A 115,343-nucleotide genomic window follows, 5' to 3' on the forward strand; every position below is an offset into this window, starting at 1 on the left:
ATTATGAGATTGACGCGGTGCTCTACCTGCATCCGGGGCCGGAAGCGGAGCCTGTGCGCATTGCGGCTGAGAAGAAACTGACCGCCTTTGTCACCGCACAGCGCCGCCTTGGTCGCGACATTCGCCTGTCTGCACTCTATGCCGCGCTGCATGTTGAGGGTGTACAGCGGGTGGTGATTAATACCCCCCTGGCTGATGTGGTGCTGAATAAAACCCAGGCGGCTTGGTGCACCGACAGCAGCATCACTGTCGGGGGGACTGATGACTGACCGTTTATTGCCTGTTGGTTCTTCTGTGCTGGAAGTGACCGCCGCGCGCGCCTGCGCCGAGCTGGAAAACACCCCGGTTCCGATTCGCCAGCTCTGGAACGCTGACACTTGCCCATTATCCCTGCTGCCTTATCTGGCGTGGGCGTGGTCAGTTGACCGCTGGGATGAGAAATGGCCGGAAGCCACCAAGCGCGCGGTGGTGAAGTCCTCGCAGTACGTGCACAAACACAAAGGTACCATTGGCGCAATCCGACGGGTGGTTGAACCGCTGGGCTATCTCATCAAGGTGATTGAGTGGTGGAAGACCAACGAGACACCCGGCACCTTTCGCCTCGATGTGGGCGTATTGGAAACCGGTATTACCGAAGAGATGTATCAAGAGCTGGAGCGGCTGATAGACGACGCCAAGCCATGCAGCCGTCATTTAGTCGGCCTGTCTATCAATCTTGATAGCAGCGGCCCGCTGACTATCGCCGCCGGTAGTTACAGCGGTGATGAGCTGACCGTGTACCCCTATCGAATGGACTCAATATGACCCCTAAATACTTTGCCTTACTGACCCATATCGGCGCAGCCAAACTGGCGAACGCCACTGCGCTCGGCACCCGCTTAGAGATAACCCACATGGTTGTCGGGGATGGCGGCGGAACCCTGCCAACCCCTAGCCCGGCACAATCCAAGCTGGTGAATGAGCAGCGCCGCGCCGCCCTTAATGCCCTGACTATTGACCCGAGCAATCCCCGTCAGATTATTGCAGAGCAGATTATCTCTGAGACTGAGGGCGGGTGGTGGATACGGGAAATTGGCTTGCTGGATAAAGCCGGAGAGTTAATTGCTATCGCTAATTGCCCGGAAAGCTATAAGCCACAAATGCAGGAAGGCAGTGGCCGCATCCAGACTATTCGAGTCATTTTGGCCGTCAGCAACACTGCCGCTGTCACACTGAAAACCGACCCTGCGGTGGTGCTGGCAACGCGCAAGTATGCCGATCAGGTGAGCCACACCACCGTCACCTCAATCAGCAACCATATCCGCACCCTCAATCCGCACCCGCAATATCTCCTCGCCAGCCACAATTTATTTGATCTTAGCGATACCAAAGCGGCGCGGGCTAACTTGCAATTAGGCTCTGCGGCAACCAGAAATGTGGGTAATGCTCAAGATGAACTCATGGAAGTCGGGGCCTTTGGCTGGGGCGGCCCCTGCATTATTGCCTCAGCGGGGATCAATGCGCTGACAAAAACCGGCATGTACTGTGTCAATCAATACGCTGCCGATAAACCCGAGGACTTTGGTGATGCGACCATTCAGCATATTCAGAATGACTCATTAACCGCCCACCAATTCATTTTCTCCACCAATAATACCAGCACAGCGGCAAGAGTCAGTTATCGCCTGCGCTCTTATGGTCAATGGCGGGAATGGATAGATATTGTCACCAGTCGCAGCCAGGCATTGACCCCCATCGGCATCCCTCTACCCTACCCCGGCACCACGCCACCGGCAGGATATTTAAAATGTAACGGCGCATCATTCTATGCCCACCACTACCCCGCGCTGGCAACCTTATATCCAGACCATAAATTACCCGATTTGCGCGGTGAGTTTATTCGTGGATTTGATGACGGGCGCGGCATTGATACAAATCGCACCCTGTTAAGCGCACAAACCGACGCGCTGCAAAATATCACCGGCGGCATCAATGGGGTATCAGAGAGCATGGGCAGCGCACCCGAAAGCAACTTCAGCGGCGCGTTCGGCAAAAGCCCCGCCATTGGCAACGACAACACCCCGCACCACACCGACATCACCCATTGCGGCAGCTTTGATTTTGACGCCTCCCGCGTGGTGCGCACCGCCACCGAAACCCGACCACGCAACATCTCATTTTGCTATATTTTGAGGGCTATCTAATGAAATATGACTTTACCGTTCAACCGGCCATCTTGGATGACCATCAACTCGCCAGTCAGGCGGGATGGATAACGCTTTACCACTATGATGCAGAGAGTCTGGAATATGCCAGTGCGGGCATGGAGTACTTGCCGCTCGGCGTCGGCTTACCGGCTCACTCGGTGGCTGATGCGCCCATCATTCAACCTAAAACCGGCATGGCATTGGTCAGGGATTTAACTGCTAACCAGTGGGTGACAGTGGCAGACCATCGCCATCAAACGGCGTATGACATTGAAACCAAACATGAATCTATCATTTTTGCACTGGGGCCAATCCCCAAAAATAAAACACTGATTCAGCCAATGCATGAGTTTGACACATGGACAGGAACCGCCTGGGAAGTCGATCAACAGGCATTAAAAGCCAGCCATATTGCCGCCGCAAGCCAACAGAAAACCGCACTGATAAATCAGGTATCAGAGCACATCAACATCCTACTCGACGCCATCGCAATGGATAATCAACAGACTGATATTCAGCAATTGGCGGCACTCAAACATTACCGCGTCGCGTTAATGCGCATCAACACCAGCGCTGCACCAGAGATTGACTGGCCGGAGTTGCCGCAATAAGGGTTGATTTTAATGGGGGAATTTTTGTCCTAATTGGGGATTGAGTCTGTGCTCAATAGAGACTCATGGGGCTAATATTGTATTCAGTGAAAACGCTATGAAACTCCTTTAATTACACCTGTAACTCGTTATTTTAACGTGGAAAAATGTTTGTCCTAAAGTGGCGTTGCCTAATTGCTCGACAGAATCTCATCGGGTTATAGTCACACCGCAGCGGTAAAATCCTTTACCGGATTTGGCAGTCCGGCATAGACCAAAGCGCATGATATAGATACGGTTATATGGTAATAAGCAAGAAATGGTGAGCTGGGTGGGGGCATCGTAAGGTGCATCAGTTTTTTGGTGACTGGTCTGTCAACCCCATCCAGTTCACCCCCTACAGAGATGAAAATCTCAAGATGGTGAGTATCAATACCGTCAACTGAGAAAGACTAATAGCAACTCGGCGTAGTACAAGGAAGCACTGATGACAATTGCAGAATCACTTGAACTAGAAGGCTATCTGAAAGGATACACTGAAAGCTATCAGGAAAGTCAGCGGGAGACGATACTGAAAATCGCCCGGTCTTTACTGGCCGAAGGTGTTGATCGCACTCTGGTAAAGGAAGTCACTGGCCTACGTGATGAAGACCTGACGCAATAACGCGTTAACCCCATTCTAACGGGCGATGTTGTGTTAGACGTTGCCTTATTTCTGCCAGTTTTTCGCACCCTATTTATTCCGCTCTGTGATTGTTTTTTCTCTCTTATTCATATCGATAACTCATTATTTTAAATAGAAAAAATGTTTGTCCTAAAGTGGTGCGGAGTGATTGCTCACACTGATACCCATGACTATTATCGCCCGATGAAAACGACCCCTACACCCCATGATGCACTTTTTAAAAATTTCGTCACCAAACCCGAAACGGCTTATGATCTGCTGGATATTCACTTGCCACCCGCCCTGCGGAAAATCTGTGACCTGAAAACACTGCGGCTGGAGTCTGGCAGTTTCATTGAGAACAACCTGCGCGCTTGCTACTCGGACGTGCTCTACTCGCTCAAAACGACTGCGGGGGACGGTTATGTTTACGCTCTCATTGAACATCAAAGTTCCCCTGATAAACATATGGCTTTTCGCTTGATGCGTTATGCTATTGCCGCCATGCAGAGCCATCTTGATGCCGGACACGACCAACTGCCGCTGGTCATTCCCATGTTGTTCTATCATGGGATGGTCACTCCGTACCCGTACCCCATGAGCTGGTTACAAGCATTCAGCGCACCCACGCTTGCGGGGGAACTGTATGGCGGCAACTTTCCGTTGATTGATGTGACCGTTATACCCGATGACGAGATCATGACACATAAGCGTGTCGCCTTGCTGGAGTTGTTGCAGAAACACATTCGTCAACGTGACCTGTCCGAATTATCAGATGAACTGGTCAGGTTGTTATCGAACGGTTACACTAGCAAAGATCAGCTAATCTCTGTGATACATTACATACTACAAAATGGTGATACGGCTGAGCCGGAAAGGTTTATCCGCGATCTGGCCCACCACCTGCCACAGCACGAGGAGGAACTTATGACGATTGCACAGAAATTGGAATATAAAGCCCATAAAGCAGGCCGAGTGGAAGGTATTCAAGAAGGTTTAACTGAAGGAATACAGATCGGCGAAGCTAACGGGCTAAAGAAAGGTAAGTTGGAAGTTGCCCGTACCATGTTAGCCAATGGTCTTGACCGTGCCACAGTAATGAAAATGACAGGTCTGAGCGAAGAAGAACTGGCTCAAATTTGCCATTAAGTTGCTAGCTAAATCCATATTTTTAACAGGCGATGTTGCCTTAAACGTCGACTGTTTGCGCTGTTGATTACTCCTTTCCCTTTTTCTTCCTTACTACTTGTTACCTCTTCTATCGTTTAAAGCATTACCGCGATAACCCCCTATTTTTACAGAAAAAATGTTTGTCCTAAAGTGATGCTGGCTGATTGCACGGCAGAACGTCGCTGGGCTATAGTCACGCCGCAGCGGCAAAATCCGCTGTCGGGATTAGCGTCCCGGAATTTACCAAAGCGCACGACCGTAGACACGGCTATTATGTGCGGGCACAGTGACACCTGTAAGATGTAAGAAACGGTGAGCTGGGTGGGGGCATCGCAAGATGCGCCGGGTTCTTTGGTAGCCGGTTACGCTAACCCCGCCCAGTTCACCACCCTCTGAGGTTAGCGTCTCTTGGTGGTGATTAGTCCACCTACCAAAGAGGTTGTCATCATGGATTCGACGACTCAATACCTATCATTATTTACCTGCAATATTATTGTTACTCCCACACCTCTTTCTTCATCTGCCCCTCTGCTGCTGGAGGTGCGCTATGTACGATGACACTCCCCGCGAAGTAGAAGAACTTATCGACCATTGTCGTGCGTTGATTTACGCCATCGTGACAATTGATCGTGCCGATGCTAAAGAGGTTCTTTCTCTTATTTTGTGGCAGCAAATTGATGCGTTACGCTGCACCTATTTGCAAGATAGCGATAAGCCACTCGAAACGGCTTAATTTGTTTTAATCCCCCATTAATCATCGGATAGGTCACCATAGGAATGGATTGACGGTGAACCTATCCGCAATAGCCTTGAAGCTGTAGGAGTTGAGCTGTCAATGCATTGATATGTAAGGGTTATTCCGAGAAACAACCGGTCGAAAATACCCTAATCACTTACAGTTAGCGTTGTACCAGTTCTGGCACAACGCTATCCCGCTGCTTAAACACTTAATCCCTGCCACCCTACTCTCTCCCAAGCAACGGAGAGTGACCTCATGGGCGATTACCATCACGGCGTCCGCATTGTTGAAATCAACGACGGCACCCGCGTTATTTCCACGGTTTCTACCGCCGTTGTCGGTATGGTCTGCACTGGTGATGATGCCGATGCAGCTACATTCCCGCTGAATACGCCGGTATTGATTACTGATCTGGTCGCCGCAGCCGCTAAGGCGGGCACAAAAGGCACTCTGGCGGCATCACTGCTGGCAATCGCTGAACAGGCGCGACCGGTCACCATTGTGGTGCGTATCGCTAGCGGCAGCAACGAGGCTGGAACCTCGACCAACATTATCGGTGGGGTTGACCAAAACGGCCGCTATACCGGTATGAAAGCGCTGTTAGATGCACAGTCTGTTACCGGTGTGCGCCCGCGTATTCTTGGTGTGCCAGGACTGGACAGTCTGCATGTTTCGACCGCTCTGGCAGGTATCTGTCAGCAGTTGCGTGCTTTTGGTTATATCAGCGCCTATGGCTGCAAAACCAGCAAGGAAGCGTTGAAATACCGCGAAAATTTCAGTCAGCGCGAGCTGATGCTGATCTGGCCGGATTTTCTGAGCTGGAACACCTCCACCAACCGCAGCAGCGTAGCTTATGCCACCGCTCGCGCCCTCGGCTTGCGTGCCAAAATCGACCAACAACAGGGTTGGCATAAAACCCTGTCTAACGTCGGGGTGAATGGCGTGACCGGTATCTCGGCCAGCGTCTATTGGGATCTACAGACCGTCGGTACGGACGCCGACCTGCTAAACAAAGCCTGCGTGACAACGCTAATCCGTAAAGACGGCTTCAAGTTTTGGGGTTCGCGCACCTGCTCCGATGATCCGCTGTTTGCCTTTGAGAACTACACCCGTACCGCACAAATTCTGGCGGACACTATGGCCGAGGCTCAGCTCTGGGCGATTGACCGCCCTATCCACCCCACGTTAGTCCGAGACATGATCGGTAGCATCAATGCCAAATTTCGCGAGATGAAATCTGCCGGGCTGATTATCGATGGCAGTTGCTGGTATGACGACAACGCCAACGATAAAGATACCCTGAAAGCCGGCAAACTGTTTATTGATTACGACTACACACCGGTACCGCCACTGGAAGACCTCACCCTACGCCAACGCATCACCGATAAGTATCTGGTGAACTTTACTACCGCCATCAACCGCTAAGGAACCCTGACCTATGGCTCTGCCACGCAAACTGAAATTGATGAATCTGTTTAACGATGGCCGCGATTACATGGGGATAGTCTCTTCCGTCACTCTGCCAAAACTCACGCGCAAGCTGGAGAACTATCGTGGCGGCGGGATGAATGGCGTCGCACCGATTGATTTGGGTCTGGACGATGACGCATTGGTGATGGAGTGGTCAATGGGCGGCCTCGATGAATTGGTATTGCAGCAATGGGGCGCGGCCAAAGTTGACGCGGTTCCACTGCGTTTTGCCGGAGCCTATCAGCGTGATGGTTCCGCTGAAGTGATGGCGGTAGAAGTTGAAATACGAGGCCGTCATAAAGAAATTGATAGCGGTGAGGCCAAACAAGGAGAAGACACCGAAAGTAAAATATTCACCCAGTGCACCTATTACAAACTGACCATTGACGGCAAGGCAGTGATCGAAATTGACGTGGTTAACCTGATTGAACGGGTTAACGGTGTCGACCTGCTGAAAGCCCAACGCAAGGCCATTGGCCGCTAATTTAATAGGAACAGACATGAAAAATGCTACCGCTAACAAGAATACCGTCATGCTGGATACCCCGCTCAACCGCGGCGATACCCTGATCACTGAAATCGAAATTATCCGCCCCAACGCCGGAACTCTACGCGGGGTACGGCTAGCCGATGTGGCTAATTCCGATGTCGATGCGCTGATGATAGTGTTGCCCCGCATCACTTATCCCTCACTCACCTCCGCTGAATGCGCCCGCTTAGAGCTACCGGATTTAGTGGCGCTAGCCGGTAAGGTGATCAGTTTTCTGTCGCCGAAACAGGAAGCGTAAAGCTCGAACCTACTCTGGAAGTTGACGACCTGATGGCGGACATTGCCGCTATTTTTCACTGGCCACCCTCGGAGTGTTGGGCCATGAGCCTCAGCGAACTGGTGCGCTGGCGTCATAAAGCCTTGCTACGCAGTGGAGCCGTAAACCATGAGTAAAAACTTGCAGCTAAAAGTATTACTCAAGGTGGTAGACCAAGCCAGCCGACCGTTTAAAGCCATTCAATCCGCCAGTCAGTCCCTCACTGGCGATATCCGCAACACCCAAAGCAGCATCAAAGCGCTTGATGCGCAGGCAGCGAAAATTGAGGGTTTCCGTAAGGCCAACGCCCAACTGGCGGTCACCGGACAGGCATTAAAAAAGCCAAAGCCGATGCCGCGGCATTAGCCATTGCATTGAAAAACACCGAGAAACCCACCGCGCAACAAGTCCGGCTGATGGAGGGTGCCAGACGCGCAGCCACTAACCTGCAAACTCAATACCACGGTTTGCGCCTGTCAGTGCAGCGCCAACGCGATGCCCTTGCGACGAGCGGCATCGCCAGCAAAAATCTGAGCACTGAGCAGCGCCGGTTACGCAACAGTGCCGCCGAAGCTACAGCCGTCCTGACCCGCCAACGGCAAGTGTTGCAACGCCTGAGCCAGAAACAGGAGCAGCTCAACCGTGTCACTCAGCGCTACCAGCAAGGCAAAGCGGCGACTGAAACGGTACGCAATACCAGTGCCGCCAGTTTTGGTATGGCAAGCACCGGTCTGTATGGCACGGCAAAACTGATTGCGCCAGGGATCCAGTTCGACAGCCAGATGTCTGGCACTCAGGCAATTTTAGGGCTGGAGAAACACGACGCCAAACTGGCCGCCATTCGTCAACAGGCGCGTGATATCGGCGGTTCAACCGCCTTTTCCCCCACCGACGTAGCACGAACCCAAGACACACTGGCGCGTTCCGGCTATGACGCTGACGCCATTCTGGCCGCCACCGAGCCAACAGTAAATCTATCACTGGCCTCTGGCGTCGATATTGCCCAGGCGGCAGGCATTGTCACCAATATGCAATCGGCGTTTAACCTGCCACTTAACCAGATCAGACGTGTATCTGATGTGATGGCGAAAGGCTTTACCAACTCTAATACCAATCTAACCGAGCTGGGCGAGGCGATGAAATATGTCGCCCCGATAGCCGAGGCCGCAGGAGCCAGTATCGAAGACACTACCGCATTGCTCGGTGTGCCGGCCGATAACGGTATCAAGGGCAGTATGGCCGGTACCGGTACCAGTGCGGTGTTTAGCCGATTACAAGCACCGGTCGGACAAGCACCCGCCGCGCTAGCAGAACTTGAAGTAAACACCCGCGACGGCAAAGGTAACATGCTGCCGGTAGAGAAAATCCTCAAAAATATTGACCGTTCGTTTAAAAAGAACCAGTTAGGCACCGCGCAGCAAGCCGAATACCTAAAAGTGATTTTCGGCGAGGAAGCGATGAAAGGCGCAGTGAAACTGGTAGCAGCGGCCGGTGATGGCAAACTGGCTGAGAAGAAAAGCAAATTAATGCAGGCCGATGGCACCGCGCAAGCTATCGCTACGGTCAGAATGGACAACCTCGACGGCGACCTGAAAAAATTCAGCTCATCATGGGCCGATTGGCGTATTGAGATATTTGAGGAGCAAAACGCTGCCCTGCGCCAACTGATCATGACTGCAACCGACTGGCTGGTGAATGTCGCTGCATGGGCTAAGAAAAATTCAGAGCTGGTCGCCACCCTGACCAAAGTGACTGGTGCGGCGTTGTCACTGGTTGCCGGGTTTGGTGCGTTGGGGCTGATTGCATGGCCGGTGATGGCGGGGTTTAACCTGCTGTTGGCCGGGGCTGGCCTGTTGAGCACCGGTTTTTCACTGATGGCTGGAACCATTGCCGCCGCGCTCACGGCGCTGACATGGCCGATAGTGGCAGTAGTTGCGGCCATTGTGGCCGGCGGCCTGCTTATCCGTAAATACTGGGAGCCTATCAGCGCCTTTATTGCTGGCGTGGCCGAGGGTTTTACCACTGCCATGGGGCCAATCAGTGCCGCGTTTGAGCCGCTCAAACCGGTGTTTAACTGGTTTAGTGACAAGGTAAAACTGCTTTCGAACGGGTTCGCTGACCTGATTAAACCCGTTAAAGCTACACAGCAAACCTTAGATGTGGCGACCAACGCAGGCAAGTTATTTGGCAAGGGGCTGGCGGCGGCGCTCAGTCTGCCGATGGATGCGCTGAACACCCTGCGCAGTGGCATTGACTGGGTACTGGAAAAACTCGGCATTATTGATACCCAATCAAATGGACTGGCCGATAACGCCCTGAAAGATAACCCTTATGCGGGCGGATACTCACCCAGTGGCGGCATGCTGTATGGCGGTTATCAGCCGGTCACCGCCCATACCGGCACCACTATCGTTGATAGCAGTGTCACCACCAACGATATCAAGGTGACTATCCCACCGGGCATGAGCCGACAAGATGCCGAGCGAATGATGCTTGATGCCCTTGCCAGGAACGAACGGAATAAACGCGCCCGCCAACGCGGCCAGATGGAGAATTAAGCATGATGCTATCACTGGGTTTATTTGTCTTTATGCGCCAGACCACGCCTTATCAGAATATGAACCGCAACATTGATTATCGCTGGCCGACCAACAACCGGATAGGCTTGCGTCCCGCAGCACAATTTCTCGGCGTAGACAGTGAAAAAATCACTCTGTCTGGCGTGTTACTGCCGGAACTTACCGGCGGAAAACTTTCGCTATTGGCGCTGGAATTAATGGCCGCACAAGGCAAAGCATGGCCGCTGATTGAGGGCAATGGCACCATTTATGGCATGTTTGTGATTGAGAGCCTGAGCCAGACCGGTACACTGTTTTTTGCCGATGGCAGCGCGCGGCGCATTGAATTCACACTCAAATTGTTGCGGGTCGATGAGTCATTAACCGCGATGTTTGGCGACTTACAACAGCAAGCAGATCAGTTAATGGGCAAAGTGAAGAGGTGTTTATCATGATGACCGACCTGCCGTTAACGGCTGGAACAGATCTGGCCCCGGACTTTATGCTGACCCTGAACCAGCAAGATATCACCCAGAATATCCGTGACCATTTGTTATCCCTGAGCCTGACTGATAACCGAGGCTTTGAAGCTGACCAACTTGATATCGAACTGGATGACGCTGACGGCCAGCTTGCCATGCCGGGACGAGGCGCAGTGTTGTCAGTATTCTTGGGCTGGAAAGGCTCGGCGCTGATAGGTAAAGGTGATTTTATCGTGGATGAGGTCGAGCACCATGGCGCGCCGGATACGCTGACCATTCGTGTGCGCAGTGCTGATTTTCGCGGTTCGCTCAATGCCCGGCAGGAAGTCTCATATCATGACACGACATTGGGTAAAGTGGTGGCACAGGTGGCGGAACGCAATAACTTGCAAGCCATGCTGGCCGAGGGGCTGGCAGATATCACCATTCCTCACATCGACCAAACTCAGGAAACTGATGCCAAGTTTATCACCCGTATTGCCTCCCTCAATGGCGCGGTAGCTGCCATAAAAGCGGGTCGACTGCTGTTTATCAAACCGGGTAGTGCTGTTACCGCCAGCGGTAAACCGATTCTCCTGATGACACTCACGCGACAAGATGGCGACCAACACAGCTTTAGTATTGCTGATCGGGGTGCATATACCGGCGTCAGCGCCAGTTGGCTGCACACCAAAAACCCGAAACCAAACAAGGTGAAATTGCAGCGTAAGCCTCAGTTTAAACACCTGCGCGCGTTGCAACATCCTAAAATAAAAGCGCCCCAGAAGACTAAATCAGTGGAAGAAAAACACGGGGATTATCTGGCGGGGTCTGGGGATAACGTCTTTGTTATCACCACCGTTTATGCCACACAAAAAGCCGCCATGCGTGCCGCACAAGCTAAATGGGAAAAGCTGCAACGTGGTGTGGCGGAGTTTTCCATCACTCTCGCTATGGGTCGCGCTGATTTATTCCCTGAAACCCCTATCATGGTCAGCGGTTTTAAATCGGTCATTGACCAACAAAAGTGGATTATCAGCAAGGTAGCGCACCACCTGAACAACAGCGGCTACACCACCCAGCTCGCGCTGGAGGTGCTGTTGTCGGACGCAGCCCATCAAGTGACAGTGTAACAAATAGTTGAATTTGCAAATCCAACATTTGCATTGTCGAATTTATTGGTAGAATGCAGCAAACTGAACATATCGGGATAAAGGAATTATCTATGATGCATTGTCCACTTTGCCGCAACGCCGCCCACACCCGATCCAGCCGCTACCTAAGTGAGAGAACCAAAGAGCGGTACCATCAGTGCCAGAATATCAACTGTAGCTGTACCTTTGCCACCCACGAAACCGTCGATCGCATCATTGTCGAACCCGGTAAAAAAATCCCTGCGCCACCCCATCCCGATAGAAGTAATCAGGGTTCATTGTGGGTGTGAAATATACCCCTGCCAGCGCTACCCTACTCTACGAAATTAATATTTAATCAATTGATAATAATAATAATGTTTACACCTTTATAACTCATACGTTGAAGACGATTTATATACCCCGTACAACAACGCCATAATCTTATATGGATATCAGATTAATGAGCGTGCGCAAACTCCCGACAGGGAAATGGTTATGCGAGTGTTACCCACGAGGACGCGAGGGTAAACGGGTGAGAAAACAGTTCACTACCAAAGGTGAAGCACTATCGTATGAAAGCTACACCATGGAACAGGCCAGACATAAACCGTGGTTGGGTGAGAAAGAAGATCGCCGCAAACTGCTGGAGCTGATTGATCTTTGGTACCAACTGCATGGCTGCTCTTTAAGTGATAAAAAGGGTCGGCTGGCTAAACTGGAGATTATCTGTAAGGGCTTGGGCAATCCCATTGCAGCCGATATCACGCCGAAAGATTGGGCGCACTATCGTGATCAGCGGCTAAGAGGTGAGATAGATAATGGCTACAGCACCAGCCTGCAAACGCGGATGGTTTCTACTGGCACGGTAAACAGTGAACAGGCTTATTTGCGCGCGGTGTTTAATGAGTTAACGCGGCTCGGCGAATGGAGCCTCCCTAACCCACTGACCAATATACGCGAGTTCGATCAACCCGAGCGGGAAATGGCGTGGCTGAATGACGATCAGATTGATAGCCTATTAGCCGCCTGTGATTTGCACGGCAATCCTGAATTAACTCTCATCGTGCGTTTGTGTTTATCCACCGGTGCCCGCTGGAATGAAATTGCCAAAATAAAAGCCTCGCAGATTTCCCCCAATAAAATCACCTTTATTAATACCAAAGGTAAAAAGAACCGCACTGTTCCCCTATCAGAAGATATGTATCAAGCGCTGGCAGCTCGCAAAGGCAAACCGTTCGAACCTTGTTATAAACAGTTCTATCGGGTTATTCGGTTAGCACAGATTGAGCTGCCAGTTGGACAAATGACCCACGTTCTCCGCCATACTTTTGCCAGTCACTTTATGATGGCCGGAGGCAATATCATCGTGCTGCAACGCATCCTCGGCCACTCAGATATTCGGGTCACCATGCGTTACTCTCACTTCGCGCCAGACCACCTGGAAGACGCCATTCACTTCAACCCATTAGCCCGATTTGAGAGTGGCTGCAAAGTGGCGATAGCGGATGAAATAGCAAGCAATGAAGAGTAACGGGATAGGAGGTAAGTGACTGATATTTATGTATATGGTTGATTTTAAAAGATGAATAAAAAAAGACCGAATACGATTCCTATATTCGGTCTAGGGAAATGGCTCTTGGGAGAGAGCCGTGCGCTAAAAGTTGGCATTAACGTAGGCTTGTTCAGCCATACTCTTTAAGAGTAGTCGAGGTCATGTGTTTCGCCAACTTAGTAACAGAAGTAATTAATAACGGTTGCAAACTAATTTAAATGATACAAATTAGCCCACCAGTTAAGAAAGGTAATTATCTGTTAAATAGAAAATAAAGGCCGTAGCGACGCTCAGGTTGTCGTGCTTACTTTTCGCATAAAGTCATCGCACGCTGCTGGAAAGGTAGCAAACTCATCTTTTGGCCAGGATTCTCGCTATCATCTAATAATAAAATATCTAGCGGTTTCGCGAGGACATGACCTGCTTTCATTTGTTCTGATGCAACATCATTAAGTGGATATTGCGCTAATGTACTGGGATTTATCACAAACAAAGCACCGCCTGAACGGCATTCCAACATCACCTCTTCTCGGGTAAATGCCCATTGTTTGCCAAATTCAAACTTACTGACAGTCACTATTTTCCCAGCGGCAAAAGCATTCACGGATAGCATCAGTAACGATAACGTCAGCACCAAACCTTTCATTTCAATCATCCTCAATTAACTGATTGTTTTGATTTTCTCGCATAAAGAGGAGGCGATGCAAGCTTAACGGCAATAACTATCATGTATAGTTTTTCACTATACCGGTGCCATTGTGGCAAAAATACTCACTAAAAGTAATACCGCAGCGCCAAGGACGATTTCAGCACAGCTGTTTACCACTAACCAATAGTGGGCTTTTACTGGCAATTTACGCAGCATGGGAACAATCAGATAGCGGTTAATGATCGCTACAACAACCATAAACAGTACCAATATTGCCTTACTGAGTAATAGCATCTGATAGACGGATGTCAGCGCTAAAGAGGTCTCACGCAATATAATAATGCTGTTAATCATACCAGTGACCAATACCAACGCGACTGCCAAATGTCCCCAACTTGAAAACCGAATCAACGTCGTGATGGCTTCACGTTTCACATCATCCCGACGTGTATATGCAAGGCAAACAAGCAACACGGGCAAGCATCCCAACCAATAGCCCGCACTGAGCAGATGTATGATTTGGTTAGTCTGATGAACCCATCCCAGTACGCCATCGTGCATTGCAGCGTGCCCGGTAAATGCCAAACTAGCCAGTAGCAAGGTTGAGCAAGCCACCATCAACTGATAGTAAAAACGGGTTGTGCCGAGTAATACTACCCACATACTCAATATGGATAAGCCGAGATGCCATTGCCATATCTCGCCAAAACGAGTCCCCAACACCGCCCACCATACACTCAGTCTGTAGGTATCAGACCAGCCATCGCCCATCATGCCAGCTTGAATGGCTAAAAGCCCGATCGCTGAGGCTAGCCCCAGAAAGGTGCTGAATATAAGGAGTGGCGATAAGCGGTTTTTGAGTATCGAAGAAAAACGGTCTGGGGCGAGTACGGCGGTGAAAATACTGATACCAAACATCAGCATCACCGCCAAAAAATGCAGAAAGCGACACAGAACGAATAGAGTCGCCAGTGACATATTATTTCACTGTGAAGCTGTATGTGCCTTTGGTTTTATGACCATCAACAGACACAACATGCCATGAAACATTATATTTACCTGCTTTCAATGCACTATCGATCGGCAAAATTAATTGCGTATTGTTGGCTGGATCCAATTTCAGTTCGCCAGTTTTCACCACATCGTTATCTGGGCCTGTCACTTTCACGCCACTGAAATTCAACTCAATGCCTTCAGAGAAGCCCAGTGTCACGGCTTCTGGCGCTGAACCGATAGTGGCATCAGCAGCAGGAGATTCAATTTTCAGATGTGCGTGGGCCAGAGCTTGCTGACTAGATAACCCAACAAATAACACAATCAGTGCCGAAAGCATGCGGCAAGAAGAACGTACTTTGTGAATAAACATAATATCCCTTAATCGATGGGGAGAATAATCAATCTGCTACCAACCATATCCTATATTGGCAGCGCGAACCCCTATCACTTCCAGTCAATTGCACTACCTGTGAGGTAGGGCACAAAATAAAACGCCAAATTATGAGCGGTGGTTGAAATATAACCAATAATTGAGCGGCAATTAATCTCACCCTACCCGTCACCTTTTATCATAAATGATAACGATTTGAATATAGCAAGACAAGAAACCATAGCTAAACAATATGTTATTAGCACAAAACAATAAAATTAAGAGGAAACAGCAGCGGTGAGTATGGTGTATATACAATAAAAAACCGCAGTTTCCGGTTCCACTTCCACTTCCACTAAGCAGTGGATAGAAACTGCGGCAAGTTCAAATCAAGCCCAAATATTAAGCCTGAACGTGGTTCTGTGCTGCCATTGTTTTTAAATCTTTATCGACGAAGAACAATGAATTGCCGCTATTACCCACCAATGCCAGTTTATCCAGGATAGATTTGAACAGCTTTTCTTCTTCATGCTGTTCAGCCACATACCATTGCAGGAAATTGAATGTGGAGTAATCGTGTGTGGTCATTGCAACATGGGCGAGTTCATTAATTTGAGTCGTAATGAGTTGCTCGTGTTCGTAGGTCAGTTTGAATACATCAGCCAGTGATGCAAAATCAACCGGCGGTGCACTGATAGTGCCTAATATCGGCATGGAGCCTGTCCCACTCAGGTATTCAAACAAACGCTGCATATGCTGCATCTCTTCTTGAGAATGCTCCTTTAAAAATGCAGCAGCCCCTTCAAAGCCTTTATCACTACACCAGGCACTCATCTGCAAATAAAGATTGGCCGAGTAAAACTCCAGATTCAGCTGCTCATTAAGCTTCTGTGCCATTTCTGTTTTCAACATAATAATTCCCTAATTTTTATAATGCAGGTAAGCAACGGTTAACCTGGGGTATTATGCCAAGATAAAAACAAAATAAGAACACCCTATTCACATTAATATCTATAAATAACCTAACATAATGATTTATATCTTTTTTATAGAATATATAATCATGGAGTTAATTCTTATAAGAATCATTCACATTACCGTGTAAATACTAAAAGGAATGATTCCTATTTGCGCTGAAATTAAATTAATAATATTACGAATGTTGCAGGTTAATATTATTTAACGACAAAGGGTTTTAAACTAGCGCTATTAAACCACATTACCCACTTGCCAATATCTATCCGCTGCATTACCTTTTGCGCCATAACTGCCCACGCAGCACGAAGGAGAAAACAATGGGATATAATCTGGCTGAGCTTTCGGATGAAGAAACAGCAAAAATGAATGTTGATCTGGCCGCCTCTGGTGTCGCATTTAAAGAGCGCTACAATATGCCAGTCATACCTGAAATGGTTGCACGAGAACAACCTGATGAGCTACGAGAGTACTTTTTGCAACGGCTGGCACACTACCGTAGTGAATCCAATAAATTCTCTCGCTTGCCGTATGAACCCAAAATGAAATCATGAGCAAAAAGGCTCCCGCACAGGGTCTGCGGGAGTTTGTCGGCGACAATGGCTAGAGTTTTCGGGCAAACTTGTCGGTTGCAAGAATCAGTTGATGCAAGATACCCGGTTCGTCAAAGGAATGCCCTGCGCCTTCGACAATATGCAATTCAGCTTCCGGCCATGCTTTGGCTAAATCCCATGCATTCTGTGGCCGACAAGCCATATCATATCGCCCATGAATAATTACCGCTGGGATATGGCGAATGCGTTCGATATTATCCAGCAGTTGGTTGTCATTATCCAAAAAACCGAAGTGAGTAAAATAGTGATTTTCAATGCGAGCAAAAGCAAGAGCGAAGTCATCTTCACCAAAGGAAGCTGCGTTTTTAGCGGGCAAGAGAGTCACCGTTTCCCCCTCCCACAGACTCCAAATTTTAGCCGCCTCTAATTGTACAGCCTTATCGGATGAGGTTAGCCGCTTGCGATAAGCTGCGATGACATTACCCTGCTCTTCTGGCGATAAGATAGATAACACTCGCTGCCATTTATCAGGGAAAAAACGGGAAGCGCCATCCTGATAATACCAATCCAACTCTTTTTTTCGCAGCGTAAATATCCCGCGTAACACCATCTCACTGACCCGTTCCGGGTGGGTTTCGCCGTAGGCCAGTGCAAGAGTTGAACCCCACGACCCGCCAAATATCAGCCATTTATCAACCCCAGCCATCTGACGTAGTCGTTCAATATCCTCGACTAAATGCCAGGTTGTGTTGTTATCCAGGCTGGCATGGGGTTTGGATCGCCCACAGCCACGTTGGTCAAACAGTAATACTTTGTATTCCGCTGGGTTGAAAAGTTGGCGATGATAAGGTGCTATCCCACCACCTGGGCCACCATGAATAAATACAGCGGGTTTACCCTTAGGGTTACCACAGAGTTCCCAGTAAATCTGGTGGCCATCTCCCGTGTCTAGTAAACCACTATCGTAAGGTTCATACGCTGGATAAAGTCCACGTAATTGTTCCATTATTTTTCCATGTTTGTTAAGACACTAAAGTTATCAAAGCCTATACGGCCCTAAGGGTCAACGATAAAACATGACATTTACGCCAATCAGTCCATTAATTCCATCAACAGGTGATAAATGCACCATAAGTTAATTGATTTTGGGGCGCTGCGTCACAGTCATTAAGCAGTAATAAGGGCTGTGAGTATTTAATAATTTGCTAATTAAACAATAGGATAATTAGATATACACTTTCTTCCCTTGCAACTCACCCTGATTAGGTGGTTAATAGGAGGGCGTACCAACCTAACCAAAGGTAAAGAGAGGCAAGCCATGAGTAAGGGAATGGACAGCAAAAAGAACGCGAAGAAAAAGCCACTAAAAACGCCAGCTGAGAAAAAAGCTGAGAAACGCGCTAAAAAGTCATCTTCTACTAGCGCAGAATAACGGACTTTTCGTCTCGTCAGTCAACCCGCCACGCCAGGCGGGCTAATGAGATGGTCACCCCCACCCTGTGAGCGGTAAGCTGACAGGGTTTTCTTTTTGGAGGGATCATCATGCAAAACGTTACGCTCATCGGCATCGACCTTGGTAAGAATTCATTCCATATTCATTGCCAGGAAAAACACGGCAACACATTATTACGCAAGAGGTTTTCCCGCATTCAACTCACCCAGTTTCTCGCCACCTGCCCGCCTTGCATTGTCGCGATGGAGTCCTGTGCCGGGGCGCATTTTATGGCCCGTCATATCAGCCAGTTAGGGCATCAGGTCAAACTCATTTCTCCGCAGTTTGTCCAACCCTTTGTTAAAAGTAATAAAAATGACTTCATCGACGCTGAGGCCATATGCGAAGCCGCTTCCCGTCCCTCCATGCGCTTTGTGACACCCAGAACCGAAGACCAGCAGGCCATGTCGGCTCTGCATCGTGTCCGCGATGCACTGGTGAGGGAGCGGGTCAAAGCCACCAACCAAATGCATGCTTTTTTACTTGAGTTTGGCATAAGCATGCCACGCGGTATTGCGGTGATAAAACGACTGGCGACTGTGCCTGAGGAGCACGAGCTACCGCCTTATTTGGTGCGACTGCTCACCCGACTTCATCAGCATTATGGCTATCTCTGTGAACAGATCGAAGAAATCGAAAGAGAGTTAAAAAACCATCTGGCCGATGATGAAACAGCACAACGCCTGCTCACCATTCCCGGTATCGGGACAATCACTGCCAGTTTGCTCGCCACCAAACTGGGAGATGGGAAAAACTACCTCAGCAGCCGGGATTTTGCTACGTCAACGGGATTAGTACCCCGCCAATACAGTACCGGCGGGAAAAGTACCCTGATGGGCATCAGCAAGCGGGGGGATAAAAATCTGAGACGGCTACTGGTGCAGTGCGCGCGGGTCTATATGCAACGGCTGGAGTATCAGTCAGGACGACTGGCGGAGTGGGTTAATGGGCAACTGACACGACATCACTCGAATGTGGTGGCCTGCGCATTAGCGAACAAACTGGCGCGAATAGCCTGGGTAGTCACCACACAAGGAACCGTCTTCAGTAAATAAAAGAGCCAACAGTAAATCTACTGTCAGCTCAATGAGTTACCAAGTGACTTTCTGGTTTTGCGACGACTGATTATTGATGACATGAACGGCACAGCGGCCTGATGATGAACCTGACACAAAAAATGGCTCTTTGAAGCCGACGGGTTTTTTAAGGTTCATCAGGTGCGGAACTCATCATGGCGCGGACATTTTTGTCCACCAGACGCCGAATAGATTTAAGCAAGCCCATCATAAATCAAAATCGGTGTTGCAAAAACGGGGGTGACCATAGATTTTTGTTGCTAAGATTTAAGGCATTGCAAGGGGAAAAAGAATGTATTTTCGGGTCATCGATACAGAGACTTGTGGCTTAGAGGGCGGTATTGTCGAAATTGCGTCCATCGATGTGATGGATGGGGCATTGAGCAACCCAATGAGTGACTTGGTTAGCCCAGACCGGCCAATCAGTCTCGATGCCATGGTTATTCACCATATCACGGAAGAAATGGTGGAAGGTAAGCCACGGATTGCTGTTGCGGTTAGAAAGTATCAAGGTAGCCCTTATTATGTCGCCCATAACGCCCCCTTTGACCGTGGTGTATTACCGGAGATGGGCGGTCAATGGATTTGCACGCTAAAACTGGCCCGTATGCTCTATCCTGATATTAAGCACAGTAATCAATATCTGCGTTACGCCTTACGCCTGAATGTTTCAGTGCCGGATAATCTTTATCCGCATCGAGCTTTGTATGATTGCTATGTCACCGCAGCACTGTTGCAACGTATTATGCGAGACTCTGGGTGGAGCGCGGAGCAAATGGCGGAAATCACGCAGCAACCGCAGTTGCTATCAACATTTAAGTTTGGCAAATATCGGGGGAAAAGTATTGAACAGATAGCCCGACAAGATCCGGACTATCTGCGTTGGATGCTGGCCTCAATTACCGACCTTACACCGGATATGCGCCATACCCTAACATATTATCTGGCCGAGTAAGCTTGTGTTAATCAAGCCAGAGAGAGAATGAAGGCATATTCCAAAGCAATATCTTCATAAGCTTTGAAACGACCAGATTTACCTCCATGACCCGAATCCATATCGGTATAGAGCAATAACTGGTGGTCATCGGTTTTCATTTCCCGCAATTTCGCGACCCACTTTGCCGGTTCCCAATATTGGACCTGTGAGTCGTGCAACCCGGTAGTCACCAGCATGTGCGGGTAATCCTGGGCTTTAACCTGATCGTATGGGCTGTATTGCTTGATGTAATCGTAATAAATCTTATCGTTTGGATTGCCCCACTCATCATACTCGCCGGTCGTCAGGGGAATAGATTCATCCAGCATGGTGGTGACGACATCAACAAATGGTACTTGCGCCACAACACCTTTGTATAATTCAGGCGCCTGATTAATCACCGCCCCCACTAGCAAGCCACCCGCACTGCCGCCCATAGCGAAAACACGGCTCGCATCGCCATACCCCTTGGCAACTAATGTTTTGGTTACATCAATAAAATCATTGAATGTGTTCAATTTATTGAGCAACTTGCCATCTTCATACCATTGCTGCCCTAACTCACCGCCACCGCGAATATGGGCCAAAGCGAAAACAAAACCACGGTCTAGCAGACTTAAACGACTGCCACTGAATGCAGGATCCATGCTGCTACCATAAGAGCCATAGCCATAGACCAACAGCGGATTACTCCCGCGGGCAAAGTGGTCGCGGTGATAAACCAATGAAACAGGCACTTTGGCACCATCCGATGCAGTGACCCAAATCCGCTCACTGCGGTACTTTTCTGGTGTGAAGTTTTTGACTTCCTGCTGCTTGAGCAACTGACGTGCACCGGTATCCATATTCAGCTCATACATGGAGCTTGGCGTGGTCATAGAAGAATAACCATAGCGCAACAGTTCAGTTTCCGGCTCTGGGTTATACGCCAGCCAGGTCACATAGGTAGGGTCATCAAAAGTAATTGATTTTTCTTCGCGAGTGGTCCAGTGAATTTGCCGCAAATGCGTCAACCCTTCACTGCGCTCTTCTACCACCAGCCAGTCGCGGAATAGGCTGAACCCCTCCAACATAACCTCTGTTCTTGGCGTAATTAATGATATCCACTGAGATTCATCAGCGAAATCAGCTGGTGCCTTCCCGGCTTCGGCAATTTTATACAGACCGAAGTTTTTGCCGTCTTTATTCGAACGAATGTAAAAATGCTGCTTATAGTGATCTAATCCGTATTCATGGTCTTTGCGGCGTGGTGCGAACATTTGCGGCAGCGGCTGCTGCTGATCGGCATCCAACAGTAAAATTTCAGAGGTTGTGGTGCTACTGAGATGGATGACAATAAAGCGCTCAGACGTGGTTTTTTCCAAACCGACATAGAATGTATCGTCAGTTTCCTGATAAATCAGCTGGTCTGATGCCGGATCTGTTCCCACCACATGGCGATAGACCTGATAAGGCAGTAGCGTTTTTTCATGTTTACGCACGTAATACAGTGTTTTCGAATCATTCGCCCACTCAAAGCTGCCCGAAGTATTGCTGATCACTTCCTCTTGCCAAGTGTCGCTTTGTAAATGCTTTACTCGGATATCATATTGGCGACGCGATAAAAAATCCTCAGCGACCGCCAGTAGTTGATTATCTGGACTGACATCCAGCCCCCCCAAAGTATAAAACTCACTGTCCGCAGCGCGCTGATTGCCATCCAATAATGTTTCCCAACTGCTATCAGCCCAAACCGGCTGGCGCACGTAAATGGCATATTCATTACCGGGCTCAAAACGCGTTTGATAGCGGTAGCCATTACGGGTATAGGGGACGGACTCTTCTTGTGGCGGAATACGGGAAACCATTTCCTGATACAACGTCTCACGCAGCGGTTGCTGCGGCTTTAATACTGTCTCGGTGAACTCATTTTCAGCTTGCAAATAGTGCAGAACATCAGCGTCAGTGCGCTCATCATCACGCAGCCAATAATAATCATCTGTACGGATATCACCGTGCATCGTCATCGGATAAGGGCGTTTATCTGCCTTTGGAGGTGTGGTCATTAGTTGAAGTATCCATCTGTGTTCGTTACCGCGAGAGTGACACGATTACTTGGCGATGCCAAGCAGCGACATAGCCTTATTATTGAGTTGAGGAGAGCTCATTCAATGGTAAACAAAATGATAGACAGGTGCAGGATCTGTTATTACCAGCACCTGTTGGGCGTGATTATTAATTCCAGAGTCGCGGGGTCACGTTGGCAGGGTATAGGTGATAGTGCCTGCCTTGCAGTCGAGTACTACTTGGTAGGTTTTATCCCCTTTCTTGCCCCGAGCGGTCAGTGGAACCTGCCAAATGTCATCTTTGCCAGTAATGTCTACCGTGCTAATCCAAACCACCGGGCTATCAGTTCCTAACCCTTTTTTATCCGCTTCCCAGCGCGTTATTCGGTTTTGTAGGAAATCCCGCTTAACTTGCGTGGCAACTTGTGATGGTGTTAACCCGGTACAAGCAGGGACTTTTGCTACCCGCGGTTCCTGAGCCTGTACATGACTGATGACACCAAGCAATCCGCTGGCCACTATCAAGGCGAGTCCTGTCTTTCTCATCATTCCTCCAGATATTATTATTTCTATCCTATGGCCGGAGCAATAACTGAAAGGGGGGTTACCGAGTGAATAGCGCTACAGAATCAAAGCATTAACACTATTTAATTAACACCGAGTAAATTCAATCACGTAAAACTGCTCCAGCCCCGGATAGATATCCTTAATCACTTTTTTCAGTTCATCCAACGACATATTTTCTTGCTCCGCATGGCGTTCTGTCAGGGCATCCAAAGTGATTGGCGTGACAGACTTGACCAAAATGTTGCAGAAAAACACGCCGTCTTCATTACGGCACACGCGCAGGATCTCCCCTGGGCGAAAATCGGATTCACTGCTATCCCGGATGGTGATTGTTTTACGGGAAGCCAGAATATCCGCCTCAAACCGGCGAAAGAAGGTAATTTCACGATTCATTTTAGCTCCTTTTTCACTTTCTGCCGTAATCAGGCAGATTAAGCCGCTTGATTTTCATCAGATTTGGATTTTTTCTCTGGAGCGATTTTTTCTACTTTCGCTTTTGGTTGCCCATCAGCGGAGGCCGCAGGATAGGCACCACGCAGAATTTGCCCGAATGCGTCTTTGTTCTCTGCAAGGAAGAAACTCAAAGCCTCGCGTTGTTCTTCTTCCAGTGTTAAAGGTGACTGTGACAACCACTCAGACAAATTGTCAGCCAAATCCAACATTTTATCGTAGGCATCGGCTTCTTTTTTGGTTGTGAAAGTCATTTTTTCCTCACCCTGTCTTACCACGACGAATTTTATTTCAACGGCCATTGATACGCGTCCTCTTCACTTACAGATTACTGTACATAAACACAGTGCAATATGATTTATTGGAGCGATGCAACCACCATCGCTCCCCACTGTGATTATTTTAATAAACGAGCTTTACAGTTTTTACCTTTGATTTTGCCTTGCTGTAACTGCTGTAGCGCGCGTTTGGCACTGGCCTTGCGGATAGCAACATAAGCATGGACGGGGAACATATCGATTTTACCCACGTCCGCAGCGGTCAGACCGGCTTCACCGGTTAACGCACCCAAAATGTCGCCAGGGCGAATTTTAGCTTTACGGCCACCATCAATGCATAACGTGACCATTTCAGGTTCCAGCAGGGTGTTGGCACTGCGGCTCACCTGCTCGGCTGGTGTCCATTTCAATTTCATTTGCAGATAATCTTCAATGGCATGAGCACGAGTCATTTCTTGTGGCGTGCACAGACTCACGGCAAGGCCACTCATCCCTGCCCGACCAGTGCGGCCGATGCGGTGCACATGCACTTCCGGATCAAACGCCAGTTCGAAATTGACCACCAGTTCCAAGTCTTTGATATCCAGACCTCGAGCGGCAACGTCCGTTGCAACCAGTACCCGACAACTGCGATTGGCAAAACGCACCAACACCTGGTCACGGTCACGTTGTTCTAAGTCGCCGTGTAATGCCAACACACTGATGCCACGGGACTCCAGGGCTTCGTAGACGCTCTGGCAATCTTTTTTGGTATTACAAAACACCACGCAAGAGGCGGGCTGGTAGTGACTAAGTACCGAGATCAACAATGGCAAACGTTTTTCACGAGTAGTTTCGAAAAACACCTGCTCGATAGCCGGCGCTTCATCGCCATCATCAACTTCAACATTCACCGGTTGGCGCTGAACCCGCGCACTGATTTGTTCAATACCGGCTGGGTAAGTGGCAGAAAATAGCAACGTCTGGCGTTGTGGCGGGGTATAGGCAATCACATCATCAATGGCATCGGTAAAACCCATATCCAACATGCGATCGGCTTCGTCCAGCACCAGAATTTTGAGGTCATCCAGTACCAGCGTTTTCTTGCGCAAATGCTCCTGAATACGCCCCGGCGTGCCGACGACGATATGCGGGGCATGCACCAGAGAATCCAACTGATGGCCCATCGGCTGGCCGCCACACAGGGTTAGGATTTTAATGTTCTGTGTAAAGCGTGCTAATCGGCGCAACTCTTTGCTGACCTGATCAGCTAATTCGCGGGTTGGACACAGCACCAAGGCCTGAGTCACAAACTCACCTACGGCAATTTTGTCCAGCAAACCAATGCCGAATGCCGCAGTTTTACCGCTGCCGGTTTTAGCTTTTGCCCGCACATCCTGCCCATTGAGGATTGCCGGTAATGCTGCGGCCTGTACCGGTGTCATCTCGGTATAGCCAAGTTCATTAAGATTGGACAACTGCTCAGCAGGCAGTGTCAGAGAAGAAAAGGAAGTTGTGCTCACGGCAGTAACTCTTATAACTGGATGGAATGGCAGCGATGGCCTGAAGGCGAGCGCAAGATTTTGCCGCGATAATACCAGAGATAGGGCCATTGCCGGAACTATACTGCATCGATACCGGTAAAATGACGTAATTCTCTGCTTCACAGTCGACACGCAATCGTTTTCGTTGCCGTTTTACCCTATACTTGTGCCCGTAAAATTCACCTTGCATAAAATTACTGTGTAACTTTCCCACTGATGTAGGTACCTAACTATGCTGACTATTGGAACCGCTCTGCGTCCGAACGCCACCCGTGTCATGTTGCTTGGCTCCGGTGAGCTGGGCAAAGAAGTGGCTATTGAATGCCAGAGACTGGGGCTGGAAGTGATTGCGGTTGATCGCTATGCAGATGCGCCCGCGATGCATGTTGCCCATCGTAGCCATGTGATTAACATGCTGGATGGCGCTGCGCTCAAGCGGTTGGTCGCGCAGGAAAAACCGCACTATATCGTGCCGGAAATTGAAGCTATCGCCACCGATATGCTGGTTGAGTTAGAAAACATGGGCCAGAAAGTGGTGCCCTGTGCCGAAGCGACTCGCTTGACTATGAACCGTGAAGGGATTCGCCGGCTGGCCGCAGAAACACTGCAATTGCCGACCTCCAGCTACCGTTTTGCTGATACCGAGAGTGCATTTCGTCAGGCGGTCAGCGAGATTGGTTACCCGTGCATTGTCAAACCGGTAATGAGCTCTTCAGGTAAGGGTCAGAGTTTGATTCGCAGTGAACCGCAACTTCAGGCCGCATGGGATTACGCACAACAAGGTGGCCGTGCGGGCAGCGGTAAAGTGATTGTCGAAGGGTTAGTACATTTTGATTTTGAAATCACTTTGCTGACCATCAGTGCTGTTGATGGCATCCACTTCTGTGCCCCTATTGGTCACCGCCAGGAAGATGGCGACTACCGTGAATCCTGGCAGCCGCAGGCGATGAGTGATGTTGCAGTGGCTCGGGCAAAAGAGATTGCCTCACAGGTTGTCAAAGCGCTAGGTGGCTATGGGTTATTTGGCGTGGAATTGTTTGTCTGTGGGGATGAGGTTATTTTCAGCGAAGTTTCGCCGCGCCCACATGATACCGGCATGGTGACCTTGATTTCGCAAAATATGTCTGAGTTTGCCTTGCATGTGCGGGCATTTCTGGGCTTGCCTATCGGCACTATTCGTCAGTATGGCGCGGCTGCATCGGCAGTTATTTTGCCTGAATTGACCAGCCACAATATTGCTTATCATGGGTTAGAAACGGCATTGGTGGGTGATACCCAGATTCGTTTATTTGGTAAGCCTGATATTGCCGGTAAACGGCGGTTGGGAGTGGCGCTGGCGGTAGCGGATGACACGGATACGGCGATTGAGGTAGCAAAGCGTGCCGCGAGTGCGGTCGTCGTGACAGGCAAATAATCAGTTACATATGGATAACCCGAGGTTAATGACAAAGTGCCCGCAGCGGTGAAAACAGGTGGATCATAAAGACGCTGTATTTTCTTTGTTAAAACAAGCATCCCTGATGGCTCGACCCGCGCCATCCGTGGCGCGGACGCTTTACTCTTCTACCTGTCCTCACCTTGCAAGATCGAGTCGTTGGAGTTTGTCAGCAGTCTGAACCCGCCATTTTTTGGCGGGTTCAGACTGCTGGAACAGCTAAGCGCTAGAAGCTTACCCCTCGTACGGGTCTTCTATTTCGTCCGCATCCTGTTCATTATCGCGACGATAATCAGACTCATCATGTTCATCAAAGTCAGTATCTTCAAAGATAGCCATGGCTTGTGGATCATTCTGGTGCCGCTCACGGATTTCTGCGGCCACCAAGGCAATCGCCTCACCACTGCTCATCCCTTCCGACATGAATTGATGAATACGTTCGACAGCTTCTTGCTGTTCCTCATGAGAAAGTGAAGGCATACCCGCTAACATTGATTCATCTCCTACATATAATTGATTTAGTATACCTGTTTATTGCTGCCTGAGGTGAATTGAGTGCTGCCGACCAGCAGCCACAAACATAGGGTAATTTATGCTAATCTTCCCCACCGCGGATGGCGAAAATACCATTTTGCCCCCTAATATGGCTACCCGAAAGAAAAGAATAGTGACTCATGAGTGTGAAATCCCTGACCTTCAAAACCTTGCCTTATCAGCCTGATGCCCTGATTCAACAATTTGCCCCACTGGCTCATCAAGCCTGGGCCATGTTGTTACATTCCGGATTTGCTGAACATCCCCATAACCGCTTTGATATTCTGGTCGCCGATCCGCGAGTTACCCTCACCACGCGGGGCGAGCAAACAGAGATAATCAGTGCGCAAGGCCAGGAATTCTCCAGTGAAGACCCTTTTTCTTTATTACAGCAACAGTTGGACCAATTTCTCCGCCCGCTATCACCCCACCCTGACCTGCCGTTTTTAGGCGGAGCATTAGGGCTATTTGGCTATGATTTAGGGCGGCGTGTTGAGGTATTACCGGCACTGGCCGAGCAAGATATTACCTTGCCGGATATGGCTGTTGGCCTGTATGACTGGGCATTAATTGCCGATCATCATTTGCAAAAACTGACGTTGGTGTGTCACGGCGATGCAGAACAGCGCCTGCGTTGGTTACAGCAACAAAGATGTGCAGCTGCCACTCAGCCATTTAAATTAACCAGCCAGTGGCAGGCCAACCTGTCGCGAGAGCAATATGGCGAAAAATTCCGTCAAATTCAGGAATATCTGCACAGCGGCGACTGCTATCAAATTAATTTAACCCAGAGATTCAGCGCAGAATATCAAGGTGATGAATGGCAAGCTTTTCTGTCATTGAGCCGCAGTAATAGAGCGCCCTTTTCGGCTTTTATTCGTTTGCCACAAAACACCATTCTGAGTGTGTCACCAGAGCGCTTTTTATGGCTGGAAAATCACCGCATTCAAACTCGCCCTATCAAAGGCACCTTGCCGCGACTGGATGATCCTGAACAGGATAAGTTGCAAGCTGAACGGTTAGCCAACTCAGAGAAAGATCGCGCTGAAAACCTGATGATAGTTGATTTGCTACGCAATGATATTGGCCGGGTCGCGCAAGCGGGAACCGTGCGCGTGCCTGAATTGTTTGTCGTCGAGCCTTTCCCAGCGGTATATCACCTGGTTAGTACCATTACCGCGACGCTGCCCACCGAATCCCCACCAACCGCATTATTACGGGCCTGCTTCCCCGGCGGGTCGATAACCGGTGCGCCGAAGATTAGAGCCATGGAAATCATTGAGCAACTGGAACCCCAGCGCCGCAATGCCTATTGTGGCAGTATTGGCTATATTAGTTGCTGTGGCACAATGGACACCAACATCACCATCCGTACCCTGCTGACTGAGAACGGTAAGATATATTGCTCAGCTGGCGGTGGCATTGTGGCCGACAGCCAGGAACAGGCTGAATATCAGGAAACATTTGATAAAATTGCCCGAATACTGCCTTTACTGGAAGATGATGAATAAGTGAGCGATTCTGTGAGTGACCAATTTGTGAGTCAATCAGGGCAAACTTTGTCTGAATTTATCAGCCGATTCCAGCTACAACAGCCGCAACCTGGCAGTTTTTCTGCCAATAGCCACCATGCTGCGGTATTAATTCCTATTGTTTGTCGGCCTGAACCTACATTGCTGCTAACCCGGCGCTCAGACCATTTACGAAAACATGCCGGTCAGGTCGCTTTCCCCGGTGGCAAAGCTGATCCACAAGACAGCTCGCTGATTGAAACGGCTTTGCGGGAGGCCGAGGAAGAAGTGGCTATTCCGGCATCCGCCGTACATGTATTAGGGCAACTGGCCCCACTCGACAGCTCCAGTGGTTTTCAGGTCACCCCGATTGTCGGCCTGGTTCCTGACAATATTACCTTTCATGGTAATGAAGAAGAGGTCGCCGGGCTGTTTGAAATCCCGTTGTACGAAGCACTCAGACTGTCACGCTACTATTGGCTGGATATTCATCGTGGGGGAGTCAATCACCGGGTCTATCTCTCATGGTATGAAAGCCAGTTTATCTGGGGTTTGACGGCAGCCATCATTCGCCGTCTGGCGCAGCAGGTCAATATTTGACGCTAAAGGCACAGGGTAAACATGGGGAATGAGTGACCAGCTTCACAGCCTTAAGGCTAAAAAAGCTGAATTACAGCATAAAGCGATCTCTATCACCCCACTACATCGATTTTTACTCTACTTTCCCCGCACAAGCATTTTAAAAAAACTGTAAATTGCTCTGTCAGCGTTATGAAATACCTGTAAAATATCTTTCATCACTATAAACCACTAAAAATGTAAGGTTAAAACCCGATAGTGATAATCATAAATTGATAGCGATATGTCATTGTTGCGGTATCAAATTAATACCGCCAACACCAGTATGGCCCGAATTAACAGGCTCGGCGATAGCGATATTCAATACGAAGTAACCTGCGGCTATCCACAGAGTTCTTATACTTAATATAAATATTCTTTGCGCATTCATACGCACCAAGAATAACAAAAAGCTTTGTTAAGGAGTTTTAGCGTGATTAGTGTTTTTGATATGTTCAAGATTGGCATCGGCCCATCCAGTTCTCACACTGTTGGACCAATGAAAGCCGGCAAAGAGTTTGCTGATTTGCTGGTAACTCAAGGGTTAATGCCATCAGTCACGCGGGTAGCCGTGGATGTTTACGGCTCACTGTCACTGACCGGGAAAGGTCACCACACCGATATCGCTATTATCATGGGGTTGGCTGGCAATATGCCAGATACCGTGGATATCGACAGCATCCCCGCTTTTATTCGTGATGTAGAATTACGCCAAAAACTGATGTTGGCCAATGGGTTGCATGAAGTGGACTTCCCCCGCGAAGGTGGGATGGTCTTCCGTAGTGACAACCTGCCACTGCATGAGAATGGTATGCAGATCCACGCCTTTGCCGGTGATGAGAAAGTACTTAGCAAAACCTATTATTCCATCGGTGGCGGTTTTATCGTGGATGAAGAGCATTTCGGCAAAGCTGCGGTGAATGCCGTTAGCGTCCCTTATCCGTTCCATTCAGCGGAAGAAATCTTGGCTAACTGCGAACAAACCGGCATGTCTATCTCCGGTATGGTGATGCAAAATGAGCTGGCGATGCACAGCAAAGAAGAGATTGAATCCTACTTCACCGCGATTTGGCAGACGATGCGTGCCTGTATTGATCGCGGTCTGAACACTGAAGGGGTCTTGCCCGGCCCACTGCGGGTACCACGTCGTGCCTCAGCATTGCGCCGTCTATTGGTTTCCTCGGATAAACTGTCCAGCGATCCCATGAATGTCATTGACTGGGTAAATATGTTCGCTCTGGCGGTTAACGAAGAGAACGCCGCAGGTGGTCGCGTGGTGACGGCACCGACGAACGGTGCTTGTGGCATCGTGCCAGCGGTTCTGGCTTATTACGACCACTTTATCGAGCCGGTTACCCCTGAAATCTTTATCCGCTACTTCCTGTCATCTGGGGCTGTCGGGATTCTGTATAAGATGAATGCTTCTATTTCTGGCGCTGAAGTGGGCTGTCAGGGTGAAGTGGGTGTGGCATGCTCAATGGCCGCCGCGGGTTTGGCTGAATTACTGGGTGCCAGCCCGGTTCAAGTGTGTATCGCTGCTGAAATTGGTATGGAGCACAATCTGGGCCTAACCTGTGACCCGGTTGCAGGTCAGGTGCAAGTGCCATGCATTGAGCGTAATGCGATTGCCTCAGTAAAAGCGATTAACTCTGCCCGCATGGCAATGCGCCGCACCAGTGAGCCGCGTGTTTCCCTCGATAAAGTGATCGAAACCATGTTTGAAACCGGCAAAGATATGAATGCTAAATACCGCGAGACATCTCGTGGTGGCCTGGCCATTAAAGTGCAATGTAATTAATTTATTGCATTGAGAGTCACGTTCAGCAAGGGGAGCCAGCGCTCCCCTTGCTGCTAAGTAAAAGATTAATGATGACTTTATGTCTCATGTCTAGCAACCCGCACAGGCAGGATTGCAACATACATCGCAGCAATCCCAATCACTACTGACTTCGGCTGGTGGCAGCGGAGGATCACAAGCTTGCTTGTATACCTCAGCGGTTATTGGTGTCGATAATGCATCACTGAACTGCCCTGAAACTGTTTCTTGGCCGAATGCTCCAAATGAAGACAGCATTAACACAAGAACAAAAACTACCTTTTTCATAGAACCTCCATCACTCATTTGTAGAATGGGTACAAAAATATCAACGCAGTGGTGTCAATAACAGAAAAAGAATTTTTGAGTTTAAAAAATAAATAAAATCCAATAGTTAAATTGTTTTTTCGGCCTACCACGCATTCTATTTAAGTACCGAGACAACTGTTTTGAGCATTAAATTTCCCAAGCTAATTTAATCATAGTTTATATTTATCGAACCAGCCTGGTTATTTCAATAATTATTTTCACCTTTTTTTAAGTTAACCCAATAATTATTAACAATTGATTTATAACGATTTTTTAATTTACATTCACCACCATCAAATGCATTGAGTATCTCGGTTATCATTAATTTAATTATTATTTATAATATCTTTATTGTGAATAATAACTTAGTAATTATAATAATTAAAAAACATATATCTCACAATAAATATTGTTTTTATATATTTATAGTTTGATAATTTAAAAGGTTATTATCATGAAATGATAAGTTGAATGAATTAAAAAGTGCGGAATATCCATCAAAAAATACGGGCCACCTTAAGATGACCCGCATTAGCTGAAACTCTTTTCGTTACCAGAATGTTACTCTTCCAATTCGTTATTCAGCTTGGTGATACGCACTAATTCAATACGGTAATCTGAGACTTCGATAATCTCAAAGCGCAGGTTATGCAGTTCAACCACATCCCCCGCAGTTGGCATATGCCCAGAGTGAGACAGCAGCATACCCGCTAATGAAGCATAGTCTGCCGTCGGGCTGACCAACTCCTGACAATCAAGCGCCTGCTCCAGAGAGTGCAAATCTGCCCCCCCTTTCACCAACCAACCATCACCATCGGCAATAATATCTGGCGTTTCATCTTCATCAGGGAACTCACCAGCGATAGCTTCCAGCACGTCCAGCGGTGTCACCAACCCTTGCACCACACCAAATTCGTCATTAACTACCACCAAGCGGCCTTTCGCTTTACGCAAAACACCCAATAGATTAATCACGTCCATGGTATCAGGCACGACTATTGGTGGTGTCGCCGCAGCAAACTCACAGATAGAATCTCCGCGTTCAATCGCCACTAACAGATCTTTGGCTCGAACCACACCGATTATCTGATCCAATGAGTCACGACAAACCGGGAATAAGCTGTGTGGCGTATCCAACAGTTGCTCACGGATCTCTGCTTGTGAGCGATGGCAATCTACCCAAGAGATTTCCGTGCGTGGTGTCATCACGCTGCGCAATGAACGGGATGCCAATGTCAGGACACCACTTATCATATAGCGCTCTTCTTCCGCAAAAGCCTCTGCCGGCATGGCCAACTGCGGGTCACCGTTTTGTGGCTCCTGCTGCTGACGCCCCCCCATAAGGCGGATGATAGCTTCCGCCGTGCGCTGGCGTCGCGGCAAGCGAGACTCATGCTTAATAAAGTTACGGCGGGCAATTTGGTTAAACAGCTCTATCAGGATAGAGAATCCGATAGCGGCATACAGATAGCCTTTCGGAATATGGAAACCAAAACCTTCAGCAATTAAGCTCAAGCCAATCATCAACAAGAAGCTCAAACACAGCACCACCACAGTTGGGTGTGCGTTAACAAACCGCGTTAATGTTTTTGATGCCAGCAGCATCACGCCCATAGCAATCACGACCGCGGTCATCATGATGGCCAAATCATTGACCATCCCCACGGCAGTAATCACCGCATCGAGGGAGAACACGGCATCCAATACCACTATCTGTGCAACAACGGCCCAGAAGCTGGCATAACCTTTGCTCGCACTATCATCGTGCTGGTTTCCCTCAAGCCGTTCATGTAACTCGGTGGTGGCTTTAAACAGTAGGAATAGCCCCCCCACCAGCAAAATTAGATCTCGCCCGGAGAAGCTAAAGCTGCCAACACTAAACAGCGGTGTGGTCAGCGTGACCATCCAGGAAATCACCGACAGCAGCCCCAAACGCATAATCAATGCCAGAGACAACCCGATAATACGAGCTTTATCTCTTTGTTTTGGCGGCAATTTATCGGCCAGAATGGCGATAAACACCAGGTTATCGATACCCAGAACAATTTCCAGTACCACCAACGTCAATAACCCTGCCCAAATTGAGGGGTCCATTAGAAATTCCATGTCAGACTCCGATAATAAGAACACGATTCAGATGATGTGCGATCTGCAACAGACACAGCAAAACGCCGCAGTACGGTTGTCAGTATAGATACGCAGAAAGATCGGGTGAAATTATACGCAGCAACTGTGCGTGATTGGATAACCAGATGTAAACCCACTGGTGAGGTATTAACACTAGAAAAACAGTAACTTCGGTGACAGTCCATAGGGAGAGCTGAGGCCCTTAACTCCTGACAATTAATAGAGTCGTTAACTTTATCAGGAATTTTTTTATCAGCATAGTCAGATTTATTACCCTGCCGGCGATAAAGCGCAATCTCGTCAAATTAAGCGCCTCAGTAGACAGCATGCTTATTTTCATGACTAAAATTTGTTTCTTGCCCAAAGTGAGTTATCAGTCAACTTTCATACAAATAGCACAAATATTAAACAATGGAATCATATTGTAATGAATGTATTAGCGCTTAACTCATCAACATTACTCATATAAGTGTCGAATAATTATCCAAGTAAGCAAAATCATTCATAACATGTCCCAATAAATGAGCAGCGTCACATAATTTATTTTTTCACTGACTAAAATAAATCACATCCAGCACATTGCGATATGTACCTGAATCGATTCATTGGCATTGCGAATAAATCATCAGCAGTACGCTGATATTGTGACTATCATAATAGATTCAATATGTACCGAAGTGTGATGGGGAATTACTGGTTTTATGTTACGTGCGAGAACTCAATTCTGAGTTAACTGAGGGGGTAGCGAGTGAGTATAGCTATTATCATTGGCACACATGGGGTTGCAGCAGAACAACTGCTAAAAACCACTGAAATGCTTATAGGCGAACAAGAAAATGTCGCCTATATCGATTTCGTCCCAGGTGAGAATGCCGACACGTTAGTTGAGAAGTACACAGCTAAACTGGAAGGGTTGGAGACCAGTGCGGGAGTGATCTTCCTGGTTGATACCTGGGGTGGTAGCCCGTTTAACGCTGCCAGCCGAATTGTTACTGACAAAGAGAATTACGAAGTCATCGCTGGCGTTAACATTCCAATGCTAGTGGAAACCTTTATGGCCCGTGATGATAATCCATCATTTGCCGAATTGGTTGGTATTGCATTGGAAACCGGTCGTGCGGGTGTTAAGGCTCTTAAAACATCTCAAGTCGAGCCCGAAACAAAACCTGCTGCTGTACGCAAAGCGGCTGCAGCTCCTGCCGTCGCTTTAGGTCCGGATGATCATATGAAGATCGGGCTGGCGCGTATTGATGACCGCCTGATTCATGGTCAGGTCGCGACTCGCTGGACCAAAGAAACTAACGTAAACCGCATTATTGTGGTCAGTGACGAAGTCGCTGCTGACAAAATGCGTAGCACCTTGCTCAAACAGGTTGCTCCTCCGGGTGTCACCGCACACGTAGTTGATGTTGAGAAAGCTATCCGTGTTTACAACAACCCGCAATATGCCAAAGACCGGGTCATGTTGTTATTTACCAACCCAACCGACGTGGTGCGTTTGGTAGAGGGAGGCGTGGATATTAAGTCAGTCAATATTGGTGGTATGGCATTCCGTCAGGGTAAAACCCAGGTGAATAACGCCGTCTCTGTTGATGAAAAAGATGTTGAAGCTTTTAAAAAATTAAATGCTCGCGGTATTGAACTGGAAGTCCGAAAAGTCTCTTCGGATAGCCGACTCAAAATGATGGACTTAATTAGCAAACTGGATAAATAGCTTTATAAAAACGACGGATACCCTAAATAATTCAAGTTGCAGGAAGGCGGCAATCGAATGAGTCCCGATGAGTTGACAACCAGTCAATGATTCGGCGAGCGAGTACAGCCAACGCACATGCAGCTTGGAGTCTGACGGGTAGAGAAAGGTTATGCCCTGTTCTGTTTTTGGAACTTGGTTATTTTTACTCAGCTTTTTTGGTCATAGGAGAAGTACAATGGAGATCACAACTCTTCAGATTGTGCTGATTTTCATCGTTGCCTGTATCGCCGGGATGGGTTCCATTCTGGATGAGTTCCAATTTCACCGTCCCCTCGTCGCCTGTACTTTGGTAGGTCTGGTTTTAGGTGATATGAAAACCGGTATTATTATCGGTGGTACCTTAGAAATGATCGCGCTCGGCTGGATGAACATCGGGGCTGCTGTAGCACCTGATGCCGCACTGGCGTCAATTATTTCGACCATTCTGGTTATTGCTGGTGGCCAAGACATCGGCGCCGGTATTGCTCTGGCAATTCCTTTGGCAGCGGCCGGCCAGGTGTTAACCATTATCGTACGTACAATTACCGTGGCCTTCCAGCACGCCGCAGATGGTGCAGCCGAACGTGGCAGCCTACGCGCGATAACCTGGATCCACATTTCTGCCCTGTTCTTGCAGGCGATGCGTATCGCTATCCCTGCCCTGATCGTTGCCCTGTCTGTTGGGACATCTGAAGTTCAGATGCTGCTCAGTTCGATTCCTGATGTGGTTACCAGTGGCTTGAATATCGCCGGTGGTATGATCGTCGTAGTCGGTTACGCCATGGTTATCAACATGATGCGTGCTGGCTACCTGATGCCATTCTTCTATTTAGGTTTCGTCACTGCCGCATTCACCAACTTCAACCTGGTGGCCTTGGGTGTTATTGGCGTGGTTATGGCCCTGCTGTATATCCAGCTCAGTCCGAAATACAACAAGTCCCAAGTTGTACAGTCTGGCCCGTCAAATAACGATCTTGATAACGAATTAGACTAGGAAAAGGTGAGAGAAATGGTTGATACAACAACTATGCTTGATAAAACCAGTGTTGATAAAACAACTACTGGTGAAAAGAAACTCACGCCCGCCGATATTCGCGGTGTGTTTATCCGCTCAAACCTCTTCCAAGGGTCGTGGAACTTCGAACGTATGCAGGCGCTGGGTTTCTGCTTCTCTATGGTACCGGCCATTCGTCGCTTGTATCCGGAGAACTCGGAAGAGCGTAAGCAGGCCATCAAACGCCATTTGGAATTCTTCAACACCCAACCCTTCGTTGCTGCCCCGATTTTAGGTGTTACGCTGGCGATGGAAGAGCAGAAAGCCAACGGTGCTGAGATTGACGATGCCGCAATCAACGGGATTAAAGTCGGTCTGATGGGGCCACTGGCCGGTGTCGGTGACCCAATCTTCTGGGGTACTGTGCGCCCGGTATTGGCAGCTCTCGGTGCCGGTATCGCGATGAGCGGTAGTTTGCTCGGCCCATTGCTGTTCTTTGTTCTGTTTAACCTGGTTCGTTTGCTGACCCGTTATTATGGTGTGGCTTACGGTTATTCAAAAGGCGTCAATATCGTCAGCGATATGGACGGCGGCCTGCTGCAAAAACTGACGGAAGGGGCGTCTATCCTCGGCCTGTTTGTTATGGGGGCCTTGGTTAACAAATGGACGCACGTCAATATACCGGTTGTGGTGTCCAAAATAACCAATCCGGCGGGTGAAACTACCGTCACCACGGTGCAAACCATCTTGGATCAGTTGATGCCTGGTTTGGTACCATTGCTGTTAACCTTCGGCTGTATGTGGCTGTTACGCCGTAAAGTTAACGCGCTGTGGATTATTATGGGCTTCTTCGCCATCGGTATCTTCGGCTACTGGATTGGCTTCCTGGCACCGTAATTTTCTGGTTAGATTTGGCTGAAACCGGGGGGTTACTCCCGGTTTTTTATTTAGGAGTTATGCATGTCGGTTACTGATATTGTCTTAATTGTTTTTATTGCTCTGTTACTGGCTTATGCCATCTATGATGAATTCATCATGAACATGATGAAAGGTAAAACCCGACTGCAAATTCAACTTAAACGTAAAAGCAAAATCGACTGTGCCATTTTTGTCGGGCTGATTGCCATTCTTGTTTACAATAATGTCATGGCAAATGGCGAACCCTTAACCACTTATTTATTAGTGGGTTTAGCGTTAATTGCGTTTTATCTCTCTTATATTCGCTGGCCGAAATTGTTGTTTAAAAATACAGGTTTCTTCTACGCTAATGCTTTTATTGAATATCGCCGAATAAAAAGTATGAATTTATCTGAGGATGGGATACTGGTGATTGATTTAGAGCAGCGCAGATTACTTATTCAGGTTCGGCAATTAGATGACTTAGAAAAGATTTATAATTTTTTCGTTGAAAATCAGTCATAAAGCCAAATTCAGGGAAATAAATCTATTGATAGTTCAGTTAATTGATTAATTTCCCGACACCTTCTTTCACCTCTCCCCTGCTTATTTCCACACCATTACTGATGCTTATATCGGCTATTTTTCATTAAAATTCCGATAATGACAATCATTATCAATAGCAATGACTTACCATATTATTTTTGGGGTTGTCGTTCCTGGAATTTATATGTTAAGGTTGCGCCGTTCATGGGGAGTAGCCGGTTTCTATTCGTTATATTGAATTCGTTATATTGAATTGATATATCGATATATAGAGACGCTCGTATCAACATACTCGTTTCATTTATTGGAACGTGGTGCGGGCAGCCAGGTAAGGTTGGCGAGACCATAGACACGTAGCTCCGTCGTTAGGTTGGGGGTGGGTTACGTGTATATGGAGCCGCCCGGCCGAGACTATTTCGATGAATCTATCTGCAACATTAGTGCTTGCTTTTGCTATGTCTATGGATGCCTTTGCTGCATCTATTGGTAAAGGTGCCAGCTTACATAAACCCCGTTTTAGAGAAGCTATCCGCACCGGTCTTATCTTTGGTGTGATCGAAGCTATTACCCCACTAATTGGTTGGTGCATTGGCCTATTCGCCAGTCAATATATTCTGGAATGGGACCACTGGATTGCCTTCAGCCTGCTGTTCATTCTGGGTTGCCGCATGATTTTTGAAGGCGCAAAACAGCAAGTCGAAGAAACCGAAAAAATGCGCAGTCACAGCTTCTGGGTTCTGGTGATGACAGCTATCGCCACCAGCCTTGATGCCATGGCGATTGGTGTTGGTTTGGCATTCCTGCAAGTGAATATTGTTCACACCGCCATGGCGATTGGGTTAGCCACCATGATTATGGCGACACTCGGGATGCTGATTGGCCGCTATATTGGCCCACTGCTGGGTAAACGCGCTGAAATCATCGGCGGGATAGTGTTGATAGGTATTGGTTTTAACATCCTTTACGAGCACATTTATCGCCTCGCCTAACCTGATAACCCTCTCAGAGTGCTTTTATTCTCGCCGTAAAATAAAGCGGGTAAGAAGAGTAAAAAGAAACCCCGCATTCAAGATGAATAGCGGGGTTTTTTATTCTATCAACTATCGGCAAATATCAATTCGTATTAGAAATCCATTGAGACTGATAATTTCAGCGCTCGTGGGTCGCCCTGATAGATGTAAGTGCCAGAATCTTCAACCGATTCCCAGTAACGTTCGTTGGTCACGTTCTCAATATTCGCACGCCATGTCAGGCTGGTATCTTTCATTGGCATGGTATAACGCACCCCCAGATCCAGACGCGTCCAAGGTTTCAGTTTCAAGGTATTGGCTTCGTTAGCATATTGGGAACCAGAGCGCACTACGGTTCCGGTTGCGGTCAGGCCTTCAACCACAGGAATATCATATTCGCCGCCAAACACTAACTGGTAGTTGGCAACACCGACGGCATCATTACCATTATTGGCGCTGTCAGCCGCTTTGGTCAGTTTAGGGTCTAACCAAGTTGCGCTCGCTAACAGACGGGTACCAAATACCGGCTCGCCGAATACATTCAGTTCAATACCGCGGTTGCGCTGTTCGCCATAGAAACCATAGACATTAGTCGCTGGGTCAACCATACCCGTTGGTCGGGTGATTTCAAACAGAGCCAACGTACCGCCGTAGCGCTGGTTATCAAACTTCACGCCGATTTCATTCTGTTTGGAATGAATGATGCCCGGAATTTGGCCTGCGTTAACCACTGGCTTGCCATTATATTGATAAGGCGCAGACTTACCCGGCCCCAGTGCTTCAATGTGGTTAGCATACAGGGAGACTTTCTCCCACGGCTTCACCATGATGCCGTAAATAGGTGTCACTTTCATCGCATCCAGTGAACCAGCACTGTTTGGCACCCCACTGTCGAAGTTGCGAATAGTGACTTCCTGCCGACGTACACCCAGCATCAATGACACTTTGTCATCCATCATCGAAAGCGTATCAGATAATGAAAGCCCAGAAGCACGCACCTGACTGGTCAGTTGGGGATCCTGACTATCACTCCCCATTACGGTCTGAGGGAAACCAATCACACCCGGATTATAGATATTGGTATCTTCTTGACCAGACATATTCCAGGCTGATTTAGTAGTCCGATAGTTAGCGGCATAACCCAGATTGACTTTATGGGTGATTGGGCCAGTATCAAAGTGGCCGCGAATACCGCCCAGACCGGCAACAGAGTCAGCAACATACGGCACATACAAGCGAGAAATGGTAGCATCACCATTATTATTCGTCAGCATCGGCGCGCCATACTGACCGGTTTCTTCGTTACGGCTGGCACCCACAGAACCGTAAACTGTCCAGTTCTGGCTAACATCATACTCACTACGCAGCATACCGAAGGTGGTTTCCATATCGGTATACACCCATGACTGCCCATAGTTCAGGGTTGAAGATGGCGGTTCAGGAATAACCGTTGCACCGCCAATCGCCACATCAGTGCGCATATGATGAATAGTTTGCTTCTGGTAGCCCACATCTAATGAGGTACGGGCGCGATCACCGCGGTAATCTAAACCGGTAGAAACTGCGGTCGTGCGCTCTTTCTGATCATGAATAGCTGACTCACCTTCACGGTGCAATACATTGACCCGCACGCCAAACTGATCGTCATCACCGTAGCGGCGACCCACATCCAGCGCCCCACCCACTTGTGATGCTGAACCATAATCCACCGTAACACGAGTCAACGGAGTATCACCGGCACGTTTAGGTTCGAGGTTAATCATCCCGCCCACACCGCTACCACTGGGTGAAATACCATTAATGAAGGCATTGGCACCTTTAAAAACCTCGACTCGCTCAACCATGCTGGTTGAGACTATCTGACGGGGTAAAACGCCGAACAGGCCACCAAATGAGATATCGTCGCCATCAAGGTTGTAACCCCGAATACGATAGTTCTGCGACGGGTTGCCGTAACCCCGTACGTTTTGCACGGAAGCATCATTTTTTACGACATCAGCAATCGAGTTAGCTTGCTGGTCTTCAATCATTTTGGAAGTATAACCAATGACGTTAAATGGCACGTTGCGCGCGTCTTGCTGCCCGAGGAAGCCGATACGACCGCCATTCGCTACCTGACCATCTAAATAGGTTGGAATTAAATCATTACCACCAGCACGGAAAGTCTCCTGCGCCCCGACCACGGTGATGGTGTCATTTGTTTTGCTGTCTTCAGCTTTAGCTGTAGCCGCTGTCGCGCTGGTTTTTTTGGCGTTTTCAGCTGTGCTATCTGTGGCCGCAGCCGCCCATGAGGAAGCGGATAGCGTCCCTAATGCGGCACCGATCATGACGCACAACAGGCGCGGAGCCAGCCGTTTCTGAGGTGCGCGAGAAGAAATAGTTTGATTCATCGTGTTGATGCCCCTGAGTTTCACAAAATGATTACAAATGAGAATACTTATTATAAGGATTCAGAATTATCCGGATAACATCTACCGATGCAAGCATTTCTGCACATCCAGAGGATTATTTTTTGTGTCGTGAATAAATTAGATGGGTTATGTAATAGACATGATCGCTGGCAGTAACGTTATTGCCTGAGGAGATGCAAAAGAAACTAAAGTAAAATTATTCTGAAAGTGTATTTATACCGCGCGGGATTAATTCCGTGCTTCCCACTTAAGTCATTTATTTATACATTTCACCGGCCAATTTGCCCCTATTATTAATAAGGTGAACTATTATTACTTACCCCTACTGATTCATCCCCCACCGCCAGAAGCCCTGCAAACAGTAGTGTTGCCGCAATAAATAATCCTATAATTAGGCTTTTGAATTCTTTCGCTCTATTACTGATAATAAAAATCTTATTACATTATTTTCGACGTTAGCGATAAACTAGTACATCACATTTATCGCGATAACAGATTTAAACCATCTGGGTTTAGTTCTGCGTAGCGACAGTTTACTGAATAAAAATTCAAGGAACACAGGAATGGCTTTGCATCCGGCATCATTTGACGATCACATTTTTCGGCTATTAATCGAAGCCGTAGATGACTACGCCATATATATCATTGATGCCCAAGGACATATCCTTACCTGGAACAATGGTGCCGAGCGCAATACTGGCTACAACGCCGATGAAATCATTGGCCAATCTTTCGAGCTGTTTTACACCCCTGAGGATTTAGCAACCCAATTGCCCGCCAAAGGCCTGTTGCATGCCAACCAACTTGGTCATTATGAGAATCAGGGCTGGCGAGTTCGCAAAAATGGTAAGCGCTTCTGGGGCCATATCACCCTTAGTGCATTGCATGACTCAGACCATAATTTGCAGGGTTTTGTGCAAGTTACCCGTGATCTGACCGACAAATGGCAGCGGGAAAATGCTTTGCGTAAAAGTGAAGAGCAGTTTCGCCATCTAATAAGTGAAGTCGAAGATTACGCTATCTACATGATAGATACTCATGGGCGTATTCTGACCTGGAATAAAGGCGGTGAGCGCAATGAAGGCTATACCAGTGACGAAATCATTGGCGAGCATTTTGCCTTGCTGTTTACACCAGAAGACATTTCCGCAGGTCTGCCAGAGAAATCACTGGCAAAAGCCATTGCCGAGGGTAATTTCCAGACCGAAGGCTGGCATGTGCGCAAAAATGGCATTCGTTACTGGGCCAGTGTGGCCATTAATCCCATGCATGATGACAGCGGGAAGCTATTAGGGTTTACCAAGATAGTCCGTGACCTGACTGAACGACGCCAGCGCGAAGAAGCCTTACGCATCAGCGAAGAACGTTTTCGCTTGATGGTCGATACCGTCGAAGATTATGCCATTTTAATGCTGGATCCCTGGGGCCGCGTCAATACCTGGAACCACGGCGCAGAACGTAATATGGGCTATGCCAGCAATGAAATAATCGGCCAACATTTTGGCTGCTTCTTTTTGCCTGAAGATATTGCCGCCGGGCTACCCGAGAAATTACTGAAAACCTCCGCTTCGGCCAGCCGGGTGGAACGTGAGGGCTGGCTGGTGCGTAAAGATATGACCCGCTATTGGGCTGTCGCCATTATTACCGTTATCCATGATAACAGCGGCAAACTGCTGGGTTATGCCAAAATAATCCGCGATATGAGCGAGCGAAAACAACGAGAAGATGCGCTGCGTGCCAGTGAAATAGCACGCTATGAAGAGCGGGAGCAACTGCATCGGGTGCTGTCATCCATTCAGGAGGGAATTATCTCTCTTGATACTGAAGGCCGCGTTGTATTAATGAATCCTAAAGCTGAAGAAATGACAGGCCGCAGTCAAAATGAATCTTGTGGCTTGCCCATTGAAGACGTTTTTATCTTGTGGTCCCCGCTACAGGATAAAAATCAATTAGTTGCCATCAATCAGTGTCTGGCCGAAGGGCGTCATACCTTATTGCCCGAAGGCAGTCAGCTGTTATCCAGCCAGGGAGAGCGCCAAGAGATTCGTTGCTCCGCCTCACCTATCCGTGATCGTGACAATCTGCTTACCGGTGCTGTGGTGGTTTTCCAGGATGTCACGCGCGCGCGCCATGAGCAGCGAGAGTTACAGTATCAGGCCAATCATGACATGTTGACCGGCTTGATAAATCGACGGAGATTGGAAGAACGCCTCAATCAGGCCATCAGCCAGTTGGGTCAGGATGAGCAGCATATCCTCTGTTATGTTGATTTAGATTACTTTAAGGATGTGAATGACAGCGCCGGCCACGAGGCTGGGGATATGGTGCTTCGAATGGTAGCGCAAACCATGCAACAAGCTGTGCGCGAAAATGACATTGTGGCGCGTTTAGGCGGTGATGAGTTCGCTATCGTGCTATTTAATTGTCAGAATAAACCCGCAACAGAAGTGTTGGAAAGAGTCGTCGCCGACATTGCCTCAATCCAATTCCATTGGCACGGTCAATCCTATTCCTTTACCGCAAGCCTAGGGGCGGTATCATTGAATCGGCAAACAGAAACGGCAGCACAAGCTATGCGTCAGGCCGATATTGCCTGTTACACGGCAAAACATGCTGGCCGCAACCGCTTATCACTTTCGCTATAACTCGACCTCTCTTTTAGCAGGTGACTATACTGTCACCTGCGCCCTCAATGACACAATTTTTGCAAGGTTATCTTGATAGCATGTCCAGCAATTAGACCCCGGTCAAAATATCGATTTCAGCAGTGTGATATATAAATATCATCATCTGATTAATTGGAAAAATAACTATGCCGTACTTTACGGTCAGTATTGTTTTGCATAACGCCGTAGAAGGCGATTACGATTCTCTTAATAAGAAAATGATTGATGCTGGGTTTACTTGCCTTATCGGCAGGGAGAAAGTCTATAAATTACCTGAGGGCGAGTTCAATTACGGTAGTGGCACATTGAATAAACAGGAAGTTGCTGATTTAGCATTAAAAGTTGCAGAACAAATACGATTTATCCCTTCTATTTTAGTCACTGAATCTGGCGGCAGAACCTGGCGCAATTTAGATCTAAAATAACTCATCCATTATAAACATTATATTTTAAAAATTTGACTTAAGTTAATTGCTAATCCTCCACCAGGGATTATAACACTACCTCATTAAGATAATAATATTTATCCCTAAGGGGAATTATGCGCTCGTCATTTATTTAGACATTATGAAATAACGAGCAATCACTTATATTAGCTTTTCGTCACTGCTTAATGCTGTACTCGCAAGATCTTCTCTCCGGCGATGAACGGCGATAACAAAATCGGTTTCACAGACAAAGGACGGCCGGGCAGCGAGTTCTTGTCCAGTTTCAATGGAAGCGCGCCAGGCAAAAGGCGTCATCTGCAATAAATTGAAGCTTTGTTTACCGGTTAACTTCAGTTCGTAGGCCAAATTTTTACTGCTAATCAGATCAAACCCATCCAAATGCTCTGGCGTATCGTCGTGAAGTTGTACTTGAGCATAAATCAGGGCTTTTAACTGATAGAGATGGCGCGGGCCAGGCGCAACAGTAACAACGATGCCACCTGGTTTCACAGTGCGAGCTAATTCCGTTGCCTTACATGGGGCATAAATACGTAACACTGCATCAAGAGCATGATTAGCAAAAGGTAACCGATGGCTCGACGCGACACAAAAACTCACTTGAGGATAGCGTTTTGCGCCGTATCTGACGGCAACCTTAGCGACATCTAACCCGAAAATAGCCATCTGACGTTGCCGATTTAATCGATCCGCCACTGCGGCGGTGTAATAACCTTCGCCACAACCGATATCCAACAACATAGCGGCATCCTGTGGCAGCGCCTTATCCAGAATATCGCAAACCTGCTGTTGCAAGGGTTGATAATAACCCGCATCCAGAAAAGCCCGCCGAGCCTGCATCATCTCTGGGCTATCCCCTGGCTGTTTCGACCCTTTATGCTGCACCGGCATTAAATTGACGTAACCCTCTTTGGCGCAATCAAACTGGTGATTATTGCTGCAACGCCACTGTTGCGGGCTTTGCTGCAAGGCCTGATGACAAAGGGGGCACTGATAAGACATGGTTGAATCCCAGATAACTGATTAATAACCGCCAAGAATACCGGCAGACGCGGCGTTAGTCTAAAGAAGCGCAGATACTGTTGCAAGCCACCGTTTCCCTTTGTGAATCAACCGAGATTAACTATGGCGAATCACATTGACGGGAATCGCATCTGGCTCCACATTCATGGTGCGTAAAATTTGCCCCATAATATCGCTAAATACCGGTGCTGATACTGCGCCACCATAGTATTTGCCCGCCTGAGGGTTGTTAATTACCACCACCAAAGCAAAACGGGGCTGACTGGCGGGAGCAACACCGGCGGTATATGCCACATATTTATCAATATACTGACCATTTGGCCCAATCTTCTTGGCTGTCCCGGTTTTCACTGCCACCCGATATCCCCGCACTGCGGCTTTCACCCCACCGCCTCCAGGCAATGCCACACTTTCCATCATATGCTCAACCTGACGTACCAACTCTTCGGGGAATATACGCTGGCCCAATACCGGCGGATCAACCTTAGTAATCGACAAGGGTCGATAAATGCCGAAGCTGCCGATAGTGGCATAGACCCTAGCCAGTTGCAGCGGTGTCACCATCAAGCCATAGCCGAACGAGAATGTCGCGCGGTCTAAATCACTCCAACGCTGCCGATGTGGCATTAAGCCACTGCTTTCACCAGTAAGCCCTAACTGAGTCGGCTTACCCAAACCAAAAGCTGAGTAGGTTTGGATCAAAGCAGAAGCAGGCATCGCCAGTGCCAGTCGCGATACGCCAACATCACTGGATTTTTGCAGCACACCGGTCAGTGACAAAGCCGGATAAAGCGCCACATCTTTGATAAGGTGCCCACTCAATATATAGGGATGAGTGTCCAACACTGCATCAGGTTTCACTATATGGCGCTCTAATGCAGTCATGACAACCATCGGTTTCACCGTTGAGCCAGGCTCAAAAATATCGCTGATCGCCCGATTGCGAAAATTCTCTTCAGGAGTGCCGACCCGATTATTGGGGTTAAAGGTGGGATAGTTGGCCATCGCCAATACTTCGCCGGTGTTCACATCAATAACCACGGCAGAGCCGGAATCTGCTTTATTGAAGATGACGGCATTGGTCAATGCATGGGAGGCTTCCGTTTGGAGCCGTTCATCAATGCTGAGTTGGACATTTTGTCCCGGATGACTGTCGGTCGAGGAGATATCTTCAACCACCCGACCGAAGCGATCTTTGCGCACCACTCGGCTGCCGGCGGTGCCGCTGAGGAGTGTATTAAAACTTTTTTCTACTCCCTCAATACCCTGATCATCAATATTGGTGAAACCCACCAGATTTGCGGCAATATCGCCCGACGGATAGAAGCGCCGTGATTCCTCTTTTATAGCAATACCTGGCAACTTCAGTCGTTGAATATATTCAGCAACATCAGGTTCCACTTGCCGGGCCAGATAGATAAAACGGGCATGTGGATTTTGGTGGATACGGCTATTAAGTTGGTCGAGGGGGATGTTAAGTTCCTGAGCCAATGCCTGCCAGCGCTCTGAAACACCGACACCACCTTTCTCCAATACCGTTGCTGGATCCGCCCAGATAGCCTCAACCGGCACACTCACCGCCAGAGGATGCCCGTTTCTGTCGGTGATCATACCGCGCGTATTCGGTGTAGCCACCACACGTACTGAACGCATATCTTCTTCTTTTACCAACGGATCAGGTTCAATAATTTGCAACCAGGCAACTCTGGCTATCAGACCAATAAATGAAAGTAAAATGCAGCCACATAGCAAGCTAAAACGCCAACGGATAAAGCTGGAAGAATCATTTTTTGGTTTAGAAATCACAAAGTTCAATCCTGAATGGTCGCTTGAATAACAGCAGCCATTAAACCCTATCCACTGTATCAATGGGTGCCAAAACAGTGATACAAGATGCGTTATTTTGCAACAATTCACTAACGGCGATTTAAAAGAAAAGGTGACTGGTCAATAAGTTAAAAAACGGCTTACACTGGATAGCGTCTTTTTTCTTCCTTAGGTAAGTCCTATGACCGATTTTTCACCTCATCTCAGCCGAATCACCACTATTTGCTATGGTTTTGGTAATAAATCTGCCCTATTACCTGACTGCCTCCAGCCTTACCAGGCATCACAAGCCAATAAAAAACAGGTTCATGGCACCACGATTGTCGATGTAATAACGCTGGGGCAAGAGTGTGGTGAAGCCGATGGCCTGTACACCACTCAATCTGGCATTTTATTAACTGTTTTGACGGCGGATTGTCTGCCGGTGATTTTCAGTCAACGGGATGGAAAAGGTATTGCCGTGGTTCACGCCGGTTGGCGCGGTTTATTAGATGGCATTATTCTAAGGATGGTTGAACGCATTGCCGGCGATGATAATCCGGCAAATTGGGTGGCCGCCATTGGGCCTGCCGCCCGTTCCTGCTGTTATGAAGTTAATGAAGAACTGGTGGAACGGTTTATTAACGAATTACCGCTGGCAAAAAATATTATTTCGCCGCGTTTTCGCCACCTTAACTTAGCAGCCATAGCTGAGCACCAGTTACGGGGTGCCGGCATTCATCAAATTGATAGGGTCGGGAGTTGTACAATATGCACCACCACGCCAGATGATAGGGATAATGCCCAGCCTCGTTTTAAATACACCAGTTTTCGCCGAACCAGCCAACAGCAAGCGATTGACCCAAGCCATCCCGGTATTAAAGGCCGTAATCAATATTCGGGATTAATTATCTTGCCTTAACTGACAGATTGAATCGATGCTGTTCCTGAAACAAAAAAACCCGCACAAAGGCGGGTTTTTAACAGCAAAAGAGCTGATTAGATTGCAGTAACGTTTACTGCAGACGGACCTTTCTGACCGTCTTGGATTTCGAACTCTACGTTCTGGCCTTCAGCCAGGGTTTTGAAGCCATTACCCTGGATTGCAGAGAAGTGTACGAACACATCTTTGCTGCCGTCAGCTGGAGTGATGAAACCGAAACCTTTAGACTCGTTGCACCACTTAACTTGACCTTTGATCTTTGCCATCTTGAGTATTTCCTTTGGATTGTTTAACTCGCCCGTAGGCGTTTACATAGACAAACTAGAGTCGTTACTGCTTGAGGCACTAAGATAAGGATCGGCAGAGAAGCGGTATTCAACGCTAACGTCTTTACTCAGAACTTCTTTACTGAAAATGCCACACATATACAGAACTGTACCTCGTTTTACCCATATGCGTTATCACATACTCTGTATTCGATGGCAAGCCATTTTTAATCAAGGGTGAACCTGTCGCACATATTTGAAACGGTTGCTCATAAAGAATGCGTAAATATGCTAAAATTTGTTGAAGGTCATCGTATTTTCTGCTCTATTTTTTTATACTGTCCTATCCCGCTTTCTTACTGGTTTTTAACATTTAAGCTAACTCTTTTTATAATACTTCTTACGTAAACCCTTCTTGGTTTCCATCTCGAATGGATCGCTGAAAGCAGTATTGGTATAAAATTTATTGGTATTAAATATATAATAATTGAATATATCTCATGCTTAGTTTCTCTCGCAGTCCCCTTCCATCAAGAGGTTGTAGCTTATCGATTCGTGAGACTAACCCCTTAGTTAACCTCAGATTATGTGCGGGAAAATAGTCATTCTAAAAATTCAAAAAAATGATATTTCTCGATTTAAGAGGATGTGAAAATGCGCACGGCAAAACAAGCAGGAAAAAATCGATTTTCTCTTCAAGAAAAACGGTTCAAAATATCGAACGCAATGATTAAAGAATGACCAAATAAATAACAACTTAATGTGTCATATAGATGCAATACGTTATCCGCAGGAACGGAAACGCACCATCTAAGTGCAATACCGCTTTATTGATTGTGTATAAATATACTCAAAAACACCTCATTTTAGTCAGTTCAGGGTAATAGAAGTGTCACTCATTTCGCCCACCAATTGTGCTACAGGAAATAGAATAAGATATTTCTTGATGCTCTGTAATTAAATTTCTACTACTCTGGCGCGCAGTTTAAAACTCTATATTACTTTCTCGTTATAGATTCGTTTAAGCTTGAGGCTATATTCTTTTTCTCATTTAAATATGCAGTATTAGTTATTAATTTTGATAGGTTTGAAGATTATCTGGTGCAAGGAAATCTTATTTCACCTTATCAGCATCAGAGAGCTATACCATGAGTTATAAACATCTTATTTCCGCGTGTATTTTCAGTAGCCTATGCTTGGGTCAAGTTAACGCGGTTCTGGCAGAAGATAAATTACCACCAAGCAATACCTCTACAGGTCAACACAGCGAGCTGTCAGTCGATAATGACAACCTATGGCAACGCCTGTTGCGTAATATTTCTCTCGCGTGGGATTCCCCCAACCAAGAACTGTATATTCCGCTGAACACGTGGCACAACCGCTGGACCTATGATGATGACAAGATAGAGTCATACAATGAGCGTCCTTGGGGCATCGGCTACGGCAAGTATCGCTATGATGAGAACAACAACTGGCACGCAGTATATGCGATGGCGTTTATGGACTCACACAATGAAGTTGAGCCGATTATAGGTTATGGCTATCAAAAGATGTGGATCCCAGCGGAAATGGACGGCTGGCGTTTTGGGGTAGGTTTTACGGCCAGTATTACCGCACGTCATGAATACCATTACATCCCAATTCCATTACCATTGCCGCTTATCTCTATTGAATATAATAAATTTTCACTACAAACCACCTACATTCCCGGCACTTATAATAATGGTAATGTATTGTTTACCTGGATGCGTTGGCAATTCTAATTGGATATATCATTCAATACATTTAACCATAATATTAAAGTGGCTATACATCCTTATTAAGAATCAATCTCAATTAGAGTTAATAACTTCAGAAAAAGACGATAGCCCTCTCCTATTATAAAGTGGGAATTATCTATCTTATTTATTGCTGATAATGTAAACGATGGATTGCTTTTTAAGTAAAAAATAGCCGGGCTTCATTGTTGCTGCCCGGCTATTTTAGCGCCATATAACAATCTAATCAGACGGCGCTGGAATCCTTCAATTTAGATTGGCTATTCTTACTTTTCCGGCGAGTTAGCATAAAGCCGCACCACAATAGTGCAATCCATGCTGGCATCATCAGTACTGAGATCTGAATCCCATCGGTAAGGTACATGATGACCAGAATCAGCATCAGGAATACCAGACACAGATAATTACCGTAGGGATACCAAAGTGCTTTGAAGCGTGGTTCTACACCTTCTCGCACTTTGGCGGCGCGGAACTTCAAGTGCGCCAAACAGATCATGACCCAATTGATAACTAGTGTTGATACTACTAGTGCCATCAGTAATTCAAACGCCTTACCTGGCATGACATAGTTAATAACCACACCGGCAGAAGTCGCCAAGGCTGAAAGCGCGATTGATAAAATTGGCACTCCGCGCTTATTCACTTTGGTCAACACCTTGGGCGCGTTGCCCTGAGATGCCAGGCCGAACAACATACGGCTATTGCAGTACACACCGCTGTTGTAAACCGACAGTGCCGCAGTCAACACCACCACGTTCAAAATTGTGGCGACCAGATTGCTATCCAAGGCATGGAAAATCATGACAAAAGGACTGCCGCCTTCCACTACCTTGCCCCACGGATAAAGTGATAAAAGCACGGCTAATGAGCCGATATAAAAAATAAGGATACGATAGACAACCTGATTGGTTGCTTTAGGAATACTGTGATGTGGGTCTTCAGCTTCTGCGGCAGTAATGCCCACCATTTCTAGCCCACCGAAAGAGAACATAATCACCGCCATCGCCATCACTAATCCGCTAAAGCCATGAGGCATAAAGCCGCCCTGTGCCCAGAGGTTAGTGACAGAAGCATTTGGCCCGCCTGAGCCAGATGCCAACAGATACGCGCCAAATACAATCATACCGATAATGGCGACAACCTTGATGATCGCGAACCAAAACTCAGTTTCACCATACATACGCACATTAACAAGATTGATGGCATTAATCAGAACAAAGAATATAGCGGCTGATACCCAGGTTGGAATTTCTGGCCACCAATATTGAATATAAATGCCTACTGCGGTCAATTCGGCCATTCCGACCAAGATAAACATTGCCCAGTAGTTCCAACCAGACAAAAATCCGGCGAAATCGCCCCAATATTTGTAGGCGAAGTGACTGAATGAACCGGCAACAGGTTCCTCAACAACCATTTCACCTAGCTGACGCATAATGAGAAATGCAATAAAACCGCCGATGGCATAACCCAATATCACTGAAGGGCCAGCCATTTTAATGGTTTGCGCTATCCCCAGAAATAGCCCGGTGCCAATGGCTCCACCTAGAGCAATTAGCTGAATATGGCGATTTTTTAAACCGCGTTTTAATGTTGAATCCTGCAACTGCTGTTCCATCCTATCCTCTGCCGCACTGTTACACACTAGCGTGGTAAAAAGCGCCTTTCGTAAATGAATCTGCGGCGGTTTTTTAACACTTAAACCTGCTTGCGGCAAGGATTAAGGTCATTAGTGAGTAGCAGGATGAAAATCAATCGGCTAGAACTATATATGCCAAATGTTCTATTAACTGAGGCTCTGGATATCCCTCAGGGATGTAACGCAGATATACCACATAACTTGCTCAAATTTCGGGCACCAATCATTAATGTAGCCACATAGGATTGACGCCGGGTGACAACTTCGACTGCAACTCGATTATTCTTGTAGCGGATAAGATAAGTTGATGGCCAGCCTTGGCGGCGTTCGCCATAGGACTTTTGATGGTGGTCAATTGCAGCATGAGCAATAACCAAGTGTGACAAATTTGAATCACCTTTAATGATACGTTTCATCATCAGCTCCACGAAAGCAATCAAAAAACGCCTTACCGTTTGTCATTCCCGCGATCCGAACTTCACGGGGCATTCACTATTACTGAGAATGACTAGGGGTGGATTATCACACTTCCTGACTGAGCAAATAACAGATCATCGCCGCGCGCAGCGGGCTTTGGCTATAGGCTTGCCATTCACCTTGCGGATTGGTAATTCTGGCATTCCACTGATTATTATCATTAATTTCTGGGGAATAGAGACCAATTTTGTTGGCGTAGATGATAGGCCATGCGTCGGAAGGGTTCTTACAGTAATCTTTGCCTTTAATGCCGCCATACGGATACCACTTGTCGGGATCCTCACCGCTCAGTAACGCAATGCTTCTGTTCACTTCGCTGTCACTTTCTTCATACCATTTAATCATCCGAATCACCATTCGCCTTTAAAGTTCAGGCTACATTACGGCGAAATTAAGACAAATTTATGACAATCAACACGTTTGTTTTAGCTTGATAAAAAAGTGACCTGACGCCAGGAGATAAAGCAGAACATCGGGGAAAGCGAAAGGAAAGAGGTATGAATATCACTCTGACACTGTCAACTCACAGCGCCAGAGTCGGTGAGTTTATCTCTCCGGAATAACGCCTTTAAAATCAAGAGGAGAAACGATATCACTGTCACTTTGAAAGTCACTGGTACCCGTTGCGTTAGCCAGTAATGCTTTGAGTAATTCTGTTTGCTGTTTCTGTTGTTCGACGATGTCTTGTAACAAGCGAATTTGTTCGTTTGCTCGCACGCTGGCACGGCTCAAAAAGAACCAAACTATCAAGAAAAAAATGACGGTAAACAGCGAAAAAGCGATTGGGACAATACCCATTGTACCCATATTTGTATCTAACATTGACTACCCTATTACATGCGTGACGAAGGTACTATCTTATCACTCTCCTCGTCACAAAGGTTAATCCGAGCAATCGATTAACACTTAATAACGATAACTATTAGAAATAGTTTCAGACTGCTGACAAAGTTGATAAAAGGGGAAATGTGCCGAATGGGTCGTAACGGCGTGAGCCGTCGGAGCGCCCATCGGTGCAGTCGCCCCGTTAGTCTCAGTGCAGCAAAATAGGTTTGTCATTAACCTCTAACTATTAGAAATAGTTTTTACTGGTTATTATATAACGAGAAGGTAGGTTATCCTTACCATGGAATAATCGAAGTAATGGTGCAAATACCGGTAGAGAAAGTTCCCCCTTGGTCACAATAACTATCAAGGGCTAACAGATAAAACAAGCAACAAACGGCAATGATCCCTACCGTTGCAACAAGTTTTTTAATGTTCAAATCAGGCACCTTATTCAACATTTTCTTTTAATTATACTTTACTAAACATCAACCATTTATAGCCAAGATGTAATTACTCATGTTTGTCATCACGTTAGCATCCCATTTTAGTGGCTATTTTACAATTTCGCGCTATAAATCAATAGAGTTTAGGATTTTTACTATTACCCCTCTCATTATTACAAGTTAAAGTGTTAAACTTATCTATTATATAATAAGTAAAACTAATTACAGGGAGTGACCATATGAGTTTATTCAGACTTCTCTTGGTGGTGGCAATCATATACTTGGGCTTGCTCTTTTCGGGCTATGGTGTACTGATTGGCAGCGAAAAAAACGCCGCAGGCATCGGTTTGCAATGTAAATATCTGACGGCCAGAGGTATCTCAACCGCTCAATTTATAAACGGAGAGAATGGCATCATCGGTGTTAGTAACTGCCCTTTAGTGAAAAAAATTGGCAATAATGTTTTTGAATAACCTGTAGCAGGTTCGTACTCATCCGCAGTTTGTCCAGTTCACCGGTTTTGGTCTGTGCTCAATGTACAGACCAAAACGCAACTGACAGTGCGTTACTTCTGCGTAAACTTCATATCAATCAATGCAATGGCTTTCTCAATTGCACGCTTGGTTACCGGATCAGCTCCCGCAGGATGTGAAGCGAAATCAATAGCTTTGAGTTGATGAGACATTTTATCCCGCACTTCGGTCGGCGCAATAATATCAATCACATCAAGAATTTGTTTGATAACCAATTGACAAGCAACCAGATCGGAGACCAGTTCTTGGTCATTAGTGAACATTTCAGACATGAATAATTCCTTCACAATAATATTGCACAAGGATATCACGCCCTTGGGCATATATCTTTAGCCGACAGTGTCATACTCACGATTTTATTGGTAAGCATTATCTTCGATTAATGAACAACCTACCGAGATAACTCGGTGCATTAAGTCATTAACTGAGGCATTTGTTGCGGCTAAAAAAGATCGGTACGTGACGAGGACTGGGTCAATGGTGCTAAAGACTAAAAATAGGTGTAAAAAAACCAGGTTTGATAGTTATCAATCACCTGGTTCGGAAGAGAAGTCATTACATATCTATTGATCACAATATTTCTAGTCTCACAGTTTATCACCTCCTACGCTTTTATCTTTGTGCAGAACCATTACTGGCATCTTTAGAAAGACGGTCACACCCACAACCGCTATCAGAGTCATAATCACTGTTATCAACATGCGATCACCTCATCTTTTAATTTCTATTTTTCCAAACTCAACCTTTTATCCTCGGGGTATCCCCCTTTCAGATGACACTACCCTTTTACTATGGCACCAGAAAGTTCTTTTGCAAACACATCTTGAAAAGCCTTCATGATATATTGGCTACAATCAAAGCCAATTTGGTGTTTTGTGTTGTTAGATTCAACTTGTGTATACTGCACTTCTCCTAACCAGAAAAAACAGACTAAATAATGTCACAAGAAAATCATCTCGCGTTAGTCTGCGCCCTCAGTAAATGGGTCGAAACCCATCTGGGGAGAGTCATCTACCTTGAAGAGTTAGCCGCGTACTCAGGCTATTCTCTCTGGCATATGCAGAAAATATTTAAAGAAGTGACAGGGGTGTCATTAGGTAAATACATTCGAGAAAGGCGCTTAGCGGGTGCTGTCTATCAACTGCGTAGCAGTGACAGCACTATCTTTGATATTGCTTTGGATTTTGGCTTTGGTTCACAGTCACACTTTACTTACATGTTCAGAAAACGTTACGGCATAACCCCGTACGACTTCCGGCAAAATACAGATATTGACCTCAATATCGCTTTGCCCTTGCATACCACTCACCAGAAACTGGCGTAATCCACACAATACTATTATTCGCCTGAATGCTTACCAACGCTAACCGGCGAATATATTCTCAGTTTTTTTTGTAGCAATTCTGCACGTCAACAATTTGTATTTCGTTACGCTGGCGATCCGCCATGTAGGTCATTACAAACATCGTACTCACCACAATAAGTGCCGCCAGCAGTAAACCAATCAGTGCAATGACTTTATTTTCATCAAACAAGCTCTTGTCCATATATTCTCCCTAATGTCTATGGCGCATCAAATTAACCATAGGATCACAATCAACGTTATTGCGATCAGCAAACATGATGTTGTCAGTAAAACCACGAGCGCAAATTGTGCGTCGCCAATTCCCGTTGAATAGTCGCTATTCTGGGTAATATTTTCTTGTTTTTTCAAAACAATACCTACTGGCAAAACACACCAGCCGTAACCCTGCATAAGAAAAATCGCGTTTTATTAGCGCATGTTTATCAAAAATCATACTAGCGCTAGCCTGACTACAGGCTTTTACAACGCGATCCTGTCGTAGTCTGTGTTATATATCAAGCCCACCCATTGTAAAGATGGGGAAATACGCCAAACACATTAAGATAGATAATGTATTGCATTTCATCGTCCAGGATTGAAATTCCCTGTCCATGCGCATTGAATATCGTCAATCTTATCACACAGTGATAATACCTGTCGCAAGGCTGTATAGCGCCGCAACCGCAGCAATGAGTGCAACGGCAAAAGCACATTTTTCAATAGCCGAGAAGACTAATTTCTTCTGCTCGCGTTTAGCGATAATAAACAACAAGGTTCCTGGACCGTATATCACTGCCGATAATAATATGTATTTCAAACCTCCGGCATACACCATCAATACGGCATAGAATGTGGCTATCAATGCAATAATAAAATCTTTCTTATGGTCTTTCGCTCCCACAGAGTATGTCTCTCGGGTCCAGGCCAATTTCAAGCCATAGGCAGCAACCAATAGATAGGGAATCAGAACCAGTGAGCTGGTTAACTCAAGTGCGAGTTGGAAAGCATATTCAGTGAAAAGCGTAACAATTAAGAATAATTGGATAAAAATATTAGACATCCAAACCGCTGCGGAGGGTACCCCGTGTTTATTCTCGGTTGCCAAGACACTCGGCATAATATGACTTTTTGCTGCACAATAAAGCGCTTCGGCCGCCAGTAGAGTCCACGACAAATAGGCACCCATCACTGAGATGATCAATCCAATACTGATAAATATTGCCCCCCACCGGCCTACGATATGCTCTAACACCCCTGCCATTGAGGGTTGACGTAAAGCAGCTAGATCAGGGCGTAGCAGTACACCATAGGAAAGCAGGGTAACCAACACCAGCAGACATAAAACACCAATAAAACCTAAAACAGTCGCTATACCGACGTGTTTTCTTTCTTTGGCATAGCGGGAATATACACTCGCCCCCTCTATACCGACAAAAACAAATACAGTCACCAGCATAGTGCTACGAACTTGAGAAAACAGAGATTCAGAACCTGAGCCTATTTCCAAGGCTGCATGACCGGTATAACCATAATCGTCCAGATGGGTGAGGTCACCCACCGCCCCCAGAGGCTGAGTGCCCCAGAAATTTAATGCGAAAGTATCGGTATGGAAGGCAAATGCTAAAACAATAATAAAAATAAATATTGGAATAACTTTAGCAAAAGTTGCAATGGTATTAATCGCCGCCGCCTCTTTGATGCCACGTAACACCATAAAATGGAAACTCCACAAAATGAATGAGGCAATTAATACAGCGGATAAAGTATTGCCATCGCCAAATAGTGGAAAGAATGCCCCGAGTGTTGATTTGATCAGTACAAAATAAGAGACACTGCCGATACATGCACCAGCCCAGAAACCGATAGCCGACGCAAAACCGGCATAGTCACCAAATCCGGTTTTCGCATAAATATAAACACCAGAATCGAGTTCAGGTTTACGCTGCGCCAATGTCTGGAAAACAAAAGCCAGAGTTAGCATGCCGCCCCCGGCAATAACCCAGGCGATGAGTGCGCCAAAACCCCCAGTGGCACGGCCAAATGTCGCGGGTAAAGAGAAAATACCGGCACCTATCATTGAACCGACGACCAGCGAAGTTAATGACCACAGTGATAACTTTTTATTTGAAGAGGCCGCCATATTTATGTCCCTTTACAAGAGTTAATCCTATGTAAGCCACATTAACCTAATAAAAGCTTAAGACCAGCTGCTATTCAGCAAAAATGTGAGCTTTCGTCAAAAGCTGAATATTCATCGTTTGAGTATAGCAAGCATAAATAATGCACGTAGCCATCGTGAAAATGGTGTCGTACATTGGTGTATTGCTGAACTGAGTTGAGCGTTGTTTTATTCGTTCGGCGCCTGAGTGCCATAAAAATTATCTATTTATGTCTATTTCGACGTAATTTAGCTCATCAGACTTTTCGTTAGATAATAACGATGGTACTCATCTACGACATTTTCTAACGTCATCTGCAATTGATAACCAAGCTTTTCATAGAAAGGCCGCGCTTGAAAACTGAATGTATCGACTTGGGCGAATTTACATCCGCGCTGTATTGCTTCCTGCTCAACTGCCTGCATCAGTTTACTACCCGCCCCACAATGACGTAATGTATCTGATACCCATAACAATTCTATACTCAGATAATGACCTAACGTATAGGCAGTAATACCCCCTAACTTCTCACCGTGCTCACCCGTTATAAACGCCGCTAATGGTTTACGCCCATTATCACCGACGAAATTGCGGTTAAAAGCCTTCAACCCTGCCATTATTTCAGCTACATCTTCAGTTGTTGGGGTATCCGTCATCGTCAACTTCATTGTCATTGTTCCTCGCTATGAAATCACTGGCACAACTCGATTTTATCTTTGCTTCTGGATATTCTCACAGATAAGAATTTTATTATCTGTTAATAACTGGCAAAATAAACGCTATTAAGAACTATTTCGATTTATGATGCCGCAAACCGATTCTCTTATTTTGTGTCGTCATTTCCCTCTGTAATTGTAAGGATTTCTGATGCTCCGCCGTTTCTTTTCTTATTACACCCCATACAAAGGGCTTTTCTATCTGGATTTTGGCTGTGCAATTTTGGCCGGGTTGCTGGAGCTGAGCTTCCCGATGGCGGTAAAACTGTTCATTGATAAGCTGCTGCCTAACCAAGACTGGGTGTTGATCGTCTGGGCAGCAACGGGCCTGCTAATGATTTATCTCCTGAATACAGCGCTCATGGCAATAGTTAACTATTGGGGACATGCTCTCGGTGTCGGTATTGAAACCGATATGCGTCGCCAGGCATTTAGCCATCTGCAAAAGTTATCATTTAGCTATTACGACAATATGAAGACCGGCCATATCATCACTCATGTAACGAAAGATTTAGAGGAAGTCGGGGAAATTGCCCATCACGGCCCGGAAGATCTTTTTATTGCAGTGATGACATTTATTGGTGCCTTTATTCTGATGGCGTCCGTTCATCTGCCACTGGCGATGCTCACTATTGTTATTGTGCCGTTTATGACCTATTTGGTCAGCCGGTATGGTGCACAAATGACAGATACCTGGCGCCGGCTCTTTGGTCAGGTAGGGAATTTTAATGCCCGGATTGAAGAAAGTATTGGCGGTATTCGGGTCGTAAAAGCATTCGCAAACGAATCCCATGAGAAGAAATTATTCGCCAAAGATAATGAAGATTACCGTACGACGAAGCTGAAGGCTTACCGCATCATGACCACCAGCATGACCATGAGCTATCTCAGCACCCGTCTGGTGCAGTTGATTGTGATGGTAGTCGGTACCTGGTATGTCGTTCATGATCAGTTGAGCTATGGTGGCTTCGTCGGTTTTCTATTGTTAGTCGAAGTGTTTTTCCGCCCAGTAGCAAAAATAACCTCGGTGCTGGAAAGTTACCCGAAAGGAATAGCTGGATTTAAACGATTCACTCAATTGATTGATACTTTACCCGATATTGTTGATCAACCCAATGCCCGTCCGGTCGGCCATCTCAGAGGGGATATTTGCTACCAGGATGTCAGTTTCGGTTATTCACCGCAGAGCAAAATCTTTACTCACTTGAATCTGCAAATCCGTGCGGGCGAAACCGTCGCATTCGTTGGGCCATCGGGGGCCGGTAAGACCACGTTATGTTCATTACTCCCCCGCTTCTATGAACTTGATGGCGGTGCAATCACCATTGATGGGATCAATATCCGGGATATGACTCAGCAGTCATTACGTAATAATATTGGTATTGTTCAACAAGATGTTTTCTTATTCGGCGGTTCTATTCGTGAGAATATCGCCTATGGCAAATTGGATGCCAGTGATGACGAAATAATGGCGGCAGCACGACAAGCCCGCTTGGATGAGCTGATTGAGACTATGCCAGATGGCCTTGATACTGTGGTCGGTGAGCGCGGAGTAAAATTATCGGGCGGGCAAAAACAGCGCCTTTCTATTGCCCGTATCTTCCTGAAAAATCCGCCGATTTTGATTCTGGACGAAGCGACCTCTGCGCTGGATACTGCGACCGAACAAGCTATTCAGTTAGCATTGACTGAACTATCGCAAGGCCGAACTACCTTGGTGATTGCTCACCGTTTAGCCACGATTCAAAATGCCGACCGCATCATTGTGGTCGATAAAGAAGGTATTGTTGAACAAGGTGACCACCACGAGCTCCTCGCCCGTAACGGGGCTTATGCCAAACTGCATAATGCTCAGTTCAGTGCAGCTTGATACACAGTAAAAACCCACCCGCAGATGGGCTCGAATGGTAAACTGGAGGAAAATTCAGCCAAAGCCATTCCATCGCGGGCTTAAATAGGGTACAAGGACGCCATGAAAATTCCAAAACGAATCCAACCGCTGGTTGATGACGGCTTGGTTGACGAAGTCATCCGTCGTTTAAAAAGTGGCAAAGAAGCAGATGTCTATGTTGTCCGTTGTGGGCAAGATATTCGCTGCGCTAAAGTTTACAAAGAAGCCGAGAATCGCAATTTTAAACAAGCGGTTCAGTATCAAGAAGGTCGCAAGGTACGTAATAGCCGCGATGCGCGTGCCATGGCGAAGGGATCTAAGTTTGGCCGTAAGCAGCAAGAAGAAACCTGGCAAACCGCCGAGGTGGATGCATTGTACCTGTTAGCCAATGCTGGTGTTCGCGTGCCACAACCCTATGCCTGCCTTGATGGGGTGTTGCTCATGGAACTGGTCACCGATGAAGATGGCCTCGCTGCACCTCGACTCAGTGATGTCCCGTTTAGCAAAGAGCAAGCCCTGATTGACCATGCAATAATGATCCGTTATGTCGTACGGATGCTGTGCGCAGGCTTGGTTCATGGTGACTTATCGGAGTTTAATGTCTTAATCGATAAAGACGGCCCGGTGATTATCGATTTACCACAAGCCGTTAATGCTGCTGCAAATAACCATGCTAAGGCCATGTTGGAGCGAGATGTGGCGAATATGACACATTATTATGGTCAATATGCCCCGGAATTGCTTGGCACTAAATATGCCAAAGAGATGTGGGCGCTTTATGAAGATGGCAAATTGCACCCTGAAACTCCATTAACTGGCGAATTTGCAGAAAGTACTCAAGCTGCCGATGTTGAGGGTGTGCTGGAGGAGATCCAGGCGGTCATCGCTGAAGAACAAGAACGTCTGCGTGAAGCTCAGGACCCTTATTAGTCAGTCATAACATTACAGCCAGAAATGAGGGGGTGAGTAGAGTATGGTGCAACGTCGTTGACTTGCCCTGCCCCTCTTCAGATACAATGAATTTGCAAACTGACCAGATTAAGCCAGGTAGTCATTAAATCTCCATTTTTGTTATATACCGAATATTTGTGAGGTAGTAAGTCCCTCTTCCTACCTCACATTTCTCTACATCTATATCACTAATTAATTCAGTGCCACCACCTCAACCCGGTTTTTCCCTGCCGTTTTGGCCCGATAGAGTGCCTTATCTGCCGCCGCTGATAAATCCTGCGCGACCAGGTGTTCGCCCGGTTCGGCAACTGACGCCACACCAACACTGATAGTCACTCGCCCGTGGGGTGACATGCCGTGGGGAATATCCAGCTCTTCGATGGAATGACGCATGCGCTCGGCAACCACCGTCGCATCTGACAACGTGCCAGGTGCGAGCAAGACAATAAATTCCTCACCACCATAACGAGCCAGAATATCTGAACCGCCACGAATAGATTTTGATAGCGTTTCAACAATGGACTTCAGGCAAACATCCCCCATAGCATGCCCATAAAGGTCGTTAAAGCTTTTAAAATTGTCAAAATCAATCATCAAAACAGATAGTGTCCCACCTTCCGTTTGTGTTTTTTGCCAGATGTGTTGATAGATATCATCAAAGTGACGGCGATTGGCTACCCCCGTTAGCACATCTGTTTGTGCCAATGCTTTTAGGATAGATTCAGACTGTTTAAGTTCTGTAATATCAAAAAATGAGCCATACCAAATAACCGAACCGTCATATATGGACGCTCCCAATAAACCAAGTGTTTTTTCTTGAAAATAGCGCTCAGGTATTGCAGCCATATATCCGGTTTCTTTATGGGCGCGATTGCGCCCGAACCATGATGAAATCCGCCAAGTGAGTTCCTATCATCCTTACGGGCCAAATGCCCCGGCGGCTCACGGAGTTTCTCACTTGCGGTCTTACCTGTTTTGCCATCTCAATAATTACACTTGCAATTACCTGAAACGTATTCACTTTTGTTCTTGAGCCTTATCCGTGTTTGAGATTATCTCAAACCACGGATAAGGTTCGATATTCCGTATGATGAACCAGCATCGACCACAAAATACGTGCCGTTTTATTGGCCTGTGCCACAACGGCTACGTTATAGGCCTTTTTACTCAACAGCCTGTAAAGCCACGGCATATTGTCTTTGTGTCTCTCAATAACAGCTGCAACTGCCCGCGCACCATGGACCAGAAGATAACGGAAATAGCGGTCACCTCTTTTGCTGATTCGGCCCAATCTCTGCTTACCGCCACTGGAGAATTCTCTCGGCACCAATCCCAACCAGGCGGCAAACTGTTTCGCTGAATGAAATTGTTGCCCATTCCCCACTGACGCCACAAGGTAGGTCGCCGTCATCAATCCCACACCAGGGACTTTCAAGACCCGCTGGCAGGCGGGTTGTGTTTTTGCCCAACTGCTAAGTTCTTGTTCGATCAACGTGATTTGATCTTCCACACCCTGAAGGTGTTCAAGTTGACGTGCGACACTACAACGGACAAAAGGTGATAACTCGTTATCATATTCTTCCAGTATTTCAGGGACTTTCTTATACAGCTGACTTAATGTGCGAGGCATGATAATGCCAAATTCAGCCAAAATGGCCCGCATACTATTAGCACAAGCAGTGCGTTCGCGGATAAGGATATTTCGCTCGGTATGCAGCACCAGAATAGCTTGTTGCTCTGCCGTTTTAATCTGAACAAAACGCATATTAGGCCGTGCAACAGCTTCACAAATGGCTTCTGCATCAGCGGCATCTGTCTTATTCGTTTTGACATAAGGTTTCACATACTGAGGGGGAATGAGTTTAACCTCATGCCCATACTGCCGTAAAACACGCGCAAAATGATGACTGGAAGCACAGGCCTCCATGCCAATCAAGCAAGGTTCAAGTTGCATGAGAAAAGGAAGGAATTTATCGCGGGTGAGTTTCTTCTTAAGAACAGTTTGACCGTTGCAGCCGACACCATGAAGCTGGAAAACATTTTTTGCCAAGTCGATACCAAGAGTAGATACTTTCATGTGGACGCTCCTTCTTCTGAGTTTTAACACTCACATTTAGGCACTCTGATGCCGTAAAAGTTGGAGCGTCCATTTCATTATCCTTGCGGGTTGGGAAAGACTCACCATGTAGCCAATGCGTTCCTTTCCCCGGCAGCTCCACCCTAAAATCACAGCGCCAAACGGATAAATTTTGCTGAGAGGTGATAACCGCCTGTTTTAGCATCTCCCTATCGTCAGTATGAATACGGCTAAATAGCGGGTTTTTCTCTTGTGGCACGCGCAAGACATCGGTTGGCGCAAGGTCAAATATTTTCCGAATCCCTTCGCTGCAATAACTAAAATAAGATTCTCCATCAGAATTTAAATAGTATGCATAGATCATCGCTGGCAAGTTTTTAGTTAACTTGTCCATCATCTGCTTACTTTTTTCCAGCTCTATCAGTAAGGACTTTCTTTCTGACACATCCGCAATCACACTGATATACCCCATAACATTGCCATTATCAGAGGTTATTTCATGGACACTCAATGTGCCCCAAAAGCGTTTACCATCCTTACGTTGATAGCACCACTCATTGGCTTCGCGCCGATTAAGTAATAAATAGTCCAGATCAACTTGGGACTCACCTTTTTCAGGGATATACAATATGTTGGAAATAGGTTTTCCCAAGACTTCATCCTTAGAATAACCAAACATTCTCTCTGCACCCACATTATATATCGTGATGCAGTTATCTAAATCTGTAGTAATAATGGCGATCTGTTTTTCGGCATTCAGCAGCACGTCCAACTGAAGAGTAGATAATTCATGCTTCCCATTCTCTCTCTTCACTGGCCCACCTTTTGAGTGTTTACCAAATACTTTCCTGGAAAGAAAATCCAGGCAGCTATGATAAAAAGAAAATAAAGACATAAATATAAATCACCTATTATTTAACACGTAAAACAAAAAATAAAAATATCATTAACTCAGCTAACACTACCAGAAATAACACTTTGAATTATAACACGGAATAATAAACCAGTGTAGGCCAGCCCTGGTAACACCACTTGTTCGATAAGGAATGACATTTAACTTGATAAAATCATTACAAATCCAGTAAAGAAAACTGAGACATCAATCCGCTATAGTCACCACGATTGATGTTGAACAACTGGAGTAAGAATGAAGACGTTACTTATCATATGTATGTCCACCGTATTACTATTCAATATGACGGCCAGCTATGCGGCACCACCTGCGCATAAAGAGATGCAGAAATCATCAAGTGAGAACTGCAAGCGCCCTCCTGAACCGCCTAAAGACAAGAACGGCCACCCATTGCCACCCCCTAAAGATCATAATAATAGCCATGTATCTAAAGGCCAACCACCTCATGATGACAAACATTTATGCCCGCCACCACAAGGTAATAAAAAACCATAATACTGTAAGCCTCTTTTATCAAAATAGATAGATTCTTACCACAGCAGATAAGTTAAAAGCAAAATGGCTTAATTTATCTGCTTTTCATTATTTAACTTATTTTAAAACAATGCATCATACGTTAATTAATAATAATTACCTCACGGAATTAATTTACTCACACCCCTGGCAAGATATAATTTTATAGCCCATGCTAAATAATGAGAAAAAACTCTCCCTCATACATTAATAATGTCCTGTGAAATATAACAAGTAGCTAAGGAAACAACCATGGTCTATAAATCATTATCTAGTATTGCTATTGCAACTCTCTTAGTCACAACAATGGCTCCGGTATTCGCCTCTTCCACAACGCCAAAGGATATGACTTGCAAAGAGTTTCTTGATCTTAATCCTAAAAGTATGACTCCAGTAGCGTTCTGGATACTGAATGAGGATACTCAGTATAAAAAAGGCGACAATGTCGATTTTCAGGAAGTCGATACTGTATATACCCCTAAAGTCATTGATATCTGTAAAAAATCACCCGATAAAAAAATAACTGACATGAAAGCGGATATTATGGCAGCGGCTAAGAAATAAATGTCATATCATTCAAAGCCCCACCTTACTGAGGAGGGGCTTTCTGTGACTTTTAGTTATTATTATTTTGGAGTTATCATGCGAAAAAAGAAAATAATATTGGCAACATTACTGATACTACCACTCAGCCAAGCTCTGGCCGTTGATTGTAAAAATGCAGTAACACAACAGGATATGAATCAATGTGCAAATTCAGATTATAAAAAAGCTGATGCCGAACTTAATCGCACTTACAAAGATCTTCTCGCCAAAACAACTGTAGCCCAAAGGCCATTATTAAAAAGTGCGCAACTGACCTGGATAAAATACCGTGATGCGGACTGTACTTTCCAGTCATCAGCTACCGAGGGAGGTTCAGTACATCCGATGATTATTTCTGCTTGCTTGACCCATAAAACTGAAGAGCGCACCACCCAACTGAAATCATTCTTAAATTGTTCTGAAGGTGACTTAAGTTGCCCGCTATAGCATCACTCTGACATACGCGATCGCTATGATTTTCGTTGTCGCATCAGAGAGGGTGTTACCCCATAAGCAACTTTAAAACAGTTGCTAAAATGACTGGCAGAGCTAAAACCACACTCCAAAGCAATATGAATGAGTGGCATCAAACTGTGCCTTATCAATTGATCTGCTCGGCATAGACGAGCTTTTAACACAAACTGGTGTGGTGCCAGTCCAGTACTTTGTTTAAACATCCGTGCAAAATGGAATTCACTCAGCCCAGCCTGTTCAGCAAGGTCAGACAATAACAGCGGTTGTGCAAGGTGGCTGTCGATATATTCCTTTACCCGCTTTAATACTACCGGGGCCAAACCACCGCGAATAGCAGGAATAGCCCACTGCAACTGGGTGTAAGTTTTGAGTAAATGGGTCATCAGCAAAGTTGCTGCACTACTGAGCGCCAAATGATTTGCCTGTTCTTGCCAATCATAATTCAGTAAAAACTGGCGATACAGCAGTGTTATTTGTGGATCGTCGGCGAAAATACGCTCATCAACCTGAATGGATTGAGGGCTACGCTCCCAGATCTGTTCTGCCAATTGGCGCAGATGGTTATCGGTGCAATACAAATGCACAAATGACAAATCGTCTCTTACATCCCAGCTCGATAAACTGCCCTTTGGCATAATGCAAAAACGATCCGGCCCCCCGCCGTTTTTCCACCCTGCCCGCGTTTTGTGATAGCACTCATAACCATCTGCGACATACAAACTCAAGGTGTGATGATCCGGACTTTCTTGCGTAACGCAGTCATCGCGATTAGACCAGGCCGCCAATTGAATACCCGAGCCGAGTTGCACGCAATCATGCAAGCGAGCTTTATGTTCTCTAAGGGTTTCAAAGGCTTGGTAACGTTTCAACATCGCACTGACTTCCTGTGGTAAAGCTGATGGCCCCAGTTTAGTGACTTGCTGTACCGCAAACCATATTTTCCAGTTATTTATCGCAAAAATGCGCAAGATTTTGCAACTTACCGCAAGCCGCTGAAAGATGTATTTGCCTGCCGGGTAGATACTGATGTTTTGATAAGTGATGAGAAATAACCATGAACGCGCTGCTTTATTTATTAGTTGTCCTGATTTGGGGAACAACATGGATTGCGATCACCCTGCAACAACAAGGGAGTGTTGCTATTACGGTATCTATATTTTATCGGTTCGCATTGGCAGCCGGTGTCATGATGATTATTTTACTGCTTGTTCGCCGCTTACGTCATATCGCCCTACGTGATCATCTCTTTTGTATCGCCCAGGGATTTTGCGTCTTTGCTTTTAATTTCTACTGTTTTTATCATGCGGCGGCTTATATTAGCAGCGGTCTGGAATCGGTTATTTTCTCCATGGCGGTGCTGTTTAATGCCATTAACGGCATGATTTTCTTCCGCCAACGCCTTAGCCCTAATCTGCTCCCTGCCAGTATTTTGGGGATGATCGGTATTATTGCCCTGTTCTGGCAAGATCTCACCGCGACTCAAATATCGCCCGAATTACTGAAAGGAATTGGCCTGAGTTTGCTTGGAACTTACGGTTTCTCTCTGGGTAATATGATAAGCAGTCGCCACCAGCGCCGAGGGCTGGATATTCTATCAACCAATGCTTATGCTATGACTTATGGTGCTGTATTAATGGGTTTTTTCAGTCTTATTCAGCATCACTCTTTCACGATTGAACTGACTTCAAGTTACCTTAGCTCTTTGTTGTATTTAGCTATTTTTGGCTCAGTCATTGCCTTTGCCGCTTATTTCAGTTTGATCGGTCGCATCGGAGCCAGTGGCGCAGCATACAGCACATTGTTATTCCCTCTGGTTGCACTCACGATTTCAACATTTTATGAAAATTATCACTGGCATCTGAGTGCCATCATCGGTTTACTACTTATCCTATTCGGTAATTTGGTGATGTTCTCCAAACCGGGTATGGTGCAATCTTGGTTTAAACGACCTTCATTCAGCGACCATTGATCAGATTAAGGAATTGTCGGGTACGGGCAACCTATTCCAGCCTGCCCGATAATATATTTTGAATACGACAAGTGTTTCGACATAAATAACCTACAAGCTTTGTGCCGCGGCGCTAAATGACAACGCCGCATTTAACAATAATGAGACACTCAATATCCCACTCAGAGATAAAGTTTTATTCAGTTTCATGTATATTTACCTGGTAATAAATAAATTAAGTTTTTCAATCAAAAGGCTATCTGTCTTTTGATTAACTATTTTTAAGAACTCGATACTAAATAAACGTTAATATTTAATGGTGAATAAATTCAATCCCATACAGCCCGCCGATGGCATTGATTGTTTCCAGTAAATGCGCGCCATCAGCTTGTGACAAGCTGGTATCACCCTCGGAGACAGAAGCTGGCTGCCACCAAGAAAGTCGGGTAAACCATGCAGTAATCTTAGCCATTATTGCCTCCACGCTATTGTGTAAACTGAGTAGAACGCCTGATTTAAGAGTAAACGCTGAACTAAACGATAAATGAAATAAGCATTATTGCTTTCAATATGCAAAATTTAGCTATTAAAGAACTCACTCAGTGAATTTATCACTTTTGAGGTGTCACTCCTGCACCAAGACGTTATATTGAATACACATTTATCTTTAATAGATAACCCCCCCGAAGGAGCTACGTATGTTTGTTGTCAGCCTGACTTACCACCAACCTATCGACGTCGTAGAAGCACTGACTGAAAGCCATAAAGACTGGTTGAAAAAGTATTATGCGCAAGGCGTGTTTATCGCCTCAGGTCGTAAAGTACCGCGCACCGGTGGCATTATTTTGGCGAAAAGTATCATGCGTGAAGAGTTAGATAAAATATTGGCAGAAGATCCGTTTAATGCAGTGGCTCACTATGAGGTAACCGAATTTATCCCCTCCATGACTATCGAATCAGTTGCAGCATTAAAAACACTGTAATACTGGGGTTAGAGATAACAGCAACCAGGGCGCATACCCGGGTTGCTGTCGAAAATTGACCGTTTATGAAGCCGCGCGCTGTTGCCGTTTTTCCATAATGCGGTGCAAGTTTTCCTCAAGCCAAAGCGCCAGCCCTTCTACTTGCTCCTGCGCCTCTTTCCCCAAGGGGGTTAACTTATATTCCACATGAGGTGGTACGACCGGATAGGCAATACGCTCAATAAACCCGTCCTCTTCTAGATTTTGCAGGGTTTGCGCCAGCATTTTTTCACTGACACCACCAATCTTTCTTCTCAAGGCACTAAAACGCAAAGTTTCATTACTCAGAGCAATAAGTACCAACACCCCCCAGCGGCTGGTGATTCGTTTGAGGATTTCTCTTGATGGACAATTTGCATTAAGCAATTCGCCACGCCGAACTTGCTCCGGAAATGCAGTATTGCCCATTAAATTTTGCGATTTCATCATTTCTATACCAACCTTTTCGTGCGTACTTACTTAAAGTTAGTATATTGCATATAATCATTTTCAGGGCGAGTTCTTAGCGATTTTTATCGTTTTTTTCCTTAAACAGCTCGCCACATTCCGGGTATGCCGAGAGTGATTGAGGTTATCGGTAGGTATAAAGTGAATAAAACCCAATGAACTGACTCAGGTCAGTAACTCGGATGCCATAACGTAGCTAACCCCCCTGCTACTTCAGTACAAAGGGGCTAACATTACATTTGGAGCGTCATAATGATCGCAGTAACCGGTGCTACAGGCCAACTCGGCCGCCTTGTTATCAACGCATTACTTAAAAAAGTATCTGCTAGTGAAATTATTGCCGCAGTCCGCAGCCCTGAGAAAGCCAGTGATTTGGCAGCATTAGGGGTTCAGGTACGTAAAGCAGATTATAGCCAACCTGCTACATTGGAGGCTGCATTCCAAGGGGTCGATAAACTGCTGCTAATCTCATCAAGTGAAGTAGGACAGCGTGTTGCACAGCACGCCGCAGTCATTAATGCTGCCAAACACGCAGGTGTGAAACTGCTTGCGTATACCAGCTTGCTGCATGCCGATAAAAGCACGCTGGGATTAGGTGACGAACACCGTGCCACAGAAGCACTGTTGCGCGAATCCGGCCTGCCTGTGGTGTTATTGCGAAACGGCTGGTACACCGAAAACTACGCCGCAAGTATTGCGCCATCCTTGGATCATGGTGCATTCATCGGTGCAGCCGGTGATGGACGTATCGCCTCAGCTACCCGCGAAGATTATGCGCAAGCCGCTGCTGCGGTGCTAACCCAAGAAAATCAAGCCGGTAAAATTTATGAATTAGCCGGGGATGACAGCTACACATTGGCTGAATTCTCAGCAGAGATTGCACGCCAGTCAGGTAAACCCGTGGAATACAAAAACCTGTCTGAAGCTGACTTCAAGCAAGCGCTGATTGGTGCCGGTTTACCGGAAGGTTTCGCGAGTTTGTTAGCAGATTCTGATGCGGGTGCCGCTAAAGGCGGGCTATTTGATGATAGCCATACATTGAGCAAACTTATTGGCCGCCCAACCACACCTTATGCCAAGGTGATTGCGGCAACACTGGCTACACGTTAATTCTTTCCGCCATAACATGTGACCGGTAGCTTTAGAGCTACTGGTCACACTCTGCCCCTATCTTAAGATTTAGCCGCATCCAATGCTTGAGCAAGGTCATTGAGGATGTCATCGATGTGCTCAATACCAATCGACAATCTCACTATACCCCGCGGCACACCCGCTTTGATAAGTTCCTCATCATTGAGCTGACGATGAGTTGTTGAGGCTGGATGGCACGCCAATGACTTAGCATCACCAATATTCACCAACCGCACGATCAAATTCAGTGCATCGATAAATCGCCCCCCGGCAGCCTGACCACCGTGGATACCGAATGATAGTATCGCGGCGGGCTTACCACCCAAATAGCGCTGGGCCAGATCATGCTCGGGATGGTCGGGTAAACCGGCATATTTCACCCAACTAACTTGCGGATGATTTTTCAGATAATGGGCAACTTTCAGCGCATTTTCGGTATGGCGCTCCATACGTAAAGCCAGGGTTTCCAGCCCCTGCAAAATCAGGAAAGCATTGAATGGCGACAGCGCCGCACCGGTATTTCTCAATGGTACGACCCGGCAACGACCAATATAGGCTGCTGCACCGAATTGCTCGGTATAGGTTACGCCGTGGTAAGACGGATCGGGGGTATTCAATTGAGCAAAACGTTCCGGATATTGCGCCCAAGGAAACTTACCGGAATCCACCACGATCCCACCAATACTGGAACCATGACCGCCAATGTATTTAGTTAATGAATGAACCACGATATCGGCATCATGCTCAAATGGCCGACAAAGAATAGGCGTTGCGACTGTATTATCAACAATCAGCGGCACGCCATGTCGATGGGCGGCATCAGCCAATTTTTTTAAATCAACAATATTGCCCGCAGGATTGCCAATAGATTCACAAAAAACCGCTTTGGGGTGGTATGAATGAGGCAGGACTATATGCCAGTATGTTATTTATTGAAAATACTAAATATCAACAACTTGGCATGACAGCCTCTTTCTCACCATCGATAACGCCCCTGTGCTGCGAGACCCACACTTTCCATCTACTTGCTTTATATTTTTACAAATCAACGTGCTATAAAAAAGGCCCTATTAGTGCTTTTCTCCTCATCTACCCCTCATGTATACTGTATAAATAAACAGTATTATTGGGTGGGCAACCTTTGGTTATCACCCTCTCCCTGTACCAATCATTTGGAGGCCCTATGAGTGCATTTGGCAATGCTGCACAAGACTATATTGAAAAGAGAATCGATATTAATGAGCACTGCATTGTGCATCCTGCCGCTACTTTTTTTATGACTGCCGAAGGTGAGTCGTTGATCGCGGCGGGAATCCATCATGGCGCACTGCTAGTGATAGATCGCAGTTTACCGGCAAAACACGGGGATATTGTGGTCGCCACCATTGGGGGGGAATTCAGTATTAAGCGCCTTTATTTACGGCCCACACCTCGTCTTGAAGCCCTTAATGCAGGCACTCCAGCGTTAATATTGTGTGAGGGAGATGAGGATTTGGTCATTTTTGGTGTTATTACTTTCTGTATCAATAAGTTAAGATAATGTTTGCCTTAGTTGATGTAAATTCTTTCTATGCCAGTTGTGAAACTGTGTTTCGCCCTGATTTATACGGTCGCCCAGTGGTGGTGCTCTCTAATAATGACGGATGCGTCATTGCCCGTAGCCGGGAGGCCAAGGAAGTAGGTATACTAATGGGCGCACCCTATTTTAAAATTCAACAAGTTATGCGCCAACATGGTGTTACCGCATTCAGCAGTAATTATGCGCTCTACAGTGACATGTCCGCCCGTGTGATGACTATCCTCGAACAACTGGCCCCAGGAATCGAGATTTACTCAATCGATGAAGCATTTCTCAATCTAAAAGGTGTCCAGCATTCCATTGCGCTGGAAGAGTTTGGTCGGTATGTCCGCGATCAGATACGGAAATTGACCGGTTTACATGTTGGTGTGGGCATTGCTCCCAGCAAAACCTTAGCTAAACTGGCCAATCATGCTGCCAAGTTATGGCATAAAACCGAAGGCGTGGTTGATTTATCCAGCCCGGTGCGTCAGCGTAAACTATTGGCGCTGATGCCTGTCGCTGAAATTTGGGGAGTGGGCCGTCGTACCGCGAAAAAACTTGAAATGATGGGGATAACCACCGCCCTGCAATTATCAGAAGCCAGTCCTCCTTTTATACGTAAAAATTTCAGTGTTGTATTGGAGCGAACAGTCAGAGAGTTACGTGGGGAAGCGTGTTTAGCTGTTGCAGAATTTGCCCCTACAAAACAACAAATAATCTGTTCGCGATCATTTAGTGAACGAATTACCGAATATCAAAACATACGCGAAGCTGTGTGCAGTTATGCCGAGAAAGCCGCCGAAAAACTGCGAAAAGAGCATCAATATTGCCGCCATGTCTCGACATTTATCAAAACCAGCCCCTTTGCGCCAAACGAGATATATTACAGTAATCATGCCAGTACCTACCTCACTTTCCCGACACTGGATTCGCGGGATATTATTGCCGCCGCTCTTAAATGCCTGAGGATCATTTGGCGGCCCGGTCATCGTTACCTGAAAGCAGGAATTGTATTAGGGGAGTTTTCAAGCCAGGGGATCTCACAATTGGGGTTGTTTGATGAAAGCAAACCGCGCATCAACAGTGAACAACTCATGGCGGCTATCGACAAAATTAATCAGTCCGGTAAAAGCAGAATAGCCTTTGTCGGACAAGGAATTAATCAAGAATGGCAGATGAAACGCGAGATGTTATCACCGGCATATACTACTCGCGTTAGAGATTGCCCAACAGCAACCATCAAATGACGCGCTTGACCGATGTTCCGGTGCGTCGTTTTCTCAATAAGAATTGTCAGAAATTTTTATTGATTATGCCTAATGAATATTTCTCAGATTGATATATACAGCAACTGTAACAAATAATTATTTTTACATTCATAATTAACAAATATAGCAAACTAAACACTCAACAAACTTCATATCATGCAACTTTTAAGCAAAAAGATGACATATTTAGTCTCAATGACAGAGAGATAGAAAAGAAAATAAACACTCATTTAAAACCTTCACCAATCAAGCATTGCACTAACCCAAAATAATTAGCCAACGCATTGTTTTACAACAAAAAAAATACAATTACGCATCAAGACAAACGAACTTAAAGTTAAAATTAAATAATGAAATTAGCCGATCTAATATTTTTTACAAATATAAAGTTGCTCTAAATAAGTGCAATCAGAGTAATTAATAGCACCTTTATGGGGAATGAATAATTTAATTAATAAAGGCATAAAGTTTTATCTATGGCTGCCGATGACTCTCAGTAATTATTGTATTCCACTGTTATAAATGAAATCCCCCATTTACTGAGGTTATTATGCGAGTGAACAAACCTGTCAGCCGACAGGAGTATCCCATTGGTCGCGATACCACCTTGCAATCAACAACTGATATTCAAGGTAATATCACCTACGCCAATGCTGCCTTTGTTCGTGCCAGTGGTTTTGAATATCAGAACTTGCTGGGTCAACCTCACAATATGGTGCGGCACCCGGACATGCCCCCCGCTGCCTTTGCTGATATGTGGCAGACGTTGAATGCGGGGTTATCCTGGTCATCATTGGTCAAGAATCGTCGTCAAAATGGCGACTATTATTGGGTGCGCGCTAATGCCACCCCATTGCGCCATGATGGACGTTTGACCGGTTATATTTCAGTGCGAATTGCGCCTACCCGCGAAGAAGTTAAGCAAGCGGAGGCGCTCTATGGCGATTTCAACTCAGGCAAAGCCAAACAACGCCGCATTGCGCTGCATCGAGGGTTGATTGTCCGCACCGGCTGGCTCTCTTTCCGTTCATTATTTCAAACGCTGCCGCTACGCTGGCGTTTGCGTGGTGCATTACTGATTGCAGCACTGCTGCCGACGGTGGCAGCCAAAGGGATGGGTATTTCCGGTTTACCTTTACTCGGTTTAGGAGCGACCACCCTTTTCAGTAGCCTGATCACCTCACTTTGGCTTGAGCGCCAGGTCTCACGCCCGATCGCGGCAATTTTACAGCAAGCGCAGGATGTCTCTTCCGGGCAAGCCGGTGACTATGTGCAATTGAACCGCGTTGATGAAATTGGCTATCTGATGCGTAGCGTCAATCAGTTGGGCTTGAATCTTCGTTCGCTGACAGACGACGTCAGTGGCCAGGTTGATGGTATTAACACCGCCAGCAGTGAAATTGCCGCAGGGAATCGCGAACTAAAAGTGCGGACAGAACAAGCCACTGCTAATTTACAACATATCGTCAGTGCGACGGAGCAATTGGTGGCAACAGTACAAAACAGTGCTAATAGTGCCAATGAGACTACATCACTGGCCGCCATGAGCAGTCATGCGGCAGAACAAGGCAGTGAGTTAATGCATGAAGTCATAAAAACCATGGGCACGATTAATGATTCCAGCCATCGAATTGTCGATATTATCAGTGTAATTGAAGGTATTGCTTTCCAAACCAATATATTAGCGCTCAATGCTGCAGTCGAAGCAGCCAGAGCAGGAGAACAAGGCCGTGGCTTCGCGGTGGTTGCCAGTGAAGTTCGTCATCTGGCACAACGTTCCTCCACTGCGGCAAAAGAAATTAAACACTTAATTGAAACCAGTGTGGAGCGCATTCGTGATGGTAGCGCATTAGTCCAAAATGCCGGCGCTACCATGGACAATATCGTCAAACAGGCTGGGCAGGTTTCTGCTTTAATTAGTGAAATCAGTACCTCAACTCATGAACAGACGCAAGCTCTTGGCCAGATTAGCCAATCAATTGGTCAGTTGGATCAAATGACGCACCAAAATGCGGCGATGGTCGAACAGTATGCTGGTGCGGCAGAGGAACTGGCTCACCGAACTTTACGTCTAACCGCTGCGGTGAGAATTTATCGTCCGGTGAATTAAAGCCCTTTGGATACGATATCCCGTTGAAATAGCATCAATCAATTAAGAGGCCACGCACAACCGCCGCATTATCTGTTATGGCTGCTATGACAGGTTACTCATCTGTCATAGCAATAAACAGAAACCCCGCTATAGCGCTGAGGGATCCCCAGTAAATCAGCGCTAATAAACCAACACCATACTTCGGTAGGTTCTGGCGAGGTGGTTAAGAACGGTATCCAGTGCCGTTCGCATTAAAATTAGCGGAGAGTGTCGCAAGATATTCTCCGCTAATGTCAAATAAGATATAACCCGTCGTGACTTAAGGCTGTTGGCCTGATACCTCAGATGTAATCCTTTATTTTCAGCGTGATAGCCCAGAAGCCACAGCACAATTGTGCTCAGTGTCGCCAGCAGGCTCAGCACCAGCATTCTTCCTGTTGAACGGCTGTAGCTAGCACGCAGGCCGAACCCGAAGCGTTCGCTTTTTTCATCCCGAAAGTTTTGCTCGATCTGCATTCGGCGACTGTATAACTTCATGACTTCTCTTGGTTTAAAGTCATTTGTGCTGCTGAAGAGCAGCCACGGTTCTGTTGCAGCGGAGCGCGCGTCTTTTATTTGTGCTGGTCTGGTTATGTCACAACGAGAGCGCTTATTTTTTCTTCCTTTTGATGTTTTTTTATGAAGATAAAAATGGCCGTCACACTGGGCATACACTGCGCGGGCAAGTGTTCCGGGGCCCAGATATTCCGGTTTACTGCTGGCCTGTAATTCCTGACGTTTGAACCAGTATTCGCCTTTGCTGCCTAGCCGCATTTGGGTATTGCCCCTGATACGCCCTATAAAATCCCATCCGAGTGATTTTATATGCCGGAACCAGGCATTCTGGAACCCCGCGTCAGTGACAATGATGACTCTGGCCTGCGAATTCACTGCACTGGCAAGAGCATTGAGGAAGTCTTTTTGTATCTGCGTATTTTGCTGTTTTTTTGATGGAACAACCCAACTTAATAAAGGTATCGATCGCCCGTCGCAGATAAGGCTGGCGCGAAGCACGTGATTCTCCTGAGACGGATAGCCACTCCAGTCAACGGCAATAACACAGAGAGAGAGTTTCCGTGTCAGCATCGAGATAATATTTTTAAAAATCAGAGGAATATCACGATGTAGTGATTCATTGCCCAGCAGACGATCAATACGCTTGATTTTATTTTTGACCTGAGCCGCACCGGGTAAATAACGTCCGATACTGGTCAGTGTCAGCGATGCGCCATTGATTAACGCAATGGTGGCATCGAGCAAAGCATTTTGTCGGTATTTGTGAAAGGGAGCTAAAGCATCACGGAAGAAGTTCTGACATACTTGGCGAGCAGGCATAGAGGTGATCTCATTGAATTGGTAGCACAATCAGTAGATCACAAAACTCTATGCCTGTCTTTTTTACCCGCCCATTACTGGGGATTCCTCAGCGCTATAGTGGGTAAGTGGTTAATCAATTATTAAATAAGGGGTTTTATGTCATCACTTAATCAAACATCTGTTCGCGCTCAACAAGGTGAGACTGATGCAAACTTACCTGGTGAAGATCATTTGATCGCCCATGAAGCTTTGCTTGTCGCATTAATGGTTGAATGTGCTAACGAGTCCGATAATGATCAATTTCTGTTTAGTGTCAGAGAAACACTTAATGGGATCTTAAGTTCTTCCCGTTATCTTGATGCGAGCAAGATAGCCAATGGCCTGCTCGATGAGGCTGATGATAAAGCCAACCGTTAGCCCCCAGCCCTCACTCATTGAGGGCTTTTTATTGGTAGCGAAAGCCAACACCGCCGCACAGGTTGATCCAGAATGGCAAGATAACGATAATTAACCGATGAGGAAAGTAATGGCTTCGCTGAAAGAAGTAGCAAATCTGGCGTCAGTTTCATTAATGACAGTTTCTCGGGCGATTAATAACCCAGACCAACTGTTGGCCCAGCGCCCCGATGGTATTATTTTTACCTCCATGGGGCTGCGGCAAGTCACCATCCCTGAGCGCCTGCGAGATAAAAATATCGTGCTGGCTAATTGTGTCAGCGAAAACCATTCTATCCCCAGCTATATTCCTGATGACTTTGATGGTCAGTATCAGGCGATGGAAGTGCTGTTGCGCCGAGGATACCAGCGGCCATTGTGTATTTACCTCCCCGAATGTACTTTGGCAGGTAAAGCGCGGCGAGCGGGTGCAGAAAAAGCGTGGCAAGAATCCGCCTTGCCGCTAGAGCAGTTACGTCAGTGCCATTTAGCGTGGGGGGATGAGCATTATCAGGATGTGATTTCACTGTTAGACCGCTATTGCCCTGAGGGCAAACCTTTAACCGGCCAGCGGTGAAAATATGCTGGCACAGACTTGAGTGACAAACTGGAAGCCCACCAAATACAGCGTCGCTGATAGACGTGGGTCGCAATTGGCGACGATATACTTAAACATTGCGATCAGCAGTATGGGTAATTCGACCGCATGTAAGAGTTTCATCAGTGAAATAGTCGTGGCATCTTGGGCCAGCCCTGAAGCAAATATCCGCACCGGCGAGCATATTGGTGCGCAATAAAGGGGCATAAACATAAATAAAAAAAGGACCACTGATCAGCAGCAAAATACCAATAGCCCATAAAAGATGTTTTTTAAGTCCCAGCTTATCTTGTATCACTCCGTATAACGGTTGTGCACTTAGCGCCGTTATGGCGATAGCAGAAAATGTCGCACCAGTTTCTGCTCCTTTTAACCCTACATATTAATTTAGCCAAATCGAGAATAATGAAAATGCTGATGACCAGGTAAAGAAAAACGTAAACAGTAAGCCACTTAAGATCAGATATTGATTGCGTACAGAGTGTTTCATATCGATATCCGGTTGGAGATTTGCGCCTATTATTAACGTTAACAATTTATTTATGTGATGGAAATCACATGATATTCTCTAGCTTGCCTCATGTGTGTTTTTTGGTTTTACGTTATCGTTAGGCAACAGCCAGGGTTGGCATAATGAGTCAATCTGGCATGCCTATTGGCCCGAATAATATAAGGAGGAAAAGTGCTACTGGATAAAATCCTACTGGTTGTCATTATGATTTTATTGTCACTTTTTGCCTGGATGTTTTTCTCACCGTATCATATGTATTCAACAGCTTATGAGTTCCTTGAGTTGTTTGGTTTTCAAGAGGGATACAAAAATTTAGGTTTTGGTCCACCAACTGAAATATCTGATTAAGCAGATAAAAAAACAGGCGCTATTTTATGCACCTGTTTTCTAGATTGACGAATCTTCTCTCCGTGAATGGCCTTATTCTGTTTGTTCCATTTCTAATCGCTCTTTCGGCGGCATCACTGAATAACTGGCAACGATCGCTGTAAGAATAATAAATAAATGCCCTTCCGATGAATCCAGTAAGAAGGAGTTAAACAAGTGACAAGCCAAATAAGCACAGAGTAAAGACACTAATATATTTCTAAGGTGTGCGGGTAAACGCAAAGCTGAACGGAAATAGCACCACATCCATCCGAGGAATAAAGCTAACCCAATTATCCCTGATTGCACCGTCTGCATCAGATATTCATTATGTGGGTTTATACTGTATTCGCTTTCTGTATAATTTAACCAGAATCCCCCGGCACCATGGCCTAAAACTGGAGCCTGTTCTATTAACTTCACAGACTCAAGCACGAATGCGGTACGCAACCCCATCGAGCTATCACAAGACTCTTTATCGACTTCATGAGTGACTGCCAGGCAGCTTTGAATCTCCGTCACCCCTTGTTGTAGCCGTTCAACAGCACGGTTTGGCACTATAGCCACTATGGCCGCAACGATAAGAGCGCCAACCACCATTCCTAAACGCTGGCGGTTTGATAACGACAGTAATCCCCACATCCCAAAAGCCGCAGCCAAAGCGACATAGCCGGTTCTGCCCTGCACCATAAATACAATGTTATAAACTGCCAGGCACACCAGCAGAGCATAACCCCAGCGCTTCAGCCCCTGGTTACGGAATGCCAAAGAGAGCCATATTACCGCCGCTAAGGCCATAAAGAAGTTATGTGTAATTTGTAATTTAAAGACAGTCGGATTTAATGGATCAATCTGACCCAGCGGCATATGAAGGACACCCACCCACAGGCTGGCAGCCAGGATCACAGCATTGGCCAGTAAAAAGCCTTTGGCAAAATAACTGGCAAGTGAGCGCGAAAGAACAAAAAACATCGCTAATGGCAGGATATATAACAGTTTTGAGTACTTACCTACCATCACTTTACCGTACAGATTGTGATGCCAAAGCAAAGATATAGCCAACAACAAAAACATGAGAGCAGGTAGCCAAATCAACGGGTTTTTGACTAAGGCTTTCACATAGCGAGTATCGCGGCTTAGCAGTAAACAGATGACGGCCAATACCATCGATAAATTCATTATAAAATTAGAAGTGGGTAGACCAATACCTAACAAAAATGCAGTGACACAAGAGAACATGCCAATATATCGATGTGCTGGCGGCGAACCGGGCCAAGTAGCAGAAGAAATCATAAGTCGCTCACTTCAAAGTAATCACCAGAAGAGGCCGCATGACACGCGTAACCCAGCATAGCTGGCCTCCATCTATGACATAGCCAACCGGTGTACTCTGGCTGGCTATGAAAAGTATTTTGGATAAATGCTGTTATGCCGCGAGTGAACGGAACAGATAACGGAACCACCATAATGGCCGCCACCACACTTTACGTTCAGGTACTGTCGGCGGACGTGAATGCACTTTTTTAATTTCCCAATTAAAGTTAAGGAATATTCGGCTATGACCATATTCCGCACCAAATAGGGCAATTTCATTTTTCTTGCGATCATCGATAGGCGCGTTATGCGTCAAATCACGATCCAGTGAGTGGTAACTTTTCTTCCTATCAACATTACGTTCAATACAGCGGTATTGCTTAGGCAAATAACGCGGTGTGGAACCATGGTCTTTATGGAACTTCACAAAGCGGTAATCTTCCGAACCGTAGTGACCGGCGAACTCTTCGTCATAACCATAAAGTCTGAAGAAGCGAGCTCTGGACATGAAAAATAAATTCGGGTGACCGCGATAGGCCTTGCCAGTTTTTTCATCGGTACGGTAGATACGATACAGCGAGCGCCCTGGGTTACGCGCATTAACCAGATAACGCAGGGTATCTTCGGGCAGCAGGCAATCTAAATCGGTAATGATAATCTTGTCAGATTTGGCATAAGTCACACCAAGATTACGGGAGCCAGCCTGATTCCACTGGATATCAGTGGTTATTCTTAACCACGTGAAATTCAAATCATAATCTTTTACTTCATATTCTAAAGGTGAGCAGTCATCTACGATGACAAATTCTACCGCATCCTTAATATCATCAGGGTAAGATTCATATTCCTTCAACAAAGACTCAACAGAATCCATATTTCCCTGATTACAGTAAAAATGAGTTACATAAGTCAGTTTGATGTGCTGCTTATCTAACGGATGCCGTGCTTTAACAATTTCTACATCCTTCGCCACAATATAAACCTCTGTTTTAAGAGAGAAAATAACAAAAATTATAATTTACTGAGATCTGGTTATTATTATTAAATGATAAACACATGCTGAATAACATTGCCGTAAAGGATAAAGAGTTAACCTAATCAGTCAAATATTTTCTTCATATTATTATGGCAGGTCACAACGCCTTGATTGATATTCAAACTTACTTGATTGGCTGAATATACTACCGAAGGGGGGCAAAAAGGCGTTCACTTGAGTGGTAAACGCATTGAACGTCTTACTGCCCCTTTACTGCTTCTCGACTGAGTTTAAGGATTAGCGCGTGCTGACATGAGTGCCAGCGATCTATTCTTGTTGGTACTGGCATCATCGTGGATCACACGTTCGGCGGCTGAGGGCGAAAAAAATCGAAAGTCCGTAAGGAAAATCATTTGGGATGGGATTTGTTCAGATGCAAGTTCGTTTTATGTTCAGTTTTGCAGGAACACTTAGTGGAGCGTTAAAAACTCACGGAAGCCGAAGCCTCCGTGAGATATTGCACTCGAAGCGCTATTACATGTGCTTAATAATGGCGTCGCCAAATTCACTGCATTTCAGTAACTTAGCGCCTTCCATCAGACGCTCGAAATCATAAGTGACCGTCTTGGCCTGAATTGCGCCTTCGGTGCCTTTGATAATCAGGTCTGCGGCTTCGAACCAACCCATATGACGCAGCATCATTTCTGCGGACAGAATAATAGAACCTGGGTTCACTTTATCCTGACCCGCATATTTCGGTGCTGTACCATGAGTCGCTTCAAACAATGCGCACTCATCACCAATGTTAGCACCTGGGGCAATACCGATACCGCCAACTTGAGCAGCCAATGCATCAGAAATGTAATCCCCATTCAGGTTCATACACGCGATAACATCATATTCAGCTGGGCGCAGCAGGATCTGTTGCAGGAAAGCATCGGCAATCACATCTTTAACAATGATGTCCTTACCGTTGTTTGGATTCTTGATTTTAACCCAAGGGCCGCCATCGATCAGCTCACCACCAAATTCCTCACGCGCTAACTGGTAACCCCAGTCTTTAAATGCGCCTTCAGTGAATTTCATAATGTTGCCTTTATGAACCAGGGTGACCGATTCACGGTCGTTGGTAATTGCATACTCAATTGCAGCACGTACCAAACGCTTAGTCCCTTCTTCTGAACACGGTTTTACACCAATACCACATTGTTCAGGGAAACGAATTTTCTTCACACCCATCTCTTCACGCAGGAACTTAATCACTTTTTCAGCTTCTGGTGAACCGGCTTTCCATTCGATACCCGCATAGATATCTTCTGCGTTTTCGCGGAAAATCACCATATTGGTCAATTCAGGGTGTTTTACCGGGCTTGGGGTACCTTCGTAATAACGCACTGGGCGTAGGCACACATACAAGTCAAGTTGTTGGCGCAAAGCAACGTTCAGAGAACGAATACCGCCACCCACTGGAGTGGTCAATGGGCCTTTAATTGCAACGCGGTACTCACGAATCAAGTCCAATGTTTCTTCTGGCAGCCAGACATCTTTGCCATAAACATGAGTTGATTTCTCACCGGTGTAAATTTCCATCCAGGAGATTTTACGCTCACCGTTATAGGCCTTCTTCACCGCAGCATCCACCACGTTGATCATGGCTGGGGTCACATCAACGCCAATGCCGTCACCTTCAATAAATGGAATGATCGGATTATGCGGAACAACCAGTTTACCCTGAGCATCGACAGTAATTTTCTTACCTTCTGCCGGAACAACTACTTTGCTTTCCATCAACCTCTCCTTCAGCGCAATTTTGTTAATGCCTTGTAAGATTCGTGTCAATACTACTTGAATATTCGTTCCACGCCAATCCGAAACAGATTGAGGTATAATGCGCTAATCATCCGAAATCGCAATAATCATGAATAAATTCTCTGTTAAAAATCACAAAGTTAACCGATTCAGCACTAAGTCACAGGCTAAACAGGTGAAGCCCATTACCCCTCGGCGCGTACTGTTATTCAACAAGCCTTTTGATGTGTTACCCCAATTTACTGATGAAGCTGGGCGCTCAACTTTGAAGGAATTTATCCCTTTTAACGATGTTTATGCGGCTGGGCGACTCGATCGGGATAGCGAAGGTTTACTGGTATTAACTAATGATGGCAAACTGCAAGCCAGGCTAACGCAACCAGCCCAGAAAACCGGTAAAGTCTATTTTGTACAAGTAGAAGGGTTGCCCGACGAAGATGCACTTAGTCAGCTAAGAATAGGGATAACCTTAAAAGATGGCCCTACTTTACCCGCTGGTGCTGAGCTGGTTAGTGAACCCGCGTGGCTATGGCCACGCCATCCACCGATTCGAGAGCGCAAAGCCATCCCCACAAGCTGGTTAAAAATAACACTTTTCGAAGGCCGCAATCGACAGGTTCGCAGAATGACTGCCCATATTGGCTTCCCTACCCTTCGTCTGATACGTTTTAGTATGGGTAATTTAAGCCTTGGCGATCTACAGCCCGGCGAATGGAAGGAGATAAACCATGTTTAAGCCTCATGTTACCGTGGCTTGTGTCGTGCATGCTCAGGGGAAGTTTTTAATTGTCGAAGAGACAATTAATGGAAAAAAATTATGGAATCAACCCGCTGGTCATTTGGAAACCGATGAAACTCTACTGCAAGCTGCGGAAAGAGAGTTATGGGAGGAAACCGGTATTCGAGCCACCCCGCAATATTTTCTGCGCATGCACCAGTGGATAGCGCCGGATAAAACCCCATTCCTGCGTTTCGCTTTTGTTATTGAGCTACTGGCCCCATTGCCCACTGATCCGCATGACGATGATATCGACCGCTGTCTGTGGCTTACCGCCGATGAAATCCTGCAATCGGATAATTTACGCTCACCTTTAGTGGCCGAAAGTATCCGTTGCTATCAGCAGCCCGAGCGTTATTCACTTGATGTGATTGGTTCATTTAACTGGCCATTATAAACGGCAGATTTGATTCACTCAGGTAATTTCATTAAGAGTGCGAATCTACCATGCAGCAACGCGGCCAACGTGATAAAATCCGGCGCTTGTTTTTATAATGCCCTGCCACGCTGAAGAGTGGGTCGGATAATCTCATCCGTCATAGCCTTCATTGGGGCTTTAGGTATTTACGTTAGTGAGACTCCCATGTCAGATAACAGCCAGAAAAAAGTAATCGTCGGTATGTCCGGCGGTGTCGATTCTTCCGTTTCCGCCTACCTGCTCCAGCAACAGGGCTACCAAGTTGCCGGTTTGTTCATGAAGAATTGGGAAGAGGATGATGGCGAAGAGTATTGCTCAGCAGCGACCGATTTGGCCGATGCTCAAGCGGTATGCGACAAACTGGGCATGGAGTTGCACACCGTCAATTTTGCCGCAGAATACTGGGATAACGTGTTCGAATTGTTCCTGGAAGAATACAAAGCCGGGCGCACCCCTAACCCCGATATTCTGTGTAATAAAGAAATAAAATTTAAAGCTTTCCTAGAGTTTGCCGCGGAAGATTTGGGTGCAGACTATATTGCTACCGGGCATTATGTGCGTCGTCAGGACGTTAACGGTAAAAGTCGCTTGTTACGTGGGCTTGATGGCAATAAAGACCAAAGCTATTTTCTCTACACATTAAGCCACGAACAGCTCGCTCAAAGCCTGTTCCCTGTTGGTGAGTTAGAAAAGCCTGAAGTTCGCCGCATTGCTGAACAACTTGAGCTGGTCACTGCCAAGAAAAAAGACTCCACGGGTATCTGCTTTATTGGTGAGCGCAAATTCCGTGATTTCCTGGGCCGCTATCTGCCCGCGCAACCCGGCCCAATCATGACCGTAGATGGCCAGCATGTGGGCGAACATCAGGGTTTGATGTATCACACCTTGGGGCAGCGTAAAGGCTTGGGTATCGGCGGCACCAAAGAGGGTGGCGATGATCCGTGGTATGTGGTGGATAAAGATGTTGCGAATAACATCTTACTGGTAGCTCAAGGACATGAACACCCGCGTTTAATGTCTGTGGGGCTGATTGCCCAACAGTTACATTGGGTTGATAGAGAACCCGTCACTGCTGCTTTCCGCTGTGTGGTAAAAACTCGTTACCGCCAGCAGGACATTCCCTGCACCGTGACACCATTGGATGACGAACGTGTTGAGGTTCGGTTTGATGACCCTGTAGCGGCAGTCACACCCGGCCAGTCTGCGGTCTTCTATCAAGGTGAAGTCTGTCTCGGTGGCGGTATTATAGAAGAGCGTTATCCACTGCCAGGTTCAGTCGCAAACTAATTCAACCTATACCCTAAATAATTCCAGTTGCAGGAAGGCGGCAAGTGAGTGAGAGCAGCAAACGCACATGCCGCTTGAAGTATGACGGGTATATTAATGAACCAGAACGTTTACAGGAGTAACCGTGGCGAAAAATTATTATGATATTACGTTGGCATTGGCCGGAATCTGCCAGTCAGCTCGCTTGGTTCAACAATTGGCGCATGAAGGCCAATGTGATAATGATGCATTAAATACTGTGCTCAGTGGGCTGCTACAAACCAACCCGCCTTCCACTTTGGCCGTCTATGGCGGCAATGAACAATCCTTAAAAATGGGGTTGGAAACACTGCAAAGTGTGTTAAATGCCAACCGTCAGGGGCCTGCGGCGGAACTGACCCGCTACACCCTAAGCCTGATGGTGTTGGAGCGGAAGCTCAATGCCAATAAGTCGGCGATGAATACCTTGGGTGATCGTATTAGTCAGCTTGATCGCCAATTGGCCCATTTCGATCTTGAATCGGAAACAATGATGAGTTCGCTGGCTGCCATTTATACGGATGTTATCAGTCCACTCGGTCCGCGCATTCAGGTTATTGGCTCACCCGCTATTTTACAAAGCACACTGGTGCAGGCAAAAATTCGTGCCACCCTGCTGGCGGGTATCCGCTCAGCTGTGCTTTGGCAACAAGTCGGCGGAAGCCGCTTGCAGTTAATGTTCTCGCGAAATCGTCTGTTTAAGCAGGCGCAGAGTATCCTTGCTCATATTTGAAATCCTTTCTCAGGAGTTGCCACCGATGGAATTATCCTCACTGACCGCCGTTTCCCCAATTGATGGACGCTACGGCGACAAAGTCAGCGCACTGCGCCCAATCTTTAGCGAATTTGGTTTGCTGAAATTCCGCGTGCAGGTCGAAGTACGTTGGCTGCAAAAACTGGCCGCCTGTACAGAAATCAAAGAAGTTCCGGCTTTTGATGCCAACGCAAACGCTTACCTTGATAAGATCGTGCAAGAATTCAATGAACAAGATGCACTGCGCATCAAAACCATTGAACGCACCACGAATCATGATGTAAAAGCGGTTGAATACTTTTTGAAAGAGAAAGTCGAAAGTGTTCCGGCATTACATGCCGTCTCTGAATTTATCCACTTTGCCTGTACTTCAGAAGATATCAATAACTTGTCGCACGCTTTAATGCTGCAAACGGCGCGCCAGGAGGTGATTTTGCCTGAATGGCGCAAGATTATTGACTCCATCAAAGCGCTGGCTCACCAGTATCGTGATTTGCCGCTGTTGTCCCGTACTCACGGCCAACCTGCAACACCTTCCACGATTGGTAAAGAGCTGGCGAACGTCGCATACCGGATGGAACGTCAATTCCGTCAACTGTCGCAAGTTGAAATTTTAGGCAAAATCAATGGTGCAGTAGGTAACTATAATGCTCACATGGTTGCTTATCCTGAAGTAGATTGGCATCAGTTTAGCGAAAGTTTCGTCACGTCACTGGGTATCAACTGGAACCCATACACCACGCAAATTGAACCGCATGATTATATTGCCGAACTGTTTGACTGCGTGGCACGTTTCAATACTATCTTGATCGATTTCGACCGCGATATCTGGGGTTACATTGCATTGAATCATTTCAAGCAAAAAACCATTGCTGGCGAAATTGGCTCAAGCACCATGCCACATAAAGTGAACCCAATTGATTTTGAAAACTCAGAGGGCAATCTGGGCCTGTCCAACGCGGTGCTGGGCCATTTAGCCAGCAAACTTCCTGTTTCGCGCTGGCAGCGTGACCTGACGGATTCCACCGTGTTACGTAACTTGGGTGTAGGCTTGGGTTATGCGTTGATTGCCTATCAAGCGACCATGAAAGGCATTAGCAAACTTGAAGTCAACGAAGCGCACCTGTTGGAAGAGCTGGATCACAACTGGGAAGTTTTGGCCGAGCCAATTCAAACAGTTATGCGCCGCTATGGTATTGAAAAGCCATACGAAAAATTGAAAGAATTGACCCGAGGGAAACGTGTCGATGCGGCGGGCATGCAAGCCTTTATCGACAGCCTCGCGCTGCCAGAAGCAGAAAAAACCCGCTTGAAAGCCATGACACCCGCCAATTACATTGGTCGTGCCACAACAATGGTCGATGAGTTGAAGTAATACTTTAGTCTCAACATCAGGTGGCAAATCAACGCCACCTGAATAATTTCTTATCCTTTCGCGTACTGCCCCTGTTTAGCCCCGGTTTAGTCACCGTCATTGATAATACTGTTGATGTCAAAAGGACTTTACACTTGCTGGAGCTAATATCACTATGTTGAAGCAAACACTTCTTTCTCTCGCCCTAATGGGAACCTGCACTGTCGCTATGGCAGCGGATTACACTTATGTAGCCGGTGGCCTGCAATATGGCTCAATCAGTAACAATGAGCGTTTCGATAAAGAATTCAATCAAAGTCAGTACAGTCATATCGGTAACCGCGATATGGGCGGTATCTACTTCAATGGTGGCTATGGTTTTGATAACGGCCTGTTTATTGATGGTCGTATAAGCAGCATCGCCAATAATGACCGCGGCCTTGCCGAAGCAGTCCTCGGGCTGGGTTACCATTTTGCCTTCTCACCCAATATTGATTTCTATACCTTGGTGGGCGGCAGCCGCCATGCAATGGTCTTTGATGCCAGCAAAGACGGCAAAAAAACCAATACTTACAATAGCGCCACAGGCGAAATTGGTATCAAAAGTAAGTTATCACAGGATATCGGTCTGGATGTTGCCTACCGTTTGGCAAACTATGATAGTCGTGCATACCACGAAGCACGTATAACAACTGACTATGCTCTGACACAAAGCCTCTCTGCAGAAGTAGGTTATACCTACCATAACTGGAAAGTCAGTGATCAAGCGATGCAGGCAGGTTTACGTTACACTTTCTAAGTCACTGTTCTCATTTTTACTTGTCGGGTAATATTAGATTACCCGGTTAATGTCTTATCGAGGAATGTAGTATGCGGGTTTTAGTTGTCGAAGATAATGCTTTGTTGCGTCACCATCTTACGGTACAAATGCGTGAAATGGGCCATCAGGTTGATGCAGCAGAAGATGCCAAAGAGGCAGACTATTTCTTGCAGGAACATGCCCCAGATATCGCCATTATTGATCTTGGTTTACCGGGCGAGGATGGCTTAAGCCTTATCCGTCGTTGGCGTAGTCATCAGACAAACCTGCCAATTCTGGTGCTCACTGCGAGGGAAAGTTGGCAAGATAAGGTTGCGGTACTGGAAGCCGGTGCTGATGATTATGTCACCAAACCTTTTCATCTTGAAGAAGTCATAGCGCGAATTCAGGCATTGATGCGACGCAATATCGGCCTCGCATCCCAAATTATTGAATTTCCCCCATTTCAAATTGATCTCTCTCGCAGAGAGTTGTGTGTCAATCAGCAACAGATTAAACTGACCGCTTTCGAATACACTATCATTGAAACCCTTATTCGTAATGCAGGAAAAGTAGTCAGCAAAGATACATTAATGCTGCAACTCTACCCTGATGCAGAATTACGTGAGAGCCATACTATCGACGTATTAATGGGTCGTTTACGTAAAAAGCTGCTGGCAGAACATGAAGGTGAAGTGATTACAACTATCCGTGGTCAGGGATACCGTTTTGACGCTAACTAGAAATCATGTTCAGGACAAATAGCAAGCCTTTCTCTCTTCGTGCTCGTTTTCTTATGGCGACAGCAGGTGTCATCTTAGCGCTGTCGTTATCATATGGTATGGTCGCCGTCGTCGGTTATATTGTCAGCTTTGATAAAAATACCTTCAGTGCCCATCGCGGTGAAAGTAATTTATTCTTCAGCTTGGCCCAATGGCATGACAATAAGTTGAGCATATCGGTGCCGCCAGAACTTGAGCTGAATATCCCGACGCTGGTTCTGATTTACGATAAAGATGGCAATATACTGTGGCGCCAACGGCATGTGCCCGAACTTGAATCTCATATCGAAAAAAGCTGGCTACAAAAACCGGGATTCTATGAGCTGGATACCGGAACACATATAAGTAGCATGATGTTGGGTGATAACCCGAAAGCGCAAGACCAGCTAAAAAAATATGACGATACGGATAACAGTGCTCTGACTCACTCTGTATCCGTCAATACTTACCCCGCCACATCCCGCTTACCACAGCTCACGATCGTAGTTGTAGATACCATCCCACAGGAATTGCAGCGTTCTGATTTGGTTTGGAATTGGTTTAGTTATGTCTTACTGGCGAATTTGCTGTTAGTTGTTCCCTTGCTTTGGCTCGCCGCCTATTGGAGCCTGAGGCCCATCAAAGCACTGGTCAGTCAGATAAGTCAGCTAGAAAAAGGTGAACGCGATCAGTTAGATGAAAATCCACCTCGAGAATTGCAGAGCTTAGTGCGCAATCTCAATATCTTACTTACCAATGAACGTCAGCGTTATACCAAATACCGCACGACACTTTCCGACCTGACTCATAGCCTCAAAACCCCACTAGCGGTATTGCAAACGACGCTGCGTTCTTTACGCACCGGTAAGCAAACGACTATCGAGGAAGTCGAGCCTATCATGCTAGAACAGATCAGCCGCATCTCTCAGCAAATCGGTTATTACCTGCACCGTGCCAGTATGCGTTCCGAGCATAATGTATTGATTCGCGAGATCCACTCAGTTCCTGCTCTACTCGATAGCTTGTGCAGCGCATTAAATAAAGTTTATCAGCGCAAAGGCGTTGTGCTGACGTTGGATATTTCGCCTGAGGTGACTTTCCTTGGGGAGCGAAATGACTTTATGGAGGTCATGGGTAATGTTCTGGAAAATGCCTGTAAATACTGTTTGGAGTTCGTCGAAATAACTGCCCTGCACTCGGAAAAACAGCTCACTATTGTCGTTGACGACGATGGGCCGGGTATTCCAGAAAGCAAACGACAGTTGATTTTCCAGCGTGGGCAGCGAGTCGATACTTTACGCCCTGGACAAGGGCTGGGATTGTCCGTTGCTGCCGAGATTATTGAGCAGTATCAAGGCAAGATAACCATTACTGAAAGCCCCTTGGGTGGAGCAAGAATGATGGTAACTTTTGGCCAGCAGCATGATTATCACGCTGATTAATAAAATTTACCTGCCAATATCTAATACTCATAGCTGGCATCCGTTATAATCACCAGCAAGTTCACCCCCTATCCTGGAATAAACATGGATTACCAACTCAGTCTCGATTGGCCTGATTTCCTGCAACGCTATTGGCAGAAACGCCCCGTCATCCTCAAACGTGGCTTTAAAAACTTTATCGATCCGCTCTCACCAGATGAACTCGCTGGTTTAGCTATGGAAAATGAAGTCGATAGCCGTTTGGTGAGCCATGAAGATGGCCGCTGGCAAGTCGCCCATGGCCCCTTTGAAAGTTTTGATCATTTAGGTGAGACTAATTGGTCGCTGCTAGTGCAAGCCGTTGACCATTGGCATGAACCTGCGGCTGCATTAATGCGCCCATTCCGCCCGCTTTCTGACTGGCGTATGGATGACTTAATGGTCTCTTTCTCCGTTCCGGGTGGCGGTGTCGGCCCGCATTTTGACCAGTATGATGTTTTTATTATTCAGGGCACGGGGCGTCGTCGCTGGCGGGTCGGTGAGAAAACGGAAATGAAACAGCATTGTCCTCACCCTGACCTGCTGCAAGTTGGGCCTTTCGACGCCATTATTGATGAAGAAATGGAGCCTGGCGATATCCTTTATATCCCGCCGGGATTCCCTCATGAAGGCTATGCGTTGGAAAATGCCTTGAATTATTCAGTCGGTTTCCGTGCACCTAATGGCCGCGAACTGGTAAGTGGCTTTGCCGACTATGTGCTGGCTCGCGAGTTGGGTAGTTATCGCTACAGCGATCCAGATTTGCAATTACGCGAACATCCGGCGGAAGTGTTGCCACAAGAAGTCGATAAACTTCGTGCAATGATGCTCGATTTAGTTCAGCAACCAGGGGATTTCCAAAACTGGTTTGGTGAGTTTATTTCCCAATCGCGCCATGAACTGGATATCGCGCCACCAGAGCCGCCTTATCAGGCGGGTGATGTCTATGAGTTATTGCAACAAGGTGAGGAATTACAACGTCTTACTGGGTTGCGTGTTCTACGTATTGGTGATCAATGCTTTGCTAATGGTGAGTTGATTAATACACCACACAGACAAGCCGCCGATGCCTTATGCCAACACTTTAGCGTGGATGCGCACAAGTTGGGTGATGCGCTGGAAGACCCGTCCTTCCTGGCAATGCTCACCGCGTTGGTAAACAACGGCTATTGGTATTTTAACGACTGATATTTCGAGCTTATTCCGCAAAAATGCCCCGGTAAACGGGGCATTCAGACTGCTGACAAAGCCAAATAAAGGGGAAACGTGCCGCTGGGGTCGTAGCGACGTAAGTCGCCGGAGCGCCCCCAGGTACGGCCAACCCTTCACTCACTGTGTTATAAATAGCTTTGCCATTAATTTCAACGTTTTTGGGTGATTAATAAGCTTATGACTCTTTAGCGCGTTTCGCCGTCAATTCAGCAATTCGCATAATAACCGCTACCGCTTTCTCCATCCCTTCCAGCGTTATAAACTCATGTTTACCATGATAATTATAGCCGCCCGTGAAAATATTTGGGCAAGGTAAACCAAGGAAAGATAGCTGCGCACCGTCAGTGCCACCACGTATCGGCTTCATGATGGGGGTAATATCACAATCATGCATTGCTTGCTGAGCTATCTCGATGATATGTGGGTGTTTAATAATATGCTCTCGCATATTGTAATAGCTATCATCTATAACGATTTCAATATAGCAATCACGGTGTAAACCTTTGCCTACCCGTTTAGCGATATCCACCATATTTTTCTTGCGTGCTTCAAAACCATCGCGATTAAAGTCTCGCACGATATAGTGCATTTCTGCCCGTTCGACCGTGCCTTTAATACTTTGCAAATGATAGAAACCGTCATAACCATCAGTACTTTCAGGGGTTTCATCGGTGGGTAATTCCTGATGGAAGCGGGTTGCCAGTGATAGCGCATTGACCATCACCCCTTTGGCACTTCCGGGATGCACATTATTACCGACAATCTTTATAGTCACCGATGCGGCATTGAAGTTCTCAAATTCCAACTCACCAACACCGCCGCCATCCACGGTATAGGCCCACTGGGCATTAAATTCTGCCACGTTAAAGAAGCGCGCACCTTTCCCTACTTCTTCATCAGGTGTGAAAGCGATACGAATATCACCATGCGGGATATTGCTGTGCTTTAAGCGCACCATAGCAGTAATAATTTCCGCAATACCCGCTTTATCATCCGCACCCAATAAGGTTTTGCCATCAGTGGTAATCAAGGTATGCCCAAGCAATTGATGCAAGACGGGGAACATGACCGGCGATAAAACCTCGTCGCCCATCCCCAAAGCAATATCACCACCACGGTAGTTTTCTACAATCTGCGGATTAACATTTTTACCCGAGAAATCAGGTGAAGTATCAAGATGGGCAATAAAACCAATGGTAGGGACCAGCCAGGAGACATTGGCAGGCAAGGTTGCCATCACACAGCCGTGCTCACTCAAACTCACCTGAGAAAACCCCAGCGTCTGCAACTCATGTTGTAACGCCAGAGCCAGCTTGCGCTGCCCTTCAGTGCTCGGCACGGATTTTACATTGGCTTTTGCTTGTGTATCAAAAGAAACATAGTTGAAAAAGCGGTCGAGTAATTTGTCCATGGGCCCACCCTCATAATAGTGCATATCATTATGGGGAAGTGATCACCATCAAATATTGCGTCAGGTCAGTTTTAGACAAACTTAAGCCAGAATAAAAAAGCAATATAGACACAACACCGAGTGTTTGAATGAATGATTAAGTGCCGCTAACAACGCTGCGGCACCCATTAAGCAGGGTATTACCCAAGTAATTGGAGTTGCAGCCAGGCAGCCAACGAGCAAATCCCGATGAGCTGACTCAAGTCAGTGATTCGGGTGAGTGAGAGCCGCTAACAACGCTGCGGCTCTCAATTAAGCAGGGTAATTAGTCGCCTTCGCGATTCTCGCCCCGGGTGGTTAAAAATTCGCGCACATATTCTGGAACCACTTTACTGGCTAAACCGTAGTGTTTTTCATCAAACTGGCTCTCGACCTGGCTAGGCTCGAGATTCAACTCGACAGTATGAGCACCATGCAAGCTCGACTCATGGACAAACCCGGCGGCAGGATAGACATGGCCGGAGGTACCAATTGAAATAAAGAAATCAGCCTCAGCCAGCGCCTGATAGATTTCATCCATGCCCATTGGCATCTCACCAAACCACACGATATGTGGGCGCAGTGGCGATGGGAATTGGCAACAATGGCAGCGCTCATCTGCACTGAGATCACCCGGCCAATCCAGTACCTGGCCTGACTGGGTGCAGCGCACTTTCAATAACTCGCCATGCATATGAATAACGCGCTTACTACCCGCTCTCTCATGCAAATTATCTATATTCTGAGTTACCAGTACGAAATTATCACCCAGCACTGCTTCCAAATCAGCTAATGCAAAATGGGCAGCATTTGGCGCAATATCAGGCTGCTGTAACTGGCGGCGGCGTGCATTATAAAAAGCCTGAACCAGTTCAGGGTCACGACGATACCCTTCAGGGGTGGCAACATCTTCCACCTGATGCTCTTCCCACAAACCATCTGCCGCACGGAAAGTACGAATACCAGATTCGGCCGAAATGCCGGCCCCCGTCAGAACCACCACAAACGGCTTCTTCATTTCGGATGTTGCAGCACTGTCTCGATGAAAAATACGGGAGCGAAAACGTTGATGGCGCAAGTGCTTATTCTTGCGAAACCGACACAACCGATGGCGAATGCGCATAACCTTTTGCCTCTATTTTAGGTATTGTTATACCCGTCATACTTCAAGCTTCATGTGCGTTGGCTGCTCTCTCTCACCCGAATCATTGACCGGCGTCAACTCATCGGGATTCATTCGCTTGCCGCCTTCCTGCAACTTGAATTATTTAGGGTATTGGGTATTACTTAGACAAATGCAGGAACGCCGCCCCACGAACACCGCCCGCATCACCATAACGCGCTTTTTCAATGCGCGGCAATCGGGCTACTCGCAATAAATGCTGTGGTAGCCGTTTCGGCAGTTCTTGATAGATATGCTCGAAATTAGATAATCCACCACCGATTACAACCAGATGGGGATCCAGCATAGTCAATAAATTACCTAAGCAAACCGCCAGTACATCCATAAAGCGCTCAACATGAGCTACAGCTTTGGATTCACCGACGTTATAGTTTGCAATAATTTCAGTTGCAGGCAAAGATTGCTGGTTGAAATGTTTGTACATCCATTCAAAACCACGTCCTGAAATATAATTCTCAATACAACCATTATGGCCGCAACCACAGGATACTCGTGGAATATCTGCGCCCAGAATATCCAGCGCATCTACTGGCAAACGAAAATGACCAAATTCACCAGTAATATGATTTCGTCCACTGACAATATTGCCGTTCACAATTAGCCCGCCACCGACGCCAGTACCAAGAATCAGCCCTAATACTGTTGGATAGCGGCGAAACTCAGGATCCCAGGCTTCCGACAATGCAAAGCAGTTAGCATCATTATCGATTCGAACTTCGCGCCCAATTAACCCGGAAAGGTCACCTTGCAAAGATTGCCCCATTGCCGCTGGCACATTCGCCGTGAATACCGTACCATCATCGGCATTGGGCAAGCCGGGAATGCCGATACCCACACTGCCTTTACTACCACAAAACTCATCGGCTTCCCGTGTCAGGTCATGTAATGTTTGCAGTAATAGCGAGTAGTCTTCGCGCGGTGTAGGGACGCGCTTATGCCAGATTCGTTGCAGGTTAGCATCAAAAACGCCTAACTCAATTTTGGTGCCGCCCATATCAAAACCGTAATACATAAGCTTGCCCCTTACCCATTATTGTCCAGAAGAATTATTATTAGTTTGACTTATTTTTAGATTTTTTATTGCCCGCTCAACACCCGCGCCGGATCAATACGACTGGCACGACGAGCCGGATACCAACTGGCAATTAAACTCAACACCAATGCGGTCGCCAGCACACAAGCCACATCAAACCAGTGCAGTTCTGACGGCAAAAAGTCGATGAAATAGATATCACCCGACAAAAATTGATGCCCGATCAGCTTTTCCAACCCACGGATAATGTTGGTTAATTGCAAAGAGATGAGCACTCCCGCGACCGCCCCGCTGACACTGCCGATCAGCCCTGCCATCAAGCCATACCAGATAAAGATGGCTCGTATCAGGCCATCTTTAGCGCCTAATGTGCGTAACACCGCGATATCGCTGCTTTTATCTTTAACCGCCATCACCAGAGTGGAAACAATGTTAAAGCTGGCAACCCCGATAACCAGTACCATCGCTAAATACATGATGGTGCGAATCATTTGGATGTCACGATACATATAGCCGTAGGTGCCAATCCAACTGCTGATATACACATAGGCATTCGAGACCTCACCGGCACTGCGTACCAGTTTGTTGGCGTTATAGACGTCATCGACCTTGATGGCTATACCAGTGACACTGTCACCCATATCCAGATATTGCTGCGCATCGACTAAAGGTACTAATGCCAGGCTGTGATCCAGTTGCCCACTCAATTGAAAAACACCCGCCACTTGCAAGCGAATACGCTTGGGTTGCAGTAATTTCATCTCAGGGTCGCTATTAGGGATCATTACTGTCAGCCATGACCCCTGCTTCACCCCCAAGGCATCGGCCAGACCTTTACCCAAAATAATCTGCTGCTGACCGGCTTTGAAATTGTCCCAGGCATGATCAAGGACGAAGCTCGGCAATGCGCTAAGTCGCTGTTCGGCCTCGGGATCAACACCTTTGACCTGTACGGCACGCAGCTGGGTGCCGTTTTCAATCAAACCGGTGAAATTGATATAAGGTGCCGCTGCCACAATACCGGGTACTTTTTCAACCCGCTGTAAAGTTTGCGGCCAACCGCTAAATGGCTGATTGACCACTGCAATTTCACCGTGTGGCACCACTGCCAAAATACGACTTTTTAGCTCACGTTCGAAGCCGTTCATGGCACTTAAGCCGACGATCAATACCGCCACGCCCAAGGCAATACCCAAGGTGGAGATCACCGAAATGAGTGACACCATTCCGCCGCGACGGCGACCACGGCTAAAACGTAAACCGATTAACAGTGAAAGTGGCGAAACGCCCATCCCAATTGCCACTATTGCGCCCCCACCAACGTCAAGTGCTGCTGTAGCTGGCCGTCACGCATTTCCAACTGACGGCTCATGCGCTTGGCCAATTGCAAATCGTGAGTGACAACTAAGAAGGCGGTCCCTTGACGAACATTCAATTCACCTAGCAAATTAAAGATGCTATCGGCATTCCGTTGATCGAGGTTACCGGTCGGCTCATCAGCCAACACCAGCGACGGGTTATTGACCAGCGAGCGCGCAATCGCCACTCGCTGACGCTCACCACCGGATAGTTCGGACGGGCGATGTTTGCTCCGCTTTTCCAACCCCACGGCCACTAGCATTGCGCGGGCTTTATCCTGCGCTTCACTCGGTTTGGCACCGCCGATAAGTAGTGGCATCGCCACATTTTCTAATGCAGTAAAATCCGGTAGTAAATGGTGGAATTGATAGATAAAACCTAACTCACGATTACGTAACTCAGCTTTTGCCGTGGAAGACATTTGATTCAGCGAGCGCCCTTGATATATCACTTCGCCGGAAGTCGGTGAATCCAGCCCGCCCAACAAATGCAATAGGGTACTTTTACCTGAACCGGAACTGCCGACAATCGCCATCAGTTCACCAGCTTCGATAGTGAACGACACATTACGCAAGACGTCGGTATGTAGTTGACCTTCCTGATAGCGTTTGCACAGGTTTAAACACTGTAATAAAGGATGATTACTCATAGCGTAAGGCCTCGGCAGGTTGTGCGGCGGCAGCGCGCCAGGAAGGGTAAAGCGTTGAGAGCAAAGCAATCGCCATTGCCAACAGGGCAATCACGGTCACCTGAACCGGATTAATCTCCACCGGTAAGGTCGCGCCATCAATCAATAAACCGAGAATCGGGATAATGGTATTCAATTGACTGGCAAGCAAAATACCCAAGCCGGCACCGAGCAATGCGCCAATAACCCCCGCGCTGGCGCCCTGCACCATAAACACCAACATAATTTGACGACGACTTAAACCCTGGGTTTGCAAAATAGCCACTTCGCCCTGTTTTTCCATCACTAACAGGCCCAGAGAGGTAATAATATTAAAGGCCGCAACAGCGATAATCAGGCTAAGCAGCAACCCCATCATGTTCTTTTCCATCCGTACAGCCTGGAAAAGCTCGCCTTTACGCTCACGCCAATCTTTCCATACCGTGCCTTCTGGCAAGGTTTGCTGACTCAAACTATCAACGGACAGCGGTTGTGAAAGGAATAAACGCCAACCGGTAATATTACCTGCCGGATAGCGCATCAGACGTGATGCATCCTGCTGATTAACCAGCATTTGGTAGCCATCGACTTCACTGTCGGCGGCAAATGTGCCGATAACATTAAACAGGCGTTGGCTCGGGATGCGCCCCATCGGGGTGAATTGGCTGGCGCTTGGCACCATTAGACGCAGTGTTTCACCGCGCTTAACCCCCAATTGACCGGCCAGTTTTTCACCGAGGATCATATTGTAGCTACCCGGTTGTAAATCTTTCAGGTGCACATTAACCAAGTAGTCGGCCAGAGGTTCATGCTGATTGGGGTCAACCCCCAACATCACTCCGGCGGAGAGATTGCGCGCGCTTTGCAGCACCACATCAGCGGTGGTTAACGGCACAATATCGGTAACACCAGTCAGTGATTTCAGTGATGAAGCAGGAATTTTATTTGGGTCAAGGGAGCCTTGTGGCGTGGTAATCAGCGCCTGCGGCATCATCCCCAAAATATTATTCTGCAAATCACGCTCGAAACCATTCATCACGGATAGCACCGTAATCAATGCCATCACGCCGAGTGTGATACCAATGGTTGAAAGCCATGAAACAAACCGACCAAAACGGTCAGATGCACGCCCGCGCATATAACGCAGGCCAATAAATAATGCGACAGGTTGATACATGAAATCTGTTTAGATCCTGTTGCTAAAGCAAAGTGATCGAGGATAATAAAGGGTACTACCGCTTTATGGAACCATTAACCGCCTATATCCTTCATCTTTCAAGTTACAGGTGTGTTGGCCGCGCTGATTAATTCGAATCACTGACTTTAGTCAGCTCATCGGGATTTTCTCGCTTGCCGCCTTACTGCACCTTGAGATCTATTGGATATATCTCCGGATTTTATTCCAAATCAAAGCGCCAATCTGTGGCTATAGCTGTTCGCGTGCTAGGATAGCCGCCGAGATAATTCGTCCTGATAAAGAGACTGTTTAACTGCTTATGTCCCAACAACATCGTTATTCATTGCCGACGCGCCGTGGCGACACCCGCCAGTTAGGCCAGTTGACTGGTTCCGCTTGCGCCGTCGAGTGTGCAGGAATCATTGAGCGCCATTATGGCCCGGTAATGTTAATTACCCCGGATATGCAAACGGCGCTGCGACTGCGTGATGAAATTCAGCAGTTTTCCCACCGTCCGGTGCATACCCTCTCCGACTGGGAAACGCTGCCTTACGACAGTTTTTCACCCCATCAGGATATTATTTCGGCCCGCCTTTCTTGTCTGTACCACCTTCCGACAATGGAACGCGGTGTTATTATTCTCCCGATTAATACTCTGATGCAACGGGTTTGCCCGCACGAGTTCCTGCATGGTCATGCTCTGGTGATGAAAAAAGGCCAGCACCTGTCGCGAGATAAATTACGTGCTCAGCTTGAGCAAGCGGGATATCGCAGTGTCGATCAGGTCATGGAGCACGGTGAGTTTGCTACCCGCGGGGCCTTGCTTGATCTGTATCCGATGGGCAGTGAAGAGCCTTATCGCATTGACTTTTTTGATGATGACATTGATAGCTTGCGCGTATTTGATGTGGATACGCAGCGCACCCTGTCCGAAGTTGATCAAATAAACTTACTCCCCGCCCATGAATTCCCGATAGATAAAAACGCCATTGAATTATTCCGCAGCCAATGGCGTGAACAGTTCGAAGTGCGCCGCGATGCGGAACATATTTACCAGCAAGTGAGCAAAAGCATCTGGCCTGCCGGGATTGAATACTGGCAACCGCTATTCTTCAACCAGCCATTGCCGACACTGTTTAGCTACTTGCCTGAAAATACCTTATTGATTAACACCGGCTCGCTGGAAAGCTCAGCGGAGCGTTTCTGGCAAGATGTTAACCAACGCTATGAAAGCCGTCGTGTTGACCCAATGCGCCCATTGCTGGCCCCAGAAACATTATGGCTACGGGTTGATTCACTTTTCAGTGAGTTAAAAGAGTGGCCGCGGATTCAGTTCAAGACCGAAGAATTACCGACTAAAACCGCCAATACCAACTTACACTATCAGCCGCTGCCCGATTTATCCGTACAGGCACAGCAAAAAGCGCCACTGGATAATCTGCGACGCTTTATTGAGTCATTTAGCGGTAGTGTCGTGTTTTCGGTGGAAAGTGAGGGGCGACGCGAAACCCTGCAAGATCTGTTGGCACGGATAAAAATCAGTCCAACCCTGATAAGCGAGCTATCTCAAACCACGGCACCCGGCCATTATCTGATGATTGGTGCTTCAGAACGTGGTTTCCTGGATACTGATAAGCAATTAGCACTGATTTGCGAAAGTGACTTACTGGGCGAGCGCGTGAACCGCCGCCGCCAGGATAATCGCCGCACCATTAATACCGATACCTTAATCCGCAATCTGGCGGAATTGCGCCCCGGTCAGCCAGTGGTTCATCTGGAACACGGTGTGGGCCGCTATCTTGGTCTTACCACATTAGAAGCTGGCGGTATTAAAGCTGAATACCTGATATTGACCTATGCCGGTGAAGATAAGCTGTACGTGCCGGTTTCATCACTGCATCTTATCAGTCGCTATTCCGGCGGTGCTGACGAAAATGCACCGCTGCATAAACTGGGTGGCGATGCCTGGAGCCGTGCGCGGCAGAAAGCCGCCGAGAAAGTGCGTGATGTGGCGGCTGAACTGCTGGACATCTATGCGCAGCGCGCCGCCAAATCTGGCTTTAAATTCAAGTTCGACCGCGAACAATATCAGCTGTTCTGTCAAAGCTTCCCGTTCGAAACCACTCCAGATCAGGAACAGGCCATCAATGCGGTGCTCAGCGATATGTGCCGACAGTTGGCTATGGACCGACTGGTATGTGGTGATGTTGGTTTCGGTAAAACCGAAGTGGCGATGCGGGCGGCCTTTCTGGCGGTGGCGAATAATAAGCAAGTTGCCGTCTTGGTGCCGACCACCCTGCTCGCTCAACAGCATTTCGACAACTTCCGCGACCGCTTTGCCACCTGGCCGGTGCGAATTGAAATGATGTCACGCTTCCGCAGTGCCAAAGAGCAGCAAGTGATTTTGGAGCAAGCTGCTGAAGGCAAAGTGGATATTATTATCGGCACCCATAAATTGCTGCAAAGTGACCTGCGCTGGCAAGACCTCGGTCTGTTGATTGTCGATGAGGAACATCGCTTCGGTGTGCGCCATAAAGAGCGCATCAAAGCGATGCGCGCCGATGTCGATATTCTGACACTTACCGCCACGCCTATCCCGCGTACACTGAATATGGCGATGAGCGGTATGCGGGACTTATCGATTATTGCGACGCCACCTGCGCGCCGTCTGGCGGTGAAAACCTTCGTGCGTGAGTACGATAGCTTAGTGGTACGAGAAGCGATTCTGCGCGAAATTCTGCGTGGTGGGCAGGTTTATTATCTCTATAACGATGTGGAAAATATCGAGAAAGCCACCCAGAAGCTGGCTGAGTTAGTGCCAGAAGCACGCATTGCTATTGGTCACGGGCAAATGCGTGAGCGGGATCTGGAGCGGGTGATGAATGATTTCCATCATCAGCGCTTTAACGTTTTGGTCTGCACCACCATTATCGAAACGGGGATTGATATTCCGAGCGCCAATACCATTATCATCGAACGCGCCGATCATTTTGGTCTGGCGCAGTTGCACCAGTTGCGCGGCCGGGTTGGGCGCTCGCACCATCAGGCCTATGCTTACTTGCTTACGCCAAATCCGAAAGCGATGACCACCGATGCCAAAAAACGTCTGGAAGCTATCGCGTCGCTAGAAGATCTCGGTGCTGGCTTTGCTCTGGCAACTCATGACCTTGAGATTCGTGGTGCCGGTGAGCTATTAGGCGAGGACCAAAGTGGCCAGATGACCACCATCGGTTTCTCGCTATATATGGAGTTACTGGAAAGCGCGGTTGATGCGCTGAAGGAAGGTAGAGAGCCATCACTGGAAGACTTGACCAGCAATCAGACCGAAATTGAAATGCGTATGCCGGTATTGCTGCCGGAGGACTTTATTCCAGATGTGAATGTCCGGCTTTCGTTCTATAAGCGCATTGCCAGTGCACGCGATGAAACTGAACTTGATGAATTGAAAGTCGAACTTATTGATCGCTTTGGTAAACTGCCGGATGCAGCCCGTTATCTGTTACATACCGCAGAATTACGCCAACAGGCTCAGAAGCTGGGTATCAAACGTATTGAAGGTAATGAGCGCGGGGGCTTTATCGAATTTGGTGAGAAGAACAAAGTCGATCCGGTTTATCTGATTGGTTTGCTGCAACGCCAGCCGCAAATATTCCGACTGGAAGGGCCAACCAAACTGAAATTTATGCAGGATCTTAGCGACCGTGCGCAGCGATTGAAGTTTATCAGTGAATTGCTGGCCGCATTTGCTCAGCATCGCGTAGCTTAAGCCATTAATGACGCGGGTTTCAGATGTGAGAAACCCGCGCCAATGTTAATGCTACTCGCTTATAAAACACGTTAAACGATCAGAATTAACACTAAACCGCGGGTTCTTAATGCAAGGTCTTGGACAACAGATTTTATATTATGCTCGGTTGTTCAGTATCAGTTGACCATTTTTATCGATTGGGATCTGCGTGCCTGGATCACGATCCATGCGAATTTTCCCCTGCTGATCACCAATTTTGTAGGTTACGTCATATCCCAACATTTTCTGTGACTTATCGTAAACAGTTTGGCAACGTTGTTGGGTGGTCGTATAGGTATCGTTATCCTGCATATTGCTTTGGACACGATTACCTGCGTAACCACCGGCCAGTGCACCAGCAACAGTCGCGATATCTTTACCACGGCCACCGCCGACCTGATGGCCCAGAACCCCACCAGCAACAGCACCCAATACTGAACCCGCAATTTGATTCTCATCCTGCACCGGTTGACGGTGAGTTACGGTCACATTACGACATTCCTTACGAGGCGTTTTAATCGTCTCTTTAATCGGTGTCGCAGCAAGAACTTGTGCATATTGCGGTGCGCCGGAGAATACATTCATACTCGCGACAGCGGCAATTCCCAGAGCGGCCGCAATACCGATACCCACACCTGCTAACATTGATTTGTTCACAGGAAATCCTCCTGAAAGTGTTACCACGCATCTTCTGCCACAGAGCTTCAAAATGAAAACAAAGGTCTGACAGCATCCGGCATTGAGGGCTACCCCTTATTCCTGGATTACGGCGTGCGTGACTCGCCGTGTGTTTCTACGAAGAAGTCTGCACAATGTGCTTTAACCTAGCAATAAGACAAATGGACGAAACACCCAGATAATAGGTGTGAATGAATGTGTTTAGGAGGAATCTGACTGCGGTGATTTATTGCGGCAGAGCTTTATGCTGAAAATTTGACATTACGTGCGAATGGCTTTAGCAAAACGTGCGCAATTGTGAGGTTGATGACGACGCGGCTTATCACTCAGTGAGGAAGGGTTTACCGCACCCAAGGGCGCTCCGGCGACTTACGTCGCTACGACCCCAACGGCACGATTCCCCTTCATTCGACTTTATCAACCGCCAGAAACCGCCACCATAATTAACTGGCAGCGGTAAATTTAAAGCTCTAAACATTCGCCAAAGTGATTGGCGTTACAGGTAGGCAGCCAGCAAATGCACCCCGATGAGCTGGCCCTGGTCAGTGACTCGGGTGACAAATCGGCCAGGAACCGATTTGAACGCTGCTTGCAGCGGCCTCGCAGAGGCGAGGCCCATGGACGGGCCGAGTAACTAGCGCAGCTAACAACCCTGTAGCGTCAAGGACGAAGGATAATTAGTGGAGTTTCAGGCGCGGGCGTATCACCCGGTTAATCCCGCCCACCAGCATCATCAGGCCAGTTTTGGTATAGCCATGCAATGCGACTTGATGCATACGATACAATGAGATGTAAACAACACGGGCAACACGCCCTTCCACCATCATAGAACCGCGCATCAGGTTACCCATCAAGCTACCGACTGTACTAAACTTCGACAGTGACACCAGAGAACCATGATCTTTATAAATGTATGGCTTCAGTGGTTGCTCATTGAGCAATGCTAAAATATTGCTATAACAGCGGCTGGCCATCTGATGTGCAGATTGCGCGCGCGGCGGCACAAAACCACCACTTGGCTGTGGACAAGAAGCACAGTCACCAATCGCAAAAATGTTGGGATCGCGGGTTGTTTGCAGCGTCGGCTCAACCACCAGTTGGTTAATACGGTTGGTTTCCAGCCCGGCAATATCTTTCATAAAGTCCGGCGCTTTAATACCTGCCGCCCATACCATCAGATCAGCATTAATAAACTCGCCATCTTTGGTATTCAGACCCTTTTCATCGGCGCTGGTAACCATTGTTTTGGTCAATACACGCACACCCAGTTTAATCAATTCCTGATGTGCCGCCGCCGAGATACGTGGCGGCAATGCTGGCAGAATACGTTCACCGGCTTCAACCAACGTGACATTTAGTGCCTGGTTATCCAAGCCCTCAAAACCGTAGCTATGCAGTTGTTTTACCGCATTATGTAACTCAGCAGACAGCTCCACTCCGGTGGCACCGCCGCCAACAATTGCGATATTAACTTTGCCTTTTTCACCCGGTTGCGCTGAATACTTCAGGAACAGGTTAAGCATTTCATTATGGAAGCGGTGGGCCTGATGTGGGTTATCGAGGAAGATGCAGTGATCCTTCACGCCCGGTGTACCGAAGTCATTCGACGTACTGCCCAGAGCGACCACTAATATGTCATAGGATAATTCACGTTTTGTTACCAGCACATCACCGTGTTCATCGCAAATCTCAGCCAGGCAGACAGTTTTGGTTTCGCGGTTAATATCCGTTAACGACCCCAACTGGAAATTGAAATAATGGTTGCGCGCATGAGCCAGGTAGCTCAATGCATCAACACCATCATCCAGAGAGCCGGTAGCCACTTCATGGAGCAAAGGTTTCCATAGATGGCTGTGGTTACGATCCACCAGAACAATCTCAGCTTTTTTGCTGCGCCCCAACTTATGACCCAGACTCGTTGCCAGCTCAAGGCCGCCAGCACCACCACCAATAATAACGATTTTTTTCTTCGGCGTTGTCAAAATGACCCCCTAAATGTGAACCAATTGTTAGCTAAGGGTAAAAGAATAATATTCTTAGATAACATAGGGTTCGAAGATACCAATTCAATAAACTTGAGTCAGAATATCATGCAGGGTTATTTGGTCATACCAAAATTGATATATATCAACTTTTTTTGATTAAAGTACCAGCAGGAGGATTTTTTCTAGAATAGCTTTCAAATAGTTAGCGTTTAGTCACGGTTTATATTTTTTTTATTGGGTGAAAGATAAAGGTCAATTTTGCCATTTTTTGTCATAAAAATGGCCTGAAAAAAGCAGACGACACGCTTTTTTCAAGCCAAATTGCACAGAACAGCTGGCATTACAATTAACCAGTCTTTAACAAAGCCCGATTAATTTGATTATTTATCCCAGGGTCTTAAATGCTTTGATGCGCTGCAAATGAGGTGAAAGATCTTTAAACTTGTGACCTTGCTTTTCATCCCAGACAATTTCGTAATAAGGATGCAAATCACCGGCCGTGCGCTTGCTATCGAGCATTTCATCATTGCGCGACAACACGACTAAACAGCGATCGCGGTTTTTCTCGCGAAAATCACTGATACATTTACTGGCGATATCGACGTACTCTTCCGGCCGGTCAATTTTACCGCTCATATTGTCTTGCGGATAAAGATTGGGGTTGAAGGCCACCTGGCGGATGCCACACAGAAAACCAATTCGTTCGGCCCAAAAGCCGCCTAACCCCACGCCACAAATCAGTGACTTGGCATCGCCACCCTGCTGAATAGCCTTATCCACTTCTTTCAATAAATGCTGCATATCATGGCGAGGATGCAAAGTGCTGTAACTGATGAAACGCACATCCGGATCAATGAATTGCAGTTGCAGGACTTTCTCGTGATTGCCAGGGCTGTTGGAATCAAAACCATGTAGGTAGACTATCATATTTATCCTCGCGACTTATGTGCATCCCAACGTTCGCTGAGTGCTGTTAATGCCTTATTCGCCTGTTGCCAACGCGGTGATGCCATCAACGCCTGACGGTCAAACTGCCCAGAATGATACAAGCATGCCAGTTGGTCTGCTTTGACTGGCGACAGGTTATCCAACACACTTACCGCGCCCTGACGGTTATTACACACCAAAATCATATCGCAGCCTGCATCCAAAGAGGCTTGCCCACGCTCGGCATAACTGCCCATGATGGCTGCCCCTTCCATCGACAAGTCATCAGAGAAAATGATGCCATCGAACCCTAACTCTTGGCGCAATATGGTTTGCAGCCAGTAAGACGAACCACTGGCTGGACGCGCATCAGCTTCAGTATAAATCACATGAGCAGGCATAATGGCATCCAGTAATCGCCGCGCAATCAGTTCGCGAAATATAACCATATCATGAGTGCGGATTTCTGCCAGTGGTCGATTATCCCGAGGCGTCTCTTTATGTGAATCTGCCGTCACCGCCCCATGCCCGGGGAAGTGCTTACCGGTGGTTTTCATACCCGCGCTGTGCATCCCACGAATAAAACACTCTGCCATTTTCAATGCTTGTTGCGGGTCACTGTGGAATGAACGCTCGCCGATAGCCGCGCTGACATGACCAATATCCAGTACTGGCGCAAAGCTAATATCGATATCCATTGATATCATTTCGGCCGCCATCAGCCAGCCCACATCTTGTGCTAACTGCGCCGCAGTAGCTGCATCATTGATCGCCGCAAACGACTGAGCCGCAGGTAAGCGGGTAAAACCATCACGGAAACGCTGTACGCGCCCCCCTTCCTGATCAACCGCCACCACTAAGCGCTCATGGGATGCCGCCCTTATCTGGCGGACTAACTCGCGTAGTTGCGCGGCATCATGAAAATTACGGCTGAATAAAATCAGGCCGCCCACCAGCGGGTGCTTTAAAATCTCACGTTCTTCTGCATCCAGCTCATAGCTGGCAACGTCTAACATTACTGGACCCACGACAACCTCACATAATTCCCCTTCGTTCTTGAAGCTGCAGGGGTGTTAGCGGCGCTAGCTCACTCGAATCACTTACCAGTGTAAGCTCATCGGGACTCATTCGCTTGCTGCCTACCAGCAACACCAAGCTCTTTGGGGAAGCGTTAGAAATAAAATCAAAATGATAAATTAAATCGCTGGCGCAACGGGGCTGCCCATTGCAAAAACTCGCTGTCGCCAGTCTGCTGCCAGCGCACCTCGAACCACATCAACATCAGGTAATCAACCCACGGCACCCAGCGCTGTATCTGGCGGGATAGACGGTCAATATCAGGGTAACCCTGCTCATTCAGGCAATAGTGCTGTAAAAAAGCCTGTTGCTGAGGCGCTGACCAACCATTGCCACGAAATAGCGCGGCAATATCAAGCGCAATATCGCCATCAGCCGCATATTCCCAGTCAATCAATTTCAGCCCGGAGGGTGTCGCCAAAAGATTTCCGGGGTGAATATCCATATGCAGGGGTGCCAGTTTCACCGGTTGCGGCGGTGATCTGCGCTGAAAATGCTGATGCAACCGTAACCAGCTTGGTGAAAGGCGTTTGGTATCAATCTGCCCGGCATAACGGATGAGCTGAGCACGTAAATCGAGGCGATAACCGCTGGCGGGTAGATGATGCAAGCGGGTCAATAGCTGTGCCAGCTGACCATTATTCGATAATTCAATGAATTGTGCGTGAGTGACAACGTCACCTTCGAGCCAGTTGACCAGCAGCCAGTGTTGATCTGCGGCGATAATAGTGGGTGCCAAATGATGGCCAGCCACATGTCGCAACAACTTGCGCTCCCGCCGCCGGTCCACTCCCAGTTGGGTTTGCTGAACCGATTGTTCACGCGCCAGCCAGTTAATATTTGCAGTCGTGTTTGACGGGTAAGAAATACGCCAACTTTCACCAGTCAGGCCAGATACCGGGCTAATATGCCAATCTGCCTTGATAAAATCGGCTGCATGAATAAAACCGTCGGGGGTAATATCCACCGACGGTTTTATCCTTTCAATAAGCGCATACAGAGAAGGATCAGCGCTTAACTGGGCCATTACCTGACCAGATAATTTCGCCGGTTTGTGCCTGCATCAGCTGCATTTCAATGGTGGGTGACTTCACATCACCACTCACATCACTGTAGAGCACATATTGGGCACTGACATAGCGAGCCAGACCAATGGCTTTACTGCGTGAGCCAAGGCTATCTTCCTCTGATAACCCCAATGTTTGCTTGGCAACCGCCAATTGCTGTGGCGAGATCAACACAAACTTTTTGTTTGATGACAGCACTTGGTGCAGTGCCGAGGTGGCTTTCGCCGTTGGTAACCTGCCATTAGTATTATTTTTGACGCTATCAAGTAGCAATATACTGCCGTTTGCCACATCTTTGCTGTTGACCATTTGTGCGACCAAAGGCTCGACACTGGCAGCCCAATCAATAGATTGCTCCATCTTTGGTGGCGGCGGCACGTTGTCTACCGGTGGTGGAGTTTCAGGAACCGGTGGCGTGACAGGTTCGATGGTCACGGGTGGTGTGGTTGGCTCAACAGGTGGCTGAGTGATACACCCCGTCAGCACAAGTGCCGCCAGAGCGACAGATAAATACCTTTTCATTGTCCCACTCCAATAGCGCGATGATAAGAACCGAGCTGTTATAAAAATACAGAGTTATAAAAATACAGAGTTATAAGAATAAATAAAGACGCGCACTACGCGCATTAAAATTATTATTAACTGATTGAATATCCACATCATCATTTGGCGCAATAACGATAAATCGTGGTGCTTCCAGTGGCGGTACATCCAAGCCCTGCGCATCATACCAATAAAAGCGGTAGTTTATTTTTATCGGTTTACTCTGGCTATTGGTAATCACCGAGCGCGCGACATTATTCCCAGATGATGTTGAAATTGCAGGTTGAGAAGCCAAAATACCCGCCGTCAGCACAGACGAATCCATTACCACGGTTTGCTGCTTATTCACCGCAATCCCTTTCGGGCTGCTGCACCCCAGCAATGTCGCAATACACACAAGTGCCATCATCGGCAATAAAAACGCCTTCACAGGGCGCATAGGCTTACCTCAGTTATAGTCCTGCCATACTTCAAGCTATTTATGTGACAGCAACGAACCCAACTCACGGCCACCGACCAGATGCATGTGAATATGGTAAACCACCTGCCCGGCATGACGATTGCAGTTGATGATCAGACGATAGCCATCTTCAGCAATGCCTTCCTGCTCTGCAAGTTTAGCAGCCACAGTGATCATTCGACCCAATGTTGCTTCATGTTCTGCTGTGACGTCATTCACAGTTGGAATAAGAATGTTAGGAATGATTAAGATATGAGTTGGTGCCTGCGGGGCGATATCACGAAATGCGGTCACCAGTTCATCTTGGTAGACCACGTCGGCAGGGATTTCACGGCGGATAATTTTGCTGAAAATCGTTTCTTCGGCCATTACGCATTTCCTTGAAAGTGATAAAAATGGGGAATGCGTAGTATGAGCGACAATTTCTATTGATTTCAACCTCAATCATTGAGCGCGGGCATAAGCCGATGCTTTTTCAAACAAAGCCTGCTCTGGACGAATGCCGGTATACAGCACAAATTGCTCAACCGCCTGAATAGCAAAGACTTCAGCGCCAGTAATAACGATTTTTCCTTGTGCTTTGGCGTAGCTTATCAACGGGGTCATCGCCGGCAGTGCCACCACATCAAAAACCACCTCGGCATGTTCAACCTCGGTTTCAGTAAAAGCCATGCTATCGGCCTCTTTCCCCCCCGACATCCCCACCGGGGTGGCATTGATTAATACATCGGCTTCAACACCCTGCATATCAGGCTGATAGGTGTAACCGGACTGTTCGGCTAATTTTTTACCGGTTTTTTCGTTCGTCGCAATAATAAACCCCTGCTTAAAACCGGCATTTTTTAGTGCAAAAGCCACGGCTTTCGCCATCCCACCACTGCCACGCAATGCAAAGACTTTATCTGTAGGTACCTGATAACTCTCCAGCAATTTCGCGATGGCGATATAGTCGGTGTTGTACGCTGTCAGATAACCATTAGTATTCACTAAGGTATTAACCGAATTAATTGCTGCGGCAGAGGCATCCAACTCATTTACCATTGGGATAACCGCCTCTTTAAACGGCATTGAAATTGCACAACCGCGGAATCCCAATGCCCGCACGCCACCAATTGCCGCGGCCAGATCCGTGGTGGTAAAGGCTTTATACAGGTAATCGAGATCCAGAGCATCGTACAAAAAATTATGAAAACGAGTGCCAAAGTTGCTGGGTCTGGCGGCCAGAGAAATACACACTTGGGTATCTTTGTTTAAGTAACGGGTCATCTTCTTTCCTCAAAATAATCATAGCGTTCAGTCTGCCGTCTTTTCCGATAAAAAGTGCTGAGACACAAACGCTTGCTGTAGTGAAAATTATCGGCTAAAAAGATGAGATATAAAACTGCTGAGTTTGACTCAATAAGGTTCCTCTTTTATGACCAGCCGACGCCTTGAACAGCAATACTTACGTTTATTGAATCAGGTTGGGGTGCAACCGGTTGAGATTACACTGCAAGAACTTGCGGATAAACTCAGCTGCACCAAGCGCCATATGCGGACATTACTGGTTCAGATGCAACAGGCTGGCTGGTTGAGATGGCAAGCAGAGGCAGGTCGTGGCCGCCGGTCATATTTGCAACTATTGCGGAACACTCATCAGCTTTTAATTGAAAAAGCGGAACAGTTATTAGATTCCGGTGGTTTTAATGAAGCCATTGCCCTATTGGGCGAAGATAAACAGCTCATTACCCCCTTGTTGCGAGCTAAACTGGGGTATCGGATACGCGATGACTATCAAGCTCTGCGCATCCCCTACTACCGCACCATGACAAATCTATACCCCGGCACAGCACTACGCCGCTCTGAGCTGCACTTAGTCCGACAAATTTTTAATGGCCTGACCCGAGTAAATGCGGAGAACGGTGAAGTCACCACCGATTTAGCTCACAAATGGCGAATGCTCGACCCATTGCACTGGCGCTTTTATTTACGCCCGGCGGTGCAATTTCATGATGGTCGAGAATTGTCCAGCCGCGATGTCGTCAGTTCATTAACCCGCAGTGCAACTTTGCCGCTGTTTTCACATTTTCAAAAAATTAGTTCGCACGGGCCACTCAGTGTGGTTATTGAACTCAACCAACCGGACCCGCGCCTTCCCCTATTACTCGCCCATCACAGCGCATTGATTCTGCCGGAAAATCATGCCATCCAGCCAGAGTTTGCCTCTCATCCTGTGGGAACGGGGCCTTATCGAGTGGCTGAAAATGATAACTGGCACTTGCAGATGAAATCTTTTGACCACTATTTTGGTTTTCGGGGCTTGCTAGATGAGGTTGAGGTACTTATCTTCCCGGATTTGGCGCGCCCGTCCTCTGACACATCTGCCGTGCTATCAGAACAGTTGAGTATGGCGAATATACAAAGTGCTACCTGGCTCAGTTCCAGCATCAGTGATATTGATTATGTTTCTGGGAAAGTTGCCAGCCTGACCGGTAAGCCATCAGACTCAACACCAGAGATGTTTCTGGAACGCGGTGGGTATTTTTTGCTGTGCGACAGCCGCTCACCGCACTGGCACGATATTAAACAGCGCCGCTGGTTGCGAAAAACGCTCAATCCTTATCATCTTATCCAACGGCTAATTGAATCCATTCGCCCCTTCTGGGTACCCGCCAGCAGCGTCCTACCCACATGGTTTCATGGCATTGATGCCGGAGAAGAGTGCTCTCCTTTTTCAAGTGATATCGCGACAGAATCAGAAGATATGCCGGTATTAACACTGGCTTATCATGCCCAGCATCCAGAATACCCAATGTTGGTGACTGAAATGACTCATATTCTCGCTGCTCAGGGCATTAAGTTGGCTATGATCGAGTTGGATTACACCTCTTGGGCCAAGGGTGAAGCCAAAGCTGATTTGTGGCTGGGCACAGTGAACTTTGCCGTTCCTGAAGAGTGGAATGTTGGCGCATGGCTATTGGACTCCCAGTTGCTGCGTCAATCCATCACTGGCGGTGATGATGCTGATTTACAGAGCTATCTGCATGATTGGCGCAACCAATCCCTGGGTAGCGAACAATTGATCCGAGAGATCATCGCCAATGGCTGGTTGCAGCCATTATTCCATCACTGGATGCGCCTAAAAGCCCCCGAACAAACCCAAGGTGCGCACTTAAATAATTTAGGTTGGTTTGATTTCCAGACCACCTGGCTAGAACCGGAATAAAATAAATAAAATCTATTCAATACGAATATTAATTACACAGAAGATAACGTGTGATTTTTATATAAATATTTAATTTGTATTTCCATGCAACAGTACAGAGAAACTCTAACGAATATAATTAACCCCATCATTTAATGATGTTATATACCTATAACCATTGAACCAATAAAAATTAAAAGTTATTTCTTGACAGCGGGATTCATTAAATGATATTTCTTTTTCAAGGAAAGTCAAAGGACAAAAAAACCACATTCAGTCATAATATTAAATTTGTATAGTTAATTTATTTTCATAATTTAAAAATAAAGCCGGGTGTGAAAATACTTTCCTTAATGAACATGCCAAGAGGGGATTTCTTGACATTCATAATCAATGGAGGAATAAACTATGTCTCGCTTGAAAAAAGAAATCTGAAAAAAGAAATCATTGAAACTAAAATCGTCATTGATGTCAGTGACACTAAAAAAAACCGACCTCAGCATTTGGCTGAAGATGTTATTGAACAGATCGCTGGCGGTGCTGGCTGGATAAAAGTGTTTGGAAACTGGTCAAGAAGTTTTTAATCATCCAGTAGGGCCGCCATTGGTGGCCCTTTTGTATACTCATCCACTGTCCAGTATGAAAAGAATCGCTGGAAGCGAGGGTAGAGTTATGCTTAATTTATTAATTGAAAAGAAGATTAGACACCTTGAAATAATATTAAAAGTCAGCGAGCGCTGTAATATAAATTGTGATTACTGTTATGTGTTTAATAAAGGAAATTCAGCAGCTGACGATAGTCCCGCTAGGATCTCAAATAAAAACATTCACCAATTAGTCTATTTTTTTACAGCGTGCTTGTCAGGAATATCAAATTGATACAATACAAATTTACTTTCATGGTGGGGAACCGCTACTAATGAAAAAAGAAAGTTTCACGAATATGTGTATTCAATTGATTTCAGGGAACTACTGTGGTTCGCAGCTCAGACTTGCCTTACAAACCAATGCCACATTAATTGACAATGAATGGATAGCAATATTTGAGAAATATTCCGTAAACGTAAGTATCTCTATTGATGGCCCTAAGCATATTAATGACAGGCATCGGCTGGATACCAAAGGGCGCTGCACATATGAAGGTACCGTTCGTGGCTTGCGTATACTTCAACATGCCTATAAACAAGGGCAACTCCCCTCAGATCCCGGTATTTTATGTGTCGCGAATGCTCAAGCAAACGGTGCTGAAATCTATCGACATTTTGTTGATGAGTTAGGCGTCTATAGTTTTGATTTTCTGATACCCGATGACTCCTATAAAGATGCTCATACTGATGCCATCGGTATAGGGCGCTTTCTCAACGAAGCGCTGGATGAGTGGATAAAAGACAATAATGCCAAAATTTTTGTCCGACTCTTTCAAACACATATCGCCAGCCTACTGGGGCAAAAAAATTCAGGCGTCTTAGGACACACTCCCAATGTTACCGGTATCTACGCCCTGACCGTCAGTTCCGATGGATTTGTCCGGGTAGATGATACCTTGCGATCAACATCAGACAGAATGTTTAATCCCATTGGCCATCTTTCTGAGGTCAATCTATCTAATGTCTTTGCTAGCCCGCAGTTTCAGGAATATTCATCAATCGGACAATCATTACCCACTGAATGCGAAGGCTGTATTTGGGAAAATATTTGTGCCGGTGGGCGCATCGTAAATCGTTTTTCCACCAAAGATCGCTTCAAACGCAAGTCCATTTATTGTTATTCAATGAGAACATTCCTTAGCCGTTCATCTGCCCACTTACTTAATATGGGCATCAAAGAAGAACGCATCATGGCAGCAATTCAAGCATGATTTCTGAAATATACGGCGAGGGAGCGCCGGTAAAATTGCTCAATAAAACTGCGATTTTCAGACAGGAAGCGCTAGAGCACAGAGCACATCATTGGCTGGGTAGCCCACAAGTTATTACTCCAGTTAGTGCTTCTGTTTGGGCCATGTTGGCACTGGTACTTATTGCCAGCTTGATAGCATTCTTGGGGCTGGGGACTTATACCCAAAAAGCCCGCCTCGCCGGATCTGTTGTTCATCACCCTGCGGTGGCACGGATAATCGCCCCACGCGATGGGATTATTATCAGTAGCCTGGCTGAAGAAGGGAAAATCGTTCGTGCTGGCGAAGTGATTTATATCGTCAATATGGAAACCCAGACAGAGTTTGGCGCAACAAACCATGAAATAACCACAGCACTAAAATCACAGAAAACGGCTATTGAACAAGAGATAAAACTCAAATCAGCGGCAGCAGACACTGAACGAAACTACCTTATTCAGAGGTTAAAAAATAAAGACGCCGAGCAGCAAAAAATGGATCATTTGATTGCCAAAGCGACACAACAAACCTCATGGTTACGTGAAAAATCACAATATTTCAAAGAGTTGGTTAGGCAAGGGATAGCCCTTGAGACGGAGCATATGGCACGCCAGTCCGAATATTATAGCGCCTCTGTTCGACTCGAAGCCTACAAGCGGGAAAAGGTAAAACTGCAAGGAGAAACCATTGGGATTAAAGCACAGTTAGCGGCTATACATAGCGAAGTTGAAGTTTCACTGGAAATGCTACGCCGACAGCCGACAAACGGCACGGTTGGATCAAGATTTAATCTCGACCGAAGAACAACGAGAATTGCATATCACGTCTCCGATTGATGGCACCTTAACCGGCATTACAGGATTAGCTGGCAACACAATTCGAGCGACTCAAGAATTAGTTAGTATTGTGCCAACCTCCGGGCAAACCGAGGTGGAAATTTTTGCCACTGCGGATGCCATCGGCGAATTACGTGAAGGCCAAGCGGTGAGGCTGCGGTTTGACGCCTACCCCTATCAGTGGTTCGGTCAATATGAGGGGATTCAATGGAATTCCGGGCTTTTTAGCCATTTAATCCGCTTGCCCGTTTCCTACTTTGAAAAACGCCATATTGGCGATGTCAGGTCGCGTTTTAACTCGCTGTCAGTAGTGCAAGATGCTTTTACCGCCGATATGGTTGCATCACTGTTGGATATTGTGGTGGTTATCGGGCTATTTTTTCTGATGTGGGCCTATGATGGTTACCTCGCGGCAGTCGCCGTGCTGATATTGCTGACCTATGCAGCCATCAAATTCTTTCTTTTCAGTGCCTACCGTTCTGCCAATTTGGAGGCAATTGCTCACGAAGCAAAACAACAATCACATTTCCTCGAAACCGTGCGCGGCATTGACTACGTGAAAATTTTCAATTTAGCTGAGCGCCGCCGATCCGATTGGATCAATCTCGTTATCAATGAGGCTAATGCAAAAATCTACCTGTTTAAAATAGATCTGGCGACACAGACGGTAGGCTTACTTTTAATCGGGCTGTCTTCGGCAAT

111 protein-coding genes and 7 pseudogenes (2 of these 118 only partly in view) are annotated in these 115,343 nt (G+C 46.8%); 63 read left to right on the top strand and 55 right to left on the bottom strand.

The annotated features are described in order from the left end of the window. The 16 genes and pseudogenes from FGL26_RS06320 to FGL26_RS06395 all read left to right on the top strand — a co-directional run. Positions 1-269, top strand: the 3' end of a protein-coding gene (locus FGL26_RS06320) for a baseplate assembly protein (protein ID WP_005170400.1). It extends 640 nt beyond the left edge of the window; 269 of the gene's 909 nt are visible here — the last part of the coding sequence; its start codon lies off the left edge, out of view; its stop codon occupies positions 267-269. Continuing rightward, positions 262-804, top strand: coding sequence for a phage tail protein I (locus FGL26_RS06325; protein WP_005170403.1), 543 nt, complete (start codon positions 262-264; stop codon positions 802-804). The genes FGL26_RS06320 and FGL26_RS06325 overlap by 8 nt, the downstream gene beginning before the upstream one ends. Then, entirely contained in the window at positions 801-2,183 is a 1,383-nt protein-coding gene (locus FGL26_RS06330) for a phage tail protein (protein WP_005170406.1), read from the top strand. Before FGL26_RS06325 ends, FGL26_RS06330 begins: the two co-directional genes overlap by 4 nt. Beyond that, complete coding sequence (locus FGL26_RS06335) at positions 2,183-2,797, top strand: tail fiber assembly protein (RefSeq protein WP_032908451.1); 615 nt, start codon at positions 2,183-2,185, stop codon at positions 2,795-2,797. The genes FGL26_RS06330 and FGL26_RS06335 overlap by 1 nt, the downstream gene beginning before the upstream one ends. A 466-nt stretch (positions 2,798-3,263) precedes the next feature. Beyond that, positions 3,264-3,440 (top strand): Rpn/YhgA-type helix-turn-helix domain-containing protein, encoded by a 177-nt coding sequence (locus tag FGL26_RS21415; RefSeq protein WP_005170412.1) that lies wholly within the window; start codon positions 3,264-3,266, stop codon positions 3,438-3,440. Between the two features lie 204 nt (positions 3,441-3,644). Further along, a complete protein-coding gene (locus tag FGL26_RS06340; RefSeq protein ID WP_072075874.1) occupies positions 3,645-4,589 on the top strand; it encodes an Rpn family recombination-promoting nuclease/putative transposase in 945 nt (314 codons plus the stop codon). 568 nt (positions 4,590-5,157) lie between these two features. Further along, positions 5,158-5,343, top strand: coding sequence for a hypothetical protein (locus FGL26_RS06350; RefSeq protein ID WP_005170420.1), 186 nt, complete (start codon positions 5,158-5,160; stop codon positions 5,341-5,343). Between the two features lie 261 nt (positions 5,344-5,604). Then, positions 5,605-6,774, top strand: coding sequence for a phage tail sheath protein (locus FGL26_RS06355; RefSeq protein WP_005170423.1), 1,170 nt, complete (start codon positions 5,605-5,607; stop codon positions 6,772-6,774). Positions 6,775-6,787: 13 nt separating this feature from the next. Beyond that, positions 6,788-7,303, top strand: a complete 516-nt coding sequence (locus FGL26_RS06360; RefSeq protein WP_005170424.1) for a phage major tail tube protein — start codon at positions 6,788-6,790, stop codon at positions 7,301-7,303. A 16-nt stretch (positions 7,304-7,319) separates the two neighbouring features. Continuing rightward, positions 7,320-7,607: a phage tail assembly protein gene (locus FGL26_RS06365; RefSeq protein ID WP_005170427.1), complete on the top strand. Its 288-nt coding sequence runs from the start codon at positions 7,320-7,322 to the stop codon at positions 7,605-7,607. A gap of 32 nt (positions 7,608-7,639) precedes the next feature. Continuing rightward, on the top strand, positions 7,640-7,762 hold the full coding sequence (locus FGL26_RS21775) for a GpE family phage tail protein (protein WP_005170430.1): 123 nt from the start codon (positions 7,640-7,642) through the stop codon (positions 7,760-7,762). Further along, positions 7,755-10,183: pseudogene (locus FGL26_RS06375) on the top strand (phage tail tape measure protein). Before FGL26_RS21775 ends, FGL26_RS06375 begins: the two are co-directional and overlap by 8 nt. Before the next feature lie 2 nt (positions 10,184-10,185). Further along, positions 10,186-10,638 (top strand): phage tail protein, encoded by a 453-nt coding sequence (locus FGL26_RS06380; RefSeq protein ID WP_005170432.1) that lies wholly within the window; start codon positions 10,186-10,188, stop codon positions 10,636-10,638. Next, the gene (locus FGL26_RS06385; RefSeq protein ID WP_005170434.1) at positions 10,635-11,777 is read left to right on the top strand and encodes a phage late control D family protein; all 1,143 of its coding nucleotides are present in this window, start codon (positions 10,635-10,637) and stop codon (positions 11,775-11,777) included. The genes FGL26_RS06380 and FGL26_RS06385 overlap by 4 nt, the downstream gene beginning before the upstream one ends. A gap of 92 nt (positions 11,778-11,869) precedes the next feature. After that, positions 11,870-12,088 carry a DNA-binding transcriptional regulator gene (locus FGL26_RS06390; protein ID WP_005170435.1) on the top strand — a complete coding sequence of 73 codons (219 nt, stop codon included), beginning with the start codon at positions 11,870-11,872 and terminating at the stop codon, positions 12,086-12,088. A 152-nt stretch (positions 12,089-12,240) separates the two neighbouring features. Next, positions 12,241-13,311, top strand: coding sequence for a phage integrase (locus FGL26_RS06395; RefSeq protein WP_032912738.1), 1,071 nt, complete (start codon positions 12,241-12,243; stop codon positions 13,309-13,311). Between the two features lie 325 nt (positions 13,312-13,636). On the opposite strand, the gene FGL26_RS06400 is transcribed toward FGL26_RS06395, so the two are convergent. The 4 genes from FGL26_RS06400 to ftnA form a co-directional block, all read right to left on the bottom strand. Further along, positions 13,637-13,978 (bottom strand): YebY family protein, encoded by a 342-nt coding sequence (locus tag FGL26_RS06400; RefSeq protein ID WP_005170437.1) that lies wholly within the window; start codon positions 13,976-13,978, stop codon positions 13,637-13,639. Between the two features lie 96 nt (positions 13,979-14,074). Beyond that, entirely contained in the window at positions 14,075-14,959 is an 885-nt protein-coding gene (gene copD, locus FGL26_RS06405) for a copper homeostasis membrane protein CopD (RefSeq protein WP_005170439.1), read from the bottom strand. A 1-nt stretch (position 14,960) separates the two neighbouring features. Continuing rightward, positions 14,961-15,347 (bottom strand): CopC domain-containing protein YobA, encoded by a 387-nt coding sequence (gene yobA / locus FGL26_RS06410; protein WP_005170441.1) that lies wholly within the window; start codon positions 15,345-15,347, stop codon positions 14,961-14,963. Positions 15,348-15,749: 402 nt separating this feature from the next. Then, a complete protein-coding gene (gene ftnA, locus FGL26_RS06415; protein WP_005170444.1) occupies positions 15,750-16,259 on the bottom strand; it encodes a non-heme ferritin in 510 nt (169 codons plus the stop codon). 383 nt (positions 16,260-16,642) lie between these two features. On the opposite strand from ftnA, the gene FGL26_RS06420 reads away from it, so the two are divergent. Then, positions 16,643-16,876 carry a DNA polymerase III subunit theta gene (locus FGL26_RS06420; protein WP_004389928.1) on the top strand — a complete coding sequence of 78 codons (234 nt, stop codon included), beginning with the start codon at positions 16,643-16,645 and terminating at the stop codon, positions 16,874-16,876. A gap of 49 nt (positions 16,877-16,925) precedes the next feature. Here the strand turns inward: FGL26_RS06420 and pip are convergent, their stop codons facing one another. Next, entirely contained in the window at positions 16,926-17,882 is a 957-nt protein-coding gene (pip, locus tag FGL26_RS06425; protein ID WP_005170448.1) for a prolyl aminopeptidase, read from the bottom strand. A gap of 536 nt (positions 17,883-18,418) precedes the next feature. On the opposite strand from pip, the gene FGL26_RS06430 reads away from it, so the two are divergent. Beyond that, positions 18,419-19,423 (top strand): IS110-like element IS1328 family transposase, encoded by a 1,005-nt coding sequence (locus FGL26_RS06430; RefSeq protein WP_083171382.1) that lies wholly within the window; start codon positions 18,419-18,421, stop codon positions 19,421-19,423. Positions 19,424-19,736: 313 nt separating this feature from the next. Continuing rightward, entirely contained in the window at positions 19,737-20,399 is a 663-nt protein-coding gene (gene exoX / locus FGL26_RS06435) for an exodeoxyribonuclease X (protein WP_005170462.1), read from the top strand. Between the two features lie 11 nt (positions 20,400-20,410). Here the strand turns inward: exoX and FGL26_RS06440 are convergent, their stop codons facing one another. The 5 genes from FGL26_RS06440 to dbpA all read right to left on the bottom strand — a co-directional run bounded on the left by FGL26_RS06440 (position 20,411) and on the right by dbpA (position 25,262). Next, positions 20,411-22,465 (bottom strand): S9 family peptidase, encoded by a 2,055-nt coding sequence (locus FGL26_RS06440; protein ID WP_005170468.1) that lies wholly within the window; start codon positions 22,463-22,465, stop codon positions 20,411-20,413. Between the two features lie 189 nt (positions 22,466-22,654). After that, positions 22,655-23,011: a protein YebF gene (gene yebF, locus FGL26_RS06445; protein ID WP_005170472.1), complete on the bottom strand. Its 357-nt coding sequence runs from the start codon at positions 23,009-23,011 to the stop codon at positions 22,655-22,657. Positions 23,012-23,116: 105 nt separating this feature from the next. Beyond that, a complete protein-coding gene (gene yqfB, locus FGL26_RS06450; protein WP_005170475.1) occupies positions 23,117-23,425 on the bottom strand; it encodes a N(4)-acetylcytidine aminohydrolase in 309 nt (102 codons plus the stop codon). 38 nt (positions 23,426-23,463) lie between these two features. Beyond that, entirely contained in the window at positions 23,464-23,784 is a 321-nt protein-coding gene (locus FGL26_RS06455) for a YebG family protein (RefSeq protein ID WP_005170477.1), read from the bottom strand. Positions 23,785-23,879: 95 nt separating this feature from the next. Beyond that, positions 23,880-25,262, bottom strand: a complete 1,383-nt coding sequence (gene dbpA, locus FGL26_RS06460) for an ATP-dependent RNA helicase DbpA (RefSeq protein WP_019079712.1) — start codon at positions 25,260-25,262, stop codon at positions 23,880-23,882. Between the two features lie 253 nt (positions 25,263-25,515). On the opposite strand from dbpA, the gene purT reads away from it, so the two are divergent. Beyond that, complete coding sequence (gene purT, locus FGL26_RS06465) at positions 25,516-26,697, top strand: formate-dependent phosphoribosylglycinamide formyltransferase (protein WP_005170481.1); 1,182 nt, start codon at positions 25,516-25,518, stop codon at positions 26,695-26,697. Between the two features lie 255 nt (positions 26,698-26,952). Here purT and FGL26_RS06470 read toward each other — a convergent pair whose 3' ends face one another. Next, complete coding sequence (locus tag FGL26_RS06470) at positions 26,953-27,210, bottom strand: YoaH family protein (protein WP_005163637.1); 258 nt, start codon at positions 27,208-27,210, stop codon at positions 26,953-26,955. A 182-nt stretch (positions 27,211-27,392) separates the two neighbouring features. Here FGL26_RS06470 and pabB point away from each other — a divergent pair, with 182 nt between their 5' ends. The 3 genes from pabB (at position 27,393) to FGL26_RS06485 (ending at position 31,179) form a co-directional block, all read left to right on the top strand. Then, positions 27,393-28,763, top strand: a complete 1,371-nt coding sequence (pabB, locus tag FGL26_RS06475; protein ID WP_005170483.1) for an aminodeoxychorismate synthase component 1 — start codon at positions 27,393-27,395, stop codon at positions 28,761-28,763. Next, positions 28,764-29,363, top strand: a complete 600-nt coding sequence (locus FGL26_RS06480; protein ID WP_005170485.1) for a CoA pyrophosphatase — start codon at positions 28,764-28,766, stop codon at positions 29,361-29,363. It begins immediately after the preceding gene. A 451-nt stretch (positions 29,364-29,814) separates the two neighbouring features. Beyond that, the gene (locus FGL26_RS06485; protein WP_005170488.1) at positions 29,815-31,179 is read left to right on the top strand and encodes an L-serine ammonia-lyase; all 1,365 of its coding nucleotides are present in this window, start codon (positions 29,815-29,817) and stop codon (positions 31,177-31,179) included. Positions 31,180-31,269: 90 nt separating this feature from the next. Here FGL26_RS06485 and ystA read toward each other — a convergent pair whose 3' ends face one another. Further along, the gene (ystA, locus tag FGL26_RS06490; RefSeq protein WP_005170489.1) at positions 31,270-31,485 is read right to left on the bottom strand and encodes an ST-I family heat-stable enterotoxin YstA; all 216 of its coding nucleotides are present in this window, start codon (positions 31,483-31,485) and stop codon (positions 31,270-31,272) included. Between the two features lie 582 nt (positions 31,486-32,067). Beyond that, positions 32,068-33,612, bottom strand: a complete 1,545-nt coding sequence (locus FGL26_RS06495; RefSeq protein ID WP_005170491.1) for a TerC family protein — start codon at positions 33,610-33,612, stop codon at positions 32,068-32,070. Positions 33,613-34,381: 769 nt separating this feature from the next. Here FGL26_RS06495 and manX point away from each other — a divergent pair. From manX to mntP, 5 genes are all read left to right on the top strand, one after another. Then, on the top strand, positions 34,382-35,347 hold the full coding sequence (gene manX / locus FGL26_RS06500) for a PTS mannose transporter subunit IIAB (RefSeq protein ID WP_005170493.1): 966 nt from the start codon (positions 34,382-34,384) through the stop codon (positions 35,345-35,347). Between the two features lie 217 nt (positions 35,348-35,564). Beyond that, a complete protein-coding gene (locus FGL26_RS06505; protein WP_004701713.1) occupies positions 35,565-36,362 on the top strand; it encodes a PTS mannose/fructose/sorbose transporter subunit IIC in 798 nt (265 codons plus the stop codon). Positions 36,363-36,377: 15 nt separating this feature from the next. Further along, positions 36,378-37,259, top strand: a complete 882-nt coding sequence (locus FGL26_RS06510) for a PTS mannose transporter subunit IID (RefSeq protein ID WP_172667456.1) — start codon at positions 36,378-36,380, stop codon at positions 37,257-37,259. Positions 37,260-37,322: 63 nt separating this feature from the next. Further along, positions 37,323-37,784 carry a DUF986 family protein gene (locus tag FGL26_RS06515; protein ID WP_005163652.1) on the top strand — a complete coding sequence of 154 codons (462 nt, stop codon included), beginning with the start codon at positions 37,323-37,325 and terminating at the stop codon, positions 37,782-37,784. 440 nt (positions 37,785-38,224) lie between these two features. Continuing rightward, the gene (mntP, locus tag FGL26_RS06520; RefSeq protein WP_005170500.1) at positions 38,225-38,794 is read left to right on the top strand and encodes a manganese efflux pump MntP; all 570 of its coding nucleotides are present in this window, start codon (positions 38,225-38,227) and stop codon (positions 38,792-38,794) included. Between the two features lie 134 nt (positions 38,795-38,928). Here the strand turns inward: mntP and FGL26_RS06525 are convergent, their stop codons facing one another. Next, entirely contained in the window at positions 38,929-41,205 is a 2,277-nt protein-coding gene (locus FGL26_RS06525; RefSeq protein WP_005170503.1) for a TonB-dependent receptor, read from the bottom strand. A gap of 584 nt (positions 41,206-41,789) precedes the next feature. Between FGL26_RS06525 and FGL26_RS06530 the strand changes: the two genes are divergently transcribed. Further along, the gene (locus tag FGL26_RS06530) at positions 41,790-43,871 is read left to right on the top strand and encodes a PAS domain S-box protein (protein ID WP_005170519.1); all 2,082 of its coding nucleotides are present in this window, start codon (positions 41,790-41,792) and stop codon (positions 43,869-43,871) included. Between the two features lie 167 nt (positions 43,872-44,038). Beyond that, the gene (locus FGL26_RS06535; RefSeq protein ID WP_005163660.1) at positions 44,039-44,317 is read left to right on the top strand and encodes a hypothetical protein; all 279 of its coding nucleotides are present in this window, start codon (positions 44,039-44,041) and stop codon (positions 44,315-44,317) included. 162 nt (positions 44,318-44,479) lie between these two features. Here the strand turns inward: FGL26_RS06535 and rlmA are convergent, their stop codons facing one another. Then, positions 44,480-45,340: a 23S rRNA (guanine(745)-N(1))-methyltransferase gene (gene rlmA, locus FGL26_RS06540; RefSeq protein ID WP_005170523.1), complete on the bottom strand. Its 861-nt coding sequence runs from the start codon at positions 45,338-45,340 to the stop codon at positions 44,480-44,482. Between the two features lie 117 nt (positions 45,341-45,457). Further along, a complete protein-coding gene (gene ftsI / locus FGL26_RS06545) occupies positions 45,458-47,167 on the bottom strand; it encodes a peptidoglycan glycosyltransferase FtsI (RefSeq protein WP_005170526.1) in 1,710 nt (569 codons plus the stop codon). A 202-nt stretch (positions 47,168-47,369) separates the two neighbouring features. Here ftsI and pgeF point away from each other — a divergent pair, with 202 nt between their 5' ends. Continuing rightward, positions 47,370-48,089 (top strand): peptidoglycan editing factor PgeF, encoded by a 720-nt coding sequence (gene pgeF / locus FGL26_RS06550; protein WP_005170529.1) that lies wholly within the window; start codon positions 47,370-47,372, stop codon positions 48,087-48,089. 77 nt (positions 48,090-48,166) lie between these two features. Here pgeF and cspE read toward each other — a convergent pair whose 3' ends face one another. Together cspE and FGL26_RS06560 are read right to left on the bottom strand one after the other, a co-directional pair. Next, a complete protein-coding gene (gene cspE / locus FGL26_RS06555; protein WP_032912739.1) occupies positions 48,167-48,376 on the bottom strand; it encodes a transcription antiterminator/RNA stability regulator CspE in 210 nt (69 codons plus the stop codon). 42 nt (positions 48,377-48,418) lie between these two features. Next, positions 48,419-48,535 (bottom strand): DUF2627 domain-containing protein, encoded by a 117-nt coding sequence (locus tag FGL26_RS06560; protein ID WP_002211058.1) that lies wholly within the window; start codon positions 48,533-48,535, stop codon positions 48,419-48,421. A 989-nt stretch (positions 48,536-49,524) separates the two neighbouring features. Between FGL26_RS06560 and pagP the strand changes: the two genes are divergently transcribed. After that, the gene (gene pagP, locus FGL26_RS06565) at positions 49,525-50,139 is read left to right on the top strand and encodes a lipid IV(A) palmitoyltransferase PagP (protein ID WP_005170533.1); all 615 of its coding nucleotides are present in this window, start codon (positions 49,525-49,527) and stop codon (positions 50,137-50,139) included. Between the two features lie 241 nt (positions 50,140-50,380). On the opposite strand, the gene FGL26_RS06570 is transcribed toward pagP, so the two are convergent. From FGL26_RS06570 to mgrB, 5 genes are all read right to left on the bottom strand, one after another. Further along, a complete protein-coding gene (locus FGL26_RS06570) occupies positions 50,381-51,772 on the bottom strand; it encodes an amino acid permease (protein ID WP_005170536.1) in 1,392 nt (463 codons plus the stop codon). A 191-nt stretch (positions 51,773-51,963) separates the two neighbouring features. After that, a complete protein-coding gene (locus FGL26_RS06575; protein WP_005170540.1) occupies positions 51,964-52,209 on the bottom strand; it encodes a DUF4060 family protein in 246 nt (81 codons plus the stop codon). Between the two features lie 106 nt (positions 52,210-52,315). After that, a complete protein-coding gene (locus tag FGL26_RS06580) occupies positions 52,316-52,615 on the bottom strand; it encodes a phage protein NinX family protein (RefSeq protein ID WP_005163675.1) in 300 nt (99 codons plus the stop codon). Between the two features lie 201 nt (positions 52,616-52,816). Then, complete coding sequence (locus tag FGL26_RS06585; RefSeq protein ID WP_005170543.1) at positions 52,817-53,092, bottom strand: YebO family protein; 276 nt, start codon at positions 53,090-53,092, stop codon at positions 52,817-52,819. 299 nt (positions 53,093-53,391) lie between these two features. Then, positions 53,392-53,535, bottom strand: coding sequence for a PhoP/PhoQ regulatory lipoprotein MgrB (gene mgrB, locus FGL26_RS21840; RefSeq protein ID WP_005170546.1), 144 nt, complete (start codon positions 53,533-53,535; stop codon positions 53,392-53,394). Between the two features lie 245 nt (positions 53,536-53,780). On the opposite strand from mgrB, the gene FGL26_RS06595 reads away from it, so the two are divergent. After that, on the top strand, positions 53,781-54,014 hold the full coding sequence (locus FGL26_RS06595; protein ID WP_005163677.1) for a YobH family protein: 234 nt from the start codon (positions 53,781-53,783) through the stop codon (positions 54,012-54,014). A gap of 92 nt (positions 54,015-54,106) precedes the next feature. On the opposite strand, the gene FGL26_RS06600 is transcribed toward FGL26_RS06595, so the two are convergent. After that, a complete protein-coding gene (locus tag FGL26_RS06600; RefSeq protein ID WP_005170549.1) occupies positions 54,107-54,346 on the bottom strand; it encodes a DUF2766 family protein in 240 nt (79 codons plus the stop codon). Between the two features lie 665 nt (positions 54,347-55,011). Between FGL26_RS06600 and FGL26_RS06605 the strand changes: the two genes are divergently transcribed. Further along, complete coding sequence (locus FGL26_RS06605) at positions 55,012-55,398, top strand: helix-turn-helix domain-containing protein (protein ID WP_005158136.1); 387 nt, start codon at positions 55,012-55,014, stop codon at positions 55,396-55,398. Positions 55,399-55,456: 58 nt separating this feature from the next. Here FGL26_RS06605 and FGL26_RS06610 read toward each other — a convergent pair whose 3' ends face one another. The 4 genes from FGL26_RS06610 to FGL26_RS06625 all read right to left on the bottom strand — a co-directional run bounded on the left by FGL26_RS06610 (position 55,457) and on the right by FGL26_RS06625 (position 58,246). Further along, entirely contained in the window at positions 55,457-55,621 is a 165-nt protein-coding gene (locus FGL26_RS06610; RefSeq protein WP_005170553.1) for a hypothetical protein, read from the bottom strand. 26 nt (positions 55,622-55,647) lie between these two features. After that, entirely contained in the window at positions 55,648-55,830 is a 183-nt protein-coding gene (locus FGL26_RS06615) for a hypothetical protein (protein WP_005170555.1), read from the bottom strand. A 226-nt stretch (positions 55,831-56,056) separates the two neighbouring features. Further along, a complete protein-coding gene (locus FGL26_RS06620) occupies positions 56,057-57,559 on the bottom strand; it encodes an amino acid permease (RefSeq protein WP_032908459.1) in 1,503 nt (500 codons plus the stop codon). A 267-nt stretch (positions 57,560-57,826) separates the two neighbouring features. Further along, positions 57,827-58,246, bottom strand: a complete 420-nt coding sequence (locus FGL26_RS06625; protein ID WP_005170558.1) for a GNAT family N-acetyltransferase — start codon at positions 58,244-58,246, stop codon at positions 57,827-57,829. Between the two features lie 199 nt (positions 58,247-58,445). On the opposite strand from FGL26_RS06625, the gene FGL26_RS06630 reads away from it, so the two are divergent. Continuing rightward, positions 58,446-60,164: an ABC transporter ATP-binding protein gene (locus FGL26_RS06630; protein WP_005170559.1), complete on the top strand. Its 1,719-nt coding sequence runs from the start codon at positions 58,446-58,448 to the stop codon at positions 60,162-60,164. 102 nt (positions 60,165-60,266) lie between these two features. After that, complete coding sequence (locus FGL26_RS06635; RefSeq protein WP_005158129.1) at positions 60,267-61,115, top strand: PA4780 family RIO1-like protein kinase; 849 nt, start codon at positions 60,267-60,269, stop codon at positions 61,113-61,115. A 213-nt stretch (positions 61,116-61,328) separates the two neighbouring features. On the opposite strand, the pseudogene FGL26_RS06640 reads toward FGL26_RS06635, so the two are convergent. The 3 genes and pseudogenes from FGL26_RS06640 to FGL26_RS06655 form a co-directional block, all read right to left on the bottom strand. Beyond that, a pseudogene (locus tag FGL26_RS06640) lies at positions 61,329-61,916 on the bottom strand (GGDEF domain-containing protein); the annotation flags it as partial. A gap of 277 nt (positions 61,917-62,193) precedes the next feature. Continuing rightward, entirely contained in the window at positions 62,194-63,213 is a 1,020-nt protein-coding gene (locus FGL26_RS06650) for an IS110-like element ISYen1 family transposase (protein ID WP_050316646.1), read from the bottom strand. Between the two features lie 76 nt (positions 63,214-63,289). After that, positions 63,290-64,108: pseudogene (locus FGL26_RS06655) on the bottom strand (PAS domain-containing protein); the annotation flags it as partial. A 252-nt stretch (positions 64,109-64,360) separates the two neighbouring features. Here FGL26_RS06655 and FGL26_RS06660 point away from each other — a divergent pair. The 3 genes from FGL26_RS06660 (at position 64,361) to FGL26_RS06670 (ending at position 65,671) form a co-directional block, all read left to right on the top strand. Continuing rightward, on the top strand, positions 64,361-64,621 hold the full coding sequence (locus FGL26_RS06660) for a hypothetical protein (protein WP_005170561.1): 261 nt from the start codon (positions 64,361-64,363) through the stop codon (positions 64,619-64,621). Positions 64,622-64,891: 270 nt separating this feature from the next. Continuing rightward, positions 64,892-65,203, top strand: a complete 312-nt coding sequence (gene hdeB / locus FGL26_RS06665; RefSeq protein WP_005170563.1) for an acid-activated periplasmic chaperone HdeB — start codon at positions 64,892-64,894, stop codon at positions 65,201-65,203. A gap of 78 nt (positions 65,204-65,281) precedes the next feature. Further along, a complete protein-coding gene (locus tag FGL26_RS06670) occupies positions 65,282-65,671 on the top strand; it encodes a lysozyme inhibitor LprI family protein (protein ID WP_011816150.1) in 390 nt (129 codons plus the stop codon). Positions 65,672-65,694: 23 nt separating this feature from the next. Here the strand turns inward: FGL26_RS06670 and FGL26_RS06675 are convergent, their stop codons facing one another. Beyond that, complete coding sequence (locus FGL26_RS06675; protein WP_005170569.1) at positions 65,695-66,570, bottom strand: helix-turn-helix domain-containing protein; 876 nt, start codon at positions 66,568-66,570, stop codon at positions 65,695-65,697. Between the two features lie 182 nt (positions 66,571-66,752). On the opposite strand from FGL26_RS06675, the gene FGL26_RS06680 reads away from it, so the two are divergent. After that, positions 66,753-67,667: a DMT family transporter gene (locus tag FGL26_RS06680; protein WP_005170570.1), complete on the top strand. Its 915-nt coding sequence runs from the start codon at positions 66,753-66,755 to the stop codon at positions 67,665-67,667. Positions 67,668-67,959: 292 nt separating this feature from the next. On the opposite strand, the gene FGL26_RS21420 is transcribed toward FGL26_RS06680, so the two are convergent. Then, a complete protein-coding gene (locus FGL26_RS21420) occupies positions 67,960-68,118 on the bottom strand; it encodes a hypothetical protein (protein ID WP_005170573.1) in 159 nt (52 codons plus the stop codon). 226 nt (positions 68,119-68,344) lie between these two features. Here FGL26_RS21420 and FGL26_RS06690 point away from each other — a divergent pair, with 226 nt between their 5' ends. Beyond that, complete coding sequence (locus FGL26_RS06690) at positions 68,345-68,629, top strand: YciI family protein (RefSeq protein ID WP_005170575.1); 285 nt, start codon at positions 68,345-68,347, stop codon at positions 68,627-68,629. Positions 68,630-68,692: 63 nt separating this feature from the next. On the opposite strand, the gene FGL26_RS06695 is transcribed toward FGL26_RS06690, so the two are convergent. After that, positions 68,693-69,097 (bottom strand): winged helix-turn-helix transcriptional regulator, encoded by a 405-nt coding sequence (locus FGL26_RS06695; protein WP_032902827.1) that lies wholly within the window; start codon positions 69,095-69,097, stop codon positions 68,693-68,695. A 270-nt stretch (positions 69,098-69,367) separates the two neighbouring features. On the opposite strand from FGL26_RS06695, the gene FGL26_RS06700 reads away from it, so the two are divergent. Beyond that, entirely contained in the window at positions 69,368-70,225 is an 858-nt protein-coding gene (locus FGL26_RS06700; RefSeq protein WP_005170580.1) for an SDR family oxidoreductase, read from the top strand. Between the two features lie 62 nt (positions 70,226-70,287). Here the strand turns inward: FGL26_RS06700 and FGL26_RS06705 are convergent. After that, positions 70,288-71,133, bottom strand: a pseudogene (locus FGL26_RS06705) (PLP-dependent transferase); the annotation flags it as partial. Positions 71,134-71,429: 296 nt separating this feature from the next. Between FGL26_RS06705 and umuD the strand changes: the two are divergent. The 3 genes from umuD to FGL26_RS06720 all read left to right on the top strand — a co-directional run bounded on the left by umuD (position 71,430) and on the right by FGL26_RS06720 (position 75,185). Beyond that, positions 71,430-71,786: a translesion error-prone DNA polymerase V autoproteolytic subunit gene (gene umuD / locus FGL26_RS06710; protein ID WP_005170586.1), complete on the top strand. Its 357-nt coding sequence runs from the start codon at positions 71,430-71,432 to the stop codon at positions 71,784-71,786. Continuing rightward, positions 71,786-73,054 carry a translesion error-prone DNA polymerase V subunit UmuC gene (gene umuC / locus FGL26_RS06715; protein ID WP_005170590.1) on the top strand — a complete coding sequence of 423 codons (1,269 nt, stop codon included), beginning with the start codon at positions 71,786-71,788 and terminating at the stop codon, positions 73,052-73,054. Before umuD ends, umuC begins: the two co-directional genes overlap by 1 nt. A 571-nt stretch (positions 73,055-73,625) precedes the next feature. Next, a complete protein-coding gene (locus FGL26_RS06720) occupies positions 73,626-75,185 on the top strand; it encodes a methyl-accepting chemotaxis protein (RefSeq protein WP_005170592.1) in 1,560 nt (519 codons plus the stop codon). A 162-nt stretch (positions 75,186-75,347) separates the two neighbouring features. Here FGL26_RS06720 and FGL26_RS06725 read toward each other — a convergent pair whose 3' ends face one another. After that, entirely contained in the window at positions 75,348-76,541 is a 1,194-nt protein-coding gene (locus FGL26_RS06725; protein ID WP_005170564.1) for an IS4 family transposase, read from the bottom strand. A gap of 138 nt (positions 76,542-76,679) precedes the next feature. On the opposite strand from FGL26_RS06725, the gene FGL26_RS06730 reads away from it, so the two are divergent. Then, a complete protein-coding gene (locus tag FGL26_RS06730; RefSeq protein WP_005170608.1) occupies positions 76,680-76,940 on the top strand; it encodes a hypothetical protein in 261 nt (86 codons plus the stop codon). Positions 76,941-77,049: 109 nt separating this feature from the next. Next, positions 77,050-77,517, top strand: a pseudogene (locus FGL26_RS06735) (LacI family DNA-binding transcriptional regulator); the annotation flags it as partial. 3 nt (positions 77,518-77,520) lie between these two features. Here the strand turns inward: FGL26_RS06735 and FGL26_RS06740 are convergent. Continuing rightward, positions 77,521-78,046, bottom strand: a pseudogene (locus FGL26_RS06740) (MFS transporter); the annotation flags it as partial. A 192-nt stretch (positions 78,047-78,238) separates the two neighbouring features. On the opposite strand from FGL26_RS06740, the gene FGL26_RS21425 reads away from it, so the two are divergent. Next, positions 78,239-78,415 carry a hypothetical protein gene (locus FGL26_RS21425; protein WP_005170616.1) on the top strand — a complete coding sequence of 59 codons (177 nt, stop codon included), beginning with the start codon at positions 78,239-78,241 and terminating at the stop codon, positions 78,413-78,415. A gap of 72 nt (positions 78,416-78,487) precedes the next feature. Here FGL26_RS21425 and waaL-os read toward each other — a convergent pair whose 3' ends face one another. The 3 genes from waaL-os to icd all read right to left on the bottom strand — a co-directional run bounded on the left by waaL-os (position 78,488) and on the right by icd (position 82,511). Continuing rightward, complete coding sequence (gene waaL-os, locus FGL26_RS06745) at positions 78,488-79,726, bottom strand: outer core oligosaccharide ligase WaaL-os (protein WP_005170619.1); 1,239 nt, start codon at positions 79,724-79,726, stop codon at positions 78,488-78,490. A 133-nt stretch (positions 79,727-79,859) separates the two neighbouring features. Next, on the bottom strand, positions 79,860-80,720 hold the full coding sequence (locus FGL26_RS06750) for a glycosyltransferase family A protein (RefSeq protein ID WP_005170622.1): 861 nt from the start codon (positions 80,718-80,720) through the stop codon (positions 79,860-79,862). A 537-nt stretch (positions 80,721-81,257) separates the two neighbouring features. After that, a complete protein-coding gene (gene icd, locus FGL26_RS06755; RefSeq protein WP_005170624.1) occupies positions 81,258-82,511 on the bottom strand; it encodes an NADP-dependent isocitrate dehydrogenase in 1,254 nt (417 codons plus the stop codon). Positions 82,512-82,641: 130 nt separating this feature from the next. Here icd and rluE point away from each other — a divergent pair, with 130 nt between their 5' ends. From rluE to FGL26_RS06800, 9 genes are all read left to right on the top strand, one after another. Further along, entirely contained in the window at positions 82,642-83,268 is a 627-nt protein-coding gene (gene rluE, locus FGL26_RS06760; RefSeq protein ID WP_005170627.1) for a 23S rRNA pseudouridine(2457) synthase RluE, read from the top strand. Beyond that, a complete protein-coding gene (locus FGL26_RS06765) occupies positions 83,261-83,707 on the top strand; it encodes an NUDIX hydrolase (protein WP_005170630.1) in 447 nt (148 codons plus the stop codon). The genes rluE and FGL26_RS06765 overlap by 8 nt, the downstream gene beginning before the upstream one ends. Before the next feature lie 186 nt (positions 83,708-83,893). Further along, entirely contained in the window at positions 83,894-85,015 is a 1,122-nt protein-coding gene (mnmA, locus tag FGL26_RS06770; RefSeq protein ID WP_005170633.1) for a tRNA 2-thiouridine(34) synthase MnmA, read from the top strand. Between the two features lie 124 nt (positions 85,016-85,139). Then, positions 85,140-85,766: a high frequency lysogenization protein HflD gene (hflD, locus tag FGL26_RS06775; protein WP_005170635.1), complete on the top strand. Its 627-nt coding sequence runs from the start codon at positions 85,140-85,142 to the stop codon at positions 85,764-85,766. Positions 85,767-85,791: 25 nt separating this feature from the next. Next, positions 85,792-87,162: an adenylosuccinate lyase gene (purB, locus tag FGL26_RS06780; protein ID WP_005170637.1), complete on the top strand. Its 1,371-nt coding sequence runs from the start codon at positions 85,792-85,794 to the stop codon at positions 87,160-87,162. A gap of 154 nt (positions 87,163-87,316) precedes the next feature. Continuing rightward, on the top strand, positions 87,317-87,940 hold the full coding sequence (locus FGL26_RS06785; RefSeq protein ID WP_005170638.1) for a YPO1635 family putative outer membrane beta-barrel protein: 624 nt from the start codon (positions 87,317-87,319) through the stop codon (positions 87,938-87,940). Positions 87,941-88,011: 71 nt separating this feature from the next. Next, positions 88,012-88,683, top strand: coding sequence for a two-component system response regulator PhoP (gene phoP, locus FGL26_RS06790; RefSeq protein WP_005158018.1), 672 nt, complete (start codon positions 88,012-88,014; stop codon positions 88,681-88,683). A gap of 5 nt (positions 88,684-88,688) precedes the next feature. Continuing rightward, a complete protein-coding gene (gene phoQ, locus FGL26_RS06795; protein WP_005170639.1) occupies positions 88,689-90,143 on the top strand; it encodes a two-component system sensor histidine kinase PhoQ in 1,455 nt (484 codons plus the stop codon). A gap of 84 nt (positions 90,144-90,227) precedes the next feature. Next, positions 90,228-91,349 carry a ribosomal protein uL16 3-hydroxylase gene (locus FGL26_RS06800; RefSeq protein WP_005170640.1) on the top strand — a complete coding sequence of 374 codons (1,122 nt, stop codon included), beginning with the start codon at positions 90,228-90,230 and terminating at the stop codon, positions 91,347-91,349. A gap of 199 nt (positions 91,350-91,548) precedes the next feature. Here FGL26_RS06800 and pepT read toward each other — a convergent pair whose 3' ends face one another. From pepT to lolC, 6 genes are all read right to left on the bottom strand, one after another. Then, a complete protein-coding gene (gene pepT, locus FGL26_RS06805; protein ID WP_005170641.1) occupies positions 91,549-92,784 on the bottom strand; it encodes a peptidase T in 1,236 nt (411 codons plus the stop codon). A gap of 304 nt (positions 92,785-93,088) precedes the next feature. Beyond that, a complete protein-coding gene (gene cobB / locus FGL26_RS06810) occupies positions 93,089-93,925 on the bottom strand; it encodes a Sir2 family NAD+-dependent deacetylase (RefSeq protein WP_005170642.1) in 837 nt (278 codons plus the stop codon). 160 nt (positions 93,926-94,085) lie between these two features. After that, a complete protein-coding gene (gene nagK / locus FGL26_RS06815) occupies positions 94,086-94,997 on the bottom strand; it encodes an N-acetylglucosamine kinase (protein WP_032912743.1) in 912 nt (303 codons plus the stop codon). 65 nt (positions 94,998-95,062) lie between these two features. Continuing rightward, entirely contained in the window at positions 95,063-96,310 is a 1,248-nt protein-coding gene (gene lolE / locus FGL26_RS06820) for a lipoprotein-releasing ABC transporter permease subunit LolE (RefSeq protein WP_005170647.1), read from the bottom strand. Positions 96,311-96,321: 11 nt separating this feature from the next. Then, a complete protein-coding gene (gene lolD / locus FGL26_RS06825) occupies positions 96,322-97,026 on the bottom strand; it encodes a lipoprotein-releasing ABC transporter ATP-binding protein LolD (protein ID WP_005158007.1) in 705 nt (234 codons plus the stop codon). After that, positions 97,019-98,221 (bottom strand): lipoprotein-releasing ABC transporter permease subunit LolC, encoded by a 1,203-nt coding sequence (lolC, locus tag FGL26_RS06830; protein ID WP_005170663.1) that lies wholly within the window; start codon positions 98,219-98,221, stop codon positions 97,019-97,021. Before lolC ends, lolD begins: the two co-directional genes overlap by 8 nt. 319 nt (positions 98,222-98,540) lie before the next feature. Between lolC and mfd the strand changes: the two genes are divergently transcribed. Continuing rightward, positions 98,541-101,987 (top strand): transcription-repair coupling factor, encoded by a 3,447-nt coding sequence (gene mfd, locus FGL26_RS06835; protein ID WP_032912744.1) that lies wholly within the window; start codon positions 98,541-98,543, stop codon positions 101,985-101,987. Between the two features lie 138 nt (positions 101,988-102,125). On the opposite strand, the gene FGL26_RS06840 is transcribed toward mfd, so the two are convergent. The 9 genes from FGL26_RS06840 to FGL26_RS06880 form a co-directional block, all read right to left on the bottom strand. Further along, on the bottom strand, positions 102,126-102,665 hold the full coding sequence (locus FGL26_RS06840) for a glycine zipper 2TM domain-containing protein (protein ID WP_005170666.1): 540 nt from the start codon (positions 102,663-102,665) through the stop codon (positions 102,126-102,128). Positions 102,666-103,363: 698 nt separating this feature from the next. Then, positions 103,364-104,668: an NAD(P)/FAD-dependent oxidoreductase gene (locus FGL26_RS06845; protein WP_005170669.1), complete on the bottom strand. Its 1,305-nt coding sequence runs from the start codon at positions 104,666-104,668 to the stop codon at positions 103,364-103,366. Positions 104,669-105,055: 387 nt separating this feature from the next. Beyond that, a complete protein-coding gene (gene ycfP / locus FGL26_RS06850) occupies positions 105,056-105,598 on the bottom strand; it encodes an alpha/beta hydrolase YcfP (protein ID WP_005170673.1) in 543 nt (180 codons plus the stop codon). 2 nt (positions 105,599-105,600) lie between these two features. Further along, positions 105,601-106,626, bottom strand: a complete 1,026-nt coding sequence (nagZ, locus tag FGL26_RS06855; protein ID WP_005170676.1) for a beta-N-acetylhexosaminidase — start codon at positions 106,624-106,626, stop codon at positions 105,601-105,603. 155 nt (positions 106,627-106,781) lie between these two features. After that, positions 106,782-107,702: a thiamine kinase gene (gene thiK / locus FGL26_RS06860; RefSeq protein WP_080099614.1), complete on the bottom strand. Its 921-nt coding sequence runs from the start codon at positions 107,700-107,702 to the stop codon at positions 106,782-106,784. Beyond that, entirely contained in the window at positions 107,683-108,264 is a 582-nt protein-coding gene (lpoB, locus tag FGL26_RS06865; protein WP_005170681.1) for a penicillin-binding protein activator LpoB, read from the bottom strand. Before lpoB ends, thiK begins: the two co-directional genes overlap by 20 nt. Positions 108,265-108,334: 70 nt before the next feature. Next, a complete protein-coding gene (locus tag FGL26_RS06870; protein WP_005170685.1) occupies positions 108,335-108,724 on the bottom strand; it encodes a YcfL family putative periplasmic lipoprotein in 390 nt (129 codons plus the stop codon). Between the two features lie 36 nt (positions 108,725-108,760). Continuing rightward, positions 108,761-109,114, bottom strand: coding sequence for a purine nucleoside phosphoramidase (gene hinT, locus FGL26_RS06875; RefSeq protein WP_004873877.1), 354 nt, complete (start codon positions 109,112-109,114; stop codon positions 108,761-108,763). 75 nt (positions 109,115-109,189) lie between these two features. Then, the gene (locus FGL26_RS06880) at positions 109,190-110,011 is read right to left on the bottom strand and encodes a shikimate 5-dehydrogenase (RefSeq protein WP_032912745.1); all 822 of its coding nucleotides are present in this window, start codon (positions 110,009-110,011) and stop codon (positions 109,190-109,192) included. A gap of 148 nt (positions 110,012-110,159) precedes the next feature. On the opposite strand from FGL26_RS06880, the gene FGL26_RS06885 reads away from it, so the two are divergent. The 5 genes and pseudogenes from FGL26_RS06885 to FGL26_RS06905 form a co-directional block, all read left to right on the top strand. Further along, positions 110,160-111,950, top strand: a complete 1,791-nt coding sequence (locus FGL26_RS06885; RefSeq protein ID WP_032908510.1) for an SgrR family transcriptional regulator — start codon at positions 110,160-110,162, stop codon at positions 111,948-111,950. Positions 111,951-112,264: 314 nt separating this feature from the next. After that, the gene (xyeA, locus tag FGL26_RS06890; protein WP_229696563.1) at positions 112,265-112,513 is read left to right on the top strand and encodes a XyeA family cyclophane-containing RiPP triceptide; all 249 of its coding nucleotides are present in this window, start codon (positions 112,265-112,267) and stop codon (positions 112,511-112,513) included. Positions 112,514-112,601: 88 nt separating this feature from the next. Next, positions 112,602-113,787: pseudogene (gene xyeB, locus FGL26_RS06895) on the top strand (cyclophane-forming radical SAM/SPASM peptide maturase XyeB). Beyond that, positions 113,784-114,641, top strand: coding sequence for an HlyD family secretion protein (locus tag FGL26_RS06900; protein ID WP_005170698.1), 858 nt, complete (start codon positions 113,784-113,786; stop codon positions 114,639-114,641). Before xyeB ends, FGL26_RS06900 begins: the two are co-directional and overlap by 4 nt. Further along, positions 114,580-115,343 carry the 5' end (the start) of a peptidase domain-containing ABC transporter gene (locus FGL26_RS06905; protein WP_227746664.1) on the top strand. Its footprint extends 919 nt past the window's final position, so 764 of the gene's 1,683 nt are visible here — the first part of the coding sequence; its start codon is at positions 114,580-114,582; the stop codon falls past the right edge of the window. Before FGL26_RS06900 ends, FGL26_RS06905 begins: the two co-directional genes overlap by 62 nt.

The sequence above is a fragment of the Yersinia enterocolitica subsp. enterocolitica genome (assembly GCF_901472495.1).
In the GTDB taxonomy this organism is placed as follows: domain Bacteria; phylum Pseudomonadota; class Gammaproteobacteria; order Enterobacterales; family Enterobacteriaceae; genus Yersinia; species Yersinia enterocolitica.

Bases quoted from the DNA above. Each gene is read 5' to 3' on its own strand.
- yqfB (WP_005170475.1), bottom strand. From the start codon at position 23,425: ATGAATCGTGAAATTACCTTCTTTCGCCGGTTTGAGGCGGATATTCTG.
- FGL26_RS06360 (WP_005170424.1), top strand. From the start codon at position 6,788: ATGGCTCTGCCACGCAAACTGAAATTGATGAATCTGTTTAACGATGGC.
- FGL26_RS06340 (WP_072075874.1), top strand. From the start codon at position 3,645: ATGAAAACGACCCCTACACCCCATGATGCACTTTTTAAAAATTTCGTC.
- pabB (WP_005170483.1), top strand. From the start codon at position 27,393: ATGAGTGTGAAATCCCTGACCTTCAAAACCTTGCCTTATCAGCCTGAT.
- umuD (WP_005170586.1), top strand. From the start codon at position 71,430: ATGAGTGCATTTGGCAATGCTGCACAAGACTATATTGAAAAGAGAATC.
- FGL26_RS06720 (WP_005170592.1), top strand. From the start codon at position 73,626: ATGCGAGTGAACAAACCTGTCAGCCGACAGGAGTATCCCATTGGTCGC.
- FGL26_RS06595 (WP_005163677.1), top strand. From the start codon at position 53,781: ATGAGTTTATTCAGACTTCTCTTGGTGGTGGCAATCATATACTTGGGC.
- FGL26_RS06885 (WP_032908510.1), top strand. From the start codon at position 110,160: ATGACCAGCCGACGCCTTGAACAGCAATACTTACGTTTATTGAATCAG.
- mntP (WP_005170500.1), top strand. From the start codon at position 38,225: ATGAATCTATCTGCAACATTAGTGCTTGCTTTTGCTATGTCTATGGAT.
- cobB (WP_005170642.1), bottom strand. From the start codon at position 93,925: ATGCGCATTCGCCATCGGTTGTGTCGGTTTCGCAAGAATAAGCACTTG.
- FGL26_RS06700 (WP_005170580.1), top strand. From the start codon at position 69,368: ATGATCGCAGTAACCGGTGCTACAGGCCAACTCGGCCGCCTTGTTATC.
- FGL26_RS06470 (WP_005163637.1), bottom strand. From the start codon at position 27,210: ATGTTAGCGGGTATGCCTTCACTTTCTCATGAGGAACAGCAAGAAGCT.
- hdeB (WP_005170563.1), top strand. From the start codon at position 64,892: ATGGTCTATAAATCATTATCTAGTATTGCTATTGCAACTCTCTTAGTC.
- FGL26_RS06365 (WP_005170427.1), top strand. From the start codon at position 7,320: ATGAAAAATGCTACCGCTAACAAGAATACCGTCATGCTGGATACCCCG.
- nagK (WP_032912743.1), bottom strand. From the start codon at position 94,997: ATGTATTACGGTTTTGATATGGGCGGCACCAAAATTGAGTTAGGCGTT.
- FGL26_RS06580 (WP_005163675.1), bottom strand. From the start codon at position 52,615: ATGATTAAATGGTATGAAGAAAGTGACAGCGAAGTGAACAGAAGCATT.
- thiK (WP_080099614.1), bottom strand. From the start codon at position 107,702: ATGGCCCAGTTAAGCGCTGATCCTTCTCTGTATGCGCTTATTGAAAGG.
- FGL26_RS06535 (WP_005163660.1), top strand. From the start codon at position 44,039: ATGCCGTACTTTACGGTCAGTATTGTTTTGCATAACGCCGTAGAAGGC.
- pagP (WP_005170533.1), top strand. From the start codon at position 49,525: ATGAGTTATAAACATCTTATTTCCGCGTGTATTTTCAGTAGCCTATGC.
- FGL26_RS06380 (WP_005170432.1), top strand. From the start codon at position 10,186: ATGATGCTATCACTGGGTTTATTTGTCTTTATGCGCCAGACCACGCCT.
- FGL26_RS21420 (WP_005170573.1), bottom strand. From the start codon at position 68,118: ATGGCTAAGATTACTGCATGGTTTACCCGACTTTCTTGGTGGCAGCCA.
- FGL26_RS06440 (WP_005170468.1), bottom strand. From the start codon at position 22,465: ATGACCACACCTCCAAAGGCAGATAAACGCCCTTATCCGATGACGATG.
- FGL26_RS06420 (WP_004389928.1), top strand. From the start codon at position 16,643: ATGGGATATAATCTGGCTGAGCTTTCGGATGAAGAAACAGCAAAAATG.
- purT (WP_005170481.1), top strand. From the start codon at position 25,516: ATGCTGACTATTGGAACCGCTCTGCGTCCGAACGCCACCCGTGTCATG.
- pepT (WP_005170641.1), bottom strand. From the start codon at position 92,784: ATGGACAAATTACTCGACCGCTTTTTCAACTATGTTTCTTTTGATACA.
- pgeF (WP_005170529.1), top strand. From the start codon at position 47,370: ATGACCGATTTTTCACCTCATCTCAGCCGAATCACCACTATTTGCTAT.
- yobA (WP_005170441.1), bottom strand. From the start codon at position 15,347: ATGTTTATTCACAAAGTACGTTCTTCTTGCCGCATGCTTTCGGCACTG.
- FGL26_RS06325 (WP_005170403.1), top strand. From the start codon at position 262: ATGACTGACCGTTTATTGCCTGTTGGTTCTTCTGTGCTGGAAGTGACC.
- FGL26_RS06515 (WP_005163652.1), top strand. From the start codon at position 37,323: ATGTCGGTTACTGATATTGTCTTAATTGTTTTTATTGCTCTGTTACTG.
- FGL26_RS06800 (WP_005170640.1), top strand. From the start codon at position 90,228: ATGGATTACCAACTCAGTCTCGATTGGCCTGATTTCCTGCAACGCTAT.
- exoX (WP_005170462.1), top strand. From the start codon at position 19,737: ATGTATTTTCGGGTCATCGATACAGAGACTTGTGGCTTAGAGGGCGGT.
- FGL26_RS06870 (WP_005170685.1), bottom strand. From the start codon at position 108,724: ATGCGCCCTGTGAAGGCGTTTTTATTGCCGATGATGGCACTTGTGTGT.
- FGL26_RS21775 (WP_005170430.1), top strand. From the start codon at position 7,640: ATGGCGGACATTGCCGCTATTTTTCACTGGCCACCCTCGGAGTGTTGG.
- FGL26_RS06880 (WP_032912745.1), bottom strand. From the start codon at position 110,011: ATGACCCGTTACTTAAACAAAGATACCCAAGTGTGTATTTCTCTGGCC.
- FGL26_RS06575 (WP_005170540.1), bottom strand. From the start codon at position 52,209: ATGAAACGTATCATTAAAGGTGATTCAAATTTGTCACACTTGGTTATT.
- FGL26_RS06675 (WP_005170569.1), bottom strand. From the start codon at position 66,570: ATGTTGAAACGTTACCAAGCCTTTGAAACCCTTAGAGAACATAAAGCT.
- FGL26_RS06530 (WP_005170519.1), top strand. From the start codon at position 41,790: ATGGCTTTGCATCCGGCATCATTTGACGATCACATTTTTCGGCTATTA.
- ftnA (WP_005170444.1), bottom strand. From the start codon at position 16,259: ATGTTGAAAACAGAAATGGCACAGAAGCTTAATGAGCAGCTGAATCTG.
- FGL26_RS06650 (WP_050316646.1), bottom strand. From the start codon at position 63,213: ATGAAAGTATCTACTCTTGGTATCGACTTGGCAAAAAATGTTTTCCAG.
- FGL26_RS06525 (WP_005170503.1), bottom strand. From the start codon at position 41,205: ATGAATCAAACTATTTCTTCTCGCGCACCTCAGAAACGGCTGGCTCCG.
- FGL26_RS06660 (WP_005170561.1), top strand. From the start codon at position 64,361: ATGAAGACGTTACTTATCATATGTATGTCCACCGTATTACTATTCAAT.
- pip (WP_005170448.1), bottom strand. From the start codon at position 17,882: ATGGAACAATTACGTGGACTTTATCCAGCGTATGAACCTTACGATAGT.
- mfd (WP_032912744.1), top strand. From the start codon at position 98,541: ATGTCCCAACAACATCGTTATTCATTGCCGACGCGCCGTGGCGACACC.
- FGL26_RS06605 (WP_005158136.1), top strand. From the start codon at position 55,012: ATGTCACAAGAAAATCATCTCGCGTTAGTCTGCGCCCTCAGTAAATGG.
- FGL26_RS06570 (WP_005170536.1), bottom strand. From the start codon at position 51,772: ATGGAACAGCAGTTGCAGGATTCAACATTAAAACGCGGTTTAAAAAAT.
- FGL26_RS06390 (WP_005170435.1), top strand. From the start codon at position 11,870: ATGATGCATTGTCCACTTTGCCGCAACGCCGCCCACACCCGATCCAGC.
- FGL26_RS06635 (WP_005158129.1), top strand. From the start codon at position 60,267: ATGAAAATTCCAAAACGAATCCAACCGCTGGTTGATGACGGCTTGGTT.
- copD (WP_005170439.1), bottom strand. From the start codon at position 14,959: ATGTCACTGGCGACTCTATTCGTTCTGTGTCGCTTTCTGCATTTTTTG.
- rlmA (WP_005170523.1), bottom strand. From the start codon at position 45,340: ATGTCTTATCAGTGCCCCCTTTGTCATCAGGCCTTGCAGCAAAGCCCG.
- FGL26_RS06625 (WP_005170558.1), bottom strand. From the start codon at position 58,246: ATGAAGTTGACGATGACGGATACCCCAACAACTGAAGATGTAGCTGAA.
- waaL-os (WP_005170619.1), bottom strand. From the start codon at position 79,726: ATGATTTCTTCTGCTACTTGGCCCGGTTCGCCGCCAGCACATCGATAT.
- FGL26_RS06335 (WP_032908451.1), top strand. From the start codon at position 2,183: ATGAAATATGACTTTACCGTTCAACCGGCCATCTTGGATGACCATCAA.
- mnmA (WP_005170633.1), top strand. From the start codon at position 83,894: ATGTCAGATAACAGCCAGAAAAAAGTAATCGTCGGTATGTCCGGCGGT.
- FGL26_RS21415 (WP_005170412.1), top strand. From the start codon at position 3,264: ATGACAATTGCAGAATCACTTGAACTAGAAGGCTATCTGAAAGGATAC.
- FGL26_RS06455 (WP_005170477.1), bottom strand. From the start codon at position 23,784: ATGGCCGTTGAAATAAAATTCGTCGTGGTAAGACAGGGTGAGGAAAAA.
- ycfP (WP_005170673.1), bottom strand. From the start codon at position 105,598: ATGATAGTCTACCTACATGGTTTTGATTCCAACAGCCCTGGCAATCAC.
- FGL26_RS06505 (WP_004701713.1), top strand. From the start codon at position 35,565: ATGGAGATCACAACTCTTCAGATTGTGCTGATTTTCATCGTTGCCTGT.
- FGL26_RS06615 (WP_005170555.1), bottom strand. From the start codon at position 55,830: ATGCAGGGTTACGGCTGGTGTGTTTTGCCAGTAGGTATTGTTTTGAAA.
- FGL26_RS06730 (WP_005170608.1), top strand. From the start codon at position 76,680: ATGTCATCACTTAATCAAACATCTGTTCGCGCTCAACAAGGTGAGACT.
- FGL26_RS06670 (WP_011816150.1), top strand. From the start codon at position 65,282: ATGCGAAAAAAGAAAATAATATTGGCAACATTACTGATACTACCACTC.
- lolD (WP_005158007.1), bottom strand. From the start codon at position 97,026: ATGAGTAATCATCCTTTATTACAGTGTTTAAACCTGTGCAAACGCTAT.
- lpoB (WP_005170681.1), bottom strand. From the start codon at position 108,264: ATGAAAAGGTATTTATCTGTCGCTCTGGCGGCACTTGTGCTGACGGGG.
- FGL26_RS06600 (WP_005170549.1), bottom strand. From the start codon at position 54,346: ATGTCTGAAATGTTCACTAATGACCAAGAACTGGTCTCCGATCTGGTT.
- FGL26_RS06585 (WP_005170543.1), bottom strand. From the start codon at position 53,092: ATGTTAGATACAAATATGGGTACAATGGGTATTGTCCCAATCGCTTTT.
- FGL26_RS06495 (WP_005170491.1), bottom strand. From the start codon at position 33,612: ATGGAATTTCTAATGGACCCCTCAATTTGGGCAGGGTTATTGACGTTG.
- FGL26_RS06355 (WP_005170423.1), top strand. From the start codon at position 5,605: ATGGGCGATTACCATCACGGCGTCCGCATTGTTGAAATCAACGACGGC.
- cspE (WP_032912739.1), bottom strand. From the start codon at position 48,376: ATGGCAAAGATCAAAGGTCAAGTTAAGTGGTGCAACGAGTCTAAAGGT.
- FGL26_RS06630 (WP_005170559.1), top strand. From the start codon at position 58,446: ATGCTCCGCCGTTTCTTTTCTTATTACACCCCATACAAAGGGCTTTTC.
- umuC (WP_005170590.1), top strand. From the start codon at position 71,786: ATGTTTGCCTTAGTTGATGTAAATTCTTTCTATGCCAGTTGTGAAACT.
- FGL26_RS06900 (WP_005170698.1), top strand. From the start codon at position 113,784: ATGATTTCTGAAATATACGGCGAGGGAGCGCCGGTAAAATTGCTCAAT.
- FGL26_RS06695 (WP_032902827.1), bottom strand. From the start codon at position 69,097: ATGATGAAATCGCAAAATTTAATGGGCAATACTGCATTTCCGGAGCAA.
- FGL26_RS06430 (WP_083171382.1), top strand. From the start codon at position 18,419: ATGCAAAACGTTACGCTCATCGGCATCGACCTTGGTAAGAATTCATTC.
- yebF (WP_005170472.1), bottom strand. From the start codon at position 23,011: ATGAGAAAGACAGGACTCGCCTTGATAGTGGCCAGCGGATTGCTTGGT.
- hinT (WP_004873877.1), bottom strand. From the start codon at position 109,114: ATGGCCGAAGAAACGATTTTCAGCAAAATTATCCGCCGTGAAATCCCT.
- FGL26_RS06765 (WP_005170630.1), top strand. From the start codon at position 83,261: ATGTTTAAGCCTCATGTTACCGTGGCTTGTGTCGTGCATGCTCAGGGG.
- FGL26_RS06330 (WP_005170406.1), top strand. From the start codon at position 801: ATGACCCCTAAATACTTTGCCTTACTGACCCATATCGGCGCAGCCAAA.
- FGL26_RS06690 (WP_005170575.1), top strand. From the start codon at position 68,345: ATGTTTGTTGTCAGCCTGACTTACCACCAACCTATCGACGTCGTAGAA.
- FGL26_RS06510 (WP_172667456.1), top strand. From the start codon at position 36,378: ATGGTTGATACAACAACTATGCTTGATAAAACCAGTGTTGATAAAACA.
- phoQ (WP_005170639.1), top strand. From the start codon at position 88,689: ATGTTCAGGACAAATAGCAAGCCTTTCTCTCTTCGTGCTCGTTTTCTT.
- FGL26_RS06560 (WP_002211058.1), bottom strand. From the start codon at position 48,535: ATGTGTGGCATTTTCAGTAAAGAAGTTCTGAGTAAAGACGTTAGCGTT.
- lolC (WP_005170663.1), bottom strand. From the start codon at position 98,221: ATGTATCAACCTGTCGCATTATTTATTGGCCTGCGTTATATGCGCGGG.
- rluE (WP_005170627.1), top strand. From the start codon at position 82,642: ATGAATAAATTCTCTGTTAAAAATCACAAAGTTAACCGATTCAGCACT.
- FGL26_RS06680 (WP_005170570.1), top strand. From the start codon at position 66,753: ATGAACGCGCTGCTTTATTTATTAGTTGTCCTGATTTGGGGAACAACA.
- purB (WP_005170637.1), top strand. From the start codon at position 85,792: ATGGAATTATCCTCACTGACCGCCGTTTCCCCAATTGATGGACGCTAC.
- FGL26_RS06395 (WP_032912738.1), top strand. From the start codon at position 12,241: ATGAGCGTGCGCAAACTCCCGACAGGGAAATGGTTATGCGAGTGTTAC.
- icd (WP_005170624.1), bottom strand. From the start codon at position 82,511: ATGGAAAGCAAAGTAGTTGTTCCGGCAGAAGGTAAGAAAATTACTGTC.
- FGL26_RS06610 (WP_005170553.1), bottom strand. From the start codon at position 55,621: ATGGACAAGAGCTTGTTTGATGAAAATAAAGTCATTGCACTGATTGGT.
- FGL26_RS06725 (WP_005170564.1), bottom strand. From the start codon at position 76,541: ATGCCTGCTCGCCAAGTATGTCAGAACTTCTTCCGTGATGCTTTAGCT.
- FGL26_RS06620 (WP_032908459.1), bottom strand. From the start codon at position 57,559: ATGGCGGCCTCTTCAAATAAAAAGTTATCACTGTGGTCATTAACTTCG.
- FGL26_RS06385 (WP_005170434.1), top strand. From the start codon at position 10,635: ATGATGACCGACCTGCCGTTAACGGCTGGAACAGATCTGGCCCCGGAC.
- FGL26_RS06350 (WP_005170420.1), top strand. From the start codon at position 5,158: ATGTACGATGACACTCCCCGCGAAGTAGAAGAACTTATCGACCATTGT.
- FGL26_RS06785 (WP_005170638.1), top strand. From the start codon at position 87,317: ATGTTGAAGCAAACACTTCTTTCTCTCGCCCTAATGGGAACCTGCACT.
- FGL26_RS06400 (WP_005170437.1), bottom strand. From the start codon at position 13,978: ATGAAAGGTTTGGTGCTGACGTTATCGTTACTGATGCTATCCGTGAAT.
- ystA (WP_005170489.1), bottom strand. From the start codon at position 31,485: ATGAAAAAGGTAGTTTTTGTTCTTGTGTTAATGCTGTCTTCATTTGGA.
- phoP (WP_005158018.1), top strand. From the start codon at position 88,012: ATGCGGGTTTTAGTTGTCGAAGATAATGCTTTGTTGCGTCACCATCTT.
- lolE (WP_005170647.1), bottom strand. From the start codon at position 96,310: ATGGGCGTTTCGCCACTTTCACTGTTAATCGGTTTACGTTTTAGCCGT.